This is a genomic window from Halanaerobium polyolivorans (genome assembly GCF_020711195.1).
Lineage (GTDB): Bacteria > Bacillota > Halanaerobiia > Halanaerobiales > Halanaerobiaceae > Halanaerobium > Halanaerobium polyolivorans.
This window is the reverse complement of sequence record NZ_JAJFAT010000005.1, coordinates 1-115,343: the sequence shown is the minus strand read 5'-3', so window position 1 is coordinate 115,343 and position 115,343 is coordinate 1. Positions and strand designations below refer to the sequence as shown.

Below are 115,343 nucleotides of genomic sequence, written 5' to 3'. Positions count from 1 at the left end.
ACAGGGTAAAATTGCTGTGCCGGCTTTAAGAGGAATTGATATGGAGATAGAGTCAGGGGAATTCACCACTATTTTTGGCCCTTCTGGTTCTGGGAAAACAACTTTGCTAAATATGATCGGTTGTCTGGATAAATCAACTTCAGGTGAGATTATTTTTGCTGGTAATTCTATTAATCAACTAAGTAGAAATGAGTTAGCAGATATAAGGCGTTATAATCTTGGTTTTATTTTTCAAAGTTATAACCTGATTCCAGTTTTAACTGCTTTTGAAAATGTGGAATTTGCTATTCGCTTAATTGATAAACATTCTAAAAAAGACAGACGTGATAAAGTAATGCATATTTTAAATGAGGTTGGTTTAGGAGATATGGCTTATAGAAAGCCAAATGAATTATCAGGTGGGCAAAAACAAAGAGTAGCAGTTGCTAGAGCCTTAATTAAAGAACCCAAATTAGTTTTAGCAGATGAACCAACTGCTAATCTTGATTCAGAAACTAGTGAAGAGGTTCTTCAGATAATGAAAAAAATGAATGAAGAATTAAATACTACCTTTATTTTTTCTACTCATGACCCTCAGGTTATGGAATATGCTAAAAGATTAGTAGAAATAAAAGATGGTCGAATTACCAAAGATCAGAGGAGGGATTAAAATGTTCCTCCCAAGGTTGGTTATTAGAAATTTAAGCAGGCATAAAAGAAGAGTTTTTATTACTGCTTTGATCATTGCTTTTGCTATTTTAGTTTATATTATGATAGAAGGTTTGATGATGGGCTTAACGGAAATATCTTTTGCTAATATAATTAATTTAGATAGTGGCCACCTTCAAATTACAGATCGCAATTATTTTGCAGACAGGGATGAACTTCCTTTGAAAAATTTACTTACACCTACTAGAGAGATAGAAGAGCAAATTGAAGCTACAGCTGGCTTAGAAGCATATACCAGAAGACTTGATTTTTCCGTAAACCTTAATAATGGGATTGACGAATTACCTGTAAAAGGAGTAGGTATTGATCCAGGCAAAGATCCAGCTGTATTTGATTTAGAAAAACATCTTATTTCAGGAAGAATGCCAACAGCTGGAAGCAGAGAAATTATTATGGGAGCTAGACTGGCAGATTTGATGGATTTTGAAATTGGTGATTATGGAATCATGTTGATTAGAACAGCAGAACAGACATTTAATACAATTGATGGAGAAATAGTTGGTCTATTTAACACTCCTCATCCAAGTCTGAATGACAGCACTGTTTTTATACCACTTTCTACTGCTCAAGCATCCTTAAATCTTGGTGATCAAATCAGTCATTATGTTTTGAGAATGGAAGAACGCCAACGTGGTATTACTGCTGTTGAAGACTTGAATCCAGCCTTGAATGATCCTCTAAGAGCATATTCATGGCGCAGTACTTCTGAAAACTTAATCTATATGTTGGAACTACAGCAGATTGAGACTCAGATTGTCCTAGCTATAATTTTAACTATTGCAGCAGTTGGAATAGTTAATACAGTAATTCTTTCTGCCTTAGAACGGATGGAAGAATTGGGAATGATGAAAGCCATGGGAATGAGAGAAAAAGAGATAGTTCATATTTTCATGGGAGAAGCTGCAGGGATCGGTTTGATAGGTGGAATCATGGGCTTGATCATGGGAGCTATTGGCCTATATATATTTAATCATTATGGTATAGATATGAGCACCTTAGCTGGTGGAGGAGAGATAACTTATGGTTTTCCGGTTAGTGGAACTATTTATGCTGGTTGGAGTATAGCTTCTTTTGTTTTTGTTTTTTCTTATGGCTTATTTGTTTCGATTTTAGCCAGTATTTTTCCGGCATTATGGGCTGCTCGTAAAGATCCTATTAAAGCAATTTATCACCGTTAAAGGAGGTTAGCTGATGAAATTTCTGATTAATATAGCTTTAAAAAATATGTTTAGAAATAAGTTAAGAACTTTTGTCTCAGTTTTAGCTATTGCTTTTGCGGTGATTGTGATTGTTTTTGCAAGGGGATTAATTGATGGAATGATAGAATCAAGCTATTCAATGTATATTCACTATGATACAGGTCATATTAAAATTATGGATCAAGAATATGAGCAAAAACAAAGACTTTTGTCTTTAGCCTACACTGTGGATGGAATTGCTAATAAATCTTTAAGTGAAATGGAGAATGAGCTGCTCAAATTAGAAGGAATTGAAATGGTAATTCCTAGAGTGAAATTTGGGGCAGCAGTTAGCACAGAAGAAGAGCTTGTACAGATGATGGCCTGGGGAGTAGATGGTCAAAAAGAATTGAAATTTACTAATTTAGAAAGAGAATTGGTAGAGGGCCGGATGGTCAGCAGTGGTAATAGAGAAGTTGTAATGGGAACAGAACTATTAAGACGGATAGATAAAAATGTTGGTGAGCGGGTAACAATGGTATTTAATACTGCTTACAGCTCTTTTCAGGGAGCGACGTTTGATATTGTTGGTCGCATTGAAAGCAATCTACCTTTGCTAAATAAAGATCTAGTTTTTATGCCAATTGACACAGCTAGGCATCTGCTTTATTTAGAAGAAGAAAGTACTGAGCTATTATTAGTTACAGATGATAGGGATAAGGCTATTAATTATCTACCGGCAGTTAAAAATTATCTATCTGCCAATGAAGGAGAACGTTATTTAGCCCAAGAATGGCGAGAAGGCAGTTCTTTTATTCAGTTATTACAGGTTGGAGAAAGAATTTATAACTTCATCTATATTTTTCTGCTTTTGCTGGCTTCTATTGTTGTAATTAATACAATGGTTATGATAGTTAATGAACGTACTCAAGAAATTGGAATGATGAGTGCTCTGGGACTCAAGAAAAAAGATATTTTAAAACTATTTATTCTTGAAGGTGGAGCAATGGCGGTAATTGGAAGCTTTATTGGTTCTATTGCAGGTGGTACTTTAACTTATTTTTTATCTGACATTGGAATTAATTATGGAACTGCAATTGAAGATATGGATATATTAATGACAACAATAATTTATCCTAATTTTAAATTAGAGCATTTAATTTTTGGCTTCAGTTTAGGAATTGTAATTACAAGCCTAACTGCTATTATTCCTGCTTACAGAGCGGCAAATATGGATCCCACAGAAGCTTTAAGAGATATCTAATTTGTGATTATTTGGCTTAACAACTAAGGAGTGATCAAATGAGATTAGTTTTTGATAGAGCTAAAATTTTAAAAGTAACAGCCTTAATTTTAATGCTCAGCCTGCTTTTTCTAATGCTGTCTGCTGCTCAGGCCTTGGCAGAAGATATAAATTATGCAGAAAAAACTGGGGAAACAGTGACTGAAAATGAAATTGATGCTCAAGATGAAGTAGAGTTAAGTGCTGAAGAAATAATTAATAAAAGAGATGATAATGAATATATAATAACTGCTTATTCAGAAGCACAAATGATTATTAAAAGTGGTGGGAGAGAACAGATTAAAGCAATGAGGGTTTGGCAGGATCAGACAAATGCTCTAGCTGAGTTCACTAATCCCCGTGATCGGGGAACTAAATTTTTAAAACGAGGTGATGACCTTTGGATGTTTTTTCCCGAAGCAGAAGATTTGGTCAAAATATCAGGCCATATGTTGGAACAGGGGATGATGGGCAGTGACTTTTCCTATCAAGATATGCTGGAATCGGATAAATTGACCGACCTTTATCATTTTGAATTATTAGGGATAGAAGAATATAATGGTAGGCCTGCTTATAAGCTGGAAGGAGTTAAAGTGCCTGGTAAAGAAGTAAGCTATTATAGGCGGATTGTTTGGATCGACCGGGAAAGATTTGTGGGCTTGAGAGAAGAACTTTATACAGAAAGTGGTAGATTATTAAAAGAGCTTGAACTAATAGAGATGGCTGAAATTGATGGACGCTGGTATCCAGTGCATTCTGTTATGGAAAATAAGCTGCGGAAAAACACAAGCACAGAATTTATTATAAATGAAATAGACTTTAATGCTGAACTTCCCGAAGCTATCTTTACCTTACAGCGCTTGCGCTAGTGCTTTATTAATATTAAGCTTAAATGATGAATATTTGTTAAAAGAAAGAAGCAATTGTTAAAAAGTTGATTTAGATAAAGGAAGTGTTTTTGATGAAAAAAGCCGAGCATAAAAATCAGAGGCTGAGTTCAGCAGCTATAGTTCTTGGGATAATATTTTTCTTATTGCTTATTTTCTTTTTTTGGAATCAAGCTGTTTCTGCAGTTGAAATTGGTGGTAAGGCTAGCTTTATCAGCAATTTAATCTATCAGGACTCTTCTTTAGACAGCAATTTTAGAACAGAGTTGGAATTAGAAATGCTATTACCATATGATGCAGCTGTAGACCTGCAAAATAGAGCAGTTATTGTGGTTGATGGAGCTGAGGCAGAAATCTGGTTTAAAAGGCTTTATCTGCGCAAAGATTTAGGCCCTTTTACAGCTAAATTTGGTCGCCAACCGGTTTCCTGGGCTTTTGGTTCTTTGCTTAATCCAGCTGACTATACTCTTGGGGCAGAAGCTTTAGAGGAGGAGAGCAGGGCTAAATTTGTAGATGGAATAGAATTATATTATCCAATTGGCTGGGGCAGTGGTTTAACCTTTGTTGTTTCTGATACTGATGCAGATAATAATAAATGGGCATTGAGAGGCAGAAGCAATGTGCGAAGTTATGATTTAACAGCTAATTATGTAAAAGATCCTTCTGATGGAGAAGGTGGAGATCTTGATCGTTTTGCTTTAACTGCCAAGGGTGATTTAGGACCACTTGGTGTTTACTCATCTCTTGCTAAATGGCAAAATGAAAAAATAGATTACAATATTTATCAAATTGGTTCAGATTACAGTTATTCAATGTTAGATGGAAGGAGAATTAGGCTGCAGGGAGAATATTTAAGAATAAGTGGTATTGAAGATGAGATTAGAGATTTCAGTTTTTTTGATCCGATTAGCGAAAGTGAAAATGATTTTTTGAGCTCTAATGGTGCTGCAGGAAAAGTAGAATTATTTAACAGCAGTATTGCTTTTGAACCAGATGAGTTTTCTTCAATTGGAATTATTACTGTTAGTTACTTAGGTGATGGCAGTACATTAATTATACCAAATTATTCTTATTTATTTAGCAGTGATTTGCTTTTAGAGTTGAGGGGGATTATTCCTTTTGGTAGTGAAGATGAACTACTTGCTGAAGGAGGAAAGTCTTTAGAATTGACTTTAAGTTATACTTTTTAAAGTTTTTTAAGTTAAAAAACCAGCCAAAATTTATTTGGCTGGAAATTTAATCAGGCAAATTTGCTCTGGTAAATTTTCTTAGTTACTATTAAAGCGAGTGGTAAGACTATTATTAAATATAATACAGGAACCAGTCCGATTGGAGTACCAGGCACTAAGGGCATATCGGTTTGATATCCCCAGCGACTAGTATGTAGGGCATGAATTTCAAAATAAAAAGAAATTAAAATTGAATATAATAAATAGATTACTATATCTTTTCTCTCCCATTTATCTAAAAACCAGTCACTTCTTTTATTGACAAAGGCTAGGATAAGAAATAAACCCAGGCCAATAAAAACATCACCTGTTATAGCAGAAAACATTAAGAGCTGGTGTTCTAAAAAACCCTGGCCTTCCATTGTATAAAAAATACCACAGATAGTATATTCTCCTATGGTATGAAATACTAACTGAACTAAAGCATAAAGCAAGAATAACTTGAGGGCTTTAGGCATTTTTTCCATTTTGACACCTCCTTGGTTGAGCTGATAATTACTTTAAAAAAATTAGTAAAATCTGAATAAAACCTAGCACTTTACTAGGTTAATTATATTATAGTTTATATAACAATGCAAAAAAAATATTCATTTAAAATTTTAAAACGAGGTGGTTAGTTTGAAAAAGTTATATCGTTCAAAAAAAGACAAAAAAATTGGAGGAGTTTGTGGTGGAATAGGAGAATATTTCGGGATCGACTCAACCTTGATTAGATTAATTGCTGTAATTTTAATTTTTATATCTGGAGCTGGACTTATTGCTTACATTGTGGCTTGGGCAATTATTCCGGAAAAGCCAAGCCATATTGATGTTAGTTATGAAGCTGAGTCTGAACCCTTTACAAAAGAACAAAATGCTGATAAAGAAGACAAAACTTATGATATTTAAAACTTGATTTTAGATAACAAATCTCCCCTTTTTGCTATTAGTGGTTTTTCTGGCAAAAGAGGGGAGTTTTTATTTTGCTTAATAATTATATTTTAAAAGCTGCTATTTGGAAAAATCTTTTTTAGTTCAGCTGTAAATTCATCAGGATTAAAATTTTGATAATTATCAATTAAGTCTAAGACTTGTCTTAATTGATCTTCATTAATTTTTCCTCTTTGATAGAGTTCTTTATATGATTGAGCAAAAGATAATATTAATTTTAAATCAAGGCTGTCACAATTAGCCATGAGGCATCGTTCCTTCTAGAGAGAGATTTTCTGGATCAACAAAACGAATAAATTCTTCTTCAAAATATAATTTTATGCTGCCTGTTTGACCTGTACGCTGTTTGGCAATGATAACATCTGTATCATTTTCGGTACCTTCTGCTTCTGCTTCCTCACGGGCTTTAGCAGATGTGTGAGCATGTCGATATAAAAAGATTACTCCATCTGCAACTTCCTCAATATTACCAGAATCTCTAAGATCTGAGAGCACTGGTCTTTTATCAGTCCGACTGGTAAAGCTACGACTTATCTGTGAGATTAAAATAACAGGTATATCAAGCTCTGAAGCAAGGTTTCTCAGCTGTAATACAATTTGTCCCACAGCTCTTGCAGTATTTTGGGCGTGCTCATCGGGCAGCTGAATCATCTGTAAATAATCTATAACTGCAAGATCGATTCCATCTAATTGAGCTTTAAACTTACGAAGCCTGGCCCTTATTTGAGCGGTATTTAAACCACGTTCATCAGAAATCATTAAAGGCATTTCATGAAGATTATCCAGGGCTTTAGAAATTCTTTTATCTTCCTGATCATTTGTTTCACCTTGAGTATATTTCCAGCCATTAACCTGGGCTTCTTGAATAATCATTCTATCCATAACCTCGGTAGCATCCATCTCCAGTGAAATAATTGCAACTTTGGCCTTCCTTTTTAGGACATTTTTCGCAATATTAATTGCAAAAGCTGTTTTACCCATCGAGGTAGAAGCAGCTATAACATTTAAATGGCCTCTTTTAAAACCGCCAATTAAATTATCTAGAGAAATGAATCCACTCCTTAAACCTACATCTGCTTTTTTATGTTTGCGATCCATATAATTTGAAAATGATTCCATTAAAGCTTCTTCCATACTATAGATATGTTTTTGCAGATCATTGCTTTCACTTGTTGCCTGAAAGATTATTTCCTGAGCTTTTGCTTGATAATCATCTATTGAGAGATCATCTGACTGGGTTAGTTCTTTGATTTTAGATGATGCCCTATTCAATAAAGAACGCTGATAATCTTTTTTGATTAGGTCTATAGTTGGATTAAGTTCATCAACAGTATTGAAACCTGAAGTTAATCTTTCGATAATTTCTTCTGCTTTGGTGACTGCATTCTGACCCTGGAGATCAATTAATAGTTTAGTTCTTGATATTTTATTATCCTGCTGGTACTGTTTTAAAAGCAGATCAAATATTATTTGAGCCTGAGGATCTAGAAAATGCTTGGTTTCTAAAACATCGGCAACTTCATCAATTTTATCTGGATACTGCAGCAGGATGCCTAGTAATTGATATTCTTTTTTGCTGTAGCGGTCTTCTTCCTGTGCTTTAATACTTCTGATATCAGCTGACATTTTTAGGCCTCCTGTTGTTCTTCTATTTTTTTGACTCTAACATTTCCAGCTAATTCCACGTATTTATTCATTTCTAATAAACGCTGGAAAATTCTTTCTCCCATCACCGGAAATCTATTTTTTAAATTTCTGACTGAATAATTTGTTGTTAAAATTATGGCTTTTTCATCCCTATATCTTTTATCTATGATCTGGTAAAGGGTTGAAGCAGCAAATTCACTTGCTTTTTCTGTACCAAGGTCATCAATTAAAAGTACCGGTATTTGTTGGACTGTACTTAAAATTTGTTTTTCATCAGTTGTTGGGTTTTCCTGATTATAACTGCTTCTGATTTGCTGCAGCAGATCAGAATAGACTATATATCGAAAATGAATACCTCTGTCAATTAGAGCATTTGCTATACAACCCAAAAGATAAGATTTACCACTTCCGATAGGGCCCTCAATTATCATACCTCTATTAAAATTTTCCGGATTAAACCTCTGCACAAAAGTTGATGCCATACTGTAAATTTTTTGGGCATTTTCACGATAATTCATCCCACTATCTGTTATTTTATCTGTTTCATAATAATTAAGATTGGCTTTATTGAAATTTGCGCTTCTTAGATGAGGAGGCAGATTTCCATTTTTTTGTTTTTTCTTCCTCAAATCATTTTTGGCACAACTACAAATTAAATATTGATTGTTTCTATAAATACGTCCTGTATCATGACATTTTTCACAGTCAAATTTAGCCTCTCTATAATCAGGATCAACATTATGCTTTTTAAGTAAAGCCTGATAATGTTTTTCTAACTGTTCAATTTCAGATTTCAGCTTATTTACCGATTTTTTTTCTTCTTCACTATGTTTAAAAATTCCTACCTTAAGCATTGAATATTCACGTTTAAGGGAGTTTAGGCATTCATAAGCCTGTTTTATATCAGGATATTTAGAATGAATTTTTTGGATTCTCTTTTCTGCTTCTAGATATTTTTCGCGTGCTTTTCCCTGATATTTTTCTGCCTTAAAATTAAATGGCATTATTTTATCCCCCTTCTTATTCTTTGTATTTATCAAAATCTATGAAAAAATCTTTCCATTTATAATCATTTTTGCTTTTCTTGGCTGCTTGTTTTGCATTTTTTGATTTCTTATTCTCCTTAGCTTGCTTTTTTTCGGAATTGCTTTTGTCTGCAGTTTTCTGATCTCTTTGATCAGCCTCTCCAGCATTATTATCCATTTCTTTTTGCAGCCAGCGCTTAAAATCAGCCAGATTGTTGATATTAAGTTCTTTGATAGGATTGATAAAATTATCTTCAACATATTTCAATGAGGGCTGTCCATCTCTTTTGCGGCGGACTGCTTCTCGGATTGCAGCTAGAGCAAGTTCTTTACTTAAAGCCTGTTCACCACTTAACCAACTCTGAAAAGTCTTAAGTTGGGCTGTGTTTGAAGAAAAAGCATTAATACCATAAGCTTTAGCTAGTTCTCTGGTTTCTCTGTACAGTTTATCCTGCTGCTGTAGCTTTTCATAGCTCGTTATTTCTTCTTCATACCAGCTTTGAACAATTTTGCGCAGATATGAAAAACTACCGACCATGAAATCGCCGCCACCTTCTCTCTGCAGCCATTTATCTACCCTTCTAATCAGCTCTTTCAACATTTTTAATTCAAAATCATTAAGCCAGCCCTTTATTTCTTCTCGCCTGTGAATATTTCTGTTTTCAGGAGGAATAAATGAAATCAAGGCTGCAGCAATTTCTGATTCAGAAGTTGCCTTCGATTGTATAACCTGTCTCCTTAATTCTTGAGCTGAAACTTCTGCTTCATTTTTTATCTCTGTTTTCTCTTTAACTTCAGTTATTAAATTATTAAGCTTTAATCTATAAGTTAAAAATTTTGAGTTTTGGCTTGCCTCTGTTTTTAAAACCTTTTTATCAATTAAGGAATTTAAAGATTTCTTTAAACTATCCATTTCAATGCCCAATCCTGCAGCAGCTAAGGGAAGTTCTATTTCTGCAATATTTTCTTTTCGGCGGTGGGTAAAAAGATAAAGCAGGATTTTACATTCGTCACCAGTATAATTACGTAATAAGCCTTTTTCTAGCAGGGTATCAGCAATAGTCACTGTCTGTCTACTCTGTCTTTCACTTAAATCTATATTTTTTTTGTAAAAATTCTCCTCCATATTATCACCTATATTAATGACTTTTAAAAACACTTATTTTTATTATATCAGATATTATAGTTTTTTTAAGCAAAAAATACAATTAAAATAAATAATATTCTAATCAGCTGTCATTCTTGACACCAACTACTGCATCTGCTAATATTAAACTGAAAAAGAGGCAATATTATTTTTAACTTAACTTAATTGTCTTTCAAGGGCTTTAAAGCTCAAATATGGTAGATATTTATTTTTTATATTTAAATTAGAAATAGCAAAAGCAGAGAAGAGAGGAAGATATTTATGCTGTCAAGATATAGTCGGAAAGAGATGGAAAAAATATGGAGTGAAGAAAACAAGTATAAGATCTGGTTAGATATAGAGATAGCAGTTTTAAAAGCAAGGGCAGAAAAGGGAGAAATCCCCCCCGAAGCTGCAGAAAAGATCGAAAAAGAAGCTGTTGTTGACCTAGAAGAAATCAAAAAAATTGAAGCAAAAACCCGTCATGACATGATAGCTTTTATCGAAGCAATTTCTGCACCTTTAGGAAATGAATCGCGTTTTATTCACGAAGGACTGACCTCTTCTGATATCAAAGATACTGCAAGGGCAGTCCAGATGAAAGAGGCCTGTCAATTGATCATTAAAGATTTAAAAGACTTACATCAGCTCTTAGGAGAAAAAGCTCTGGCTGATAAAGATACAATTATGGTTGGGAGAACCCATGGAGTTCATGCAGAACCTTTAACTTGGGGTCTTAAGCTTTTAACCTGGTATCAGGAAATTGGCAGACAGCTAAAAAGATTTGAACAGCTTTTAGATTTTGTAGCTGTTGGACAGATTTCAGGTGCAGTGGGAAGTTTTTCTTCAATAGAGCCCGAAATAGAAGCAAGAGTATGTGAAATATTAGGGCTTAAAAATTCTGCTGTGAGTTCTCAAATCTTACAGAGAGATCGTCATGCAGATTTTGTGGAGAGATTAGCTTTGACAGCAGCTTCTATAGAGAAATTTGCTACAGAAATTAGAAATTTACAGAGAACAGATATTTTAGAAGTTGAAGAAGGTTTTCGTAAAGGCCAAAAAGGTTCTTCAGCAATGCCTCATAAAAAAAATCCTATTGTCTGTGAACGTTTGAGCGGATTAGCTAGAGTTGTAAGAGGCAATGTAGTTCCTGCTCTGGAAAATATTAATCTCTGGCATGAAAGAGATTTAACTCATTCTTCGGTAGAAAGAGTAATTTTACCTGATAGTGCTATTTTAGTGGACTATATTTTAGTTAAGTTTAAAGCTGTGATGGAAGAATTAGTTGTTAATGCAGATAATATGAAGGTTAATTTGGAAAAAACTTTGGGTTTGACTTTTTCACAGCGACTTTTGCTGGCCCTAGTTGATAAGGGATTACGTAGGGAAGAAGCATATGAGCTGGCCCAGAGGAATGCGATGACTGCCTGGGAAGAGAAAAAAGATTACAGGGAGTTAGTCGCTAATGATCCTGAAATAAGGGATCATTTATCTGCAGAAGAATTAGCAAATATTTTTGACTGGCAGGCCTATTTAAAAAACATAGATAAAATATTTAAAAGAACAGATCTTTTAAATTGATTAAAAAGATGCACTTTGGAGAAAATTTTGATAAAATAGAATTAGACAGAGAAAGAAAAAAATTAATTTTAATGGAGCAGCAAGTATTGAGAAGTAAATTAAAATTTAGCTCTTATAAATGAGAGGAGGAAGCCTGATTTTTTTCAGGCGAAAAGATGTCGAATAAAATTGTTGTAGGTGCTCAATGGGGCGATGAAGGTAAAGGTAAAATTACAGATATGCTGGCTAAAACAGCAGATTTGGTTGTTAGGTATGGAGGAGGTAATAATGCCGGACATACTGTAATTGTTGGTGATAAAAAATTTGAACTTCATCTTATTCCTTCAGGAATACTATATGAAGATAAAAAATCAGTCTTAGGTGGTGGGGTAGTTATTGATCCTGAGGCTATGGTAGAAGAAATGGAAGGTCTTGAAAAAAGAAATATTTCTTTAGCAAACCTTTATATTTCTGAAACCGCCCATGTAATTATGCCCTATCACAAAAAACTGGATGCTTTAGAGGAAAAAAGAAAAGGTGATGATAAAATTGGGACAACTGGTAAGGGTATAGGCCCCTGCTATACTGACAAAACTGCCAGGAGAGGGATTAGAATTGCTGATTTGCTTGAAGAAGGCAGATTAAGAGCAAAGCTAGAAAAAGCTCTTGATTATCACAATGTAATCTTAAAAAATGTTTATAATGCTCAAGAGTTAAAAGCGGAAGAAATAATTAAAAGCTTAAAACCATATATAGAAAAGTTAAGACCTTATATTACTAATACTTCACTTTTATTGAACCAGGCCCATCAGGCTAATAAGAAGATATTTTTTGAAGGTGCTCAGGGCACATTGCTGGATATAGATTATGGAACTTATCCCTTTGTAACTTCTTCTAATCCTACTGCTGGGGGAGTATGTACAGGTACAGGTATGGGCCCAACAACTATTGATGATGTGATAGGGGTTACCAAAGCTTATTTAACCAGAGTTGGAGCGGGGCCATTTCCAACTGAACTTAAAGATAAGTGGGGAGAATTTCTGAGAGACAAAGGACATGAGTATGGAGTAACTACTGGTAGACCGAGAAGGTGTGGTTGGTTAGATATTCCAATCTTAAAACATGCTGTGAGAGTTAATGGCTTAACCGAAATAGCTTTAACTAAAATAGATGTGCTGTCTGGATTAAAAGAAATTAAACTTTGTACTGCTTATCAGCATGGTGATAAGCAGGTAGAAGAATTCCCACCTTATTTAGAAAGTGAGCTTCCTTATGAGCCTATTTATGAAAGCTGGCCTGCCTGGGATGAGGATATATCAGGTTGTAGAACTTATGAAGAACTACCACCTAATGCTCAAAAATATATAGAAAGAATAGAAGAACTGGTCGGAGTTCCAGCTAAAATAATTAGTGTAGGACCAGGGCGTAAAGAAGCAATAATCAGATCATAGATAAGGAGGATAGAATTATGAAAGTACTGATTGTAGGAAGTGGAGGCAGAGAACATGCTATAGCCTGGAAACTTTTTAGAAGTGATGAAGCTGATGAGATTTTTGTAGCTCCAGGAAATGATGGTATGACAGATGTAGCTAAAAGAGTTGATATTGAAGCAGATGATATAGAAGGACTGGCTGAATTTGCCAGAGAAACTGATATAGGGATGACAATAGTTGGTCCCGAAGAACCTTTGGTAGCAGGTATTGTAGATTATTTTGTTGAACGATCTCTGCCTATTTTTGGTCCTAAAAAACAGGCTGCTTTGCTTGAAGGCTCAAAAGTTTTTGCCAAAGATATTTTGAATAAATATAATATTCCTACTGCTGAATATGAAGTTTTTACAGATCCAGATGCTGCTCTCAATTATTTAAAAAATGCAGATTTTCCTCTTGTCATTAAGGCTGAAGGGCTTGCTCAAGGTAAAGGATCGATTGTAGCTTCTGATTTTCAGGATTCACAAGATGCAGTAGCTAGAATTATGGAAGATAAAGCCTTTGGGGATGCTGGAGACAGAATTGTGGTAGAGGATTTTTTAGAAGGTGAAGAACTGTCAGTTTTTGCTCTAACTGATGGTCAGACAATACTTCCCATCACAACTACAAGAGATCATAAAGCTGTTTTTGAGGGAGAGGAGGGTCCAAATACTGGTGGTATGGGTGCTTATTCACCTGCTGCTAATGCTGATGAAAAATTGATGGACAAAATTTGTAGAGAAATTTTGCGTCCTACTCTAAATGCTCTTAACAGTGAAGGGATTGACTATCGTGGGGTACTTCATATTGGCATGATTATAACTGAGAATGGACCAGCTGTAATAGATTATAATGCTCGTTTTGGTGATCCTGAAACTCAAGTTATTTTACCTAGATTGAGAGATGATCTTATTGATTTGATGGAAATGACTAATAATGTCCACCTAAAATATAAAAAGGAGATTAATGTCAGTAACAATGTAGCAGTGTGTGTTGTCTTAACATCTGCCGGTTATCCTCTGACATTTAATACAGGCTATGAGATTAAAGGCCTAGATAATATAAAACAGCATGATGACCTTTTAATTTTCCATGCTGGGACAAAACTTGTGGATGATAAGTATTATACTGATGGTGGTAGGGTGCTGGGATTGACTGTCTTAAGCAATGGTTTATTAAATACTATTAATAAAGTATATCAGTATATTGAAGAAGTTGAATTTGAAGATATGCATTATCGCACAGATATAGGATTTAGTATTTCAGAAATTGCTGAAAAAGAATTAAATTAAACTTCTAGCAATTCAATATATAAAACCATACAAAAGGAGTTCTAATATGTCTGAATATGAAGAAGAATTTGTTGAAGATTTTGTAGAACAATTTGACTATGATTTTGAAAAAATATTTGCTTTTAAAAGTGATAGTTTAAATTTACAGGAACAACTTTCTACTTTAAGGAAAAAAGATTTAAGTGAAATAAGAAAGAATCTCAATGTAGAGGGACTTAGTCAGTTAAATAAAGATGAATTAATAGCAAAACTTGCTGATTTAATTCCAGAATATTTAGCAAAAATTATTCCGTTTTTAGCTAAAACTAATTATCATTTTTTAAATCATGTTATTAACTCTGGTCAAAAAAGCTTTGTCATTGATGCAGAAAAAATCGAGGTAGAGGAATTAGATTTAGCTGCTTTTTTATTTAGTTATGGTATAGCATATCCCGCTTTAGTTGAAGAAGGGCTTTTATTTGTTTTTCCCGATGAAATTTATTCTGTTTTAAAAAAGAGATTAAAAAGTAATACAGTCAAAGAACAAATTGAAATTAATCAAGATTTATTGTTAAAAAGCTGGGCAGTGCTTAATTTTTACGGAGTTATGGAAACACACGCTTTATATAAAAAAATAAAAGAATATAGTGATATTGAGGTTGGAGCAGATCATTTCAATAATGTTTTATATTTAAACTCCAATTATCATAATGTATTACAGGAAACTGATGGAATTATAGCTTTAGATCAAGTAATGGATATTGAATTTATTTATAATGAGCAAATGGCAAGAGATATTGATTATGCTGATATTCCTCAAGCTGATTATGATAAAATAATAGAAAAAGGTTCAATAGTATTTAATTTCGCCCAAAAAAGACTGCAAAAATATCTTGTAAAAAACTATGAACTTGAATCTGAAGAAGCAAAAGCTTTAGTCCATTATATTTCTACTTTAATTCAAAATGGTTTAAAGAAAAGTGTTATTAGTGACGAATTATTTTCAATTATTGGTAGAGATAAGCAGGGTGCTAAAGCAGAAATTGGTCAATTATTAGTAGATATCAATAATCAGTCAAGGCTCTGGTTTTTAAAAGGACATAGACCCAAGGATCTTGTTCAAAACTAAAAGCTTGCATTAGATTTGCTTAGAACATATAATAAAGTTGAGTGATTAACTAATGATTGCCATATAATTACTGCAATGGGGGTTTAAATTATGTTTGATACTATTAGAGCTGATATAAATGCAGTTTTTGAACGTGATCCGGCTGCTAATAATATTTTTGAAGTTTTATTGACCTACTCAGGTCTGCATGTGCTTTTATTTCATCGTTTTTCTCATATTCTTTATAAAATAGGCTTAAGAACCTTACCCCGCTTCATATCTCAACTGGCTCGTTTTCTGACGGGAATTGAAATTCATCCTGGTGCCCAAATAGCTAAAGGGTTTTTTATTGATCATGGGATGGGAGTTGTGATTGGAGAAACTACTGAAATTGGTGAAAATGTTACCCTTTATCAGGGTGTTACACTTGGTGGTACGGGAAAAGAAAAAGGAAAACGGCATCCTACTATCGGTAATAATGTAGTTGTTGGTGCTGGGGCAAAGGTTTTAGGTTCAATTAAAATTAATGACTGTGTTAAAATAGGTGCAGGTTCGGTTGTGCTGACTGATGTTGAAGAAAATGCAACTGTAGTTGGAGTTCCAGGACGAGTTGTAATTAGAGATGGAAAACGTGTCCATCCCGAAAGAGAACTTGAGCATGCAGATTTACCAGATCCTGTGAAAGATCAGTTATTAGAATTAGAGGAAGAGTTCAGAAAGCTTAAAAAGGAAATTTTGGGCAGAAACTCTATTGATAAAACTGATTAAAAAATTAAAGTTCATAATTGCATAATATTATTTTAAAGATTAAAACCCCTTTCCAAAAGCTGGAAGAGGGGTTTGAGTGTTTTATAAATACTAGATTTTAATCAGTTCATAATCCCTTGAACCTAAAGCAAGTTCTTCAGCATACTCTATTTGTCTGATCCCACCATCTGTATCAGGATGAACATATTTAAATTTATTTTCACCTGGTTTTATCTTTTTATCAGCTAGAATTCCAGCTGCATATTGCTCATTATTAACCAAATCCAGGGATGCCTGTTCTAATGCCACTGGATCTTTAGAAGCCAGAATACCTATATCTTTTACTATAGCTCTATCATTCCAGCTCGCACAATCACAATCAGGAGAAACATTATTAACAAAATTTATGTAAGCACATTTATCCTTTTTGTCTTTGACTATACCATAGAAAAATTCTACCATTCTTTCTTCTACACCTTCACTGGTTGATTCCCATTCAATTGTAATTGCATCAGTTGGACAGGTGACCACACATTCTCCACAGCCTATACAGATTTCATGATCAATAGTACTTTCGCTTTCATTAATAGTTATACAATCTTCTGGGCAATATTTAACACACTGCAAACATTTTATACAGTGTTCTTCTTCAATTTCAGGTAACACAGCTGAGTGCATCATCTGTTTGCCTGCTCTACTGCCAAAACCCATTCCGACATTTTTAAATGTACCTCCAAAACCTGTTAGTTCATGACCTTTAAAATGGGCTAAACTAATTAAGGCATCTGCTTCTAGTATTTCTGAACCTACTTTAATTTTAGCAAAATGATTAAGGTTGACTTCTACATCTCTAGAGTTTTTACCTCTCAAACCATCTGCAATAATAACAGGAGCTTGAATTGTAGCATAACTAAATCCATTGGCTACTGCAGTATGTAAATGGTCAACTGAATTTGCTCTTTGCCCAACATAAAGAGTGTTAGCATCAGTTAAAAAAGCTTTGGCACCTTCTTTTTTTATATTTTTTACAATTTCACGGGTAAAAACAGGCCTAATAAAGGCTGTATTGCCTGGCTCCCCAAAATGCTGTTTAACAGCGGTTAAATCATTTTCGTCAAATAATTCGTGAAAGCCTGCTTTATAAAATAATTTACTTAATTTTTTAACTAGACTCTCACTATTTGAATTAGATTCCATATCTGCCATATATACTTTGCTTGCCATAATATAACCCTCCTATTAAATCTTTGCTTAGCTAAAAGATAAACGTTTTCTTAATTATATGACAAAAGTATAATTATAACAAGCAAAAAAATAGCCCTAGAGGTTGGGGGGCCTCCGGGGCTCTTAACAGGGGAAATTCTCTATTTCAATTATCGGATTTAACTAATTAAAAACACCTGTACTTAAATATCTTTCACCTGTATCAGGTGCTATTACAACAATTCGTTTATCATTACTTAATTCTTTAGCTAACCGGAGAGCTGCAGTTATAGCTGCTCCAGATGAAATGCCTACAAAAAGACCTTCCTTTTTAGCTAAAACTTGTGTCATTTCATAAGCTTCTTGATTACTAACTTTTTCGATTCTATCTATAATATCAGTATTTAAAACCTGAGGTATAAAACCTGCTCCCATTCCAGCTATTTTATGTGGTCCGGGTTTTTGACCAGACATCACTGCTGAATCTGTAGGTTCAACTGCTGTTATCTGTACATCTTTAATTCTTTTTTTAAGTATTTCTCCAACACCAGTTACTGTACCACCAGTGCCAACACCAGCTACAAAATGATCTATTCTGCCCTCTGTATCTCTAATTATTTCTAAAGCTGTTGTTTCTCGATGGGCATTGGGATTAGCGTCATTTGTAAATTGAGAAAGAACAACCCCATTTTTTGCGGCAGCAATTGCTTCTGCTTTTTCTATAGATCCTTTCATACCTTTGGCAGCATCTGTCAGAACTAATTCTGCTCCATATGCCTTCAGCATCTGTCTTCTTTCTACACTCATTGAATCAGGCATGGTCAAGATAACTTTATATCCTCTTGCAGCACCGACCATTGCAATACCTATACCTGTGTTTCCACTTGTGGGCTCAACAATTACTCCACCTTTTTTTAGTTGACCTGATTCTTCAGCTTTATCAATCATATTTACTGCTATTCTATCTTTTACACTTCCACCTGGATTAAAACTTTCCAGTTTGACTAAAACTTCTGCTTGATCATCTGTTATTAGATTGTTTAAGCGAACCATTGGTGTATAGCCAATTAATTTAGTAACATCTTTATGAATCATTGTGAGCCTCCTGCTTAAAATTTTATAAAAGTTGAGTACTTTACTTTACTTTATTATAATACAGCATATTCTGGCTGTCAAATATAATTTTAAAAATGTATATGAATTTATGATATAATAAAGAAAAGCAGGAATAAATTAAAAATCAAAGAACTTATATATAAGTAGTTTTGTTGATTGAGGGGGTATATTATGAAAGGATACTCAAGTTTTTTTGCTAAAGTATTTTCAACCATGATAGCCTTATTAGTTGCAGCTTATATACTGCCTGGAATTAGTGTAAGTGGGATTTGGGCTGGCTTTTTTGCTGCTGTAGTTTTAGGCTTTGTGAATGGATTTATTAGACCTATTTTTACAATTTTAACCATACCTTTTACAATATTAACTTTTGGATTATTTCTATTTGTCATAAACGCTATTATGTTGGCTTTAACTTCTGTTTTAGTGCCAGGATTTATTGTTAGTGGTTTCTTTTCAGCTTTTATGGCATCAATTATTATTAGTATTGTATCTAGCTTTTTACACGATTTGATGGAAAAATAGTATCTGAAAATATAAATATAATTTCTTCTACAGAGGGAGGTTCAATTAAAGATGAAAAAGAAAATAGTGATTTCAACTATTTTAATAATGATGTTAATATTTTTTTCAAGTACTGTTATGGCAGATCAGCTCCGCCTACAGAATGGAGAAAATTATAGGGGTGAATTGTTAAACGATAGTTTAAGAATTAGAACTGATTATGCAGAAATCAATATACAGAGCAACTATTTAAATAATATAATTAGAGAAGATGGGAGTTTTGTTTTAAGGGCTGTAGAAAATAATCGTTTTAGAGGTGAGTTGTTAAGTGAATTAAGATTTGAGACTCAAAATGGTGTAATAACTATAAGCAGTGATGAACTTCATTCTCTAGAATTTCGTTCAAGCAGCCGATTTGATAATAATAAGCAGGCTTCTATCACAACTAAAAATAGAGATTTCTTTTTTGCTAATTTAATGAGTGACAGCATTAGTATTCAAACAGCTTTGGGTAGTCCCTTAAATGTTAATTTTAATAATATAATAAGCATTGAATATTTAGAAGATGAAGAATTATATTTAATTAATAGAGAAAATGCCGAGGACATCAAGGCAGAATTTGCCCAGGAAAAACTAATTGTTTGGCCAGCTGCAGGAGAGATCTTTGAACTTGAGCTTAAACATTTACAGAGATTAGTTATTAACTAGAGGATATTGTCAATGCCAAAGATTTTTAGAACACAAAATTCAACTAGTAGAATATATCATAAAAAAGCAGCCTGAGAAGGCTGCTTTTACCTTGTATGCCGAGTGTGATTATCTTTTAGCCAATAAAAGTTTGCTTTTGATTTAAGATACACCAATCAAGATAATCTTTTTGACCTGCTTTGATATTTTCAAGAGTTTTATTTTTAAATTTTCCGTATTTATTATATATTTTTTTAAGTGGAGCTAAATATTTTTTCTCTGCTTGAGGTAGAGAAGACTCAGCCATAGAAATTAATTCTTTAATTAATCTTTCTCTTTCTTTATTTTCTTTATCATTAATAATTTTTGTCTTAAATTCTAAAAACTCTTTTTGATTATACTGCAGTGATAATTTATAGAGTTCCGCTACATTTTTTTTCGGGCAAAATAAACCTTTCAATAAAGCAATAAAAGCAAAATTATAGGGATAGGGTAGAGCATCTGCTGCTCTAATTTCAATATATTTTTTAGTTCTAACATCAGGAAAGGCCATTGAAAGAAAATGTTCTATTTCCTCTTTTTTATCACTTAACATTACTTCTTTTAATAATTTATTGCCGGTAAAAACAAGTTCTCCATCTTTTTTAGCCAATATTGGCGGCATATTAAGCAGATATTTTGCGTAATCACTATAAGCAAATTCTTTTTCAAATATATTATTGATAATTCCTGAGCGATCTGGATCACAGCCATTCCAAATTTTTGCTCTCATACTTGCCTGAGCTGTAATTTCAGATTCAAAAAAAGGAGTATTATCAAAAAGATAATAAATTAGAGGTGTTAAAAAAAAGGCGCTTCTCATCTTTTTTATATAATCTTTTTCATTTACATAATCAATGCTGAGCTGTAAGGAGGCTGTTCCCTTCATCATATTATGAGCGTATTGACCTTTATCTGCAAAATACTTATACATGTATTTATAGCGCTTTTTAGGTAGAAGAGGAATATCTTCAATTGAATCCTTTGGTTGATAGCCAATTGCCAGCAGTTTTTGCTCCCAGTTATCAAGTATAGGGATAATCTCTGCTAAAAAAGAAAGATATATTTTTTCAATAGCCTCAATTTTAGCAAAAGGATTAATGCTAATTTCTAACTGTCCCCCTGGTTCAATAGTAATAGCAGCCTGATTATTATTTAAAGCGACCAAATGCTCACCTTCATAAATAGGCTGCCATTTATTTTTGGCCATTTCTTTTAATAGTTCTTCTATACCCTGGTTTTCATAATAACTTACAGCACTTAAATCTTTATGGACAACAAAATGCTCAAACTCTACTCCTATTTTATGATCTTTTTTATTGCTTTCGGCTTTTTTAAAATAATCAACAAAAGCATCTATTTGCGCCTGGTAATTCATGTTTGACCTCATTTCTTATTATATTTCTTAGCATAAGTTAATTAAATAGCTTATATACATTATTATAAGATAAAGTTAAAAATCCTGCTTTTGACTATAATTTTATAAAACTCTTAGTAATAATTTAAAAAAATTTAGAAAATTATGAAGGTATTTATCAAAGAATGTCGAAATAGCTTATAGTATAATTTTATTTATTTTAAATCACCCTTAGGAGAGGAGTTTTGTTATGAAAAAAGTGGTATTTTTATTGGTTATTTCTCTGATTGTGTTTAGTGGGGTGGCAGCAGCTCAAACTGGTGGAGACTTTGTATTTAGGCTTGGTTATGATATGAGTGGAGAAATGGACATTGATGGAGAGGATTATGATGTAGAAAGCGGTTATTCTTTAACTGCAGAATACAGATTATCAGCAGCCGATAATTTTAGTTATGGGGCAGGAATTACTTATCAATTAGAACGAGATGTTGACATTACTGATGGCCCAGGAGATGTAGGTTTTAATTATACACCAATATATTTACTGGGTGAATATCGAATGGCAGAACAGCCTCTTTATTTTGTTGGCCACTTAGGTTATAATCTATTTTCAATTGATGAAGATGTTGAAAGTGAAAGTGGGGGGCTTTATTATGCCTTAGGTGGGGGAATAGAATTTGAAGATCGCTATCTTTTAGAACTGCTTTATACAGTCAATAACAGCAGCATAGAAGTTGAAAGCGGAAATGGTAATAATGAAATAACACCTGCACAAAATGAGAATGAGTTTGAAGATATAGATCTTAAATACACTAAATTTACAATCTCCTTAGGAATTAAATTTTAAGAGTTGATTTTAAGTTAATAGCCTGTAATTTAAGCCCTTTCTTTAGCAGAGAGGGCTTTTTTGTGCTTGAAAATGGTAAGATTTTGTAATAGAATAGTATTTGTGAAATAATTATAATAAGCTTTAATAATAAAATTATTTAATGATAGGGAGCGGATAGAATGAAGATAACTGTTTCAGGTGCAGGATATGTAGGTTTATCAAATGCAGTGCTTTTAGCGCAAAATCATGAGGTAACAGCAGTAGATATAGTTGAAGAAAAAGTGGAAATGATAAATAGAAAGGAATCTCCAATTGTAGATGCTGAGTTAGAAGACTATTTGAAAAACAAGGAACTTAACTTAACTGCAACAACTGATGCAGTTAAAGCATATCGAGAGGCTGATTTTGTAATTATTGCAACTCCTACTAATTATGATCCCGATCAAAATTATTTTAATACTCGAACAGTTGAAGCTGTTGTTGCTAATGTTTTATCTTTAAATGAAGATGCTGTAATGATTATTAAATCAACAGTTCCTGTTGGTTATACCAAAGAACTGCGCAAAAAATTTGATAGTGAAAACATAATTTTTTCCCCTGAATTTTTAAGGGAAGGCAAAGCACTTTATGATAATCTTTATCCTTCTCGCATTATTATAGGTGAAAAATCAGAGAGAGCAAAAAAGTTTGCTGAGCTGCTCAAAGAAGGTGCAATCAAAGAAGATATCCCAACTTTGTATACTGATTCTACAGAAGCAGAAGCAATTAAACTTTTCGCTAATACATATTTAGCTATGCGTGTTTCTTTTTTTAATGAACTTGATACCTATGCTGAAATCAGAAATTTAGACAGCAGACAAATTATTGAAGGAGTAGGTCTTGACCCTAGGATTGGTGACCATTATAATAATCCTTCTTTTGGTTATGGTGGTTATTGTCTGCCAAAAGATACCAAGCAGCTTTTAGCTAATTATGAAGATGTACCCAATAATATTATGAAGGCTATTGTTGATGCTAATAGGACCAGAAAAGATCATATTGCTGATATGGTCATTCAAATGAAGCCAGAAGTTGTTGGGGTATATAGATTAACCATGAAAAAAGACTCTGATAATTTTAGGCAGTCATCTGTACAGGGAGTTATGAAAAGAATTAAGGCTAAAGGAATAGAAGTAATAGTCTATGAACCGGTTTTAGAAGATGATGATTTTTACCGTTCAAAAGTTATTGAAGACTTAGCTGACTTCAAAGAAAAATCAGATGTAATTGTTGCTAACAGAATGAGTGATGAGCTCAAAGATGTAGAAGATAAGGTTTATACAAGAGATTTATTTAATAATAATTAAATTAACTCAAGTCTTAAAATAGCCCTCAATTATGAGGGCTTTTAAAATTCTATACCAATTGTAGTAATTAGACCTGCATCTGCAAAAGGATGGATTTCCAATTTGTAGGGACCTTTTTCAATTCCAAAGCCAAAGACAAAGCCAGGGAAGGTTCCCATATTATGCATCCAGGTACTGTGCTCTCCACCTTCATCATCATAGCCGTGAATTATTCCATAAGTGAGTTTAGCATTAAACTTAAACCCTCTTCTTTCAAAAAGCGGATAATATCTGCCAGAATAAAAATACCAGGTAGGCTGTCTATAGCTGTTTAAAAAATATGAGATTCCTTTCAACTTCTTATCTTGATAGTGATACTCTATGCCCATCAAATTTTGATGATTATTATGATAATCCCTTGGTGTATAGTGAGTTGTATAAATACTTGTATGGAAATACAGGGAACTATTTTCTTGAGCCATAATCTGTTTGGGCAAAAACAAAGAAAGAAAAATCAAAAACAAAGCCATAATTAATTTTAAAATCATCTAAAAAATAGTCCCTCCTGATTTCTATTTTTGGGGAATCCAAAAGCTGCTTCTAGATCTTGCTAAACTCCCGTCATTAAGCACTAAGCGTCCAGTATAAAAGTCCCAGCCTTCAATTTCAGTCACATAAAAACCTGGGCCAATATCTACTAAATTCAATTCTCTGCTCAAAGGCTCCCGCATAAAAAGTTTAGCCCCATCTCTATACCCTTTTATTGTAACATATTCTCCTTCTTCTGCAAAAGATCCCAGTAGTTCTTTAGATTTGGCATTAAGCAAAATTAAATCATCAACTGTATAAGCAAACCAGGGATAAGTTCTGCTGCCCATTCTACTTTCTAAAACCCCACTTAAACTCTCAATTTCTTCTTCTACAGAAAAAGGATAATCAGGATGTGGATATACATCCACAAACTTATTTCCGTTTCTTTCTAGGCTATTTTCAAACAATTCTTCTATATTGGAGCTTATTATTAGCTCAGAATCAATCTCTTTCTCCTTGTTCGTGAAGCCCCAGGAATGGATCGTGATATTTCCCTCTGCAAAAAGCTCTGCGATATCAGAAGAAATATAGGCTACTTCAGACTTAGAGATTGAATAAGATCCCTGTCTTTTTGTAATCTCTTCTTCTTTAACTCCTTTAAAATTAACTAAGGCTTGATCTGATATGATAATAATATTCAAATTTTCTTTACTATTAGCAAAGGTAGTTGTTAAGGGATAGAATAATTTATCACTTTCAAACTGGAAAAAATTAGCTGGTTGAGCTTCATTTGATTGAGCTGGACCACCAGGTCTAATTGCTATTTCATTTTCACCTAATCTGGGATCAAAATCGATAATTTTTTCTAACTGTTTAGTTCTTAAGTATTCTTCAGCTCTTTTAATCAAATCAAGGCTGGAACTTCTATGTTTTATGTCTAAACTAAAATCATGTAGAGCTGTTTCAAGCTTAAGCTCTTCAGCTGCAGTGATTATTTGTTCACTGCCATTCCAGGCAATTAAAACTTCTGTTTCCGTTTGAGTAATTTGCTGAAAATTATCATTTGGAAAAGGAATTCTTTGCCCAGCAGTTAAAGGTGTTGTTAAGAACAATAAAAAAATTAATGAAAAGAAGATTATTTTTCTCATAATAAACACTCCCTTGTTTTTACTTATAACTATATTTTCGTCATCTTGAGATTAAATCCTGCAAAAAATAATGAAGTCAGTTTAACAGACAAAATTAAAGAGCTAAAATATAATTATAATAGAAAGCAATTTTTAAATAAAAGCTATAAAGTAGAAGAGGTGAAAAGATGGATCTATTTAGTCTAATCGCTCCCGTTTTTGATCTGGCAATGAATCTTTCTGGACATAATAAAGTACTTGTTAAGCTTGGTGAAAAAATCGAAGCAGAAGAGTTAGAAGACATTTTAAAAGCTAATGCACAAAATGAGCCTAAACAATTATTAGATCTAGGTGGAGGAACAGGTGAGTTAGCAAAACATCTACCTGAAGCTGTAGAGATAACAATTGCTGACCCTTCTAAAGCAATGCTCAAAAAAGCAGAAAAAAAAGAATTTGCGCAAAAACTAGATTTAATTTTAGCAGATGGTGCTGATTTACCTTTTTCAGATAATAGTTTTGACTATTTAACTATTTCTGATGCTCTACATCATTTTAGAGAAGTAGAAGCTGCATTATCAGAAGCGAGTCGAGTATTAAAGCCGGGTGGTAAAATATACATTTTAGATTTTAACCCTCAGACTATTTTTGCAAAAATTATTATCTTTTTTGAAAAATTGGCAGGTGAACCGGTTAATTTCTATTTACCTGATAAATTAACAGATTTAATGGCTGAAAATTGTCTTAATTCCAGTTATGAATATCTGAATAAATCACTTTATTTAATTAAAGCCAAAAAATGTTTAGAGGAGTTTTAGATTTTAATGTTTTATTATAATTATTCTAATTATTTCGAATAAAGAATTTTGCCATTATTAAGCTGTGAAATATTTGACAGCTCCTTTGTAAAGTATTATACTTAAAGAGGAAATAAAAATAAGAATTTACCTTATAATAGGAGGGAAAATTATAATGGCAAAACAAATGAAAACCATGGATGGAAACACTGCTGCAGCTCATGTGGCTTATGCATTTACTGATGTGGCAGCAATCTATCCTATCACTCCTTCATCTCCGATGGCTGAACTCGTCGACTCTTGGAGTGCTCATGGTCGTGAAAACATTTTCGGCCAGCAAGTTAAGTTGACAGAAATGCAGTCAGAAGGTGGAGCGTCTGGTGCTGTACATGGTTCACTGGTTGCTGGTGCTTTAACAAGTACTTTTACAGCTTCACAGGGGCTATTACTGATGCTGCCTAATATGTATAAAATCGCTGGGGAATTATTACCTGGTGTTTTTCATGTTAGTGCTCGTACAGTTGCTACTCATGCTCTTTCAATTTTTGGAGATCACTCAGATGTGATGGCTGCCAGACAAACTGGAACAGCTATGTTAGCTTCTGGTAGTGTTCAGGAGGTAATGGATTTAGCAGGGGTTGCTCATTTATCCGCTATCAAATCTAGTTTACCATTTGTTCATTTCTTTGATGGTTTTAGAACTTCTCATGAATATCAAAAAATTGAGGTTTTAGACTATGATGATTTAGCAGATTTAGTTGATCACGGAAAGGTCAGCGAATTTAGACACAGAGCTTTAAATCCCGAACATCCTGTGACAATGGGTACAGCTCAAAACCCAGATATATTCTTCCAGGCTCGTGAAGCAGCAAACCGTTTTTATGATGCTGTTCCTGATATAGTTGAAGAATATATGCAGGAGATTTCAGAGTTAACAGGTAGAGAATATCATCCATTTAATTATGTAGGAGCAGAAGATGCAAAATACGTAATTATTGCAATGGGATCAGTGACAGATACAATCGAAGAGACAGTTAAATATCTGGTTGACAAAGGAGAAAAAGTTGGTTTAATTAAAGTAAGACTTTATCGTCCTTTCTCCGAGAAATACTTCATGAAGGCTCTTCCAGAAACTGCTGAGAAGATTGCTGTACTTGATAGGACCAAAGAACCTGGTGCAGTAGGGGAACCTCTTTATGAAGATGTAAGATCATTATTCTATGATAAAGAAAAAAGACCTGTGATTGTTGGTGGACGTTACGGATTAAGTTCTAAAGATACTACACCTACTCATATCAAAGCAGTTTTTGATAATCTCAGAAAAGATGATCCTAAGAATGCATTCACCTTAGGTATTGAAGATGATGTAACACATACAAATCTTGAACCTCAAGAACATATTAATACTTCTCCAGAAAGTACAGTTCGCTGCAAATTCTGGGGCTTTGGTTCTGATGGAACAGTTGGAGCTAACAAAAATGCGGTTAAGATTATTGGTAATAACACTGATAAATATGCTCAAGCATATTTCTCTTATGACTCCAAAAAATCTGGTGGTGTAACTGTATCTCACTTGAGATTTGGAGATGAACCAATTAAATCTACTTACTTAATTGATGAGGCTGATTATGTAGCCTGTCATAAAGAGTCATATGTTGATAAATTTGATATGGTATCTGATCTTAGAGAAGGTGGCAAATTCTTGCTTAACTGCACCTGGTCTGAAGATGAGTTATCAGAAAAATTGCCGGGTGAAATGAAAAAATATATTGCAGAAAACAATATCGATTTTTATACCATTGATGGTGTGAAGATTGCTCAAGAAGTTGGTTTAGGTGGCAGAATCAACATGGTTATGCAGACTGCCTTCTTTAAACTAGCTGATATTATTCCATTTGATGAAGCTGTAGAATATCTCAAACAAGCTATTGAAGATACCTATGGCCATAAAGGAGAAAAGATTGTGGAAATGAACCATAAAGCTGTTGATAGAGCAGTTGATGCTTTAACTTCAATCGATGTTCCAGCAGAATGGGCTCAAGCCGAATCTGAAGAAGTTGAAGAGGAAGAAGATGTACCTGCATTTGTTAAAAATGTTCTGGAAGTAGTTAACAAACAAAAAGGTGATGATTTACCTGTAAGCACTTTTGTAGGTCGTGAAGATGGTCACTTCCCTCCAGGACTTTCTAAATATGAAAAGCGTGGTATCGCTATCAATGTACCTGACTGGAAAGATGATATATGTATTCAGTGTAACCAGTGTGCTTTAGCATGTCCACATGCTGTAATTAGACCTTTCTTACTTGATGAAGAAGAAGCTGCAAATGCTCCTGAAGGGTTCACAACTTTAGAAGCAAGAGGAAAACAGCTTGAAGGTTTAGAGTACAAAATTCAGGTTAGTCCTTATGATTGTACTGGTTGTGGTGTTTGTGTAGATGTATGTCCAGTTAATGCTTTAGAAATGGAATCATTTGCTAAGATGACAGAACAAGAAGCAGACAATTGGGAATATGCAATTAATGAAGTCTCAATTAAAGATGATCTGATGCCTGCAACTAATATTAAAGGTAGTCAGTTCCAGGAACCACTACTTGAGTTCTCAGGTGCTTGTGCAGGTTGTGGAGAAACAGCCTATGCTAAGCTGGTAACTCAATTATTTGGTGATAGGATGTTAATTGCTAATGCAACAGGTTGTTCTTCAATCTGGGGTGGTTCTGCTCCTGTATCTGTTTACAGCACAAATGAAGAAGGGCATGGACCTGCCTGGGCTAACTCATTATTTGAGGATAATGCTGAATATGGTTATGGTATGTATCTAGCCACAGAGCAGATTAGAGCTAAAATTGCTGATCTTATGGAAGAAGCAATTGAGCTCAACCTAGATGAAGAACTAAATGAATTAATGAAAGAGTTCCTTGATAATATGCAGGATGGTGAAAAAACAAAAGAACTGAAAAAAGAAATGATGCCATTACTTGCTAAATATAGTGATAACGAAGTTATTGCTGAGATTGTAGATCGCAAAGAATTTATTGTGAAAAAATCTCAGTGGATCTTTGGTGGAGATGGCTGGGCTTATGATATCGGTTTTGGTGGTTTAGACCATGTAATAGCTTCTGGTGATGATGTGAATGTCTTGATCTTTGATACAGAAGTTTATTCTAATACCGGTGGTCAGTCCTCAAAAGCTACTCCAACTGCTGCAGCTGCTAAATTTGCTGCTTCAGGTAAGAAGATACAGAAAAAAGATCTGGGTCAAATGGCTATGACTTATGGTTATGTCTATGTTGCTCAAATTTCATTAGGTGCTAATATGAATCAGGCTATTAAAGCTATTGCTGAAGCTGAAGCATATGATGGACCTTCTGTAATCATTGCTTATTCACCATGTATCTCACATGGACTTAAGTGTGGTATGGGCTGTAGTGTGACACAAGAAAAAGATGCTGTTAAATCTGGTTACTGGCATCTATTCCGCTTTAATCCAGAACTTAAAGCAGAAAACAAGAATCCATTTAGTCTGGATTCTAAAGAGCCTTCTGAAGACTTCCGTGATTTCTTATTAAGTGAGGTACGTTTCTCTTCCTTACAACAAACATTCCCAGAAATCGCCGAAGAACTCTTTGCAAGGGCTGAAGAAGCTGCCGAAGAGCGTTATAAATCATATAAACGTCTCGAAGAAGCATATGCTCCAGAAAAAGAAGAAGAGTAAGCTCTTCTTAACAAAATATAGATAGTTGAAAAGACAGCGGTTTCCCGCTGTCTTTTCATACTTAAATAAAGTTAGAATATTATGTTAATAATAATTTGGTGATTTTAAAGTTTTGGGGGAGTATTTGATGAAAGAAAAAGTGATATTATTACATGGCTATTATAAGAAGAAAAATGATATGCAGGTTCTTAAAGAAAATTTAACTAAACTTTCTTATCAAGTGATTTTATTTGAACTGCCCTTAAGCTTTAAAACCATCAAAAAAGCAGGATTAATTTTCAAAAATAAGGTGCAAAAGCTTAAATTAGAACTTGCTGAAGATGAAAAAATAAATTTTGTTGCTCACAGTTCTGGAGGATTGGTCATTAGAAATTATCTAGCAGAGATTGAAGATAAAAGTCATATTAATAGAGTGGTTTTAATTGCTACTCCTAATTGTGGCAGCAGTTTAGCTGTGAAGGGCAAAAAATACCTGCCCTTTTTTACAAAGATATTTAAAACTTTAGATTCTATTGTTCCTACTGAGCTAGCTAAGTTACAATTATCTAAAGGAGATGATATAGAAATTGGTGCTATTGCAGGCACCAAAAATAATCTTTTATTAGGCAAATTGTTAAAAGATGCAAATGACGGCAGAATAGAGGTAGATTCTGTTAAAGCTGATTTTTTAAGTGATTTTATAACCTTACCTTATGGGCACAAAGAAATTCATTATCAGCTTGAAACTGCAGAGGCTGTTGATTGTTTTTTACAAAAGGGAAAATTTAATTGTTAAATAATAATAATTTTTTAGAAGCAGGATAGAGCAAATTTTTCTTGAATTATATAATCATCAGATAGATTATGCAATAAATATTTAATTTTTGCAAAGGTGGGATCAATAGTGCGAAAAGATTCAAAGAGCTCAAAAAAGTTAAAGGATTTGTCTGCAGAAAATAAGAGATTAAAAGCAGAATTGAAAGCCAAAAATGAAGAAATAAAATATTTAAGCTATCATGATGAACTAACAGGGCTATATAATAGAAAATTTGTTTATGAAGAGCTGGAAAGGCTTAAAGAATTAGGTAGTTTTCCGATCAGTGTAATAATTGTTTCTTTGAATAAACTTAAAATGATCAATGAAAATCACGGCCATACTCAGGGTGATAAATATATCAAAAAAGCAGCTGATTTACTGCAAAAGAACTTTAAAGAAGGAGAAATTCTTGCCAGAATTGCGGGAGATGAACTGGCAGTTATTCTAAAAGAAACAGATCAAGAGCAAGCAGATAAAATAGCTGATAAAATAATTAATAGTTTTGCACAGACAAATCAGGATAATAATGAAGAATTTCCCTTAAGTGTTTCCTTAGGTACTTCAACAATGGATGCACGTGAAGCAGAAGTATAGAGGAGGTAGTAATTAGTTATGGTATTAAATTGGTTAAGTTATTTAAAGCTAATTTTAGCTGGAGTACTTGCAGCCTTAATTGGTTATGATAGGGAAAAACAAAATAAAGCAGCTGGGATAAGGACAAATGTAATAGTCTCTGTAATATCTTGCTTGATTATGATTTTATCTATTGAAGTTTCCAAGGTTAATCTTGATTATGGTATAACAGGAGATCCTGCTCGGCTAGCAGCCCAGGTTATTAGTGGGATTGGTTTTCTTGGTGCAGGTACTATAATTAAACAGGAAGATAAAGTAGAAGGTTTAACTACAGCTGCCAGCCTTTGGGGAGTGGCAGGCTTAGGCCTGGCAATTGGTTATGGATTATTTGATATTTCTATAGTAGCAGCTTTAATTATTTTTATTAGTTTAAGAATTGCACCATCAGTTAAAAAAAGATTATAATTTAAAATAAGGAGTGGTCTAAATGAAGTCAATCAGAAAATATCTTTATTTTAATACGGATAAGAGAATGGAATTAATTAATATTACAAATCAGGTTAGAGAGGTTCTTCAGGAAAGTGGAATAAAAGATGGTTTATGTCTTGTTAATGCAATGCATATTACAGCAAGTGTTTTTATTAATGATGATGAAAGTGGTCTCCATCAGGATTATAAAAAATGGTTGGAAGAGTTAGCCCCCCATGAGCCCGTTTCTCAGTATGCACACAATGGATTTGAAGATAATGCAGATGCTCATTTAAAAAGACAGATTATGGGCAGAGAAGTCGTAGTTGCTGTTACAGATGGTGAATTAGATTTTGGCCCCTGGGAGCAGATATTTTATGGAGAATTTGATGGTAAACGCCGTAAAAGAGTACTGGTGAAAATTATTGGTGAGTAAAAATTAATAATTGTTGGTGTTATAGTATTAATATTTGACTTAAAATAACACAGTAAGGAGGTTTTTTGATGGAGAAGAAAAAGCTTTTTTTGCTTATTTTTCTAATAATTTTAATCTCTACAGCGGCTGCGGCAAATTCTGTTGTTAATGATCGGCCAACTATAAAAAATGGAGACCAAATAAAGATGGAAGAAAATGAAGTTTTAAATTTAGAGTTAATTTTATCCGAAAAAGATTATTCAGTGCAAGATCAATTAGAACTTAAAATTGCTGTAATTAATAATAGTGATTCAGAAAGAACTTTAGAATTTAGTTCTGGTCATAAATATAATATTTATATAAAAGATGAAGCAGGAAATAGATTATATTCCTGGGCAGAAGATAAGGCATTTATTCAAGCTTTTCAATATGTAGATATTCCGGCAGATCAAACTCATTATTTTGCAGAAAAGATTGAACTATCTCAATTTGATAAGGGAAATTATATATTAGAAGTAGAGTTATTATCTATAAATTATGAATTTGCTGAGATCGAAAAAGAGTTTGAAATTACAAAATAATTAAGTTTAAGCCGACAAAAATAGCTGCAAAAATCCTTGACTAGATAAAGAAATACTGTTATAATAATTAATGTTGTAATTTAAATGCGCTCGTAGCTCAACTGGATAGAGCGACTGACTACGGATCAGTAGGCTGAGGGTTCGAATCCTTCCGAGCGCGCCATTTAAAATCATTTATATAACAGTAAACTTAAGCATCTCCCAGTGACTAATCACTTGGGAGATTTTTTTATTAAGCTTTTTTTATAAAAATCTTCTTTCTTATTAAATTAAAGGATTTTTGTCAACTTTCTTTAATTAAATAATATACAGACAGAATATAATTATATATTAAGCTAGTCTAGTTTAAGAAAGAAAAATAAAGATTGATAGATTATTTAAAAGGTTTAATTAGATAACAAATGGTCTAAACTGACTGCAGATTATTAGAGTTAGGGTGTGAAGTTCTAATTTTTATTTGGAATATAGTATAAAATAATATCTATTAAATAAGGAGATTATATTAATGTCAGATTACAAAGAATTAAAATACAACAAAAAAAGATATAATTCAATCTACCACAATGCACCTCTACCTTTTATTTCCTGGAATGCAGAAGGGAGAATTATTGATTTAAATCAAAAAGCAGAAGAATTGTTTGGTTGGAAGTTTAATGAAATTAAAAACAAGAAATTTATTTCAACTATAATTGCAGAGAAAGATCGTGAAGAATGGAAAAATTGGAAAAAAGAAGAAATAGAGTCTTTTCCTAATTATCTATTTAGTCAGGCAATTAAAAAAGATGGCTCAAGGGTTGATTGCAGCTGGTATAATAATCTTATTACAGAAAAGGGAAAAGTTAAAGAAGTAATTTCAATAGCAAGACATCGAAAGAATTATGCAAAAAAAGAAATCGACTTCAGTGTTTTGCAAAAAGCCATTAACGAAACTGATAATTGGATTGTTGTAACAGATTCAGATGGGGTAATAAAATATGCAAATACTACTGTAAAAGAAGTAACAGGTTATGACAAAACTGAAATTAATAAAGAAGACCCATCATTATTTAAGTCAGGTAAACATGATGATGAATTTTATAAAAATCTTTGGGAAACCATTAAATCAGGGGAAGTTTTTAATGATGTAATAATTAATAAAAAGAAAAATGGAGAATTGTTTTATTCAGAACAAACTATTACTCCAATTAAAAATAGTCAAGGTGAGATAGTTAATTTCATTTCTGTTGGTAAAGACATAACTCAAAATGAGAAATTGAAGCAAAAAATAGAATATATATCAAATTATGATCTAAAATTTTCTCTGCCAAATCGTAAAGCTATAGTTTCTAAAATCAATGATTTAATTAAACTAGATAAGCTGCAGAAACTTGCAGTTATAGCAATAAATATCAATAAAATAAAACATTTAAATGATCTATATTCATCTGATAAAAACGTAAACTCTTTGATGAATTTAGCGGCAGATTTAATTAACATAAAAGCTGATAATAGAAAAAACAGTGTGAAAATTGATAAAGAGCATTATCTGGCCTATTTGGGTGGAGATAAATTTGCTTTAATAATTGATAATCTCAACTCAATAAATAAAATTCACGAAATAGCAGAAAAAATACTAAATTTATTTGCTGAACCAGTCAACTATAATAATAATTCTTTGATGTTAAATGCAAGTTTAGGTATTTCTATATATCCTGATGATTGTAGAGCTTCTGAAAGTTTGTTATCAAATGCAGAAGTAGCATTAATAAAGAGCAAAAAAAATGATTATGCTTTTTTTGATCGCAAAATGAATTTAGAAATAAAAAGATATAGTCAAATGGAAGCTCAATTAAATCAAGCGATAAAAAATGATGATTTTATAATCTACTATCAACCATATTATTGCGGCCAAAATCATAGTTTATATGGTTTAGAAGCTTTATTGCGGTTTAATACAAAAGATAATAAGTCTATTTCACCCGAAGAATTTATCCCAATTTTAGAAGAATCTAAATTGATCAAAAAAGTTGGTTTAATTGTTATTAAAAAAGTAATAGCTAATTTAAAGAGATGGATTGAGCTCGGCTATCAAGTTGTGCCAATATCGATTAATCTTTCTGCAAAACAATTAGAAGACAGAAAGCATTTAGAAAAAATATATCAAATTATAACAGAAAGTGAAATTAATAATTCTTTGATAAGGTTTGAAATTACTGAGTCAAGTGCTATGGATGATGTAGATCATAATTTAGAAATTATGAGAACAATGAAAGAAAAAGGTTTTGCGATTGCTATAGATGATTTTGGTACCGGTTATTCTTCTTTTAGTTATTTACATAAATTCCCAATAGATTTTTTAAAAATTGATATTTCCTTTATTAGAAATATGACTTTAAACAAAGAAGGTAAAGGTATTGTTGAGGCAATAATTAATCTTGCCCATGTCTTGAAATTGAAAACAATAGCTGAGGGAGTTGAAACCGAAGCAGAGTTAAAACAACTTAATGAGCTGAATAATGATTATGTTCAAGGATATTATTTTAGTAAAGCAATGCCTATAAAAAAAATAGAAAGTTATTTAAAAAGTTTTATTAAATAAAAAAATATAGTCCATTCAATTGAATGGACTATATTATCATTACTACTAAGGGATGTTATTATTAAATTATTGATTTTTATTAATCTACCAGCATTGATCTAAGAAACCATAGATCTTTGCTGTAGCCAGCTACATGCTCCTCAAACTCTCCAACTACTTTAAAATCTCCATCTTCATCAGCATCATTTCTGATTTCTGTTGCTAAAGCTTTCATTTCTTTAAGATCAGCTGCAACGATTTCTAGTACTTCCTGGCAGCCAAATACTTTAGCGTCTAATTCTTCGATTGTTGCATTTTCAAGATAGTCAGTCATTTTTACTAAAGGCATTTCAGCTTTCATTTTCATTAGTTCAGCTACTTCGTCAAATTTTTCGAAGAAATCATCATATAAACCTTCTGTGTATTCATGAACCTGGACAAAACGCTTGCCTTCAACATTCCAGTGTAAATTGTGAAGTTTTGTATTCAACACAGCAAGATTTGATAAGTAAGTTTGCATTTTTTCATAATTTTTCATTTTTTTAACCCCCATATTTTTTAATCAACTTTACTAAGAAAAATTCTTATTAAGAATCATTCTTATTAACTCTATAAATATAATACAATATATATGCTTGTTTGTCAAGTTTATAAGCAAATTATTTTTTAAAAATTTTAATAAACTTTGAAAGATGAACTTTTAAAAAAATAAAAAAGAAATGATAATAACAATCATTTTAAACAACAGCTAAAAAAGTTATAAAAATCACACAATAACTTAATTTTTTGTGTAAAAAGACAAAATAAAGTGTTATATTTCATATTTTTATATAATTTATTTTCTCAATATTATAGTTATAATATACTTAACAATAAAGATTGTGAAAAAAAAGACAATACAAAACTCTAGGGGAGGCAAAAACAAAGTGCAAAAGAAAACGATAATTGTTTTAGTAGTAGCTGTTTTAATTCTTGGTGGAGGCTTATTTTATGAATCAACTCTTTATACTGATTTAGATATTGATATGGAAGGTTATGTTCCGATTGAAGAAAGAGGATATGAAAGTACGGATTCATTAATTAGTGCGATGGAGCTTAATGAAATCAAAGATCGTGATGATGTAGCAGTAATTGATTTCAGAAGAGCTGATGCTTATGCTATGGGTCATATTCCTGGTGCGATTCAGGTTTGGAGATCAGATGTAACCGATCCAGATCATGAATATGCTGGTATGAGAATTTCTCATGAAGGCTTAGCAAATTGGCTGGGTGAAAATGGAATTAGCAATGATGATACTGTAGTTGTTTATACTTCAGGTGGTGGTCATGATGCGGCAAGAATGTGGTGGATGATGACCATGTTAGGGCATGAAGATGTTAGATTATTAGATGGTCAATTAGATTTCTGGCGTGCACTTGATTATGATATTGCTCTTTCAAGTCCTGGTAGAGATGCTGTAGAATATGAGATGGGTGAAGTTGATGAATCCTGGCTTGTTACAGCTGATGATATGCTAGCTGCAATTGATGATGAAAATATAAATATTGTAGATACTCGTAATAATGATGAGTATACTGGAGCAATGCAGAGGAATCCAGCTGAAAGAGCAGGAAGAATTCCTACTCCAATCTGGATAGAGTGGACAGAAAATCTTAACGAAGATAACTTGATCAAAACAGCTGATGAATTAAGAGATATTTATGAAGCAGAAGGAGTAACTCCAGATAAAGCTGCTTATAATTATTGTCAGTCAGGTGTTCGTTCTTCTCATACAACATTTGTCTTAAGTCAGTTATTAGGTTATGAAGATGTTGCTAATTATGATGGCTCCTGGATTGAGTGGAGTGCTAGAGAAGATCTTCCTATTGAATCAGATCAATAAATTTGATTGAAATATAAAGTTAAATAATTATAAAAGAGCATTTGTTCTTCCGGATTAAATATATCCAACTTATGAGGATATAAAATCAGGGAAGAATAAATGCTCTCTTCTTTTAATTTTTGCAAATCTCCTTCTTTACTTTCCCTGCAGGGTTATTTAAATAAATAGTAGAGAAGTAAATTAATGCATGATATAATAAGCACTAAAGGAGGGAATTTGCATTGAATAGAGAAGAAAAAATATTGTCTTTACAGCAGAAATATCAAAAGATTTTACTAAATGATGGTGGTTTACAAACTCTATGTAATGCTCTGATTGAAGAAGTTGATAATCCTGTATTTTTATTAGACAAATATCAGGATGATACTATATATATTACCAAAGCTCTTAAAGCTGATAAAGAATTTTATAATTATTTAGAAGAAAAAGAGATTAAAGCAAGTGAAGAAATATTTTGTGAATATGATATTTTGATCAAAAGAGTGATTTATGATTGGCAGGGCAAAGAAGTAAGAGAGGTTCAGGTTAAATTGAGCCATAATGAGGAAACACTTGGTTTTTTAGTTATTTTAGAAGAAAATAAATTAGAAAAAGATGCCTGTATAGCTATTTTACAGGCTGCTTATGCCTTTTCTTTAAAACTTCATCAAAATTATATTGTCCAGCGCCTTGCTCAAAAATGTAATAGTGAATTAATAGAAGATTTGGTAGGGGGAAGGGTTAAATCAAAAGAAGAATTAATTAAAAGAGGTGAACTTGCTGGTTGGGATTTGAGTTTGCCCTATCAATTATATACTTTAAGAATTGATTTCTCGAAAATATATTCTGAAAACAATAAAGGAACTACACTTTATTATTATGAACTCGAAGAACAGATTATTAGATATTTGCATCGGATTATTAGAACCCATATTAAAGAAAAATATATTATTTTTTCTTATGAGAAAGATATAGTTTTATTGATAAATTATATATCTAAGACAGAAAAACTAAAAAAAGATATAGAGTTAATTTATAATAAAATCCAAAAAGCCTTTTAAAAAATTGATATAATGGCTGCTGGAGGTTTATATTCTACAGACTGTAGAGAAATAGCAGATAGTTTTAAAAAAGCAATTTATACACTCGATTTTTTAGAAAATACTGAGCAGGAAAAAAATATAGTTTTTTATGAAGAACTTGGAGTTTTAAGATTGCTTTGGAATATTGATAAAAAGGAATTGTTTAATTTTGCGAATGAATATTTAAATGAATTGATAAAGTACTCTCGTGAAAAAGATAATGAATGGTTAGAAACACTCGAGGTTTTCCTAGAAGAAGATGGGGATATTAATATATCTTCTGAGCGATTAAGCATTCATCCTAATACTATGCGTTATAGAATAAAACAAATTCAAGAAATACTTGGACTTGATTTTGATAGTTTTGATGATAAATTAAATTTAACTATTGCTTATAAAATATATAAATTTATTATAAGTAGCGAAAAATTTAATTATCATATTGAGGGGAATAAATAAATGAAACGGCAGGAGTTCAGACAAAAAAGTAATTGGCAGCTGATCTTTGCTTTAATTATTATAATTTTTTCTATCTATATTTATTTATATTTAAATAATAGTGTAGAAATCAATCTCGCTACAAGCTGGGCTTTTGGTCTAATAGTTGGTTTTATTTTGCAGCGTTCTAGAATATGTTTTACTGCTGCATTAAGAGATCCTTTTTTGTTCGGATTAACAAAACTAAGTAGAGCCTTAATATTATCTACTATTATTATAACTATTGGCTTTGCCTATATACAGTATCAACAGCAGCTTGGTGGTTTGCCGATAGAAGGCAAATTTGTTCCCTTAGGATGGCATATCCCTATAGGAGCTTTTATTTTTGGCCTGGGAGCTGCAGTAAGTGGTGGTTGTGCTTCAGGGACTCTGATCAGACTTGGAGAGGGTTACAAATTGCAGTGGATAGTTATAGTTGGTTTTATTGCTGGCTCTGTACATGGCAGTTATGATGCCTCTTTCTGGTATCAATTAATTAGAAGTCAAAAAAGCACTCATTTACCTCAACTTTTGGGTTGGGGAAATGCTTTAGCTTTACAAATAATATTTTTGCTTTTATTATATTTGCTCAGCTATTGGTGGGAAAAGCATAAATTTTAAGTAGAAGAGGAGGAATTATGTAAAGTGGATAAATACTTAGATTGTACGGGGGAGCCGTGTCCTCTTCCTTTAATAAAAACAGAAAAAGAAATGAATAAATTAAAAATTGGTGATAAGTTATTTATAGAATTAGATCATACCTGTTCAATGACTAATATTCCAGAATGGGCTCGCAAAAAAAACTATGAAGTTGAAACTGAAGAGGTGGATTTTGGTGAATGGCAAATCACTATTACAAAAACTAACTGAAAAAAGAGTAAGCACATGGAATATATTATTTAAGAAGCCTTGGCCCTATTGGTTTGGTGGAGTACTGCTTGCTGTTGTTAATATTATATATTTTGCTATTTCAGGTGAAATTTGGTCAATCACAAGTGGCTTTGCAAGATTGGGAGCCTGGATAATATCTTTGTTTGGAGTCAATGTTGAGACTTGGGAAGCCTGGCAGTACTACCAATATAATCTACCGTGGCTTGATAATAATAGTTGGTCAAATTTGGGCATAATTATTGGAGCTTTAATTGCCATTCTTTTAGCAGGACAGTTTAAATTAAAAAAAATTAAGAACAAAAAACAAATTATCACAGTCCTGATTGGTGGTTGGTTAATGGGTTATGGAGCTCGAATAGCTATTGGCTGTAATATTGGTGGTTTGTACACTGCACTGGCCTCTTTAGCTTTAAATGGATGGCTTTATCTTCCCTTTATAATTTTAGGAATCTATTTTGGGAGTAAAGTATTAATCAAATTAATAAATTATTAATCTTTTGTATATAAATACAAAAAAATACTTTCTTTTTATATATATATTATAAAGACAAAGTATAACTCAGGGTCTATAATTATATATAGATTATAATATTTTTTTAATTTTAATTGTGAAAAGTATATCATACACTAATAAGGAGGTCATTTAGTGCAGTTAACAGAAAAAGTGCTTAATGAAATGAATGAAGTTATTGATGATTGTTTGGCAGATGAACCACCATATTGTCAAGCGAGATGTCCATTGGATATTGATGTCCAGGGTTATATTACTTTAATAAGAGATGGCAAATACAAAGAGGCTATTAGACTTATTAGAGAGAAAACTATTTTTCCTGGTGTTTTAGGGAGAGTTTGTGCTCACCCTTGTGAAGAAGAGTGCAAAAGAGGAGAGCTTGAAGAGGCTCTTTCAATTAAGAATTTAAAACGTTTTGCTGCTGATATGGCAGATGATCCTGCAGACTGGGATTTAAGTCGTAAAGCAGAAACCGGTAAAAAAGTTGCAGTTATTGGTGCTGGTCCTTCAGGAGCAGTTGCAGCTTATCATTTACAAAAAGAAGGACATCAGGTAAGTATTTATGAAAAACTTCCCGAGGTAGGAGGAATGCTTAGATTTGGTATTCCAGCTTATCGTTTACCTCATGATATTATTGATTATGAATATAGTATTTTAGATAAACTTGGTGTAGAGACTCATCTCAATACCGAAGTTGGCAAAGATATTGAATTTGCTCAACTAAAAGAAGATTTTGATGCAGTTTATGTTGCAGCAGGTGCTCATAAGGGTATTATGATACCTATAGATGGAGCAGATCTAGATGGTGTATTAATTGGTGCTGACTTTTTACGTGATGCTGCTTTAGGTAATGAAGTAGAAATGGGTAAAAAGATAGTAGTAATTGGTGGTGGAAATGTTGCAATGGATGTTGCCCGGACTGCCTGGAGACTAGGAGCAGAAGAAATAAATGTTGCATGTCTGGAAAGTGGTAATCAAATACCTGCTCACTCCTGGGAAATAGAAGATGCAGAAGAAGAAGGAATAATAATGAACCCTGGTTGGGGACCAAAAGAGATCATGGGTGAAGATAAAGTTGAGGGAATTAGCTTCAAAAAATGTGAACAAGTTTTTGATAATGAAGGTAATTTCAATCCTGCCTACTGTGAAGAAACTATAAGAGAACTTGAAGCAGATACAGTAATATTTGCTATAGGACAGAGAGCAGAAGATTCTTTTGTTGAAGCTGAAGATGTTGAGCTTAATGAGACTGATGAGATAACCCTACAGTCAGAAACTGAAAATGTTTTTGTTGGTGGAGATTGTAAAGGAACTCCTCTTTTAGCTGTTGAAGCAATGTCTCATGGTAGAAAAGCTGCAATTTCTATTGATAGATATTTAAAAGACGAAGATTTATTTGAAAATCGCGAAAATGAAGGTGCTTATGAGAGCAAGCTAGAAAAAGAAATTGATCCAGAAGAGCCTGTCAGACGCAGAGTAGATATGCGCATGATTGATGTAGAAGAAAGAAAAAATAATTTTGATGAGGTAGAATTAGGATTTAATATTGCTGAGGCTAAAGGTGAAGCACTCCGTTGTTTAGAGTGTGAATGTAAAGAATGTATTAAAGACTGTTTGATGTTAGAAAAATATTGTGACTCACCAAAAGCTTTATTCCAGGAAGTTAAGGATGTAGGAATAGATCCTTTAGTATATTATTCTTGTAATATGTGTAGTCAATGTACTTTGGTTTGTCCTAAGGAATTTGAGCTAAAAGATCGTTTTATGGATTTAAGAAAACTGGCCGTTAAAGAAAATAATGGTGAATCACCTATTAAAGGCCATAAGGCTATTAAATGGCATCAAAGATTAGGATTTTCTAAATTCTTTACAACTAGTCAACCGGCTTCTGATAAAGAGGAGGACTCTAAATAATGAAAGCAAAAACTAAAACAAAAAGGGTATTTATTCCAGGTTGTAGTTTATCTTCATATAATCCTGAATTAGTAGAAAAAACAATAAAATATCTAAAAAATAAATTACCTGGTACTGGTGCAATTTTAAAATGCTGTGGTAAACCAACTAAAGCATTAGGCCAATATGATGAGTTCAAAGAACGTTATGCAGGCTTACAAAAAGAAATTGATGCATTAGGTGCTGATGAAATTATTGTTGCCTGTCAGTCATGTTATTTAACAATGTCTGCTAGTAGTCCAGAACAGAATGTTCGTTCTCTTTGGGCTCTAATGCCTGAAATCGGTATGCCAGAAGGAACTGTAGGTAAGGCGAAAGATAGTGATATAACATTTGGTGTTCATGACTCTTGTTCTACAAGAGATAGAGATGATATTCATGAAGGTATTCGTTGGATTATTGAGCAGCTTGGATATAATACAGAAGAACCACCTCACACTAAGGGAGACACCAGGTGCTGTGGTTTTGGAGGAATGGTTGTTCCGGCAAATCCAGATTTAGCTCAACAAATCATGGAAAAAAGGACAGATGAATTTGAAACTGACTATTTGGTAACTTATTGTGCTGCTTGTAGAGCTTCAATGTATAAAGGCGGTAAAAAAGCAGTCCATATTTTAGATTTGATATTTGGGGATGTATGGACTTCTGAATCTGATTTTCCTGATTTAGAAGGTTCGGTAGCTAGTTGGGTAAATCGCTATAAAACTAAGAAGAAAATTCAAGAAGTATTATCCTAAAGGGGGAAATTTAAAGAAATGGCAGAAGAAAAGAAGAAAAACAAGAAGAAACTTATAATTACTGTAGCTGTAGTAGCTGTAGCAGCTTTTGTAATCCATTATTTTGGTTTAGCAGACTATATTAGTCGTGACAATCTTAATTTATTGCAGGATTGGGTACAGGGCTTTGGAGTAATGGCTCCATTAATTTATATAGGACTGTGGATAGCAGCCTGTATATTCTTTTTACCAGGACTACCAGTTGCAATTTTAGGTGGGCTTGTATTTGAACCACTACCTGCAATTATTTATGCTTCATTAGGTTCAACCCTTGGAGCAACAGCTGCATTTTTGATTGGTCGTTATGCAGCTAGAGATTTAGTTGAGGGTTGGAAAGAAAAAAATGAACATGTGAAAAAGATAGATGATGGAGTAAGAAAAAATGGTTGGAGAATGCTGCTTTTAACAAGATCAGTACCTGTCTTTCCATTTAATCTTCAGAACTATGTTTATGGTTTAACAGATATCAGTTTACCACTATATTTCTTTGTTTCCTGGGTTACTATGATACCAGGTACAACCGCGTATATTTTAATGGCTTCTGCACTGGCTAGAGGAGAAAGTCCTATGCAGATATTAATGTATATTGCTATTGCTGGTGTATTAATTGTATTGATATCATTAATTCCTAAATTCCTTAACAAGTCTGATATGGTTGAGGATGTAGAAGTAGAGGCAAATGAAAATAAAACTAAGTAAAAAATAATAATTGATTTATTTTAGTAAAATAAAAATATTGTATAAAAACATTAATGGGACTATTGAACTTATATATAGTCCTATTAATGTGTTTTTTATACTAAAGGAGAAAATTATTATGAATAAAAAGAAGATGTTAATCTTGCTCTTTGTTTTAATTATATCTACTTTTATTTTAAGTGCTTGTGGTGGGGATAGTGCTCAAGAGGAAATAAATTTATTAGATAGTGATTGGGAAAGTATAGAAGAGCTAGCTCAAGGCCAGGAATTAAATTTTTATATGTGGGGTGGAGATGAAAGAATTAATCAGTGGGTAGATAATTATGCAGCGCAAAGATTAAAAGAACTTTATGATATAGAATTAAATAGAGTTCCAATGGGTCCAAATGATTATTTAAACCAACTACTTGCTGAAAAACAGGCTGATCGAGACCCAGGAAGTATAGATTTGCTGTGGATCAATGGCGAGAACTTTATAACTGCTATGAATAATGATCTTTTATTTGGTCCTTTTGTAGATCAAATTCCAAATTATCATAAGTACATGGATACTGATTCTTATGAAATAACTAGAGATTTTGGTTATCCAACTGATGGCTATGAAATACCATGGGGTAAAGCTCAATTTACATTTATTTATGATAAGGCTAGAACAGAAAATCCACCTTATACTTTTGCAGAATTTGAAAATTGGATTAAAGATAATCCAGGTCAGTTCACTTATCCAGCCCCCCCTAATTTTACAGGTAGTGTGTTTTTAAGACATATTATTTATGAAGTTACTGGTGGCCATGAACAATATCAAAATATTGAAAGTGAAAGTGAATTAAGAGAAAAAATAAGACCTGCCATGGAGTATTTAAGAGATTTAAAACCCTATTTGTGGAGAGAAGGGGAGACATATCCAGCTACTACAGCTCAGCTTAATAATATGTTTGTAGATGGTGAGTTAATGGCTACAATGGCTTATAGTACTGTATTAGCTTCAGGTGAAATTGAATCAGGCAATTTCCCGGCAACAGTAAGGACTTTTGTTTTGGAAAATGGGACTATTGCAAACACCCATTTTTTAGCTATTCCATTCAACGCTCCTAATAAAGCTGCAGCAATGGTTGGAGCAAACTTTTTAACTAGTTTTGAAGCACAGTTAGAAAAATTTGATCCACAAAAGTGGGGAGATCTTCCAGTGTTTAGTTATGAAAAACTAAGTGAAGAAGAACAGCAGCAGGTAGATAATATTGACTTAGGAGTGGCAACATTAGAACAAGAAGTTCTTGATAGTCATAGCTTGCCGGAGATGCCTGCTGAATTTATCCCAATAATTGAAGAAGAATGGGAAAAAATAATTGGGCAATAAATAAATTCACAAATTAGATTATAGGAGATAATAAAGATGGATGATAAATATGAAATTTTAAAACCATATATCTTACTGCTGCCAGCTTTAATTGTTTTAATTGTATTATTTTTGGGAGGTTTAGTTAGTGCTATAGCACAAAGTTTAGGTTACTTTCCACTAATTGGACTAGAAGAATTTACTTTGAATTATTTTGTCGAGGTTTTGACAGATGCCCAATTTTTGGCAGCGCTGAGGTTTAGTATCTATATTTCTTTATTATCTTCCTTATTATCTGTAATTTTAGGTGTTTTTCTTGCTTATCAATTACTAAAATTAGCTGATGATAATTCTTTTATTTCGGCAATTTACAAATTGCCGATTATTGTACCATATTTAGCAGCTACTTTAATGGTTTTTTTGATTTTTTCTCAAAGTGGAATATTGTCAAGAATACTCTACAACTTAAATATTATTGATAATATGAATCTTTTCCCCAAAATGGTTTTTGATAATAATGGGATTGGCATTATTTTGACTTATTTTTGGAAACAACTGCCTTTTGTAACTCTGGTAGTTTTAACAGTATTAAAAAACATTAACACTTCCTGGGAAGAAGTAGCATCTAATTTGGGAGCTAATGGATGGCAGATATTTTGGAATATTTATTTTCCAATTTCCTTACCAAGTATATCCTCTGCATTTGTAATAATATTTGCCTTTTCCTTTGGTGCTTATGAAGTACCATATTTATTAGGGCCGACTTTCCCCCGAGCTCTGCCGGTTCTGGCATTTCAAAGATATAATAGTTTAGATCTAAGTCAAAGACCATATGCCATGGTAATAGCAGTAACTTTAGCTGCAATTTCATTTGTATTAATGCTTATCTATAAAAAATTAATTAAAATATCAAAGCTATAAATATGAGGTGTAAAAATGATTGATTCAAAAGGACGCAAATTTTTAGATCCAGCTATTAATAAGACTGCTGATCTTTTAATTACTTTTAATTTGACTGCAAATCAGGTAAGTTGGCTAGCTTTTATTTTTGGTTTTTTAGCAGCTGTTTTAGTTTATTTCAATGTTTTGTTGCTGGGTGTTATATTTTTGTGGTTTTCAGGTTTTTTAGATTCTGTTGATGGTGCAATTGCTCGCAAAAATGACAATGCAAGTGCCTGGGGAACAGTTTTAGATATAACTTTTGATAGAATTGTAGAAGTAGTAATGGTAATTGCCTTAGCATTAAATTATCCAGCTGCTAACTTTGCAATGATACTACTGTTAGGAAGTATAATTTTATCGATGACGGTTTTTTTAACAGTTGGGAGTGTATCAAAAAGAAAAGGTATCAAATCATTTTATTATCAGGCAGGTTTTGCCGAAAGAACAGAGGGATTCATTTTTTTAACTCTTATGATTTTATTCCCTTCGCAATTACTTATCATAACTCTTTTGTTTGCAGCAGCTATAACTTTTACTGCTGGTCAAAGATTAATGGAAGCCAAAAGAATTTTAAATAAAATTTAAGGACTGGAGTATTAAGATGTCCCAAAGAAATAGTGAAAAAATCACAAAAATAATTCAGAATCACAAATTAAGGCGATTTTTATTATATTCAATAATATTAATCATGATTTTGCCATTGCTTTATCTCTTGATTTGGTCATTTGCAAGAAGATGGCCCTGGCCTTATTTACTACCTGAAGAATTTAGTTTAGATTCATGGAGATATTTTTTTAATCCTAGCAGTGGTGCCTTAGCAGCTTTATCTTTAAGTTTTTTCATTTCTTTAGCAGTTACTTTTTTAGCTTTATGTATCAGCATACCAGCAGGTAAAGCTTTAGGACTATATAACTTTAAAGGAAAAAAGATTATTAATAGCCTGGTTTTAGCACCGATTATTATACCACCTTTAGCTGTGACTATGGGTATCCACATTAATTTTATAAGATTGGGTTTAGCTGGGAGGGTAATAGGTGTAATTCTGGTTCACTTAATTCCGACCATTCCTTATTCAATCAAAATTTTGACTGATGTTTTTGCTGTATTAGGTGATAAAATAGAAGAACAGGCTAGAGTTTTAGGTGCTAACAGCTGGCAGAGATTTTTTTATATTACCTTACCTTTAATTAAATCAGGAATTTTATCGGCTGGAACCATGGTTTTTATAGTATCTTTTAGCCAATATTTCTTAACCTTTTTAATGGGTGGTGGGAGAGTAGTAACTTTTCCAATGATTTTGTTTCCATTAATAGAAACCGGAAATAGACCCTTAGCTGCAGTATATAGTTGGGTCTTTATATTAGCTGCTTTAGCTTTCACTATAATAATAGAACGGATATTTAAAAATAAAGAATTATCCAAAGAATACCTTCAATTATAAATTGAAATCAACAGGAGAAATAAGCATGAAAAAAATAGAACTAGTAAATATAAGCAAAAAATTTGATAATGATTTAATTTTAGATAAAATTAATTTAAATGTAGAAGCAGGAGAACTTGTCGCTTTATTGGGGCCTTCTGGTTGTGGTAAAACTACCACTTTGAAATTAATTGCTGGTCTTTTGGGACCTGATCAAGGTGATATTTTATTTGGAGAAAAGAGTGTATTAAATACCAAGGTAGAAAAAAGATCCTCTGTATTAGTTTTTCAGGATTATTTACTATTTCCCCACATGACAGTTAGAGATAATATTGCTTTTGGTTTAAAAATGAGAGGGGTGTCTAAAGCAAAAAGAGAAGCAAAGGCAGAAAGTTTATTGGAGATGGTTGATCTGCCCGGTTACAGCCATTATTACCCTCATGAAATATCCGGGGGGCAAAAACAGCGTGTTTCTTTAGCCAGAGCTTTAGCTATTGATCCCGAGGTTCTTTTATTAGATGAACCACTATCAAATCTAGATTATAATTTGAGAGAAGATATGCAGAATTTAATTTTGGAACTGCATAATAAGAATGACATGACAACAATTTTTGTAACCCATGACCATGAAGAAGCAATGCTTTTATCAGATAAAATAGCTATAATGAATAAAGGAAAAGTTGAGCAGTACGGAAGTGGAGAAGAGATTTACAAAAAGCCAGTCAATAAGTTTGTAGCTGATTTTTTTGGGACTGCAAATTATATTAAGGGTAGGATTGAAAAAGGATCTTTTTACTTTAATTCTACAAAAATACCTTTAAAAAATCAGTTTAATGAGCTCAATAAGAATGAGATAAATACAGCCATGATAAGACCTGAAAACATTGAAATAAATAGCAAAGTAAAAAATGGAATCAATTTAAAAGCCGAAATTATTGAGAGAAAATTTATAGGAGGAAAACTCAATTACAGATTTAAACTTAAAAATGGTCATGAATTGGTTGCCTCTACCTTTATAGAAGACCATAATATTTTAAATGAAGAATGTAATCTCTCGGTTAAATTCGAAAACATTTGGTTTATGGCTCTATAATAGTATTTTTAATCAGCTTTTTGCAGGTAATATAAAGCTTGAGTATAAAATTTCAAAACATTTTCTTTATCAGTATAAAGTAAATTGAGATTTAAATTTGTAAATGTTTCTTGCCATTCTTTATCTGTTTTATTGCTGTGGGGATGGCCAATAAATTCGAAATTAAATAAGCTATCAGTATAATAAGTTAAATACTTTTGCAGTGGATTTGTATAAACATCTTCAATTATTATTAATTTTTCAGAGACCCTGAGAGCTTCTTTTAAGACAATTTCTGGTTTAGGTATATGATGGAGAACAGTCAACAATAATACTGTATCAAAACTGTTATCAGCAAAAGGAAGATTTTTCCCGTCATAGATCAAGGGTTTAATTTGATCAGTTAAACTTAAATCCTTAACATCTACAGGAGTGACATTATAGCCTTCCTCTTTTAAGAGCAGGCTAAGTGCACATTTACCTGCTCCCAAATCAAGGATCTTTTCATCTTTATTTAAAAAACGATTTATTCTTTTGAATTTATCTTCAGCCCAACTCATACTAATTTTATTAAAAACGAAGTTTTTTATTCTGTTATTTTTTTGGATTAATTTCATTTTTAGCCACCTTTATATAATATATAATTCATTTAAAATTATATATTATCTGAATAAAAATAACAAGCAAGATAATATCGGTAGATCTTAGCTAATTATTTAAGTAATTTTTTGACAAAATATTTATGGACACTTAAATCATTAGTTAATTCAGGATGAAAAGAAGTAGCTAAAACACCGATTTCTATAGTCAAAATTACCAACCCCTGTGTGACATTTTTTCCTCTTCGGTTAAACCTTTTATATCAAGTCCAGACATTGCCTTACCTAAATCCTCTGAAATACTGGCTAATATTTTTGGATCTTGATAATGAGTAACTGCTTCAACAATAGCTTCTGCTCTTTTTTCTGGATTGCCGGAGCGGAAGATTCCTGAACCAACAAAAATACCATCACAGCCTAGCTGCATCATTAATGCTGCATCAGCTGGAGTAGCTATTCCACCTGCAGCAAAATTAACGACCGGTAATTTTCTATTTTCATTTACATATTTAATTAAATCATAGGGAGCTCCCATTTCTTTAGCTGCTGTCATTAATTCTTCACTTTCCATTAATGATAGTTCTTTTATTTCTCTAATAATTGTTCTAATATGACGAACTGCTTCTACTACATTACCAGTACCAGCTTCACCTTTTGTTCTAATCATTGCTGCTCCTTCACCAATTCTTCTTAGAGCTTCTCCTAAATTTCTAGCCCCACAAACAAAGGGGATTTTAAATTTATCTTTGTCAATATGATATTTTTCATCAGCTGGAGTAAGGACTTCACTTTCATCAATAAAATCAATAGCAAGTGCTTCTAAAATTTGTGCTTCAACTAAGTGACCAATTCTAACTTTAGCCATTACAGGAATAGATACAGAACTTACTATTTCTTTAATCATTTTTGGATCTGACATTCTAGCAATACCACCATCTTGTCTGATATCAGATGGAACTTTTTCTAAGGCCATCACCGCAACAGCACCTGCATTTTCAGCAATTTTAGCCTCCTCACTGTTTGTAACATCCATTATAACTCCGCCTTTTAACATTTGAGCTAAATTTTTATTAAGCCTATAGGTATTTTCCATAACAAAACACTCCTCATTTTAATTGATTTAAATATATTGTAATGATACAATACTAATATAAAGTATAAAAATATATTTTAATTAATACAATTATAAATATTATAATACAATATGTCAATACTCAATACAAAATTAATTAAATTTAAGATTGTAATAATACAATTATAGGGGTGATTAATATCTTTGCAATGAATCTAAATAAGGAAAATAGTAAAGCTCTTTATTTACAAATTTTTCAGCTTTTAAAAGAGCAGATCAAAAATGAACTAAAAAGTGATGATAAACTACCACCAATAAGAAAGTTAGCTGAAGATTTAAATGTCAATCCAGCAACAGTTGCTCGTGCTTATAATATTTTGGAGGAAGAGGGGTTGATATATAAAAAGGTAGGTAGGGGTAGTTTTGTGGCACCAAAATATTCTGAGCAAAGTTCTATTTCAGAAAAAAATAAATCTATGTTAAAACATGGGCAGATAGATTTATCAGAAAATATTAATTTTGCTAGTGCAGTACCAAGTACAGATCTTTTTCCAGTAGCTGACTTTAAATATGCAATTAATCAGGTTTTAGATCGTGATCAGGGAGAAGCTTTTACTTATCAAAAAAGTCAGGGCTATTTAGGTCTACGCAATTCAATTAGAGGATATTTTAAAGAGGATGGAATTAATACAGACTTAAAACAAATTCAGATCGTTTCGGGTGCTCAACAGGCTATTGACATCATGGCTAAGACTTTAATAGAATATGGTGATAAAGTAGTGGTAGAAGACCCTACTTATTTTGGTGCATTACAGGCTTTTCGATCAAGGCGAGCTAATATAAAAGCTATTGAAATGCATAAAGATGGTCTTAATTTAGATAAGTTTGAAGATTATTTGAAAAATAATAAAATTAAATTTTTATTTACAATGCAAAATTTTCATAATCCAACTGGAATTAATTGGAGTAAAGATAAGCAGCTGCGTTTATTAGAACTTGCTGATAAATATAATTTTTATATTATTGAAGATGACCTTTTGTCTGAATTATATTATTCAACAAATAAAGTTGATTCCTTAAAGAGCTTTGATAAAAAAGATAGAGTTATATATATTAAAAGTTTTTCCAAGGTTTTTATGCCTGGTTTAAGGTTAGCCTTTATTATTTTACCCGAAAATTTATTGACTGAAATACTTGAAACTAAATATGCAACTGATATTTCCAGTGCGGGTCTTACTCAGCGTGCCTTTGATTATTATTTAAGAGAAGGTTTATTTAAAAAACATATCCATTTAAAAAGAGAATTATTTAAAAAACGTTTTGAAATAATGGCTTCAGAAATTGAAAATAAACTTACAGATTTAATTGAATTAAGCTATAGGCCTAATGGTGGTCTCTATTTTTGGCTTAAATTACCTGAAGTTAAAAATAGTAATGCTTTTTATGAAACTGCTGTTGATAGAGGGGTTGTCTTTTCACCTGGCAATTTATTTAGCATCGATCAAAAACCATCACCATATTTTAGATTGAGCTTCGCGGCTGTTAATGAGCAAGAAATTGCTTTAGGGATTAAGCTGCTAAGTAATGCTGCCAGAAGATTTTTAAATGATAGTAAAGATAATAGTAATTACAGTCCTCTACTTTAAGGGAAATTTCAAAAATGATTACGAGATTAGGAGCTAAAGTCTACTTGCAAAGCTAGTAGACTTGCTCCGTGGGGAGTCAAAACCAAAAATAAAAAAATATAAAAACAAATAAAGAAAAATAACAGTTTATTCTTGCTTTTGCTATTTTTATGTGTTATTATTTAATTGAAATGAAAATATGTTTTTTGTTTAGAATTAATACAATTTTCTGACTTAAATTTTTAAATATTTTTTTAAAAAGTATAAATAATTATCATTAATTCAATTAAAGGGGGAAAATTATTATGGCTAATCCTAATTATGAAAAATATTTAAATGATCCAGATGATTTGATTGAAGAAATGATCGATGGTTTTGTTAAATCACATGAAAAGAAAATCAAACAGGTTTCAAAAAGAGCTGTGGCTAAAAAAGAAGCACCTATTGAAGGCAAGGTAGGAGTTGTTTCTGGTGGTGGCTCAGGTCATTTGCCAGCTTTTATGGGCTATATTGGTGAAGGATGCTTAGATTCAGTTGCAGTAGGAGATATCTTTTCTTCTCCATCTGTAGATCATATTTATGAAGCGATCAAAGCTGCTGATGGTGGTAAAGGTGTTCTATGTTGTATTGGTAACTTTACCGGAGATATTATGAATTTTGAAATGGCGGCAGAAATGGCTGAAGAAGAAGGTATAGAAGTTGATACAGTTATTATCAATGATGATGTTGCTTCTGCACCAAAGGATAAAATGGAAAACAGAAGAGGAGTAGCCGGTGAAGTTATTATTTGGAAATTGGCTGGTGCCATGGCTGAAAGAGGCTATTCATTATCTGAAATGAAAGAACTTGCTGATCAAGCTTTATATAATACTAGAAGTATGGGAGTTGCACACAAGCCTTGTATAATGCCAACAAATGGAGAGCCAAGTTTTGAACTTGATGAAGGTGAAATGGAAATTGGAGTTGGCCATCATGGTGAACCAGGCATCAGAAAAGCTGAGATGACAACCAATGATGAGATTACTGAAGAATTGCTTAACATAGTTTTAGAAGACTTACCTTATCAAGAAGGTGATGAAGTAGTAGTATTAATTAATGGTTTAGGAGCTACCTCACCTCTAGAAATGTATATTTCTTATCGTAAGGTATATAACATGTTAGAAGATAAAGGTATTGATATAGCCAAAAATTATATTGGTGAATTCTTTACTTCCCAAGAGATGGCAGGTTATTCAATAACATTAACTAAGGTAGATGATGAATTAAAAGAATTGTTTGCTGATCCATGTGATGCAGTTAGCTTTAAACAGATGCAGGAAGAGATCTAAGAGAGAATTATATTTGAAAAAGCAATTAATTTAATCCATCAGAATTAACTTAAAAGAATATTAAATTATCTAAGCGGTCTGAGCTCTATTTTTTCTAGAGTCAGACCGCTTTTTTCAATTCTATAAAATTTTAATTTTTGATATGTTTGAAAAGGCAGAACATATTTTTTTATAAAAAATTAATATTATTTGCTATTTAGAATTAATAAATCTTAAATTTATGATATAATAATTTATACGCCAAAAATTATATAATTTTTAATAATAGAAGGAGTTGCTTTTTGTGAATGATAATAATGTCGAGAGGTTAATAATTGATAATAAAGAAATAATTTTAATCCCAACTGCACATATTTCTAAGCGAAGTGCAGAACAGGTTAAAGAAGTAATTGAAGAAGAAAAGCCAGACAGTGTTTGTGTTGAATTAGACCAGCAGAGATTTAATTCTATTGATAAAGAAGATAAATGGAGTGAGATGGATATATTTCAAGTAATTAAAGAAAAAAAATCTTTATTACTGCTGGTAAATTTAATAATTAGTTCTTTTCAAAGTAGAATGGCAGAAAAATTAGGTATTAAGGCTGGCCAGGAAATGATGCAGGCTGTAGAATCAGCTCAAGCAAGCGGAGCAGAATTGGTCCTTGCTGATAGAAATATTCAAATAACTTTTAAAAGAGTATGGAGAGGGCTTGGCTTTTTTGAGAAAATGAAATTAGTTTTTCAAATTATTACTATGCTTTTTGTTGACGAGGATATTAGTGAAGAAGAATTGGAAGCTTTAAAATCTAATGATTCTTTAAATATTATTCTTGCAGAAATGGGAGAAAATTTCCCTGGCATTAAACGTTATTTATTGGATGAAAGAGATCAATATTTATCTCATAAAATTAAAAATGCACCTGGTGATAAAGTTGTTGCTGTTCTTGGTGCAGCTCATCTTCCCGGGGTGAAAAAAGAACTGTATAACAAACAAGACCTTAAGAAATTGAATAAAATACCTCCAGAAATAAAATGGACAAAAATATTTTCCTGGGGGATTCCACTACTTTTTGCTTTATTAATAGTCTATTCATTTTTTAATAATGTTCAGACCGGGATAGAGGTTTCTAAAACCTGGATAATCTGGAATGGTTCCCTTTCTGCACTAGGGGTAATTATTGCTAGAGGTCATATTATTACAATCTTAACAGCTTTTTTAGTTGCTCCGCTTAGTTCATTGAATCCTGCTTTAGCTGCTGGTTGGTTTGCGGGCTTAATGGAAGCTTATTTAAGAAAGCCTCAGGTTAAAGATTTCCAAAGTCTTTCTGAAGGTATAACCGTGAAGACTATTTGGACAAATAAAGTAACAAAAATACTTTTAATTGTTATATTAGCAAATCTGGGTAGTGTTATTGGAACTACTGTTGCAGGAGCAAATATTTTAAGAATTCTTTTTTAGCAAGAAAGTAATTGAACTAAAGATCTCTTTGTATTAAAAGTTTTAGCTAATAGTCAGCTTGTAGTCAGCTTGAGAGGAGCTCTGATTTAGCAATGCTAAAAAGAATAAGTTATGGCAAATCTTTTATAACAGTTCTAATAATTTTTTTGGCTGCAGCATTTTTTCTTTTCTCTTTAACTTTTGAACTAAAAGCTGAACAGGGAGAAGAGATCAATTTTACTATTTTACACACAAATGATGAGCATTCAGCTTTAATCCCTCATTTTGCAGGAGATAGTTATAGTGCCTCTGATAATCAAGAGGGTACTGATTCTAAATTAGGCGGTTTTGCCCGTCTGGCAGCTCAAATAAAAGCAATTCGAGCGCGAAAAGAAGCGCAAGGTGAAGAATTATTAGTTCTAAATGCTGGAGATTTTATAGGTGGTTCAATATTTTCCTGGCTTAATACCCGGGGTTATGCACCGGAATTAAAAATACTTCAGCAGCTAGAATATGATATTGCTGTTATTGGAAACCATGAATTTGATTATGGCCCTGACTTACTGGCTGATTATCTTAAAGAGGCCGGTTATCCTGCAGCTCATGAGCAGACTAAGATTTTAGCTTCTAACTTAGAAGCACCGGTTGATCATGTTCTAAGTACAGATAATTTATATCAAGATACTCATATAATAGAATTAGAAGCAGGATTGAAAATTGGGTTTTTCAGCTTGATTGGTAAAGATGCCGTGGATGTTATCGCAGAAAAAGGAGATATGAAATTTTTGGATCAACATCAAACAGCTAGGAATAAGATTGCAGAATTGAAAGAAAAAGATGCAGAATTAATTATTGCAATAACTCATTCAGGGGTAGCAGAAGATCGAGAATTAGCAAAACAAGTGGAGGGAATTGACATAATTGTCGGTGGACATGATCATACTGCCCTTTTTGAACCCATAATTGAAGAAAACACCATTATTGTTCAGGCTGATTCTTATTTGAAATATTTAGGTCAACTTAACTTAGCTTACTATCCTGATAATCAGGAATTGAAAATTATCAATCAAGAAAAGAATAACGAATTTTTAATCACTCTAGATGATGGGGTTGAAGAAGATGAAGAGATTGCAGAAGTTGTTTCTGAATACACAGCTCATCTCAATGAGCTCATAGCTGAGATGACTAGAAATAATTATCAAGATATTGAAGAGATTATTAGTTATTCAGATTTTAAGCTAGTAAATCAGCCTCCAAGATCTGAAACACCTCTGGGTAATTTTGTGACTGATGCAATGAGAATAATTACTGAACAGAGTACTGATAAAAAAGTAGATATAGCTTTAATCGGTAGTGGAAATATCCGGCAGCCGATAGTTCCTGATCAAGAGGGGGGAATTAGTTTTTATAATCTGGCCAATGTTGTTTCTCTTGGTGAAGGATATGACGGTTATCCTGGCTATCCAATTATCTCGGTTTATTTTACAGGAGAAGAAGTTGCTCATCTTTTAGAAGTGGCTGTTTTATTAGAAGAATTAATGGAACCCCATTACTTTTTGCATTTTTCTGGTCTGCGTTATGATTATAATATTGATGATGCTGTATTATTTAAAGTACCATTTTTAGATATTCCAATACCTACTACTAGAGCAGTAAAAAATATTGAAATATTTACGGGAGAAGGAATACAGCCCCTTAATGATCCAGAAGCTTATGAAACTTTAGAAAAAAACGAAGAAAAACTTTATCATCTTGTAACAGATGCTTATGTTTTTTCATTTCTGCCTTTAGTGGAAGAACTATTACCTCATATAGAATTTGAAGCTAAAACTGAAGCTGGGAATCCGGTTTCTTTAGCAGATACAGCTGATTTAACTTTAGCTTATCAAAATAGAGAACTTAAAGTTTGGGATACAGTAATTAATTATGCTGCAATTTTTGGAGAAGATAATGCTAAGATTCCGGATTATTATCGTGACACAAGTGCCAGAATTAATCAAATTGAAGCACGATCTTATTCTGAGTTAATAATAATTGCTCTAAGTATAATAATCGTGGTCTCATTAGCTTTGTTTATTTATAAAAAGAAGAAAAAATAATATGATTTTCTTAATTGATAGTTGTTTTCAATTAAGAATTGTTTTATAATAGAAATATTGCTCAGTTTTATAAGAAAATTTTAAATTAAAGGGGGCTTGACCGTGAAAAAGTTTTTGCTGATAGTAGTGCTTGTTTTAATAATTACACTTTCTGCTGGTGCAGAAACACCGGAAGTTAGAGATAATGTTATAGATATTTTTGATGGTCATGGCTCTCCAATGTTATTTATTGATCAAGAAAGTGAAGAAATTTTATATGCAAATGACGCTGCAGCTGAGTTTTATGGTTACAGCAAAGAAGAACTTGCAGAAATCAATATAGCGGGTATTAATGTCTTAAGTCCAGAAGAAACTGAAGAAGAAATGGCAGCTGCAGTTCGAGAAGAAAGAAACTTCTTTCAATTTGAACATCAGCTAGAAAGTGGAGAAACAAGGCATGTTGAGGTATATTCTTATCCTCAGGTTTTTGAAGGAAGGGAGATACTGCTTTCAATTATTCATGATGTTACTCCAAGAGTTGAGCTAGCTGAACGGAATAGACAGATTAGCAATTATTTTTATACTACTCTATTAATAATTATTTTGATTCTGCTTTTATTTTCATTTTTATATTATAAAAACTATCAAAGGGCCAAAAAAAGAAATAAAGAAATTGAAAGATTAAACAAGTTAAGGCAGACTTTTATTGATGCTGATGATAGTTTAGTCTATTTAAAAGACCAAAACTTAAAATATCTTTTTGTTAATGACAGAGTAGCAGAATTTTATGGCAAAGATAAAGAGGAAATTATAGGTATTGATGATTATCAGCTTTCTGAACCAGAATTTGCTGAGTTTGTCAGAAAAACTGATAAAGAGGTACAGGAAAAAGGGGAATTAATTAGAAAAGAAATTAAGTGGCGGGGTAAAGTCTATAATTCAACTAAATTTCCAGTTAAATTATTAAATGGCAATTATGGTATTGGAGCATATATCAGAGATATTACTGAAGAATATCAAAACAAACAAAAATTAGCTATTGAAAGAAATAAATATTTTCAAACATTGCTTTCAATTGGTGATGCTGTAATGATTGTAAATAATCAAAGACAAGTTGAAATGATAAATAATGTTGCTGAAAAATTAACAGGCTGGGATCAGTCAGATGCAGAAGGAAAAGATTATAGGTCTGTATTAAATTTAATTAGTGCAGAAGAGGGGAAAGATTTTTCAAATCCGGTAGAGCTTGCCTTTGCAACTGAAGAAACACATGAGCTAGAAGATGGTGCTATTCTAATTGCAAAAGATGGAAGTAAATATTTTATTGATGATACAGCTGCTCCTATAAAAGATGAAGATGGTAAAGTTAAAGGAGTTGTGGTGGTTTTTAGGGATGAAACTGCCAGCAAAGAACAGAAAGAAAAAATAGAATATCTTAGTTATCATGATCCAATGACTGGGCTATATAACAGACGTTTTTTTGAAGAAGAACTACAAAGACTTAATGTAGCTAGGAACTTACCAATCTCAATAATTATTGGAGATTTAAATGGCCTAAAACTTACTAATGATATTTTTGGTCATAATGCTGGCGATAAATTGCTGCTCAAAGCAACTGAGGCTTTTAAAGAGTCCTGCCGTGAAGATGATATAATTGCTCGTTGGGGTGGAGATGAATTTATAATTCTACTTCCCCAAACAAAGCGAGAAAATGCAGAAAAAGTTGTTAATAGAATAAAAGAAAATTTTAACAAGAAAAAAACCATTGCTTTATCAGCTGGGATTGCTATGGGAGTAAGCACTAAAAGTTCAACTGAAGAAGATATAATCAAACTTATCGATGAAGCTGAAACTGAAATGTATTCTAAGAAAACTGTTAGTAGAACAGATAATGATCTTAAACATATTGAAAATATAACAAATATTTTAGATGAAAAGAGCAGTAGAGAAGAGGCTCATGCTGATAGAACAGCAGAATTAGCTGCTAAACTTGCCAAAAAAATAAATTTAAAAGAGGCCGAAATTAAAAAAATTATTAATACTGCACTGTACCATGATATTGGTAAGGTTGCAGTAGATGAGGAGATTCTCAACAAGACAACTGCTCTAAGCCCTAAAGAATATGATGAAATAAAATTACATGCCCTAACCAGTTACAGGATTTTAAATTACTTTTCTGATACAATTGATATAGCCCAATATGTATTAGCTCATCATGAACGCTGGGATGGGAAAGGATATCCTAAAGGTTTGAAGGAAAAGGAGATTCCGCTTGCTGCTAGAATAATTGCGATTGTAGAGGCTTATGAGGTTATGACATCTGATAATACTTATAAGCAAAAAAGCATTTCTAAACAAGAGGCCGTGGCTGAATTGAAAAGGTGTGCAGGCAGCCAATTTGATCCTGAATTAGTTGAAGATTTCATTGAAGTTTTAAATGATAATTAAAATAAAGCCTGCCGAACGGCAGGCTTTATTTTAAGTTTATCAAAGTATATTTTATTAGCTCATAAAAGCATATTTTTATTTTTTAGTTAAAGAATCTTTTTTGCAATTTCCAGAGTTCATAGATAACTGAATCTTTATTTAACTCTACCATATCCAGGCTAAGTTTTTCTCCCTCTTTAACATCTTCTTTTAAAATAGCTCCTTCACTAAGACCTAAAGGAAGGAGATTTTTTTCTCTTGCAACTTCTGCTTTATCAACAGAACCATAGACTGCAAATCCCCCAATACCATCTATTTCTTCTCCAGTCTTTAAATCTTTTTTTGCAATAGTAGTTACTTCTGTCACAATATCTCCAATTGGAGCAATTGTTGCTTCATTATATAATACTGCTCTTACCGCGGATAGTGGAGTTTCAAGACTCGCTAAGTGATAAGGTCTATATAATAAGTAATTAGGTCCTTCTCCCATTTTTGAATAATTCATACTAAACTTAATTCTTTCATTATCTGTTGTAACTATTACGAATACACCAGGGGCAATATTACCAAGAGCAAAATCTACTACACCTTCATTTTGCAGGATTCCGCCATCTTTTTCCAATGAATATACTTTGGGAAGATCTTCAATTGTAGTTTTTGGTCCATGCATACCTGGAACATCAGGTACAAGACCAGTTGCATTTGAAACTGCAGCCATTTCGAGCATGCTCTTTGTTCCATCCATAAAACAGGCCATCATATGTGGAGCTGTACCTTTCTTCTTAGCTCTTTCTGCAACTCTTTCTGGATTTGCTTTTCTATCAAGAGGGTTATTTTTACCCTTGCCGGCTGCAACTACCTTATAACCTAAACTTTTAGCAAAATTATAGATTTCCATTATGGCGCCTGGTTCATCACCGGCTGCTCCAGTATATACTACACCTGCATTATCAGCCATTTTTTTCAAAATAGGTCCAACTACTACATCAGCTTCTACATTCATCATTACAATATGTTTTTTATTATTAATTGTCTCTAGACCAATTCTTGCCCCAACTCCTGGTATACCTGTTGCATCAATAATTACATCAATACTCTCTACTTCTGGCACAGCAAAACCATCACTTGTAACTACACTTTTGTCTTCTTTGATATAGTTATTCATTTCTTCTGCATCATCACTCATAATAATATCTTCAGTGCTGATCCCTGCCGATTGGTAGGCTTTTTTAGCTCTTTCTATATCAATATCAGCTACCACCGGAACTTTAACCCCATCCATTTGTGCTACCTGACTTACAATATCTGTGCCCATCTGCCCGGCTCCAATTAAACCAATTTTAATATACTCTCCTTTTGCTTCTAGTTCTTTTAGATCTTGATATACATTACTCACTCTTTTTCCCCCTTTTAATTTTATGATAAAGAAATTTAAAAACAAGCAAAAACTTTACATATGTTTATTTATTTTACAAATGTAAACTACATTTATAAATTATCACAATCTTATTTCTTTGTCAAATATTATTTCACATCTATCACTAAGATGCAATTTATCAGAGTAAAAATTAAATCTCATTTGACATAATTTATTTATACTGTTATCATAAACTTGCTATTTACAAATGATATAACACAAAACATATGTAAAAAAATCAGATTTGCTTTGTATTTTTTAACTAAGGAAAGCAAAGGAGGGAAAAATATAAGCTAGAAATGAAAAACAAACTTCCCTGTTATAACACTAAGGTCAAGTGATTATATTCACAATTAACTTAATTATATCTTTTTTCTAAATATTTAAAAAATGCCTTGACACAAGAAAATATTGATGTTAATATAAAGATGCAATTTACAAAAGTTTTATTAAAGAACAAATGTAAAGAAATTAACTTGAGACAGATGTTTAATATTTTATTTGGAGGTGCAGATAATGGAATTGTCTGAGGAAAAATTGTTGAAAATGTATCAGGATATGATAGAAATCAGAGAATTTGAAAGAAAAGTAGATTATTTTATATCTCATGGAGATATTACGGGCACAACCCATCTTTATATTGGTGAAGAAGCTATTGCTGTAGGTGCTATAAATGCTGCCGAAGAAAAAGATTATATAAGTAGTACTCATCGAGGACATGGTCATTCTATTGCTAAAGGTGTAAATATTAAAGAGATGATGGCAGAACTATTTGGGAAAACTACTGGATCATGTAAGGGTAAAGGTGGTTCTCTGCATATAGTTGATTCTGATACCAATAATTTAGGTGCTAACGGTATTGTTGGAGGAGGAATTCCAATTGCTGTAGGAGCTGCTTTAGCGGCTAAGATGCAGGAAAATGGTGAAGTGATTTTATGCTTCTTTAGTGATGGAGCTATGAATCAAGGTGCTTTTCATGAAGCAGTAAACATGGCCTCAGTTTGGGATTTGCCGGTTGTTTTCATCTGTGAAAATAATCAATATGGGATGTCTACATCTGTGGAAAAAGCATTTAATATTCAAGATTTATCTGCAAGGGCAAAAGCATATAATATACCTGGTGTAAAAATAGATGGAAATAAAATAATGGAAGTATATGAAGTTGTACAAGAGGCTGTGGAGAGAGCCAGACAAGATGGTGGGCCAAGTTTAATAGTAGCAGAAACATACCGCTGGAAGGGTCATTCAAAAAGTGATGCAAAAGTTTATAGAACAAAAGAAGAAGAAAAAGCCTGGAAGGAAAGAGATCCTATAGCCCAATTTGAAGAAGAACTCAAAGCACAAGGTATATTGGATGAACAAAAAATTGAGGATATCAGAGAAGAAATAGATGAAAAAGTGGAAGCAGCAGTTAAATTTGCTCAGGAAAGTCCTTTTCCAGATAAAGAAGATATTTATGATGATGTATATGTTGATGGGGAGGTCGAATTATAATGAGAGAGATAACTGGAAGACAAGCGGTTAATGAAGCTTTAAGAGAAGAAATGGAAAGAGATGAAAATGTTTTTCTGATTGGTGAAGATATAGGAATTTATGGTGGTGCTTTTGGTGTAACAAATGGTTTATTAGATAAATTTGGTGAAAAAAGAGTTAGGGATACACCTATCTCAGAAGCTGGAATTGCTGGAGCAGCTGTAGGTGCATCTTTAATGGGGATGAGACCGGTTGCCGAAATGATGTTTATGGATTTCATTACTATTGCTTCTGATCAGATCATAAATCAGGGAGCAAAAATTCATTACATGTTTGGTGGCCAAATGAATGCACCCTTTGTTTTAAGAATGCCAGCAGGTGCAGCTGCAGCAGGTGCTCAACATACTCAAAGTTTAGAAGCCTTATTATATCACATTCCTGGTTTAAAAGTTGTTATGCCTTCAACTCCTTATGATCTTAAAGGTTTATTGAAAACTTCAATTAGAGATGATAATCCAGTGATGTTTATAGAGCATAAAAAAGGTTATGGAGAAAAAGGTGAAGTACCAGAAGAAGAATATACTATTCCCTTTGGCCAAGCAGATATTAAAAGAGAAGGAGAAGATCTAACAATTATTGCTACTTCTCATATGGTATTTAAAGCTCTTAAGGCTGCGGAAGAACTAGCAAAACAGGGTATTGATGCCGAAGTTTTAGATCCCCGTACTTTAGTACCTTTAGATATGGAAAGCATAGTTAAATCGGTTAGCAAAACTGGAAGAGCTGTAGTAGTTCATGAAGCCCACAGAAGGGGTGGAATTGGTGGCGATATAGTAGCTAGAATAGTTGATAGTGAAGCTTTCTATTATCTCGAAACTCCTATCAAAAGAATAACTGGTCCCAATACACCTGTGCCATTCTCCCCAGTTCTTGAGTCTGAATTTATTCCAAGCGAAGAAAAAATCATCAAAGGCGTATTAGATATTTTAGACTAGGAGGTATTAAATAATGGCTTCAGAATTAATAATGCCAAAATTAAGTATGACAATGGAAGAGGGCCAAATAGTAAATTGGCTTATAGATGAAGGTGAAGAAGTAGAAGCAGGTGAAGTTGTTTTAGAAGTATTAAGTGATAAAACTAATTTCGAAATTGAATCACCTGCAAATGGAATTTTACTAAAAAAGCTCTATCAAGAAGATGATGTTGTACCTGTTACAGATGTTATCGCTTATATTGGTGAAGAAGATGAAGATATAGAAGAACTAATAGCTAAAACTGAACCAAAAAAAGATTCAGCCCAAAAAGAAGAAGTAGAAGAAAAGTCTTCTCCAAAATCTCAAGCAGATAAAGCTGAAATTGAAAGTGATGCAGAAAGCTCTAAAGATAGCCAAGAAATTACTCTAGATAAAATAAAAACTGTTCCAGCTGTTAGAAGAATTGCCAGAGAAAATAATATTGACTTAAATAAAGTTGAAGCTGGTGCTGAAGATAATGTGATCAGAGTTAAAGATATAAATCAATATCTTGATTCAAAAGCAGAACTAGAAAAAGAAAGAAAAGTTAGAGAAAGAGCAAAAACTGACAGCTCAGAAAAAGACATTATTGAAAAACTGAGTGGAATCCGTAAAGCTAGCGCTAAAAAGGTTAAAGAAAGCTGGACAGAGATTCCCCATGTAACAATAACAAATGAAGTAAATATGGAAAAAATACTGGAGCTAAAAGATAGCTGGAATAAACAGCAGAGTGATAAGAACTTAAAAGTTTCAGTTACTGATATTTTAATAAAAATTGTGGCAGCTGCAATGGAAAAACATGAGATTTTAAATGCTTATTTAGAAGAGGATAAAATAGTTTATAATGATAGTATTAATCTTGGTTTAGCAGTATCTTTAGGAGATCAACTAACTGTGCCAGTACTTAAAAATTTAGAAAATAAAAATATAAAAGATATTGTTAAAGCTAAAAAAGAATTGATTGAAAAAGCTAAAAACAATAAGCTGAATTCTAAAGATTTAAGTGGGGCAAGGCTAACTATAACTAATTTAGGAATGTATGGAACTGAAATATTTACTCCAATAATCAATTCCCCAGCAAGCAGTATTTTAGGGGTAGGAAAAATCAAGAAAAAACCGGTAGTAGTAGATGACGAAATAGTTATTCAAAGAATGATGTGGCTGAGTCTTGCCTTTGATCATCGTTTGGTTGAAGGTGCACCAGCAGCAAGCTTTTTAAAAGATATTAAAGAGTTATTAGAATTTCCGGCAAAAGTAATGTTTTAAAATACCAACTTTAAATAATATTTTGCTGCTTTGCTTTATGTGAAAACTTTTGATATTATTGTTAATGTGTATATTTTTAACAATTATAAACGGGAGTTGATTTTGTTATGACAAATCAGAGATATTGTAATAAGTTAAAAGCAGCAAAGTATTATTATAATGAAAATTTAACTCAGCAGGAAATAGCTGACCGCTTATATTTATCCAGACCTACTGTTTCAAAAATGCTTAAAGAGGCTAAAGAAGAAGGTATAGTTCAATTTAAAATTGTTGATGTGCAAAATAAATGTAATATGTTTGATTTAGAAGAAAGGTTGATGAATAGATTTTCTTTAAAAAATGCAATTGTCTGTGATTATGATGAATCTTTTGATAATCTTAAAGATAAAATAGGTGAAGTTGCTGCTGAATATTTTGAAGACCTTGTGCAAAATAATATGGAAATTGGTTTTTCCTGGGGTTCAACTCTTAAGGCTATGGTTAAAAATTTAAGTTTCAATAATAAGGTTAAAAACTTAGAATTAATTACCTTAGTTGGAGGTTCAGGTAAAATAGATTCAGATATTCATTCTAATGTAATTATTGAAAATGTTTTAGATAAATATGATGGAGAAGGCCATTTTCTTTATGCCCCAGCAATTGTTGACAATAAAGAGCTTAAAGAGAATTTGATTAATAACCAGGAAACTAGAGAACTATTAGATAGAGCCAAAAATGTAGATATAGCTTTTGTGGGGATTGGTTCAATCAAAGAGTTGGCTGAGAGACTAAATTTCGAAGCAGAAGAGAAAAAAGAGTTAAAAAAATATAATGCTGTAGGAGATGTTTGCTCACGTTTCTATGATGCTGAGGGTAAGCTCTGTCCAACTGAAATAAATGAGAGAATAATTGGGATTGAATTAGAGGAATTAAGAAAAATTGAAACAGTTGTTGGAGTTGCTGGTGGTGAAGGAAAGGTCAATTCTATAAATGCAGCACTTAAAGGTGGTTTTTTAGATGTTTTAGTTACTGATAAAATCACTGCTGAGAAAGTATTAGAAAAAGGGTGTGATTATTAATGTGGGCCCCTATTATTGTTGTAATTATTGTAGCTTGGATTCTGCAGGCGGTTTTTACCTTTATGCAGATGGCTAATTTCAGGCAAAGAATGCAGGAGTTGAGAACTAAAGGTACGCTTGGAGTTGGCAAAGTAAGTAAAAAATTTGGAATTGGTGCTATAGTTTTACTGGTGAGCAGTGATCAAAAAACGATTACAGAAGCAGAAGAGTTGTTTGGAGTAACTGTTTTTGCTCGCTTTAAAAAGGATGAGGCATTAAAAGGTCTTAGCTTTGAAGAAGTTGAGAAACTGGAATTTGAAAAAGATAGCAAACAGGAAGCTGTAGAGCAGGCACTTAAGAACTTAAAAAAGAAACTAGAAAAATAAAATAATTATAAAAATTTGAAAATTCAAATAAGCTATAATTGAAAAATAAATTTTCCCAATATAATGCTTAATCTTAAAAAATATTATTTACCTGGAGGTGGTAGAAGGCGTATTGAGTGAATTTTGTATTTGGGCAGTATTTTTTAAAAAATTACGGAGGTGTAATTTATGGAAATGTTAACAATGGCCGCTGAATGGTTTATTGGCCTATTTAATGAAGGTGGAGAAACTTTTGTAGGATTATTAACAGGTATTGGACCAACTCTAGTAGCTTTGATGACTGCTGTTTATGCTGTTAAGAACTTAATTGGTGAAGAAAAAGTAAACAAATTTGCCGCTAAAATAGGTGGTAATATTATACTGCGCTATACTTTATTACCTATAATGGCTGTTTTCTTTTTGACAAATCCGATGGCCTATACTTTTGGCACATTTTTACCAGAAAGATATAAGCCGGCTTTTTATGATGCAGCTGTATCATTTGTTCATCCAATCTTAGGTCTTTTCCCACATGCAAACCCAGCCGAGTTGTTCGTCTATATGGGGATAGCTAATGGTATTCAAGAATTAGGTTTGAGTTTAGGAGCATTAGCGATTCGTTATTTTGTTGTGGGTGTAATTGTTATTCTGATTAGAGGAATTGTAACTGAAAGAATTACTGTTTGGATGATGAGAAAAGATGGTATAGAATTAGAAGGCTTTGACGAATTTATTCAGGATGCTGCATAATAAAAAACTAATTATATTTTTTATAAAGGAGGAAATATTGTGAGTTATAAAGCAGTTAAAATTACTCGATCTAGCAACGGATGGGGAGGTCCATTAGTACTTAAACCAACAGATGAGAAAAATATTGTAGCCTCAATAACAGGTGGTGGAATCGATCCAGTAGCACAGAAGATAGCAGATATGACAGGAGCAGAGGCCAGAGACGGTTTTAAAACTAGTGTTCCAGAAGAAAAAATGTTATGTGTTGTTATAGATTGTGGAGGTACTGCCAGAGCAGGTGTTTATCCTAAAAAAAGAATTCCAACCATTAATTTAACACCAGCTGGACAGGTTGGTCCTTTAGCTAAACATATAAAAGAAGACATTTATGTATCAGGAGTAAAAGAGAAGAATATTTCATATACAGATGAAGAAGCAAGTGTTAGAGAAAGTACTAAGGATGTAGAAGCAGATACTCCAGCAGCTGCAGCTAAATCTGTAGGCGGCAATGGAGGAAATGGCAATGGCGGCATCACAGGATTCATTGCCAATATAGGTAGAGTAATGGGTGGAGTTGTAGGCGTATTTTATCAGGCTGGGCGTGAAACAATTGATCAGTTAATTAAAAATATTATTCCGTTTATGGCATTTATAGCTACTATAATTGGTATTATTAATGCTACAGGTTTAGGTGAGATTATTGCTAATACCCTTTCACCATTAGCTAGTACTTTACCAGGCTTACTTGCTTTAACAGTTATAGCCTCACTTCCATTTTTGTCTCCAATTCTTGGGCCAGGAGCAGTTATTGCACAGATTATCGGTGTAATTATTGGTGTAGAAATAGGTAGAGGAAATATACCACCTCATTTTGCATTACCAGCACTATTTGCTATTAACCCTCAGGTTGGTTGTGACTTTGTACCTGTAGGATTGAGTTTAGGAGATGCAGATCCAGAAACACAGGAAATTGGTGTGCCAGCAGTATTGATCTCTAGGGTAATAACAGGACCAGCTGCAACAATCATTGCTTATTTTGCAAGTATAGGTCTTTATTCATAAATCAATTGTTGAGCATATCATTTTCAGCAAAAATAAGGAGGTTAGTCTTAATTGGAAGCTATATACGAAATTGAGGTCACTGCTTTAGGTGATCAAGTTGAAGAGTTTTTAGAGCAGGATTTAATTATATTATTTAATGACAATGCACCTGCAGAATTAGCAGAGATCTCAGTTATTCACACTACATCAGAACTTAAAGGAGAAATCGAAGCAGGCGATTATATTCAAATAGATGAGAAAAAATATCAAATAACAGCTGTGGGAGAAGTAGTAAATAAAAACATGAGCCGTTTAGGTCATGCTACTTTAAGATTTAATGGCAATTCAGAAGCACAGTTACCTGGTGATATTAATCTTGAAAAATCAAAATTACCTGAAATAAATAAAGGAACTACTATAAAAATATTAAAAAAACAGTAACTTTATATCAGCCGGGGGTTTCTTTAGCTAGAAACCTCTGGTTTTAAAAATATTTATAGAATTTATTAATTTCTTTCTTATTTGTACCATATTTTTGCTATTTTGCTTTAATTATTTTATAATCATTATAGACTCAAATTATACTTTAAATCTTCAACTAAGATTTAATATTAAGCTTGGATAATGATTATTTGATAATTCAATGGGGGTGTAAGTTTAAAATGGAAAAAGTAGATACTACACTTTATTGTGTAAAATGTGATGAAGAAACTCCTCATACTGTAATATATATTCATGATGAGATTCAGCGTATAAAGTGTAAAAAGTGTGATAATGTTCATGGAATAGATAAAAAAGAACTATTAGAACATTATACCGTTGATACAGTAGAGCATATTTTAACTGAACCATTTAAATTAAGTAAGCAGTTGAAAGAAAAGAAATTATCAATAATTTTTTCTCTGCCGAAAAGACTTTTAAGCAAACCATATAGAATAGCCAAAGAAATTAAAGAATTGTGGGAAGAAGAATAAAAATAGATTTTTTCAATAGGAGAGAAATTCAATAATGTCGATTAAGAGTTCAAAAATTGTTTATTCTGAGGATTTTAATCCCTGGTATAATTTAGCTTTAGAAGAATATCTATTAGCTAACTTAGCTGAAGATGAGATCATATTATACTTATGGCAAAATGATAATACAGTAGTAATAGGTAGGAATCAAAACGCCTGGAAAGAATGTCGCTGCAGCCAACTAGAAGAAAGCAATGGTTATTTAGCTAGAAGGATATCTGGTGGTGGAGCTGTCTATCATGATTTAGGTAACTTAAATTTTACTTTTTTAATGGGAAGAAAAAATTATGATCTGCATAAACAGTTATCAGTTATTTTAAAAGCGCTAAGAAATCAAGGTATAGATGCTGAGTTTTCTGGTAGAAATGACCTTATTAGTGGTGAAAAGAAATTTTCAGGTAATGCATTTTATTTTGGTTCAAAAAAGGCCTATCACCACGGCACACTCCTGCTTGATAGTGATCTTGAAACACTTGTTAAGTTTTTAGAAGTTTCAGAGGAAAAAATAATATCTAAGGGTATAGAATCAGTTCGCTCTAAGGTTGTGAATTTGAAGTCAATAAATGAAGATTTAAAGCTTGATATCTTAAAAAAAGAACTGGCAAAAAGTTTTGCTGAAGTTTATGTAGAGCCTAAAGAAATAAAATCCTATCAACCTTCAACCATGGAAGAGCTAAATGAGCTCTACAATAAACATGCTTCCTGGGAATGGCGTTATGGAGCAGGGACAGAGTTTGATATTATTTTTGAAAATAGCTTTGCTTGGGGGCAATTAGAAATACAGCTTAATTTGCTTAAAGCTGTTATCAAAGAAGTTGAAGTATATACCGATTCACTGGAAAGCAGCTTATTTATCGAGCTTGCAGAAAATTTAAAAGGCAAAAAATTTAAAAAGGAAAATTTAATTTCAGCTCTTGAAAGTTTAAATAATAATTATGATCAAAATATTATTTCTGATCTTAAACTATGGTTTAAAAATAGAGATCTTTAAAATTAATTATTTAATAAGAAAGGATGATTTGTTTGTTATTAGAAGAAAAAGTTTTAATTAAAAATAAAACTGGTTTACATGCCAGACCAGCAGCTCAATTTGTTCAAAAAGCTAGTTCTTTTGAATCAGAAATAAATATAATTTTTGAGGATAAAGAAGTTAATGCCAAAAGTATTATGGGAGTTATGAGTTTAGGAGTAGGAAAAGGTAAAGAAATAACTATTAAAGCAGATGGTGAAGACTCAGAAAAAGCAGTAAAAGAACTTGTTGATTTTGTAAATATTGAAATGCCAAAAGAAGATCATTAACTAAAAAATTAAAGAATTTATTGAAGAGACCAAAAAAATTGGTCTCTATTTTTTTGTGATACAATTTGAAACTCTAATAATTCTAATTTTAAGCGGGAAATTTATTAAAGACAAAGAATAATTATAATAAGGGAAAATTATTGACTAATCTAAAAAATATACTTTTAAAATTTAACCATTGAAGGGGGGAGAATTAAATTGTTATTAGGTAATGATATTATTAAAGAAGCTGTTCAAAAAACAAAGCAGCATTTAAAAGCTAAAGAAATGGAAAAGGCTGTCGAAGTCTCGGAAAAGCTGCCTGCTTTGAGGTTAGCAAAATTACTAAGGAATTTCTCATCTGAACATATCTATAATTTTCTTCAACATCTACCTAAAGAGCGAATCTTAGATGTTATTAATGGCTTTGCGGAAGAATATGCTGCAGAATTATTAGAATTAATGCCCGAAGAAGAAAGACTAGAATATTTAGCTAAAATGGACAGTGATGAAGTAGCAGATATATTACAACAATATCCCAAAGAAAAACAAGAAGAGATATTAGAAGACCTTTCTCAGTCTAAACGAGAAGAAGTAGAAAGATTAGCCAGTTATAGTGAGGATACTGTTGGTGCTTTTTTAGAAAAAGATTATCTTTCTGTCAAAAGCGGTAGTAGCATAGAAAATGTACTGGCTGAAATAAAAAAGCTTGCCGATATTATTGATCACAGATCATATGTATATATAGTTAATGAGAATAATAAATTATTAGGAGTTTGTTCATTTCGAGAATTATTATTTGCAGATAGAAAAGCTAAAATTGATAGTGTAATGACAGAAAATATATATACTGCTCATATTGAGGACCCAGCTCATGATGCTGCTCAGAGAATTAGAGCCCGCAAATTAAAGCTGCTCCCGATTGTAGACGAGACAGAAAGATTAATAGGAGTTTTGAGCATGGAAACAGCGGGTGAATTGCTTTCTAATGAAATTGCCGAAGATATTTTGGCTTTGTCTGGAGTTTCCGGAGAGGAATCATTTTTTACTAGATCAAGAGTTTCTATAAAAATGAGACTGCCCTGGATGGTTGGAAATATATTTTTGAATCTAGGAGCTGTTGCTGTGATAAGTAATTTTGAAAATACCATTGCCCAAGTTGCTATTTTGGCTGCTTTTCTGCCTATGATTACAGATATGGGAGGAAATGTTGGTATTCAAGCTCTTTCAGTCTCTATTAGAAGTTTGGCACTTGGTGAGGTGCAAATTAGAGATATCAAGCGAGCAGTAGTTAAAGAAATTAAAATTGGTTTGGTAAATGGATTAGTATTAGGTGTTGTTTTTGCAGCAGTAGCATATTTTCTGCAGAGAAATCTGATTCTTGGTTTTGTGGCTGGAATAGCACTTGGAATCAATGTTTTAGTTGCTGGTGTGGTTGGAGGATCTATGCCTTTTATAATCAAGAAATTAGGCAAAGATCCTGCTCTAATGACCGGTCCTTTTTTAACAACAATTACTGATATAACAGGAGTTTCTATTTATCTTGGTCTAAGTACTATTTTTCTTTTCAGATTATTAGTATAAATAAAAAAGCTTAGCAATCACTATAGAGTTTTATCTTCATAAGTGACTGCTAAGCTTATCTTTTTCTTCTATTATTTTAAAATATTAATATGCATCTTCAAAAATTCTGACTATATCTTCTACACTTCCTTTTCTGGGGTTAGTTCCAGCATTACCATCTTCTAAAGCTAATTTAGCCATCTCTTCAAAATCTTCTCTTTTGACATCAAATTTAGATTCACTTAAAGAAGTTGGAATTCCAATATCACGAGCCAGCTCTTTAATTGCATCTAAAGAAGCTTCAGCTGCTTCTCTTGTTGACATATTACTAGTATCAACCCCAAAAACTTCGGCTATTTTTTGAAAACGCTTTAATTTATCTATTTCATCTTTAATTGCTTTAATTGATTCCTGAGCTTTAGGATTATTGCTTATATCACTCTGATCACTGCCAAAAATTTCAGTAATATTTGAGAAACGCTCTACATCAGTACCAAGATTGAACTTCTCTACATAAGGAAGTAAAATAGCATTTGCAATCCCATGTGGCATATCATAAAAACCACCTAATTGATGGGCCATAGCATGAACATAACCTAGGCCACCATTATTAAAGGCAAAACCTGATAATACAGATGCATTAGCCATATTTTCACGTGCCTTAATATCCTGGCCATCTTCAACAGCTTTGCGTAAATTGTTTGCTACTAATTCAATTGATTTAATAGCTGCTGCATCAGTTAAAGCATTTGCATTAGTAGAGACATATGTTTCTACAGCATGGGTTAAAGCATCCATACCAGTAGCGGCAGTTAATCCAGGAGGTTTTCCAACCATAAGTTCAGGATCATTAATAGAAACATCAGGTGTATTTCTCCAGCTAACTATAACGAACTTAACATTTGGCGTCTGAGAAGTATCGGTAATAACTGTATGTCTGGTTACCTCACTGGCTGTTCCGGCAGTAGTATTTACACAGACCATAGGAGGAGTTTCATTTTCTAATTTTTCAATTCCTGCATAATCTTTGTATAAATCACCATCATGAGTAGCTGCAACTCCAATTGCTTTTCCACAATCGTGAGCACTTCCCCCACCTATAGTTACAATCATATCACAATTTTCTTTTTGGTAAATATCAAGCCCTTCATAAACATTAGTGTCTTTTGGATTAGGTTCGACCTCATCATAAAATGCATAATTTAAATTAGCTTTGTCTAAATAATTAAGAACCTGATCAACTGGTCCACCCTCCATATTTCTTAAAAAACTATCAGTTACTATTAGAACTTTTTTGGCGCCTAAAATTTTACATCTTTCTCCAACAACTTCTACACAGCCAGGTCCCATAAAATTCACAGTTGGCAGCATATAATCATAATAATCGGGCATTAGCACTCCTCCTTAATATAAAATTAAAAAAATCCTACCTGTCTTAATTAAGCATAAAACGGCTAAATGCTTAAAAAACTAATAGGATTTCTCATGTCTCCTAAACTTAAAGCTATTTTTTTGTCTATCGTTGTCATAATATTAACATAATTATTTTATGCAGTCAATATTAATTATATGTCATTTAATTCCAAAAAAATTTTATTATTTTCATCATTAAATTGAATTGAAAGACTAAAAAGCAGAACTATTATTTTTTTGTTTTATTATAGTAAAAAATTATCCTTAACTTTGTTTTGACCAATTATTTATAGCTTACATTAATAAGATTAGCTTTGAAAATAGTGTAATTATCTAAACTATCTTCGTAAATTAACTCAAAAGATGCTGGAACTCTAAAATTATTTTGTCGGATATAATTGCTGTAATTAGCAACAAATCTGACTCTTTTACCAGCTAAAAGAAAATCTTCACTAACAATTGAATTCAGAGAATAATCAGCATTAAATTTCAGAGTATAGTTCATTATTTGATTATTTTTTCTGAGGCTTATTAATACACTTTTATCATCTATAGAATTCCAAGTTATTTGATTATTGGCGAGATAAAAATAAGGAAAATATACTGCATCAAAAATAAAACGAGTTCTTAAAAATTTTTCTGTTTCTTCAGAATAATAAGTGGGCCTATTAATAATACCAAATAGCTTTTTCTCATGTATTTTATTTGATTCTAATAATTTTTCCCGCAGTTTATGAAAAATTAATCGGTTATCATCAATTATAAACTCACTTATATAATTAAATTCTTTTATATCATAAAAGCTTTTTGCAGTAAAATTTCTCCCTTTATCTCTGGCATCATGATAATATAGACCTGAATATTTAAGATCTACATAAGAGGGTAAATTATTAAAATTTATGACACTATAATTTATATAATTTCTTAGAGGCCTTGGAACAGCAGGATTGTTTGGATTTGTAATAGAGAAACTATCTTTAAGCAGATAAGTTGTCTGCATAGAGCTAAGATTTTGGCTGTATTCCCAATCTAAATATAGATTAGATAATAAGGTATAGATAGATAAGGTGATAACCAACAGCAGAAAAATTATAATTGATTTTTTTAACATAATTAGCCCCTCTTTTCATAGGTGTTTAAAATAATTTATAGATTATTTCTAAGACTTCTGTTTTGCTTTCTGCCTTTAAAAGAGCCTTTCTGTTTTTGTCATCTCTCATCTTGCTGACTAATTTTGATACCATTTTGAGATAGTCGGGAGAAAACCCCTCATAATCTGCCACCATAAAAAATAATTGAACAGGTTTTTGGTCAATACTATTATATTCGATACCATCTCTTGATCTAGCAAAAGAAAGGGTTAATTCACTAACTACCTTACTTTTACCGTGGGGAATTGCAATCCCTCTTCCTAAACCAGTAGGGCCTTCTTCCTCTCTGGATAAAATCGTTTCAAAGAAGACATCTTTAGAACTTATTTTACTTTCCTCAGCTAGAACGTCAATGATTTCTTTAAAAGCCTCTTCCTTATTATCACTTTCTAAATTCATTATTATTAGATTTTCATTTATCAAATTTTGAATATCCATTGTGATCCTCCTCACAAAATTCATAATATAATTATATAATATTATTCCAGATTATACAAAAAGGTGATTAATTTTTTTTGAAGAAATATATATATAGCAGAAAGGAGTCTGATTTAAGATGAATAGTTATCAAAAGGCAGCAGATTTAGTTAAACAATCTAATCATACAACTGCATTTACAGGCGCTGGTATTTCTGTACAGAGTGGTATACCTGATTTCAGGTCAGAAAATGGACTCTGGAAAAATTATGATCCTCAAATTTTTTCAATAAGTTACTTATCTCAAAAACCAGCAAAAACCTGGAGTGCAATTAAAGAAATTTATTATGAATTTTTTGTCGATTCTCAGACCAATTCCGCTCATAAGATTCTTGCTGAAATGGAAAAAAACAATTTGCTTGATGCAATAATTACTCAAAATATCGATAATCTTCATCAAGAAGCAGGAAGTGTTAATGTAATAGAATATCATGGGAATTCGAAAAAGGCTATCTGCCTTGACTGTGGAGCTGAATTTAATGACCTAGAGCTATTATTAAATAATATTCCTCCTGTTTGTAGTGAATGTGGAGGCATATTAAAACCGGACTTTATATTTTTTGGTGAGCCAATTCCTCAAAAAGCTCATCAATTAGCATATCTTGAAGCTGAAAAAGCAGATCTTTTTATAATCATTGGCACAGCTGGAGAGGTACAGCCTGCTGGCCAAATACCTTTTTATGCTAAAGAAAATGGGGCAAAAATAATTGAAATAAATCTCAAAAAATCTAACTATAGTGATGAATTGACAAATATATTTTTGAAAGGTCAAGCAGTAGAAGCTTTGCAAAAATTGGCCAATAATTTGGGTATTTCTCTCGAATGATATATTGACTAAAAGTTAATATCCATTTTTCTGGTGTGTTTATAGCCTAAATCAAAAAGTTTATCAGCATGTTTTGTATCCAGGATATGATATTCTTCTAAACCTTCTGGTTCTATAAATAAATCGACAGCATTTTTGATTTTTTCTTGATCTCGATTAACACTTAACTGAAATGTTCTGACTGCAATCTCTACCAAATTATCTAATTTTCTTGTTTTTTCAATCGGCATTATATTTATAGCTATTATTAAATCAGATTGATCTTTTAAGGGCTCAACAGGCAGGTTATCAAGCAGTCCTCCATCTACATAAAGATCACCCTCTATTTCTACTGGAGAAAAGAGTACGGGAATAGAAGAAGAGGCCTGAACAATTTTGCTTAAATCACCTTCCTTAAAATATTTTATTTTACCAGTGACTAGATTAGAAGCTGCAATATAAAGTGGTATTTTAAGTTCTGATATTTTTTCTGCTTCTAGGTGTTCTTCTAAGTTTTTATTAAGGTTGTCTAAACTCATTAATCCATTAATCGGCAATGTAACCTTAGCATAATCAAAAAAATCATTTTCTTTCATAATCTCCATTATTTCTTCTGGTTTTTTGCCGGCAGCGATAAAAGCTCCAACAATAGAGCCCGCACTAACAGCAGATATTAAATCTGCTCTGATACCTTTTTCTTCTAGAGCTTTTAAAACTCCTAAATGGGCAAAACCTCTTGCTCCACCACCAGCTAGAACAATTCCTATTTTTTTCTTTCTCATTACTAAGTACCTCCGCCAATTTTATTTTGCTTAAATTTTTTCTCTAGCTTAATTTTATCACTTTCTCAAGAATTTGCAAAAAATAGTATTTTAAATCTTAAATTCAGTTGGACAAGAAGTAATTATTAATATAAAATACTAATAATGATTCTAATAATTTTTCAGAAAAGCTTTTCATAATTAATTATTCTATAGATAAAAAAGGAGAAATCTAAACTAATGAATACTACTAAATCCACTAAATTGCAGTATAAATTTCTTTTTATTATTTCTACAGCTTATTTGGCAGTTGATATCAATATGCAGGGTTTTATGGCTTTAATGCCCTTTGTTAGAGATGAGTTTTCAATTACTAGAGCCCAGGCAGGTTTGTATTCTACAGCTTATTTTTTACTAGCTACTTTAATTGCTATTTATAGTGGTAGTGTAGTTGACAAAATTGGTTCAAAAAAGGGAATGATATTTGGGGTAAGCTCAGTTGGTGTGTTACTTATTTTACATTCAGCAGCACCTCATTTTTTTGTGCTTTTGATTTTAGCTCTTTTAACTGGGCTTGTTTTTAGTATTATAACTCCATCCTTAAATAAGGCAGTTATGTATAAAGTATCTGCTGAAAATAGAGCCACCTCTATGGGGATCATGCAGATGGGTGGAGGTGTAGGCGGCTTTTTAGGTGCAACCTTTTTACCAGTTTTAGGAGAAATATATAGTTGGAGAATCGCAGTTTTGTTTTCTGGTTCCCTGGCCTTAATAGTTGCTTTATTTTTATTTATTTTTTATCAAGAAGATAATAAAAAAGATGAAGATTATGCATTAAAACAAAAAGAGCAAGCTAGTTTTAAAGAATCCATATCTATTTTGTTGAAGAATAAAAATTTAATGCTTGTCTGTGCACTTGGTTTTGCTTTAGGTACTGCAGTAGGCTCTATACCTGCTCACTATACTCTTTATTTAACTCAAGATGTCAATATGAGCAGGACTGTTGCCGGATTAAGCCTTGGGTTTTTTCAAATAGGTGGAATTGTAGGCCGGCCGGCCTTAGGCTATGTTAATGATAAATTTTTTAATGGTGATAGAAGCCTTGGTTTAACTTCGGTTGCTTTTTCTTTAGTCTTTATTCAGTTATTTTATTCTTTTTACATTAGTAATTTTGCACCTACTACCTACCTTATATATTTTAGCTCATTTTTAACTGGAGTTATGGCCTTAGGATGGATGAGCCTATTTTTTACAACTATTGCAGAGCTTTCAAGTGCAGAATTGACCGGGATTGGTACAGGGGTGGCCCTTGTTTTTTTAAGGTCCGGAGTTGTAGTAAGCCCTCCGATCTTTGGCCATTTAGCAGATATTAGCGGCAGCTATCAATTGAGTTGGTTGGTTTCTGCTGTAGTTTTGTTAACTTTTACAAGTGTTTTTCATTTGATTTTGAAAAAAAATAATGGCTAAATTTATAAAATTATCTAAAAATAATTACTTTAATTTTTTAAAAATTCTTTTTAAAAAAAGGAAGGATTTTCAACAAAATTAGTTAATAGTATATATATGAGAGATTTAGATTTTATACAGTTATAAGTGAATTTTTTTAACTGTATTTGAGAAAGATTAATATAATATGAGGGGGAATTAAAATGGCGAAAACTTTAGCGTTGATTTTGGCTGGTGGTCGTGGAACAAGACTTGATATTTTATCTGCACATAGGGCTAAACCAAGTGTACCTTTTGCAGGTAAATTTAGATTGATTGATTTTGCATTAAGTAACTGTGTAAATTCTAATATATATAATGTGGGTGTATTAACTCAATACCTTCCTCTATCACTGAATAATCACATAGGAATAGGAAAACCATGGGATTTAGATAGAAGACGAGGTGGAGTAACTATTCTACAGCCTTTTAGAGGCAAACCCGGCTCTACAGATTGGTATGAAGGGACTGCACATGCTATTTATAAGAATCGGAGCTTTATCAGAAATCAAAATCCTGATGAAGTAGTAATCTTATCCGGTGATCATGTTTATGCTATGGATTATAGTAAAATGATAGATTTTCATCGTGAAAAGGGGGCAGATTTAACAATAGCTGCTCAACCAGTACCTTATGAAGATGCAAGTCGCTTTGGAATCTTAGATTATCAAGATGATATGAGAATTACTGATTTTGTAGAAAAACCTGCTGATCCGCCCAGCAACTTAGCTTCAATGGGTATTTATGTTTTTAATAAAGATAAATTATTAGAGGTATTAGAAAAATATTGTAGTGAAGAAGATTCTGATTTTGGTCATCACATAATACCACCAATGATTGAAGAAGATAATGTGTTTTTATATGCATTTGATGATTATTGGAAAGATGTGGGTACTCTAGAAGCATATTGGCAGACAAATCTAGATTTAGCTAAGCCTATTCCAGAACTAAATTTATATAATCAAGAATGGAAACTTCATACAAGAAGTGAAGAGAAGCCATCAGTGAAATTAGGTGAAAATGCCTGTGCTTCAAAAAGTTTAATTTCAAATGGTTCAATTGTTAATGGGCAAGTAGAGAATTCGGTTATCAGTCCAGGAGTATACATAGAAGAAGGGGCTGTGGTTAAAAACTCAATTATATTTAATGATAGCATAATCAGAAAAAATTCAGTGATTGATAAATGTATAATTGATAAAGAAGTTGAAGTAAAGGCAAACTGTAAGATTGGTTATGGTGATGATTTGACTCCAAATAAAGATAAACCAGAACTGCTTACTAATGGACTAAATGTTATTGCTAAAAGAGCTACTATACCTGAAGGAACAAATATTGAAAGAAACTGTAGAATATTCTCTTATGTAAATACAGGTGATTTCAATAATCAACATGTTCCTAGCGGAAGTACCATTGTTTCAGAGATCGGGAAAAAAGTTGCCGAAGGAGACGAAGATCAAGTAAGAGAGTTAAATGTATAGATAATATTATTTTCTAGCTCTTCTCTTTAATCAGAGAGGGGCTTTTTTTAGGTTAAGTTTTCATAATATTTTCTTTTTTCAAAAAGGTTTTTTAGTTGATTTAAAGAATATAGTATATAGACTTTAAAATTTAACTTAGCTAGCAATTATCTTTACATTTTACTTAAATTTAACTTTTTTGCAATAAACTTTTTACTTTAATATTTTATTATAAAAATAACTTAAATCAAAGGAGGTGTGATTTTTAATTATTTAGGCTTAATCAAAAAAATAGGGAGTGAAAAATTATTATGAAAAAAGGGATTGTTTTTTGTCTGTCTATACTTTTACTTAGTGCTTTAGTTTTTCTTAGTCCTGTAGGAGCACAAGAAGATCAAGTTCTTTTAAACTTCTATTATCCAGTCGGTGTAGCAGGTCCTCTGGCAAGTGTCGTAGATGAAATGGTAAATGAATTTAATGAAACTCATCCAAACATTACAGTTCAACCGGTATATTCAGGAGACTATGATGATACAATGCAGAGAGTACAGACAGGAGTTATGGGGGGTAACCCACCAGACATAGCAGTTGTAGAAATTTCCGAAGCACACAGTTTATTGCAAATGAATGCCACTATACCTTTAACAGAATTTATTGAACAAGAAGAAGGCGATTTTTTAGAGCCATTTTTTGATGCCTTTTTAGCTAATGGTAATTTATATGGTGAACAGTGGACAATTCCATTTCAAAGAAGTACCCCGGTCTTTTATTATAATAAAGATCACTTTGCAGAAAAGGCAGATGAACTTTTAGCTGCAGGTTTAGATCCAGAAAGAGCACCTGATACCTGGGATGAATTGGTAGCATATGCAGAGGTTTTAACCGATAGAGAAGCTAATAGATGGGGATTAATTATTCCTGGTGGTTGGAATGATTGGATCTTTGAAGCTTTTGCCTATCAAAATAATGGACAGCTTATTAACCGTGAGGGAACTGAAGCTTATTTTACAGATGAAGCTGTTTTAGAAGCTGCTCAGTTCTGGTATGATTTAGCGCATAAATATGAAGTAATGCCTAAAGAAGTTAGGACCTGGGCAGGAAGCCCAACTGATTTTGCTGGAGAAGCTGCTTCAATGCTTTATAATTCAACTGGAGCACTTCCACCTATTTTAAATACAGCTAATTTTGAAGTAGGAGTAGCGTTTATGCCTCAGAATAAAACATATGGTGCAGCTGTAGGTGGAGGAGATTTTCATGTATTTAAAGATATTCCAGAAGCTAATCAAGCAGCTGCCTGGGAATTTATTAAATTCATGACTAACCCAGAAAATGCAGCAAGCTGGAGTGTAGAATCAGGCTATGTAGCTGTACGTGAAGATGCCTATGAAGTTCCAGTTTTAGCAGAACATGTTGAGAATCAACCTGCTAGAGCAGTAGCTAGAGATCAATTAGAATATGCATATCCAAAGATGAGTGCTGTTGGCTATCAACAAATACGTCAGATTTTAACAGATATACTTGATGAGGTAATGGAAGGTGATATGGAAGCAGAAACGGCAATGAATGATGCACAGAATAGAATTCAAGCAATTCTTGATAGACATTAATAAAAATGTTTAAAATACTACCCCCTGATTAATCAGGGGGTAGTAATAAAATTTAGAATATGAGGTGATTGACAATAAATGCTGCATAATATTATTCAAAACTATAAAGATGAATCAGGATTACTTTCATATAAGAGCAAATTTCTTCCATATTTATTTTTAATTCCTTCGGGAATTTTTTTAGTTGTCTTTACTTATTATCCAATATTTAGAAGTTTTTATTTGAGCTTATTTGATAATAATTTATGGATGCCTGAACCACAATATGTGGGACTTGAAAATTTCAGGATTCTTTTTAATGATCCTTTATTTATGCGGGTCATTAGAAATAATTTAATTTATTTAATTGGAACTATTCCGGTAATTATTGGTCTTTCTCTTTTTATTGCGATTTTAATTAACGAAAAAAGCAAATTCAGAGAATTTTATGAGGCATCTATTTTTACTCCAACCTTAGTTCCAATGGCAGCAGCAGCAATGTTATGGGTTTTTATTTACAATCCAGATATTGGTATATTAAACAGAATATTAAGAGCTTTAGGTATCTCAGGTAGAGCCTGGATAAACAGCAGCAGAACAGCTTTGCCTTCTCTAATGATAGTTATGATTTGGAAGAACCTAGGCTATTTTGTGATTCTCTTTTTAGCAGGATTACAAAATATTAACTTTTCATTATATGAATCCGCAAAGATTAATGGTGCCAGCTGGTTTCAAAAACATTTTTACATAACATTACCTTTAATAACTCCAACCTTGGTTTTTGTTATTATAGTTAATATTATCGAATCCTTTAGAGTTTTTGATATTGTCCATATCATGACTCAGGGGGGGCCGGCTAATGCCACTAATGTTTTTGTTTATTATATTTATCAGCAGACATTTAGATACTGGGATTTAGGCCTTGGTAATGCATTAACAACTATCTTAGTAATCGTTTTATTTATAACAATAATTTTAGTTATGAGATCATTAAGCAAAAGAATTCAATATGGATAATATATATTTAAGGGGAGGTAATGAAGATTAAATTAGCCAAAATAAAAGAAAAGATGGGTCATCTACTCGGCCATGCTATTTTGATGTTTATAGCTTTGATAGCTATAGTGCCGCTGATCTGGGCTCTTTCTACTTCGATTCAGCCCAGCCATGCAGTTTTTGGTCAGGGGATTGGCTTAATACCTACAGAATTTAGATTTGAAAATTATTTAGATATTTTAAATGCAGCCCCTTTTGGGACTTATTTAATCAATACAATAATAGTAGTAACCTTTACTGTGATTATGCAGTTGTTGGTTATTATTCCAGCTGCTTATGCTTTTGCAAAATTAGAATTTTTTGGTAGGGATGTACTGTTTTTTATCTTTATTGCACAGATGCTATTACCTTTACAGGCAATAGTTGTACCTAATTATGATGTGATGAGGGTGCTTGGTTTGATAAATACTAGAACAGCTATGGTATTGCCCTTTATTGCAAGTGGATATGGAACTTTTTTAATTAGACAGCAGTTCAAACAAATACCTGAGTCTTTAATAGAATCGGCCAGAATTGATGGAGCAGGTCATTTTACAATTTTAAAACATGTAATGATTCCACTTTCGAAACCGATTATAACTGCTTTTTCTTTAATTAGTATAGTTATTCACTGGAATGACTATTTCTGGCCTTTAATTATTACTGAGACTCCTAGTGTTAGAACTTTAGCAATAGGTTTAGGAATGTTTGTTCAGCAGGAAAGTGGAGCAGATTGGACATTGTTGATGGCGGGAACAATGTTTATAGTAATGCCATTATTAATCTTCTTTATATTTAATCAGCGAATATTTATTGAAAGCTTAATGATTAAATCAGGTATGAAAGAGTAAATTAAGCTTATTTTGATAAATTATTAATTTATGCTAAAATAATAATAGGTAAAAAACTAAATAGTTTAGATTATTATTTAAAAAATAGGAGATGATTATTATTAAACTAAGATGGCTCGGTAATTCTGCTCTAGAAATCAAAGGAGAAAAAAATATTATTATTGATCCTAATTTCTTGATAGATGCAGAAGTAAAGGCAGATCTTGTCTTGATTACTCATGAACATGATGATCATATTGATCCCAGTGATCTGGAAAAAGTATTAAAAGAAGAAACCGAAGTTTATGCACCTCAGTCAGTATTTGCTAAATTTGATCTTGAAGGCGAGGTTGTAGAAGCTGGTGATATTATAGCAGATGAGATTAAAGTATTAGAAGTAGATTGTTATAAGGCGGAATCATCAGTTGCTTATTTTTATAAGGGGATTTATCAGACGGCTGATGCTTCTAAATATCCTGACCCAAAAGAAGAAATAGAAGTATTATTTACAGCTTGTTATAATAGTGATTTTGCGGATTATATAGAAAGTGTAATTAAACTAAATCCAAATCTGGCTATCCCCTATCATTATGATCCTGAGGAAAGACAAGAACTTTTACAGGCAAAAGGATTATCTTCTAAGTTCGAACAGATAGGATGCAGCAGTAAAATAATTGAGATTGGTGAAGAACTAGATATCTAAATTTATCAGGCTTTTGCTCTTCTATTTAATTTCTTGACACTTCCAACTATAACTGTTAAGATTAAAATGGAAAAATTAGGGAGGTTAAAAATTATGGAAGCAGAATTTGCTGATAGAAGACTTGTTCTTGTTTCCAATGGTGAACCATATAAACATTACTATGTAGATGATGAAGTAAAAATGCAAAAATTAGCAGGTGGTTTAACTACTGGCCTTGATCCAATGATGCAGGATGTGAAAGGTCTTTGGATTGCCTGGGGAAGAGGAGAGGCTGATTTTGAAGTAGTTGACCAGGATAATAAAATTAGGGTTCCTGATCAAGCAGGATATACTCTAAAAAGAATAAATCTTTCTCAAACAGAAAAAGAAGGTTTTTATTATGGTTTTTCAAATGAGGTTATGTGGCCTATTTGTCATACCTTTATTTCAAAGGCTAATTATGAGGAAGAATATTGGCAGAGTTACCAAAAAGTTAATCAAAAATATGCTGAAAATATCAAAGAAGAGTTAAAAGAAGATGATCTGGTTTGGATTCATGATTATCATTTAGCTTTAGTACCGGGTTACCTTCAGGCAAAAAAAGATCCTGCGGTTTCGATGTTCTGGCATATACCTTGGCCTGCCTGGGAGGCATTTAGAACAATTCCCTGGCGCAAAGAAATAATAGAGGGTTTATTAGCCTCAGATTTTATAGCTTTTCACACAGACTTGTTTGTTTATAACTTTTTAAGTTGTGCCAAAAAAATTGGTGCAGAAGTTGATTTTGAAAATAAGATTATAACTCATCAGGGATCTGAAACAAAAGTTAAAAGTATTCCTTTGGGGATTGATTATCAAAGTTTTGCCGAATTAGCTCATAATGAAGATTATTTAAAAAAGACAGAAGCTGTTAAGAAAAGTTATAATACAGAAAAATTAATTTTTGCAGTTGATAGATTAGATTATACCAAAGGAATAGAAGAAAGATTAAACGCTGTTGATAAGTTCTTTGCAAAATATCCTGAATATATTGGTGAAGTTACAATAGTTCAGAGGGTTGCTCCTAGTAGGACCGAGGTTGAAGAATATCAGCAGATGAAAGAAAGAATAGACAAAAAAATTGCTGAAATTAATGGTAAATATCAAAAAGATGATTGGACACCAATTAAATACTTTTATGGCTCTGTGCCTCAGGAAGAACTTTTGCCATATTATAAAGCTGCAGATGTAGGATTAATAACTGCTTCTATTGATGGCATGAATTTAGTGGCAAAAGAATATCTAGCTGTACAGGATAATGGTGTTCTAATTCTTTCCGAATTTGCAGGAGCAGCACAGTATTTAGACAGTGCAATAAAAGTTAACCCCTATCATAGAGAAGAATTAGCAGATGGTATTTATCAGGCATTGGAAATGGATGAAGCGGAAAAGAAAAAGAGATTGAAGTCTGCTAAAGAAGATCTTAGCTATTATGATATTAATTGGTGGCGTGATCATTTCCTTGAAAATTGGTTGGATTGTTATGAATAAAAAATATGCTTTAAAAAATAAGTATTGGCAGGAGATTAGGCAAAAGATTTTAAGGGCTGATCATATTCTTTTCTTTTCTGATTATGATGGAACTTTAGCACCCTTTAATCCTGTTCCAGCAGAGGCAGATGCACTAACAGAAGCAGTCGAAAGTCTCAAACTCATTGCCGAAAAAGAAAAATATTATCTTAGTCTGGTTTCAGGGCGGCAATTAAGTGATTTAAAAAATATGTTAAAGCTTGAAAAAGCAAATTATGCAGGTAGTCACGGCCTTGAAATCGAATTATTTATAAGTGATGAGATAATATATCCCTTTTCAGAACAGAATATAGATCAAAAAAGCAAAGAAATTTATCAAGATATAAAAGAAAAATATCAGGCTAAAGCTCAGCTTGAAGTTGAAGATAAAGGCTTTGGAATGGCTCTTCACTGTAGTGATGAAATTACAAAAAAAGAAATTAGAGATGAGCTTAATGAAAAGTTCGCAGAAAAAAATTATCAGGTACTAGCAGGGCGCAAAATTGTGGAAATAAGGCCTCAAGCTTGGAATAAGGGTAAAGCCGTTAATTTCATAGCTGGGAAAATCAGTGACAAATTTGCACTTGAAAACTATTTAAAAATTTATATTGGTGATGATAGAACAGATGAAGATGCATTTCAAGTGATTGATGAAGGAATAAGCATTTATGTACAAAATGAAGATGATTTAAATACAGAGGCAGAATATTATCTTAAAGATCCCCATGATACAGCAGAATTATTGAAATTATTAGCAGGAGAAGCTTAGTCCTCCTGCTTTTTTTGTTTTTAAAGCGCAAAATCTTCAATTTTGTGAAACTCTGGCTGCATATTATTAAAAGTTGCTAATTCTTTAAAACCTATTTCCTGCAATTTTTTACTGGTATAAGAAAATTTCCGAGCAATTTTATCTGGGCTGTGACTGTCAGAACCAATGGTTAATATTTTACCTCCCAGGTCTTTATAGAGTCTTAAGATTTTAAAACTAGGCATAGGATCTCTGCCATCAATTCTATATCCAGCAGTGTTAACTTCAATTCCCTTATTTTTTTGGATGATTACTTTTAAAATTTCTGCTATTATTTCAGCAGCCTCTTGATTTTCCATTAAATCAGCTTTGCTTCCATAATCACCATAATCTCTAATTATATCCAGGTGACCTATCACATTATAGTTTTCATAAGCTTTAACTACTGCATAGACTGTTTTTAAATACCGAATATATGCTTCCCACTGACTGTAGCCTGCAAAAAAGTCTCGATTATAAAGATCTTTTTTTTCTGCAGTATGGAATGAAGCAATTACAAAATCAAAATCATCAGCTATGTATTGATTGCATTGCTCAAAAATATGCAGCTGAACCCCCAATTCAATACCTTTTTTGATTTTAATTTTATCTTTATATTTATTCTGCATTTTTTCTAATTCAGATAAATATTGAGCTTTATCAATTAAAAATTCTATTGTATCATCTTTATAATCTATATCATGATGGTCTGTGATTGCTATTTCATCTAAACCCATTTCAACTGCTGATTCAATTAGTTCTTTCATATTCATTTGAGAATCAGTAGAGAAATGAGAATGCAGATGATAATCAAAAAACATCTTTAACCCCCTCCATTATCAAGAATTCTTATTATTTACTATATTTATCATAGCATATATTTGAAATAAAGTGAATTGTATTTTAAAATTGATTTAAATAATCGAATATATTATTGCAATATAATTGTCTTAGCAAATAGTTTTAAAATTTAGACATATTTAAACTTTATTAAAAGACTTGACAGAGTGGGTTAATATAAATATAATATATACAACACTTTATTACTTTAGCATGTTAAAGGACTAAATTAAAATACAGGGGGATAAATAGATGAATGCATTTGTAGAAGGAGTAAGAGATATTTTACCAGCTGAATTAAGAAGGAGAAAAACCATTTATGAAGCAATTAGAAATGTTTTTGAGGCTAATGCCTATAGGGAAGTTATGACCCCAACATTAGAATCAATAGAACTTTATACAGGTGTAGAAGGATTGGTTGAAAAAAATGAAATGTTTAAAGTAGTAGATGATAAAGGTCAAATTTTAGTTTTGAGGCCAGATTTAACGATGCCGATTGCTCGTTTAGCAGCCAGCAGATTTCAGGACAGTCCTCGTCCATTAAAATTTTCTTATCTCAGTTCTGCTTATCAATCCCGCAATAGCCAGAGCCTAAGTCTCAAAGAAAAAACTCAGGCTGGAGTGGAGTTAATTGGCTGTGATTCCTTAGAATCTGATTTAGAAATTATTATACTATTAATTAGAACAATGGAGGCTGTTATGGTTGAAGAACCTTTAATTGATATCGGCCATGCGGATTTAATTAATGAAATTTTTGCTGATTTAAAAATAGAAGATGAGCATACAGCTGCTTTAAGAAAATTATTAGCAGCTAAAAATAAAGTAGGAATTAAAAATTATCTTAAAAAAGTTGATCTCAAGCAGGAAGCCGAGAATGTTCTTTTAAGATTACCCACACTTTTTGGTGATCCGAAAAGTGTTGTTGCCGAGTTAGAAGCAATGCCGCTTTCAGATGAAACTATAAATGTATTAGAAAGTTTAGAAGAGCTTTTTAATAGATTAGAAGAATTTGATTTGCTGCAGTATATAACTTTTGATCCAATGTTGATCTCGAGACATGGTTATTATACCGGGATTATCTTTAAGGGTTATGCTAGAGGTTATAGTAATTTGCTGGCAAGTGGAGGTCGCTATGACAACCTAACCGAAAAATTCGGTATAAAAGAAGCAGCAGTTGGTTTTGCAGTAGAAATTGAAAATCTGCTTGATTATTTAAGTAGAACCGAGAATTTTATTGAAAGTGAAGAAAAAAGCTTTGTGGTTTCTTATCAAGAAAAATCTGATTTAAAAGCTGCCTATGAACTTGCGGAAGCCTTAAGAGAGCTTAACTATACTGCAGAATTATTAAATGATGTTGATCAGGACTATCTAGATTTTCAACAAATAGAATACCATATAGATATAAAAGAAGCAGACTTAAATCTTTATCGAAATAATGGAGCCCAAAGTAAAATTGCTCGCGAGCAAGATCAATTATTAAATCTTGTTCTAAAGAAAATAGAGGAGTGGGAATAATGGAGAATCTTTGTATTGCTATGGCAAAAGGTAGGCTGGCCAAAGAAGCTGTAAAACTGTTTAGAAAAGCTGGCTATAACCTACCTGAAAATGTGCTTAAATCACGTAAGTTAATTTTTGAATTCGCAGAAGAAAACTTTGAGATAATCCTTGTTAAACCAGCTGATGTACCAATTTATGTGGAATATGGTACAGCAGATCTAGGCATAGTTGGCAAAGATACTTTATTAGAAGAAAACAGAGATCTTTATGAAGTTCTTGATTTAAAATATGGTGCTTGCCGTTTTGCTTTGGCTGGATTACCCAATAGAAGTGAAACATTATTAGAAAGAAAAGTAGCTACTAAATATCCGGATTTTACCCGCCGTTATTTTAGAAGCCGTGGAGAGCCTGTTGAAGTTATTAAACTTAATGGATCAATTGAACTTGCTCCTTTAACAGGTCTAGCAGACACTATACTTGATATTGTTGAAACAGGCAGAACCTTAAAAGAAAATGGTCTGGTGGTTTATGAAAATGTTAGAGAACTATCAGCTAGATTAGTGGTAAATAAGGTTAGCATGAAAACCAGACAGGATGAAATTTCAAAAATTATTGAGTCGCTTGATAGAGTATTAACTGAGGAGGAAAATAATGATTAAGAAAATAATAGATGGCAGAAAAAACATTAATCAAGTTAAAGAGCTTTTAGACAGTCGTTCTGGGGATAATTTAGAAGAATATCGGGAAATAGCTGCCGAGATATTGAAAAATGTCAAAGCTAATGGTGACCAAGCAGTTTTAGATTATACTGCCCGTTTTGATGGAATCGAATTTAAGGCTGCAGATTTAGAAGTCCAAGCATCAGAAATTGACAAAGCTTTGAAAGCAGTTGATAATGATTTTTTAAAAGCATTAGAAAATGCAGCGGCAAATATTGAAGCATTTCATTCTGAACAAAAAACATCATCTTGGCAGAAACAGAAAAAGCCAGGTATTATTACAGGCCAGGTCTGTAGAGCCCTCAAAAAAGCAGCAGTTTATGTTCCTGGAGGAAGAGCAGCTTATCCTTCTTCTGTATTGATGACCGTTATCCCAGCAAAAGTTGCCGGGGTAGAAGAAATAATTATGTTAACTCCACCAGATAAAAATGGAGAAGTTAGTGATGTTATTTTAGCTGCCGCAAGTATTGCTGGTGCAGATAAAATATTTAAACTTGGAGGGGCACAGGCTGTTGGTGCAGCTGCTTATGGTACTGAAACTATTCCAGCAGTTGATATTATTGTTGGCCCTGGTAATATATATGTTTCAATGGCTAAAGAACTTGTTTTTGGTCAGGTTAAAATTGATATGATTGCTGGCCCTAGCGAAATAATGATTATGGCAGAAAAAGATTCTAACCCTGCCTACATAGCAGCTGATTTAATGAGTCAGGCAGAACATGACCCCCTAGCATCTTCAATTTTAGTTACTGATGCAGCTGAATTGATTCCTGAGGTTGAGAAAGAATTAGAAGAGCAAATAAAAAATATGAGCAAAAAAGATATTATTGAAGAATCATTAAAAAATTATGGTTTAATGATTACAGTTAATAACCAGCAAGAAGCTGTAGAAATGATTAATTTAGTTGCACCAGAACACCTTGAATTAGCAGTCAAAAATCCTTTTGAGATTCTCCCTTCTATAGAAAACGCTGGTTCAATATTTTTAGGCGAATATACACCAGAACCTATTGGAGATTATTATGCAGGACCAAATCATGTTCTTCCTACTAACTCTACAGCAAGATTTTTCTCGCCTCTTTCTGTAAGGGACTTTGTTAAATACTCAGGTTTTATTCATTACAGTAAAGAAGCTTTAGAGGAAGCCAGCCAAGATGTAATTTGTCTTGCTGAAGGAGAAGGGCTTGATTCCCATGCTAATTCAATTAGAATCAGAACAGAAAAAGGTGAAAAAAGTGAGTGATAAACAAAAAGATAAAAAAGTAAAAATTAAAGAGAAGTTGAGAGAAGAGGTGCGCTCAATTTCTCCCTATTATGGTGAAAAAGATGATTTTGAGGTTAAAATAAACCTGGCAGGTAATGAGTCTCCTTTTGATATTCCGACCGAAATAAAAGATAAGTTTATAAAAGAATTTCAAAAAAATGATATTAATCGTTATCCAGAAATATATTCAGAAAAGATTCATCAGGAATTAGCAGATTATTTAAGCAGAGAATTAAACAAAGAAGTAAGTACAGAAGAAGTCATTGTTGGCAATGGTTCAGATGAATTACTGGATATTTTAATTAGAACTTTTGTGGATAAAGGTGATATAGTATTATCACAGACACCAACCTTTTCTATGTATCAATATTTTACTGAACTAGGTGGTGGAGTATATGAGGAAATCCCTTTAAATAAGGATTTTACGATTGAAAATATTAAAGCCAAAATTGATCAATTAGAGCCAAAAATAATTTTCTTCTGTTCACCGAATAATCCAACTGGTGAATTATTGGCTAAAGATTTAATTCTCTCTATAAGCGAATATTTTTCAGGACCAGTTATTGTTGATGAAGCATATGCAGATTTCAGCAGTGAAGATCTAATGGATGAAGTAGACAAACATCTAAATTTAGCTGTAACTAGGACTTTTTCCAAAGCATATGGTCTAGCCGGAATTAGACTTGGCTATTTATATGCTAATCCTGTTTTAGTTGAAGAACTCAAAAAAGTATTGAAACCCTATAATTTAAATACCCTAACTGATATTTTAGCTTGTATAGTTTTAAATAATGATGATATCATAAAAGAGAGAATAGAATTTATAAAAAAGGAAAGAGCAAGAGTTTATAAAAAACTAGCTGCTTATTCTAAGTGGGATGTTTTTCCTTCAGAAGCTAATTTTATTTATCTTGAAGGTGAAAAAACTCATCTATTTAAAAAAGCTTTAAATCAAGCTGGGATAAAAATCAGATCATATAATACTGACCCAGCTGCAGTTCGGATTACTATTGGTAGTAAAGAAGAAAACAATGCTGTTCTCAGAGTTTTGGAGGAGTTTAAACAGAAAAATTAAGGAGTGGTTAATTTGAAGAAAGATAGAGTAGCAGTAGAACGGCGCAAAACAGCAGAAACAGAAATCGTAGTAAGTGTCAATTTAGATGGGGAAGGAAAAGGAAATATAAAAACCGGGATAGGCTTTTTTGATCATATGTTAAATCAGATCTCCCGGCATGGTAATTTTGATTTAGAAATCTCTGTTAAAGGAGATCTGGAAATAGATGAACACCATACAATCGAAGATACGGGAATTGCTCTGGGAAAAGCTTTTGCTCAGGCAATTGGAGATAAAAAAGGTATTCATCGCTTTAGTAATGTTTTAGTGCCCCTTGATGAGTCACTTGTTAGAACTGTTATTGATATTAGTGGAAGACCTTTTATCTATCATGATCTACCCTTTAGTAGAGAACTAGTAGGAGATTTTCCAGCGGAAATGGTTGTGGAATTTTTAAGGGCATTTGCCTTTAATATGGGAATTACACTTCATGTGGAATTGATGCATGGGACAAATTGTCATCATCAAATTGAGGCAGTATTTAAATCTTTGGGAAGAGCTTTAAAAACTGCAGTTATGATTGATTCTGATAAAATACCTTCTACAAAGGGTGTTTTATAAATGATCGCCATTATAGATTATGGAGCAGGTAATTTAAATAGTATTCAAAAAGCTTTAGAATTTATTGGGCTTGAGACTGAAATTTTGGCAAGTGCCCATAAGCAGGAAGTAGAAAAATACTCAGGCCTTGTCTTACCCGGGGTTGGTTCTTTTCCCGGTGCAGCAGAAAGACTGAAACAGGATGGTTTTATTGAATTTATAGCTGATTTTGTAGCAACTGGCAAAGCTTTTTTGGGTATCTGTCTGGGGATGCAGCTTTTATTTGAATGGGGTTATGAAGAACTAAAAACTCAAGGTTTGGGGCTTTTACCAGGTGAAGTAGTTAAAATAGAAAGTGAATATAAAATTCCACATATGGGTTGGAATGAACTAGAAATCATCAATGATGATCCCTTATTTAAGGGTCTCCCAGCTAGAGCTCACTTTTATTTTGTTCATTCTTATCAGCTTAAAGATGTCAGTGATGATGTCCTGGCAGTTGTTGATTATGGAACTAAAATACCGGCAGTTGTGAGAAAAAATAATGTAATAGGACTGCAGTTTCATCCAGAAAAAAGTGGAGATAATGGAATTAAACTTTTAGAAAACTTTGGGGAGCTGTTGTAAATGATAATATTACCAGCAATAGATTTAAAAGATGGAGAAGTAGTAAGATTAGAACAGGGAGATTTTGCAAAGAAAACAGTTTACAGCAAAAACCCACTTAAGATAGCTAAAGAATTTGCTGAGCAAGGTGCAGAATGGCTGCATTTGGTTGATCTTGATGGTGCATGTGCTGGCGAGAGTAAAAACTTTAATGTAATTAAAGAAATAGCTCAAAAAACAGAGCTTAAAATTCAGACCGGTGGCGGTATCAGAAAAAAGAGAGATCTAAAGCAATTATTAGATTTAGGTGTTTCAAGGGTTATTATAGGGACATTAGCTGTTAAAGATCCCGAGTTATTATCAGAAATGATCCAGCAATTTGGAGCAGATAAAATTTTAGTTAGTATAGATGCTAGAGATGGAAAAGTTGCTACTTCTGGCTGGAAAGAAGAAAGCAGTCTTGATATGCTTGATTTTGCAGTAGACATGGAAAAAAGAGGAGTTAAATATATACTTTATACTGATATTGGTAGAGATGGAATGCTTACTGGCCCTGACTTTGGGGGCCTAAAAAAACTAAAGGCAGAAACAGATTTACATATAATTGCCTCAGGAGGAATCAGCTCTGAAGATGATTTATATAAGCTTGCAGATTTAGGGTTTTATGGAGCAATTACAGGTCAGGCAATTTATCAGGGTAAAATAGATTTAAAGAAAATATTTTCGGAAATGAGGGGAAATAATGCATAAAAAAAGAATCATTCCCTGTCTTGATATCAAAGATGGACGGGTTGTTAAAGGTGTTAATTTTGTTGATTTAATCGATGCTGGTGATCCGGTTGAGTCTGCCCGAAAATATAATGATTTAGGAGCAGATGAATTGGTATTTTTAGATATAACAGCAACAAAAGAAAAAAGAAAAACTTTAGCTGAGCTGGTAGAAAAGGTAGCTGCTCAAGTTTTTATACCTCTTACAGTTGGAGGAGGGATTAGAACAGTTGAAGATATGCAGCTTATTTTACGTTCTGGAGCAGATAAAGTTTCGGTTAACTCTGCAGCTGTTAAAAATCCCGAGCTTGTTAAAGAAGGAGCACAAGCTTTTGGCTCCCAGTGTATTGTTGGTGCAGTAGATGCAGACAAAAGAGACTCAGGTGATGGCTGGGAGATATTTATCAATGGAGGTAGTAAAGAAACAGGGATCGATTTAATAGAATGGGTTAAAGACTTAGAAGAACTGGGAGCAGGAGAAATACTATTAACCAGTATAAATGCAGATGGAACTAAAGATGGTTATGATATAGAGATGCTAAAAGCTGTTACAGAGGCAGTTAATATCCCGGTCATTGCTTCTGGAGGAGCAGGGAAAATTAAAGATTTCATAGATGTTTTTGAAGAGACCGGTGCAGATGCAGCTTTAGCAGCTTCTATTTTCCATTTTGGAGAAATAGCAATTAAAGATGTTAAAAAAGAACTCGAAAAAGCAGGTATTCCTGTTAGAATAGAAGAATAGTTTATTTAAGATCATTGTTGTGTAGAGAAAGGTTTTAGGTGATAAAATGTTAGAAATTATTACAGATCCGGCAGATATAGATTTTAAATATAATCAAAGAGATCTAATCCCTGCTGTGGTTCAGGATTATAATACTAAAGAGGTTTTAATGGTGGCTTATGTAAATGATGAGTCTTTAAAATTAAGCCTGGAAAAAGGTGAAACAGTTTTTTATTCTCGTTCTCGTCAGGAAATTTGGCATAAAGGAGCTACCTCAGGAAATATTCAAAAGCTAAAAGAAGTTTATTATGACTGTGATCAGGATACTATATTATTTTTGGTTGAAGCAGCTGGACCGGCCTGTCATACAGGTGAAAATTCTTGTTTTTATAGGAAAATTGCAGTTCAAAAAGATCAAGCAAGGACGATTGAGCAAAGCAATATTGTGGATTTTTTGTATCAACTAATATTAAGTCGTAAAGAGGCTATGCCGGAAGATTCTTATACTTCATATTTATTTGAAGAAGGGATAGATAAAATTCTTAAAAAAGTAGGAGAAGAAGCAGCAGAGGTTATTATAGCTTCGAAAAATGAAGCAGCAGAAGAGTTAGTCTTAGAGTCGGCTGATTTGCTTTATCATATGTTGGTTTTGCTTGCTGAAAAAAATATAAAGCCTGAAGAAATTAGAAAAGAACTAATAAAAAGACATAAATAGTTTTATTAAAAACATATATTTGCAGCTTATTTTTAAGCCTATCATTGAGTATTTTTTAGATGGTAGGCTGAATTTTATTTTAAAATGACTTTTTTTTATTAAAACTTTAATTAACTAAATTTTCAGTATTTATTCTAAAATAATAGTCGAATTTAAAGGAATTTTGACTTTAGAATTGAATAAAGTAATTAACAGTAAAAAAAGGAGAGAACAAAATGCAGACTAAAATTCAAGTTTATATTATACTATTTATTCTTCTATTTTCTTTTATATTTGTTCAAAGTGCTTTTGCTGAAGAAAGTCTTAAATTTGGTGTTCCAGCTAAAAGAGTAGCTTTATCCAAACTGGAGAGCTGGCAGCCGATAATTGATGAGGTGTCAAAAAGAAGTGGGATTGAGCTTGAACTTGTTATTACTCAAGATCATTATGAATTAATTGATAGAATGGAAAAAGGGGAAATTGATTTGGCTTATTATTCACCTGTTTTTTATGTTAAAGCTCATCAACAATTAGATTGTGTCCCCCTGGTTTTGCGGGTAATGTATGGAACTCCTTATTATCGAGCAGGTTTTATCACTCAAAAAGATTCTGAGATAAATCAATTAGAAGATTTGATAGATAAAAGATTTGCTTTAACTTCTAAAAGAGATTCTACTTCAGGCTATTATATTCCAATAGACATGTTGAGAGACATAAATATAGATTATCAGGAAGATCTTGATATAATTTATACAGGAAAACATGAAAATGTTTTAAGAAGTGTAAGTTATGGTTATGTAGATGCCGGGGTAATAAAATTATTTATTCTTGAAGAACCCAGAAATCAAAAATATCTATCTGAGATTAAAATTTTTGCTCATTCACTTTATTTGCCAGCCTCTTCAATAGCTGCTAGAGAAGGTCTCAGTGTAGAGATAATGGATCAAATGACAGCTGCTTTTTTAAGCTTAAATACTGATTCTGTGGGTAGAGAGTCTATGGCAGGCTTAAACTTTGATGGGTTTGTTTTAAGTGATGACAAACTTTATGATATTGTGAGAGATTATATGCAGTCTTTTGACTTGATCGATTAAAAATCAAAAACTTTAAGTTAAATAAGGATGATTAATGTGTCATTAAAAAAACGCTTAATAATTTATATAATGTTGATCTTTTTATTAATTATGACCGTGATAGGCTATATTTTAGTTGTTCAGCAGCGGGATATATTTCAGGCAGAAATGGAAAGAAGGGGAAAACTTTTGGCAAGAACCTTAGCTGAAATCAGCAAAGAAGCAATGTTGATTTATGAATTCAGTACCCTTGTCCAAAATGTTCGCTCTCTTGAAGGAGAGGAAGATTTAAGAAATGCTAAAATAATAAATAATAATGGAAGAATCCTTGCTTCATTAAATCGAGATACTGAGGGAAGTTTTACCGATTCAGACTACAGTCAAGATAGAAAATATTGGGAAGATAATTACCTAATAACTGTTGAAACAATTAATGCAAATGGGGTTGAGATGGGTAAGTCTATTATAGTTTTGTCTCAACAATCTATGCTGAATAGAATCGGTTATTCTGTTAAGCTAATAATAATAATTTTAGTTATAGCTTTAGCCTTATTAATCATTATTATTAATATTACTGCAGAATATTTTTTTGAACCACTGACTCTACTTGCCGAAAGAGTGCGTAAAATTCCGGATGATAATTTTAATATAAAAAAATTACAAGAATCACAGCCACCTGAAGAATTGATAGAATTATATAATTCTATCAGTTGGATGTATGAAGAGATGTTAATGATTAGAAAAAGGTTAGTTGAAAAGACTCAAATGGCTACAATAGGTAAAATGTCTGCTTATTTAGCTCATGAAATAAGAAATCCTCTAGAAGCAATCTCGGGATCAGTGGAAGTAATGAAATTAAAAGGTGAGATAAATTCTGATGGTGGATTTTACAATATAATTAAAGAAGAAATTACTACCTTAAATAGTTTTCTTGATGAGTTTTTGAGTTTTGCTCGCGGCAAATCTTATGATTTTGAAAAAATAAATATCAATAATTTAATCAATGATATTTTTAATCTTTTAAAACCAATGCTGAGGAATAAAGATATACAATTAATTAAAAAATTTAATAATCAAGATTTATATATCAAAGGTGATGTCAATAAAATAAAGAGTGTTTTTACTAACTTAATCTTAAATTCTATTGAAGCCATTGGCAGCAATGGTTATGTGGAAATAACTTTAAAAAATGATGAAGATTATATAACTGCTGTAATTAAAGATAATGGTAAAGGTATAAAAAATAAAAATTTGAAAAAAATATTTAATCCCTTTTTCACAACCAAAAAAAGTGGGAGTGGGATAGGATTAAGTATTTCTAAAGAAATAATTGAAAGACACGATGGAGCAATAGATGTTGAAGCAAAGAATAATACAAGTTTTACAATAAAATTACCAATTTTTAAGGATGATAATAATGGGAAAAATTCTGATAGTTGATGACAAAGTAAATATAACTAAGGTTTTAAAGGCAATTCTTGAAGAAGAAAGCTATGAAGTAGAATATGCTAATGATGTCTTTAAAGCTGTTGAGAAAGCAGAACTTTTTAAGCCTGATTTAATTATTTCTGATATAAAAATGCCTCAAATGGATGGGCTTGAATTTTATAAAGAAATAATCAAGCAAGATATTAACGCCAAATTTATTTTTATGACAGCTTTTGGTAGTATTCCGTTGGCTGTAAAAGTAATTAAAATGGGGGCTTCGGAATTCCTAACAAAACCATTAGACTATAATGAACTGAAAATTAAAATAGCCAATTTAATAGGTAAAGCAGAAAGTAAAAGTTTAGAAATAAATAGAGAAAATTATAGAGAAATAATTGGAGAAAGCGATAAGGCTCAAAAGCTAATTGAACAGATCGATATGGCTGCTGACTATAGTTCTACAGTTTTAATTCAAGGGGAAAGTGGAACTGGAAAAGAGCTTGTTGCAAAAGCTCTACATAATAATAGTTCACGAGCAGATAAAAATTTTGTTGCAGTAAATTGTGCAGCTTTAAGTCCTAATATAATCGAATCAGAACTTTTTGGCCATAGAGAAGGATCTTTTACTGGAGCTATAAGAGATAAAAAAGGTAAATTTGAAATAGCAGATGGTGGGAGTATTCTATTAGATGAAGTTACAGAGATAGATTTAAATACACAATCAAAACTACTGCGGGTTTTACAGGAAAAAGAATTTGAACGAGTAGGAGAAAATAAAAGTATCAAGGTTGATCTAAGAGTTATTGCAACTACAAATAGAGATATTAAAAAGATGGTTGATGAGAATAAATTTAGAAGCGATCTCTATTATAGATTAAATGTTATCCCTATTTATGTACCTCCTTTAAGGGAAAGAAAAGAAGACTTAAAAATATTAAGCAAACATTTTATTGATAAAATTTCGCAGCGTGAAGGTATTAATCCGAAAACTATTTCAAAAAAAGCGCTTAAATTACTTAAACAATATGACTGGCCTGGCAATATTAGGGAATTAGAAAATCTCTGTGAAAGACTTGTGATTACAGTAAAAGGGAGGAAAATAACAGTTATGGATATTCCTCAGGAAATTAAAAATAATATTGAACAGCAATCTCAAGATGTATTAACAGAGAAAGAAAAAATACTTTTAGCACTGCAAAAAAGCAATGGTAACAAAACAAAGGCAGCTGAAATATTGGGGATTTCAAGAAAAACATTATATAATTGGATAAAAAAATATCAAAATGATCCTGAGTTAAAAAATATACTTGAGTAATTTCACACTGTAATTGTGAATATTATCTGAAAATACACAAAAATTAAATATTAATTATTTTTTTTCAACAGCAGAAGACTTTTTGGTCTTTTGCTTTTTTTTTATTTTTTAAATTATTTACTGTCATATTAGGCTTTTGGAAGTTTTTTTTCTAAAAATAACTTTTTTAAAAATATTTTTTATCTTTTTCTCTTGACTGGAATGATAATTGCAATTTATATAGACAGCTGAAGTTGAGAAGCTCAGCAAAAAATTTAAAATATTTATTATCTAAAGGGGGGAAGAAGAAAGAAGTTTTGTCAATACTTTAATTCAAGAATCATTAAAATACTATTAGGGGGATTTACAAATGTGTAAAGCTTTATTTGGGAAGAAAAAAATATTAAGTCTTTTAGTTTTAGTTTTATTTGTTACTTTTATGATGGGAAGTGCAGCTTTTGCTAATGGCACTGTTGCTCAGGCTGAAAGTCCAAAATATGTCTTTTATTTTATTGGTGATGGTATGGCAAGTGCTCATACTACTTTAGCAGAATTTTACACTCAATTTGAAAATAAAGAAGAAGTTACTCATAGCTATGAAGATATGGGAGAAAGTTTTATTGATCATGAAGCTGAAGAACCTGGTGATCGCTTAACAATGCATCAGCTAGATGTACATGGGTCAACTAGAACTACAGGTTCAGATACTATAGTACCTGGTTCAGGTCAGACTGCAACAGCTCTAGCAACTGGTATTAAAACATCCAGAAATGCAATATCTGTTGATCCAGATGGTAATCCATTAGAAACTGTATTATTAGCTGCTAACAAACAGGGTATGAATACAGGTTTAATTTCTACAGCAAGAGTTACTCATGCTACTCCTGGTGCTTTTGGTGCTAACGTTCTTGATAGAAGTATGGAAAATGAAATTGCAGAACAGTATTTAGAAAATAATATTGACTTTTTAGCTGGTGGAGGATACAGACACTTCTTGCCACAAACAGTTGAAGGTTCAAGTAGAGAAGATGATAGAGATCTCTTTAGAGAATATGAAGAAGCTGGTTATGCAGTCTTTAGATCAGCAGAAGATACCCAAAGTTTTAGAGATTATCAACCAAGTGCTGACAGTAAAATACTATATACTCCAAACCGGACACATATGCAATATGAGATCGATAGAGTTGACTCAGAAGAGCCTAGTTTAGCTGAATTAACTGAAAAAGGAATCGAAGCTTTAACAGCTAATGACAATGGATTTATTGTAATGGTAGAGGGTGGCAGAATTGACCATGCAGCTCACAATAATGATGTTGCAGGTACAATTTATGATACCTTAGCTTTTGATGATTCAATCGCAGTAGCATTAGATTTTTATGAACAATATCCTGATGAAACCTTAATTATTGTTGTTGGTGACCACGAAACTGGTGGATTATCCTTAAACAATTGTGAAGGTATGGAGTATGACTATTTCTTAGACTTAGAACCTGTGACAAGAGTTCAAGGTTCAGTAGAAGAAGGTTTTGCTTATACAGGAGATAGAGATCAACTTTTTGCTGATATGGAAAATATCTTTGGCATAGATGATCTAAAAGATTTTGAAATAGAAATGCTTGAAAATGCAATGGATTTAGAAGACGCAGAAGGTGTAGAAGCAGATGTAGCGGACTTTGGAGCTTATTGGCCACAAGCACCTTGGATTAGCCCTACCCAGGCAACAATTGCTCATATTACATCAAGAAGATCAAAAATTGGTTGGAGTACTTCTTCACATACAGGTTCAACTATACCGATGGCTGCCCATGGTGTGAATGCAGAATACTTTGATGGTGCTCTTGATAATACAGATGTAGGACAATTAACAGCTGCTATTTTAGGCTTAGAGTTAGATGTTGAAGTTCCAGCACTGTAAAAATATTTCTTGTAACTGAATTGATTAAATATGATCAAGTAACTATACAGGTGGGGTTATCTAGCCTCACCTGTTATTTATATTTTTCTGGAGGTAAATAAATGCAGAAAAAAACAATTAAAAGGTTAGTTTTAGCAATTATAATTATTACATTTTTATTTTTATTAATAAATAATTTAAATGTTATAGATGATAATAGTAGAGAATTTAGAGCTCATGTTTTAGAAGTTGATGATCGTGATGTTAGAGGGGTAGGGATTTCTAGAATAGGTGTTCAAAGAGTAAGAGTAGAAATAAAGGAAGGTAAATTTAGTGGAGAAGTTGTAACTGCTGCTAATAATCTAACAGGTAATTTAGGCTGGGATTATCGTTTTGAAAAAGGTGATGAAATTCTTGTTGCAATATCTGAAACAGAAGATGGTCAAATAGCTTCTGCTTTAGCTTTAGATGTCTACAGGCAGGGTTGGCTATTAATATTGCTTGGGGTTTTTATAGTTCTGCTATTATTATATGCAGGTTATATTGGTTTGAAAGCATTATTTTCTTTTATTGCCAGTATAGTTTTAATTTGGAGAGTATTAATCCCAGGTTTAATAAATGGACTAAATCCTCTCTTATTTACGGCCTTTATTTTGGCGATATTGTCTGCACTAATCTTATTTTCTATAGCTGGTTTTACTAAAAAAGGTCTATCTGCATTTTTTGGTACAACCTGCAGCTTATTTATAACTATTGGCTTGACCATGTTTTTTGGTTCAATGCTTGCTTTAGATGGGATGTCTTCTCCTTATGTAGGGGAATTATTAGCGGGAGGCTATATGCATCTCAATGTGAGAGATATATTTTTTGCAGCAGTTGTAATCGGTTCATCTGGAGCTGCTATGGATATAGCTATGGATATGGCAACTACAATTAAAGAACTTCAAGCTCAAAGACCAGATATAGAGATGAAAGCTTTGATAAAATCCGGGTTTAATGTAGGTAGTGATGTAATTGGAACAATGACAACAACCTTGTTGTTAGCTTATTCAGGTGGTTATTTAACTTTGATGATGGCATTTATGACAAGAACAACAACATATAGAAGAATTTTTAATCTGAGAATTATAGTTTCAGAGATATTAAGAATCTTGGTAGGGAGTATCGGTATAGTATTAGTAGCACCTATAACGACTTTATTTGCTGCCTGGCTTTTTACCATAGAAATAGATTTCAAAACAATTAAAACAAAACTTTTTAAATAAAAAAAGACTGCAGAGTAATAAATTTGCAAATCTGCAGTCTGATAAATAAAACTTTAATCTTCTATTTTTAAGCGAATTATTCTATCATCTTCGGTGATCGGATTACCTCTACCATCTCTATTGCTTGTCAGAAGGTATAGATATCCATCTGGTCCTTTTACAGCAGTTCTTAATCTGCCGAAAGTAGAAGGACCATCTTTTTCTGTAAACCATCTTTCTATACTTTCTAGGTGATAATCTTCATTATTTTCAAAAGTAATTTTAATTAAGGCCTGGCTGCGCAGAGTAGCAACATAGAGATCCCCTTCATAAAAAGTCATTCCAGAAGGAGGAACAGCATCTTCCCACATAATTAGAGGATTGGCATATTCTCCATCTTCAAAATAGCCGATTTTTTCTGGCCAGCCAAAATTATCACCGGGGTTAACCTGCTTAATTCTATCTTTAGCTCTTAGACCATCTTCGCCAGAGGGACCATGATCGGAAATAAAAAGATCATTTGTTTCCGGATGCCAGGCAAGCCCCTGGGGGTTACGGTGGCCCAGACTGTAAACTGGTGAATTAGCATAAGGATTATCTTCTGGGACATTGCCTTCAGGAGTTAAACGTAGAATTTTGCCACCGAGATTGTTTAAATCCTGAGAAATTTCTCTGTTCCAACTGTCACCAGTTGTTATATAAAGCATTCCATCTGCTCCAAAAGCAATTCTACCACCATTATGATTTCTACCACCGGGTATTGCTTCGATTAATATTTCTTCATTTTTAGCACTATCTTCTTTTGCATTAAATCTAGAAACTCTATTTAAAACATCCCCATCAGCATCTCTATAGGTATACATAATATATAAATAATTTTTATCAGGATAATCTGGATGAAGAGCCATACCCATTAAACCACCTTCACCAACTGCAGTAAGTTCTATTTCTAAGTATGGTTCTGTTTGAAGCACTCCTGATTCTATTAATCTGATTCTGCCATCTCTTTCAGAGACTAAAGCTCTTTCTTCATTCATAAATACTAATTCCCAGGGGATATTAAGATTTTCCACCCAACTTTCAACAATTACACCATCAGGTTCTTTTAAAAATTGCTCTGCAACCTCTTGAGGGAAATCGCCAACTCTAATCTCTGCCCTAACAATTGAAACACCGCTCATTAAAAGAAAAATTATCATCAGTGGTATAATAACTTTTTTCATATCAGAAATACCTCCTCTTTTAATTATTATAGCAGATTTGAAATTGAAAAGTTAAAAAGTATTTAACAAATATTAAATTAAAGACTATAATCCGACTTTTGCCTTTTTACCTACTATCTCAATTGCTAGCTGTTTGTTAGCTGTACTAATTATCCCCCCTGCCTTAGGATTAGTTTTTGAGCCAAAATTTTTAACTGAAAATTTAAAAGAAAAATAACTTGATATTAGCTTAGACTTTGTTATAATAATAAATGGCTATAAAAGCAAAGAAGAGTATATTAAAGAAAAAATGATTATATAATAGCTAATAAGTCATGAATCTTTTTCAAAGTTAAATAACCTATATCAGAAAATAACAGGGAGGTAATTTAAACTATGAAGAATGTTCGTACACTTTTTGCTTCATTGTTCATTGTTCTCTTATTGATCAGTGGAATCATGTTAATGCCTGAAGATCTTAATGCGGAAGAAGGTACTATTAAGCTGGGTTATGTTAATTGGGCAGGTACTATCGCTGAGACTTATGTTGCTCAAGAAGTTTTAGAAGAAAAAATGGGTTATGATGTTGAAATGACGATGGTAGGAGTTGGACCAGTTTATACTGCTTTGGCTGAAGGAGACATCGATGCTTTTATGGGTGTTTGGCTGCCTATTACCCACGAAAATTATGTAGAAGAATATGGTCAAGAGATAATTAAAACTGGCCCTAATTATGTTGGAGCTAAGATTGGACTTGTTGTTCCAGAATATGTTGATATAGATTCTATCGAAGAATTAAATGAACATCGCGATAAATTTGAGGGAGTTATTACTGGAATTGAACCAGGTGCTGGAGTAATGGAGGCTACTCATGATGCAATAGATGACTATGAACTTGATTTTGATCTTATGACAAGTAGTGGCCCAGCAATGACTGCTTCTTTAGAATCTGCCATCGAAAATGAGGAGTGGATTGTAGTAACAGGTTGGCAGCCCCATTATAAATTTGCAGAATTTGATCTCAAATTCATAGAAGATCCAGAAAATGTTTATGGTGAAGCAGAAGGAGTTTATACTTTCCATAACCCTGATCTGGCCCAGCGCCATCCAGAAGTGGTTAGCTTTTTCCATGATTTTAGAATGACTTTCGAAGAATTAGGAGAGGTTATGGCCTGGATAGCTGATGGTGAAGATGAGGCAGATGCTGCAGCAAGATGGGTTTCCGAAAATACAGAAAAAGTAGAAAGCTGGATTGATCCTGTCATGATTTCTGAATAATTAAAAATTTTATTACTGCTTGACTTCTTAAAATTCATCTGTTAATATTGACATGTATGAACTAAAGTAAAAACTGAATTTGTACCTCATATAATAGTGAGAATATGGCTCACAAGTCTCTACCGAACTGCCTTAAACAGTTTGCCTATGAGGGAAGTGTACCTAGGTTTCCGCAGCTTATTGCTGGCTGGTCCGAGCGGTACAGATATTGATATATCACACCGAAGGGATAAAAGCCCAGGCGGGGAGGTTCTACTCAATTAATGTAGAGTCTTCCCGACCTGGGCTCTTTTTTATTAGGATACAAATATCCAGTTATTCTAAAAGTTATTTTAGGGTATCTGAGAACAAATCAAACTAGGAGTGAATAGAATGAATATCCTTCTCATCGGAAGTGGTGGAAGAGAAAACGCATTAGCTTGGAAGCTCTCTCAAAGTAATAGGGTTGATGAATTATATACAGCAGCCGGTAATCCAGGGACTGCTATATTTGGTGAAAATCTTGATTTTGAAGAAAGTAATCATCAGGGTTTACTGGAATTTGCCCTTAAAGAAAAGATAGACATAACAATAGTTGGGCCTGAAGCTCCTCTAGCTGCAGGTATTGTCGATTTATTTAAAGAACACGGCATCAAGGTTTTTGGTCCCACAAAAGATGCTGCCCAATTAGAAAGCAGTAAAGTCTTTGCTAAAAATTTGATGCAGAAATATAATATTCCTACAGCTGAATATAAGAGCTTTTCTGATCCTAAAAAAGCCAGAAAATATATTAAAGAAAAGGGAGCACCAATAGTAGTTAAAGCAGAAGGACTGGCAGCTGGTAAAGGAGTTATAGTAGCTCAACAGCTAGAAGAAGCTCTAAGTGCTGTTGACAAAATTATGATTGATGAGAAATTTGGTCAGGCAGGCGAAAAAATAGTTGTGGAAGAATACTTAGAAGGTGAAGAAGCAACTATTTTGTCATTTTGTGATGGGGATAATATAGTGCCTATGATTCCCTCCCAGGATCATAAACCAGCTTATGATGGAGATAAAGGACCAAATACAGGTGGAATGGGAGCATATGCCCCAGCCCCTGTTGTAGATGCTAAAATGATGGCAGAAATAAAAGAAGAAATTATGGAGCCTACCTTAGCAGCCCTCAAGAAAGAAGGGGTTGATTTTAAGGGGATAATATATTTTGGCTTGATGATAAATAAGGGGAAAGCAAAAGTTTTAGAATATAATGTTCGCTTTGGAGACCCTGAAGCTCAGGTTGTGCTCCCACTTTTAAAAAGCGATTTAATAGATATAATAGAGGCAGTTTTAGAAAATAAATTAGGAGATTTAAAAATAGAATGGTCTACTAAAAAAGCTCTTTGTGTTGTTATGGCTTCTGGTGGTTATCCTGTAGAATATGAAAAAGGCAAAAAGATTACGGGGATAGATTCTGTAGAAGAAAAAGACGACTTAATTGTTTTTCAAGCAGGTACAAAAGCTGTTGATGGAGAATTATTTACTGATGGTGGGCGTGTTTTAGCTGTTACTGCTTTAGCAGATGACTTTGCAGAAGTTATTAAAAAAGCATATCAAGGAGTAGAAAAAATTCATTTTGAAGATTTTCATATTCGCCACGATATAGGTCATAAAGCTCTGCAGAGAGTCTAAATAGCAATTTTGTATTTTTAGGAGGATTATAATGGAAATTAAAGATAAGACCAAAGAAAAGATAGGGATTATCGGTGGTGGACAGCTTGGTAAGATGATGATTTTAGAAGCAAAAAAAATGGGCTTTTATGTTATTATTCTTGATCCCACCAAAGAATGTCCGGCTGATAGTATTGCTGATGAGCATATTGTAGCAGATTTTAATGATGAAAGTGCTATTAGAAAACTGGCTGATAAATCTGATGTATTGACATATGAATTTGAACACATAGGAGTAGAAGTTTTAAAAGATCTTGAAGCTGAAGGCTATAAAATTTATCCTACCGCTAGAAGTTTAGAAATAATTCAAAATAAATTTCATCAAAAAAATATGTTAAGCCAGAATAAAATTCCAGTAGCTCAGTTTATAAAAGTCAGCAGTATAGAAGATATTAAAGAAGCAGCCCAAAAATTTTCATATCCTCTGATGTTAAAAAGTTGTACTGGTGGTTATGATGGTAAAGGGAATATTGTGATTGAAGAGCCTCAAGCAATTAAAAGCTCTTATCAGCAATTAGGTGGAGCGAAAGCAAAATTAATGGTAGAAAAGTATATTCCCTTCAAAAAAGAGATATCTGTTCTAGCCTGTAGAGCTTTAAATGGTGAAATGAAAGTTTTTCCGATAGCTGAAAATCTACATAAAGATAATATTTTATATGAAACAAAAGTTCCTGCCTCTTTAGCAGCAGGTTTAAAAGAAAAAGCTGAAAAATTAGCCTTTGAAGTTTTAGAGGTATTTACTGGGATAGGGATGTTTTGTGTAGAAATGTTTGTAACTGAATCTGATGAGCTTCTAATTAATGAAATAGCACCTCGTCCCCATAATTCTGGTCATTATACAATTGAAGCCTGTTTGACCTCACAATTTGAACAGCATATTAGAGCAATTAGTTCTCTACCACTTGGTGAGACAACTCTCTTGAGGCCTGTGGTCATGAGAAATATTTTAGGTAGTGGAAGCGAGGGTAAAGCAAAGGTTCTTGGTTTAGAAGCTGCTCTTGCTGTAAAGGGAGCTAAAGTACACATCTATAATAAGAAGATGGCAAGACCGGGAAGAAAAATGGGTCACCTCTGTGTTCTAGCTGAAAATCGGAGTGATGCAGAAAAAAGGGCTTTAGAAGCAAGCAAGTTAATTGAAATAAAAGGAGAACTTTAATTGTTTTTGGCTGAGTTTAATAGCTTTAAAAATTAAATTCTAAATAGGGAGTGAAATTTTATGGGTTCTAAAGTAGCAATAATTATGGGTAGTGATTCTGATTTACCAGTAATGAAAGAAGCAGCAGAAATATTAGATGAATTTGAAGTAAACTATGAACTAACTGTTGTATCTGCCCATCGAACACCAGAAAGATTATATAATTATGCGGAAAATGCGGAGGAAAATGACTTTGATCTAATCATTGCTGGAGCTGGTGGAGCAGCACATTTACCTGGTATGACTGCAGCAGTAACAAATCTGCCAGTAATAGGGGTACCGGTCAAGACTTCTAAGTTAAGTGGCTTAGATTCTCTTTATTCAATAGTACAAATGCCTCCAGGGGTTCCAGTGGCAACTGTAGCAATTAATGGTGCCAAAAATGCAGCTCTTCTGGCAGTACAGATTTTAGCCAGAAAAGATCTTGAACTAAGAAAAAAGCATAAAGAGTATAGAAAAAATATGAAAAATAAAGTCTTAGCAACAGCTAAATCATTAGAAGAGTTAGGTTATAAAGAATATATTGAGAGGAGCGAAAAATTTGCAGACTAGAGATATTTTTGCCAATATAAGCCCACTTGACCACCGCTATTCTAGAGGAGAAAATTTTTCTGAACTATCTAAATATCTTTCTGAAAATGCAACTATTGCTTTTCAGGCAGAAGTAGAATTGGCTTTAGTAAAAGTATTGGCTAAAAGAGGTATCTGTCCTCATAATGCTCCTCAGGAAGTGGAAAAAGCTATTCAAGATTTGAGTACTGAAGAAGTTTATGAAGAAGAAGCTAAAACCAAACATAATATAAGGGCACTTGTTAACTGTATTCAAAAAAAAGTTAGCAAAGAAACAAGACCTTATATTCATTTTACCGCAACATCTTATGATATTGTTGATACAGCTAACTCTCTCCGTTATAAAAAAACAGCTGAAGAATTGATTCTTCCCCAACTCATTGAATTAGAAAAAACCTGGTTAGATATTGCCGAAAGAGAAAAAGACAGAGTTCAGATTGGCAGAACCCACGGCCAGCATGCAGTTCCAATTACCTTTGGCTTTACAATAGCAGAATATGTGAGCAGATTTGGTGAAAGAATTAAAGAAATTGAAGCTAAATCTCAAAAATTAATTGGTAAATTTTCTGGAGCAGTTGGAGCCTATAATGCGAGCAGCATATTTTTTGATGACCCAGAAGAATTTGAAAAAGAGGTTTTAGCAGAATTGGGACTTAAAGCAGGTGAACATTCTACCCAGATTGTTGCTCCAGAAGCAATAACTGATTTTATCCACAGCCTTATTGCAGCCTTTGGTGTTTTGGCAGCTTTTGCTGATGATATGAGACATTTACAGCGCTCAGAAATAGCAGAAATAGGAGAACATTTTGCCGAAGATCAAGTAGGTTCTTCTACTATGCCTCACAAAAGAAATCCCATAAATTATGAAAATGTAAAAAGCATGTGGAAAGCTTTTATGCCCCAAATGAATACCGTTTATATGGATCAACTTTCTGAACACCAAAGAGACTTAAGTAATTCTGCCTCTTCACGCTTTATACCAGAATTAATTGCAGCTTTACTTAGTTCAGCTGCAAGACTAAATCGAGTCAGTCAAAAAATGTTGGTTGATGAGGAAAATATTAAGCAGAATTTTGAGCAAAATAAAAAGATGATCGTAGCTGAACCGCTCTATATATTATTAGCTGCTGCAGGTCATCCAGATGCTCATGAAGCGGTAAGGAAACTAACTCTCAAAGCTCAACATAGGAATATTTCCTTAAAAGATTTAGTTGCAGAAAGTGATGAATTAAAAGGATACTGGAAAAACTTTAATGACAAACAAAAAGAGCTGATTTTAAATCCAGCTAAATATACCGGCATAGCATCTAAAAAGACGGAGAAGATTGTTAAAAAATGGCGGCTTGAATTTGATTTAGCCTAAAAGAACCTAACTGCTAGGAGGTTAGTTAAATGGAAAAAAAAGGACTACTATATGAGGGAAAAGCAAAAAAGATTTTCAAAACAGATAATAAGGATGAGTTAATTGTATATTATAAAGATGATGCAACTGCATTTGATGGTCAGAAAAGAGGTCAGATTGATAAAAAAGGCATTATAAATAATAAAATAACTAATTGTCTTTTTAAAATCTTAGAAAAAGAAGGAATTAAAACTCATTTCATTAAAGAATTAAATAAAAGAGAAACTTTAGTAAAAAAAGTTGATATTATTTTAATTGAAGTTGTGATCAGAAATATTTCCGCCGGAAGTCTTGTTAAAAGACTAGGCATTGAAGAGGGAATTGAATTAGCTAAGACTATTATCGAGTTTTACTATAAAAATGATGAACTAGGAGATCCTTTGATTAACCGCTATCACATAGAAGCTCTAGAATTAGCCACTGATGAAGAGCTTGATGAAATAACAGAACAGGCAAAAAAAATTAATAGAGTTTTAAGAGATTTTTTAACAAGCAAAGGAGTTGATCTGGTTGATTTTAAATTAGAATTTGGGATCACCAGCTCCGGAGAAATTATTTTAGCTGATGAAATTACACCTGATACCTGTCGTTTTTGGGATACTTATACAAAACAAAAACTTGATAAAGATAGATTCAGAAGAGATCTTGGTGATGTAGAGTCAGGATATATGGAAATGCTGCAGAGAATCACCGGTCAAGATAAAGTTTAAATTAAAAAAATTGATTAAATTTTTATATTAATTAAGGGGCTGAAAAGAAGAATGGGAGAATTAAATAACTTCTCTAATCAAAAAATTAAATTATCTAATATAAACAATAACAATAATGAAGTCAAAAAACAGCAGATAAAAGTCTGCAGCTCGGAAATGAAGTATCGGGCAGATAAAATGCGAGAAGAATGTGGAGTATTTGGTATTTTTAATGCTGATGGAGAAAGTAGTGCTGCTGATCTAAGCTATCTAGGCTTAATTGCTCTTCAGCACAGAGGACAGGAAAGTGCAGGTATTTGTGCAAATCATGAAGGTGATTTTAATCTTCATAAAGGTATGGGTTTAGTAGAAAATGTCTTTAGTGAAGAAGATCTAGCAAATTTAAAAGGTGAAATGGCCATAGGGCATGTTCGTTATTCAACTAGTGGTTCAAGTCTTTTAGCAAATGCTCAACCACTACTAATTAACAGTATTAAAGGAGATCTCGCTCTTGCTCATAATGGCAATGTGGCTAATGCGGAAACACTAAGGTATAATTTGGAAATGAATGGCTCAATTTTTCATTCAACTTTAGATACTGAAGTAATTGCTCATTTGGTAGCCAGAGCATTGGAAGATGATATTGTAGAAGCCTTAATTCAAAGTTTACACCAGCTCAAGGGTGCTTTTAGTATTGTCGCGATGACCAAAGACAGTCTTGTAGCAATAAGAGATCCAAAAGGGTTTAGACCTCTTTCAATTGCCAAAGTTGATAACAGCTATATTGTTGCTTCCGAAAGTTGTGCTTTTGATATTATTGGAGCAGAATTTATCAGAGATGTACAGCCAGGTGAAGTTGTAATAATTGATGAAAATGGTTTAAAAAGCAGGAAATATAGTGGATCTAAAGAAAGCAGTTTATGTGTTTTTGAATATATTTATTTTGCCAGACCTGATAGTAATATCGAAGGTCAAAATGTTCTTTTAGCAAGAAAAGAAATGGGAAGACAACTGGCAAAAGAAATGGATTTAGAAGCTGATTTGGTGATACCGGTTCCGGATTCGGGTATTCCTGCGGCACTGGGTTTTGCAGAAGAGTCAGGAATAGAATTTGCTCAAGGAATATTAAGAAACCGTTATGTAGGACGAACTTTTATTCAGCCTTCACAAGCGATTAGAGATCTTAAGGTAAGGCTTAAATTGGCTCCTATTAAAGAAATTATTGAAGGTAAAAAGGTTATTTTAATAGATGATTCAATTGTGCGAGGTACAACCAGCAAGCAAATTATTTCTAGAATAAAAGAGGCTGGAGCAAGTGAAGTGCATATGGCAATTTCTTCACCACCAGTAGAACATCCCTGCTATTTTGGTTTAGATACCTCAAGGCGTCAGGAATTAATTGCCAGCAGAAGTTCAGTAGAAGAGATTGCAGAAAGCATAGGTGCAGCAAGTCTTAATTATTTATCACAAGCGGGGATGCTTAAAGCAATAAATGTTGATAAAAAATTAGGTTTTTGTACTGCTTGTTTTGATGGAGATTATCCAATTAGTGATAAATATTTAATTGAGGAGGAAAAATAGTGGGCCTTAATTATAAAGAATCAGGGGTAGATATTGATGCCGGGAAAAAAGCAGTAGATTTGATGAAAAAAGATGTTGAGTCAACTCATGGACCAGAAGTCTTAAGTTCTCTGGGAGGATTTGGTGGCCTTTTTCAATTAGATTTAAGTGAATATAGAGAAGCAGTCTTGGTATCAGGAACAGATGGGGTTGGAACTAAACTTAAACTTGCTTTTAAACTTGATAAACATGATAGTATCGGGATTGATTTAGTGGCCATGTCGGTTAATGATATTTTAGCTCAGGGAGCAAAACCTTTATTTTTTCTAGATTATTTGGCAACAGGCAAATTGGAGCCAGAAAAAACAGCTCAGATAGTTAGAGGTATTGCAGCTGGATGTAAGGAAGCTGGAGCCTCACTGATCGGTGGTGAAACTGCAGAAATGGCTGGTTTTTATCAAGAAGGAGAATATGATTTAGCTGGTTTTGCGGTTGGTATTGTAGAGAAATCTAAAATTATTACTGGAGAAAAAATTAAAGCAGGGAATTTAATTATTGGTTTAGCTTCAAATGGTCTGCATAGTAATGGTTTTACTTTAGCCAGAGCAGCTTTATTTGACAAAGCAGATTATGATTATCAAGCAAAACTACCTGGATTAGAAAATAATTTAGGAGAAGAAATGCTTAAACCGACCAGAATCTATGTGAAACCGGTCCTCTCAATCTTGAAAGATTATCACAGCTCTGTAAATGGGATTGCTCATATTACTGGAGGCGGTTTAGTAGAAAATATTATTAGGATCCTGCCTGAAGACTTAGCAGCTGCAATTGATTTATCTAAATGGGATAAAGCTAATATTTTTGAAATCATTCAGGAAGCTGGAAAAATTGAAGATTTAGAAATGTTAAAGACTTTTAATATGGGCATAGGTATGGTTTTGATTATAGAGCCCAGGCAGAAAAAAGAAATAATGGCAAAATTAAAAGCCAAAGGGGAAAGCCCTTATTTAATTGGAGAGATTGAAAAAGCCAAGGATTACGGCATGAAAATTGAAATACCCGGTGAAATACTAGAGATGGGGTGATCAAATGTTTAAAATGGCAGTATTTGCTTCAGGTAGGGGCTCAAATTTTCAATCGATAATTGATGCTGTTAAAAGGGGAGATATTCCAGCTGAAATTAAAGTTCTGCTTAGTGATAAAGAAGACTCTGGTGCTTTAAAAAGAGCTGAAAGTGAAGATATAGAAAATATCTTTATTAATCCAGAGCACTTTGAAAACAAAAGTGAATATGAGAAAGAAATAATTAATATCCTTGAAATGGCAGAAATAGATTTAATTATTTTAGCAGGATATATGCGTATTTTATCACCTCTCTTTGTAAAAAAATACAAAGAAAAAATTGTGAATATTCATCCATCACTTTTACCGGCATTTAAGGGTTTAAATGCTCAAAAACAGGCCTTAGATTATGGGGTAAAATATAGTGGCTGTACAGTTCATTTTGTTGATGAAGGAATGGATACAGGGCCTATTATTATGCAGGCAGTTGTAAAGGTTGAAGAAGATGACACAGTTGATGATCTGGCAGCTAGAATTCTAAAAGAAGAACATAGAATATATCCGGAAGCAGTAAAATTGATTGCAGAAAATAGAATTAAGTTAGAGGGAAGAAAGGTTAAAATTTTGAAGGAGGAGAAATAATTTGTCTAAAATTAAAAGAGCTCTTATAAGTGTATCAAATAAAGAAGGAATTGTAGATTTTGCTAAAGGATTAAAGGACTTTGGTGTAGAAATTATATCAACAGGTGGAACAGGTAATTTGTTAGAAAAAAGCGGTATTGATGTCACAGATATTAGTGAAGTAACTAATTTCCCTGAAATGATGAATGGGAGGGTAAAAACTCTTCATCCAGCAGTTCATGGGGGTATTTTAGCAGTTAGAGATAATAAGGAGCATTTAAAAGAAATTGCAGCCCAGGATATTGAAACAATTGATTTAGTAGTCTGCAACTTATATCCTTTTGCAGAAACAATTAAAAAAGAGAATGTAAGTTTAGAAGAAGCAGTTGAAAATATTGATATAGGTGGTCCAACAATGATTCGTTCGGCTGCAAAAAACCATCAGGATGTAGCTGTTGTAGTTGATCCAGATGATTATGATAATATTTTAAAGGAAATGAAAGCTGCTGATGGTGGTTTAAATAAAAATAAAAAATTAAAGCTTGCTTATAAAGCTTTTCGGCATACGGCAGAATATGATCAGTTAATTCAAGATTTTTTATCTGATCTAGCACTTGAAGCTGAAGAAAAAGAAGAAATGCAAGAAAGCAGACTTGATAGATATGATAAGAAAATGGATCTTCGTTATGGAGAAAACCCACATCAAAAAGCAGCTTTTTATTTAGATAGCCAGAGAAATGAGCCGTCTATTTCAACTGCAGAACAGCTGCACGGCAAAGCACTTTCTTATAATAATATTAATGATACTGATGGAGCTTTAGAATTAGTAAAAGAATTTGATAATGATCCAGCGGTTGCTGTAATTAAACATGCCAATCCCTGTGGTATGGCTGTAGCAGATAATGTCAAAGATGCTTTTCTAAAAGCTCATGCTGGAGATCCTCTTTCTGCTTTTGGCTCAATTGTTGCTGCTAACAGAACCATAACTGCAGAAGCAGCTGCTGAGATAGCAACAGATGATAAATTTGTAGAGGTAGTGATTGCTCCTGATTATGAAGCAAAAGCACTTGAAATTCTTAAAGAACGCTGGGATAATCTAAGAATCTTAAAAACAGGTGAATTAAAGATTAATTATGACAAGCCTGGTTACAGCATGAAAAAAGTAACTGGAGGATTATTAGTTCAGGATAGAGATTTAGCCCAAACTACTGCTGATGAGCTTAAAGTAGTTAGCAAAAAAGTTCCTACAGAAGAGCAAATTAAAGATTTATTGTTTTCTTGGAAGGTAGTTAAACATGTTAAATCTAATGCTATTGTGATGGCCAAAGAAGAAATGGTAGTTGGGGTTGGGGCAGGTCAGATGAGCAGAGTAGATTCTATGATAATTGCTGGACGTAAAGCTGATGGTCGTCAAAGAGATGGCGTTGTTGCTTCAGATGCATTTTTCCCCTTTCCTGATGCTATTGAAAAAGCAGCAGAGTTAGGGATTAAAGCAATAATTCAACCTGGTGGTTCAATTAGAGATGATAAGGTTATTGAAGCCTGTGATAAATTAGGTATTGCAATGGTCTTTACAGGTAAAAGACATTTTCGTCATTAAAAAAAGATAAAAACTGCAGGGAGTGATAAGAATTGAAAAGAAAAATCATTTTACTCACATTAATAAGCTTAATATTTTTATTATTTACAACTAATACAGTTTTAGCTGCAGATATGACTTTTATTGAATTTGTAAAAGATGCTGGAGTAAATGAAGTTGCAGATGCTATTGATCAGGGAGCAGATATTAATATGAGTGATGAGGATACTATAACTCCCTATTTAGCAGCTGCAGCAGAAAATCCTTATCCTGCAGTAATTAGACTTTTGAGAAGAGAAGGAGCAAATATCTATTATCGTGATTCTTCGGGTTGGTCTGCTCTAATGTATGCTGCAGCTTATAATAATAATCCTGAAGTACTTAGAGAAATAATGCGCTTTGATAGAAATTTAAACCTCAAAAATGAAGCCGGGAACACAGCCCTGCATCTAGCAGCAAAAAATAATAAAAGGGCAAATCTCTGGTATTTATTGAGATTTGGGGCTGATCCAAATCTCGCTAACAATAGAGGTCATAGTCCTTTGATGACTGCCTATCAAAACAGAAGTAGTCATGACTTGATTAAAACTTTAATAGATTGGGGAGCAGAAGTTAATGCGCGAGATAATAATGGTAAAAGTGTTTTAGCTTATGCTGTTTCTGCAAGAATTAATACTTCTGAATTAGAGTATTTGCTTAAAAATGGAGCAGATATTGATCTAAGAGATAATGCTGGTAGAACTGCAATTTTTTATGGAGTAACCGAAAACAATTTGAGCGGTTTAGACTTCTTATTAAGAAATGGAGCGAAGGTAAACCATAAAGATTATAATGGAGAAAGTGTACTATTTTATGCAGCAAGAAGACATGAAGACCCTGCTTATATAAAGCTTTTGACTGATTATGGTGCTTTTGTAAATTTAAAATCATATAGTGGTAAAACTGCTTTAATGGCAGCTGTTAATAATAATTCTAACCCTAGAATCATAGAATTATTATTGAGCAAAAATGCAGATCCTACTGCTAGAGATAATAATGGAAAAAGAGTTGTAGATTATCTGGAAGAAAATAGAGCTTTGCGGGGTACAGATCTTTACTGGGAGCTGCAAAAACTAGAACCTGATAAAAGAGAAATAGAAACAATAGAATTGAAATCTAGATTTCAGACCGCTTTAATGTCAACTGTAATCCCTTCTGCAGGACACGCTTATACTGAGAGCTGGTGGCCTAAAGGAGCTCTGTTCTTGCTCGGAGAAGGGGCTTTAATTGGAGCAGCAATTAATGATAGTGATAACAGAGATTCTTATTTGAATGTTTTTGCTGTTTTGAAAGTATTTGAGGTTATTGACTCATTAAATGAAGCAGGAAAATTAAATGAAGAAATCACTGAGTATAATCAGAGAGCTGAAGAGTTCAACCGAAAATTTGTAGAATAAAATTGACTCTACAAAATAAAAAAATCCACTCAATTAAGAGTGAATAAATAATAAAAACCCGCCCCGGGAAAAGAGCGGGAAAAACAAGGAGAAAAGTACTTAAGTTCTTATCTATATTAATAGCTGTGTTTGGCAGCTTTAAAAGGGAAGTTTCATTTTTTAGCTTAATTAAATAATAGCAGTTGAAGATTAGATTTACTTTAAAGAAAGATTAAAAAAAAATTAGAATTATTTTTTTCATAGATAACTTCTGCTGTTGAAATTTTAAATTATAAAACCCGAAAGAATAGAAATTTTATCTATTTCTTCCGGGTTTCAACTTTTTTGCTTTTATTATTTAAATTAAATATTTTAGAGTCTACATAGTTATAATTTTATAACCATCTTTTATATATGATTCCATCGCAGGATGACCACTCATTTCACCTTTGAGAGGAATATCTGTTTTCTGATTAAATTCGAGTACTCCCAGTTTAGCAGAACAAGCTTTGCAGATAGAGTCAATTAGTTCTTTTTCTTTAGCTGCAAAATAATGTTTATTGGTTGATTTTTCAAGTTTCTGCACCAATTTTACAGCTTCACCTTCAAAAATAATTTTTGCCTCATGTCCTTTTTCAGCTAGATCTAGTGCATTAAGCAGTACATGCTGAAAACACATTAGATCACCATTAAATGCGAAAAATGCAAATTTATCCATTAATATCACCTCATTTTAATTTAATTAAAATAATTGGTTGTATAATTAATGTTGTGAAGAAAAAATTGTGAATTTAAAAACATCTAAATAAAAAAGGCATTTGCCTGGCTCC

At 32.7% G+C, this 115,343-nt stretch carries 109 protein-coding genes, 1 tRNA gene and 1 riboswitch (1 of these 111 running past the window's edge); of the genes, 89 read left to right on the top strand and 21 right to left on the bottom strand.

All coding sequences use genetic code 11. The features are described from left to right. From LJ207_RS05045 to LJ207_RS05025, 5 genes are all read left to right on the top strand, one after another. Positions 1–649, top strand: the 3' portion of a protein-coding gene (locus LJ207_RS05045) for an ABC transporter ATP-binding protein (protein WP_229344682.1). Its footprint begins 41 nt before the window's first position; 649 of the gene's 690 nt are visible here — the last part of the coding sequence; its start codon lies beyond the left edge, outside the window; it ends in the stop codon at positions 647–649. Between the two features lies 1 nt (position 650). After that, the gene (locus LJ207_RS05040; RefSeq protein ID WP_229344680.1) at positions 651–1,886 is read left to right on the top strand and encodes an ABC transporter permease; all 1,236 of its coding nucleotides are present in this window, start codon (positions 651–653) and stop codon (positions 1,884–1,886) included. Positions 1,887–1,899: 13 nt separating this feature from the next. Next, the gene (locus LJ207_RS05035; RefSeq protein WP_229344678.1) at positions 1,900–3,150 is read left to right on the top strand and encodes an ABC transporter permease; all 1,251 of its coding nucleotides are present in this window, start codon (positions 1,900–1,902) and stop codon (positions 3,148–3,150) included. 38 nt (positions 3,151–3,188) lie between these two features. Continuing rightward, positions 3,189–4,037 (top strand): outer membrane lipoprotein-sorting protein, encoded by an 849-nt coding sequence (locus tag LJ207_RS05030; RefSeq protein WP_229344676.1) that lies wholly within the window; start codon positions 3,189–3,191, stop codon positions 4,035–4,037. Between the two features lie 92 nt (positions 4,038–4,129). After that, complete coding sequence (locus LJ207_RS05025) at positions 4,130–5,245, top strand: hypothetical protein (protein ID WP_229344674.1); 1,116 nt, start codon at positions 4,130–4,132, stop codon at positions 5,243–5,245. A gap of 50 nt (positions 5,246–5,295) precedes the next feature. Here the strand turns inward: LJ207_RS05025 and LJ207_RS05020 are convergent, their stop codons facing one another. Beyond that, the gene (locus LJ207_RS05020) at positions 5,296–5,751 is read right to left on the bottom strand and encodes a hypothetical protein (protein ID WP_229344672.1); all 456 of its coding nucleotides are present in this window, start codon (positions 5,749–5,751) and stop codon (positions 5,296–5,298) included. 151 nt (positions 5,752–5,902) lie between these two features. On the opposite strand from LJ207_RS05020, the gene LJ207_RS05015 reads away from it, so the two are divergent. Further along, positions 5,903–6,172, top strand: coding sequence for a PspC domain-containing protein (locus tag LJ207_RS05015; RefSeq protein ID WP_229344670.1), 270 nt, complete (start codon positions 5,903–5,905; stop codon positions 6,170–6,172). A gap of 92 nt (positions 6,173–6,264) precedes the next feature. Here LJ207_RS05015 and LJ207_RS05010 read toward each other — a convergent pair whose 3' ends face one another. Genes LJ207_RS05010 through LJ207_RS04995 form a run of 4 tightly spaced genes read right to left on the bottom strand, consistent with a single transcriptional unit; the run spans position 6,265 to position 10,012 of the window. Then, positions 6,265–6,459 carry a hypothetical protein gene (locus LJ207_RS05010; protein WP_229344669.1) on the bottom strand — a complete coding sequence of 65 codons (195 nt, stop codon included), beginning with the start codon at positions 6,457–6,459 and terminating at the stop codon, positions 6,265–6,267. Next, positions 6,452–7,840 carry a replicative DNA helicase gene (locus LJ207_RS05005; protein ID WP_229344667.1) on the bottom strand — a complete coding sequence of 463 codons (1,389 nt, stop codon included), beginning with the start codon at positions 7,838–7,840 and terminating at the stop codon, positions 6,452–6,454. The genes LJ207_RS05010 and LJ207_RS05005 overlap by 8 nt, the downstream gene beginning before the upstream one ends. Before the next feature lie 2 nt (positions 7,841–7,842). Further along, a complete protein-coding gene (locus LJ207_RS05000; protein WP_229344665.1) occupies positions 7,843–8,865 on the bottom strand; it encodes an ATP-binding protein in 1,023 nt (340 codons plus the stop codon). A 16-nt stretch (positions 8,866–8,881) separates the two neighbouring features. Further along, entirely contained in the window at positions 8,882–10,012 is a 1,131-nt protein-coding gene (locus tag LJ207_RS04995; RefSeq protein ID WP_229344663.1) for a DnaD domain protein, read from the bottom strand. Between the two features lie 282 nt (positions 10,013–10,294). On the opposite strand from LJ207_RS04995, the gene purB reads away from it, so the two are divergent. The 5 genes from purB (at position 10,295) to cysE (ending at position 16,188) form a co-directional block, all read left to right on the top strand. After that, positions 10,295–11,593 (top strand): adenylosuccinate lyase, encoded by a 1,299-nt coding sequence (purB, locus tag LJ207_RS04990; protein WP_229344662.1) that lies wholly within the window; start codon positions 10,295–10,297, stop codon positions 11,591–11,593. A gap of 155 nt (positions 11,594–11,748) precedes the next feature. Further along, positions 11,749–13,023 (top strand): adenylosuccinate synthase, encoded by a 1,275-nt coding sequence (locus LJ207_RS04985; RefSeq protein WP_229344659.1) that lies wholly within the window; start codon positions 11,749–11,751, stop codon positions 13,021–13,023. A 17-nt stretch (positions 13,024–13,040) separates the two neighbouring features. Continuing rightward, entirely contained in the window at positions 13,041–14,333 is a 1,293-nt protein-coding gene (gene purD, locus LJ207_RS04980) for a phosphoribosylamine--glycine ligase (protein WP_229344658.1), read from the top strand. Between the two features lie 46 nt (positions 14,334–14,379). After that, a complete protein-coding gene (locus tag LJ207_RS04975) occupies positions 14,380–15,441 on the top strand; it encodes a hypothetical protein (protein ID WP_229344656.1) in 1,062 nt (353 codons plus the stop codon). A gap of 90 nt (positions 15,442–15,531) precedes the next feature. After that, positions 15,532–16,188, top strand: a complete 657-nt coding sequence (cysE, locus tag LJ207_RS04970; RefSeq protein ID WP_229344654.1) for a serine O-acetyltransferase — start codon at positions 15,532–15,534, stop codon at positions 16,186–16,188. A gap of 90 nt (positions 16,189–16,278) precedes the next feature. Here cysE and LJ207_RS04965 read toward each other — a convergent pair whose 3' ends face one another. Together LJ207_RS04965 and cysK are read right to left on the bottom strand one after the other, a co-directional pair. After that, positions 16,279–17,391, bottom strand: coding sequence for a DUF362 domain-containing protein (locus LJ207_RS04965; RefSeq protein WP_229344652.1), 1,113 nt, complete (start codon positions 17,389–17,391; stop codon positions 16,279–16,281). 162 nt (positions 17,392–17,553) lie between these two features. After that, complete coding sequence (cysK, locus tag LJ207_RS04960; protein ID WP_229344650.1) at positions 17,554–18,465, bottom strand: cysteine synthase A; 912 nt, start codon at positions 18,463–18,465, stop codon at positions 17,554–17,556. Between the two features lie 192 nt (positions 18,466–18,657). On the opposite strand from cysK, the gene LJ207_RS04955 reads away from it, so the two are divergent. Both LJ207_RS04955 and LJ207_RS04950 read left to right on the top strand, forming a co-directional pair. Continuing rightward, positions 18,658–19,008 (top strand): phage holin family protein, encoded by a 351-nt coding sequence (locus LJ207_RS04955; RefSeq protein WP_229344648.1) that lies wholly within the window; start codon positions 18,658–18,660, stop codon positions 19,006–19,008. 51 nt (positions 19,009–19,059) lie between these two features. After that, positions 19,060–19,695, top strand: a complete 636-nt coding sequence (locus LJ207_RS04950) for a hypothetical protein (RefSeq protein WP_229344646.1) — start codon at positions 19,060–19,062, stop codon at positions 19,693–19,695. Positions 19,696–19,810: 115 nt separating this feature from the next. Here the strand turns inward: LJ207_RS04950 and LJ207_RS04945 are convergent, their stop codons facing one another. After that, complete coding sequence (locus LJ207_RS04945) at positions 19,811–21,091, bottom strand: glutamate-cysteine ligase family protein (RefSeq protein WP_229344644.1); 1,281 nt, start codon at positions 21,089–21,091, stop codon at positions 19,811–19,813. Positions 21,092–21,320: 229 nt separating this feature from the next. Here LJ207_RS04945 and LJ207_RS04940 point away from each other — a divergent pair, with 229 nt between their 5' ends. Then, positions 21,321–21,917, top strand: coding sequence for an outer membrane beta-barrel protein (locus LJ207_RS04940; protein ID WP_229344642.1), 597 nt, complete (start codon positions 21,321–21,323; stop codon positions 21,915–21,917). Between the two features lie 161 nt (positions 21,918–22,078). Beyond that, positions 22,079–23,245, top strand: a complete 1,167-nt coding sequence (locus LJ207_RS04935; protein ID WP_229344640.1) for a nucleotide sugar dehydrogenase — start codon at positions 22,079–22,081, stop codon at positions 23,243–23,245. Positions 23,246–23,286: 41 nt separating this feature from the next. Here the strand turns inward: LJ207_RS04935 and LJ207_RS04930 are convergent, their stop codons facing one another. After that, positions 23,287–23,772 (bottom strand): hypothetical protein, encoded by a 486-nt coding sequence (locus tag LJ207_RS04930; RefSeq protein ID WP_229344633.1) that lies wholly within the window; start codon positions 23,770–23,772, stop codon positions 23,287–23,289. Between the two features lie 24 nt (positions 23,773–23,796). After that, positions 23,797–24,903 (bottom strand): hypothetical protein, encoded by a 1,107-nt coding sequence (locus tag LJ207_RS04925; protein WP_229344631.1) that lies wholly within the window; start codon positions 24,901–24,903, stop codon positions 23,797–23,799. 167 nt (positions 24,904–25,070) lie between these two features. On the opposite strand from LJ207_RS04925, the gene LJ207_RS04920 reads away from it, so the two are divergent. The 9 genes from LJ207_RS04920 to LJ207_RS04880 all read left to right on the top strand — a co-directional run bounded on the left by LJ207_RS04920 (position 25,071) and on the right by LJ207_RS04880 (position 34,799). After that, positions 25,071–25,697 carry a class I SAM-dependent methyltransferase gene (locus tag LJ207_RS04920; RefSeq protein WP_229344629.1) on the top strand — a complete coding sequence of 209 codons (627 nt, stop codon included), beginning with the start codon at positions 25,071–25,073 and terminating at the stop codon, positions 25,695–25,697. Between the two features lie 154 nt (positions 25,698–25,851). Next, positions 25,852–29,388, top strand: a complete 3,537-nt coding sequence (nifJ, locus tag LJ207_RS04915; protein WP_229344627.1) for a pyruvate:ferredoxin (flavodoxin) oxidoreductase — start codon at positions 25,852–25,854, stop codon at positions 29,386–29,388. Positions 29,389–29,515: 127 nt separating this feature from the next. Beyond that, entirely contained in the window at positions 29,516–30,163 is a 648-nt protein-coding gene (locus tag LJ207_RS04910) for an alpha/beta fold hydrolase (protein WP_229344625.1), read from the top strand. 108 nt (positions 30,164–30,271) lie between these two features. After that, on the top strand, positions 30,272–30,778 hold the full coding sequence (locus LJ207_RS04905) for a GGDEF domain-containing protein (protein WP_229344623.1): 507 nt from the start codon (positions 30,272–30,274) through the stop codon (positions 30,776–30,778). Between the two features lie 18 nt (positions 30,779–30,796). Further along, on the top strand, positions 30,797–31,222 hold the full coding sequence (locus tag LJ207_RS04900) for an MgtC/SapB family protein (protein WP_229344622.1): 426 nt from the start codon (positions 30,797–30,799) through the stop codon (positions 31,220–31,222). A gap of 22 nt (positions 31,223–31,244) precedes the next feature. Then, positions 31,245–31,661: a secondary thiamine-phosphate synthase enzyme YjbQ gene (locus tag LJ207_RS04895; protein WP_229344620.1), complete on the top strand. Its 417-nt coding sequence runs from the start codon at positions 31,245–31,247 to the stop codon at positions 31,659–31,661. 68 nt (positions 31,662–31,729) lie between these two features. Next, positions 31,730–32,221, top strand: a complete 492-nt coding sequence (locus LJ207_RS04890; protein WP_229344618.1) for a BsuPI-related putative proteinase inhibitor — start codon at positions 31,730–31,732, stop codon at positions 32,219–32,221. A gap of 86 nt (positions 32,222–32,307) precedes the next feature. Next, positions 32,308–32,384, top strand: a tRNA-Arg gene (locus LJ207_RS04885). A gap of 342 nt (positions 32,385–32,726) precedes the next feature. After that, on the top strand, positions 32,727–34,799 hold the full coding sequence (locus LJ207_RS04880) for an EAL domain-containing protein (protein WP_229344617.1): 2,073 nt from the start codon (positions 32,727–32,729) through the stop codon (positions 34,797–34,799). 79 nt (positions 34,800–34,878) lie between these two features. Here the strand turns inward: LJ207_RS04880 and LJ207_RS04875 are convergent, their stop codons facing one another. Next, positions 34,879–35,316 (bottom strand): Dps family protein, encoded by a 438-nt coding sequence (locus tag LJ207_RS04875; protein WP_229344615.1) that lies wholly within the window; start codon positions 35,314–35,316, stop codon positions 34,879–34,881. A 388-nt stretch (positions 35,317–35,704) separates the two neighbouring features. On the opposite strand from LJ207_RS04875, the gene LJ207_RS04870 reads away from it, so the two are divergent. From LJ207_RS04870 to LJ207_RS04805, 14 genes are all read left to right on the top strand, one after another. After that, entirely contained in the window at positions 35,705–36,661 is a 957-nt protein-coding gene (locus LJ207_RS04870; RefSeq protein ID WP_229344614.1) for a sulfurtransferase, read from the top strand. A 221-nt stretch (positions 36,662–36,882) separates the two neighbouring features. Further along, a complete protein-coding gene (locus tag LJ207_RS04865; RefSeq protein ID WP_229344612.1) occupies positions 36,883–37,701 on the top strand; it encodes a hypothetical protein in 819 nt (272 codons plus the stop codon). A gap of 12 nt (positions 37,702–37,713) precedes the next feature. Then, positions 37,714–38,181, top strand: a complete 468-nt coding sequence (locus tag LJ207_RS04860; protein ID WP_229344611.1) for a PucR family transcriptional regulator — start codon at positions 37,714–37,716, stop codon at positions 38,179–38,181. Next, entirely contained in the window at positions 38,182–38,820 is a 639-nt protein-coding gene (locus LJ207_RS04855; RefSeq protein WP_229344609.1) for a YeeE/YedE thiosulfate transporter family protein, read from the top strand. Positions 38,821–38,844: 24 nt separating this feature from the next. After that, entirely contained in the window at positions 38,845–39,069 is a 225-nt protein-coding gene (locus LJ207_RS04850) for a sulfurtransferase TusA family protein (protein WP_229344607.1), read from the top strand. After that, positions 39,035–39,583 carry a YeeE/YedE thiosulfate transporter family protein gene (locus LJ207_RS04845; RefSeq protein ID WP_229344605.1) on the top strand — a complete coding sequence of 183 codons (549 nt, stop codon included), beginning with the start codon at positions 39,035–39,037 and terminating at the stop codon, positions 39,581–39,583. The genes LJ207_RS04850 and LJ207_RS04845 overlap by 35 nt, the downstream gene beginning before the upstream one ends. A 153-nt stretch (positions 39,584–39,736) precedes the next feature. After that, positions 39,737–41,515, top strand: a complete 1,779-nt coding sequence (locus tag LJ207_RS04840; protein ID WP_229344599.1) for an FAD-dependent oxidoreductase — start codon at positions 39,737–39,739, stop codon at positions 41,513–41,515. Beyond that, complete coding sequence (locus tag LJ207_RS04835; protein ID WP_229344598.1) at positions 41,515–42,291, top strand: heterodisulfide reductase-related iron-sulfur binding cluster; 777 nt, start codon at positions 41,515–41,517, stop codon at positions 42,289–42,291. Before LJ207_RS04840 ends, LJ207_RS04835 begins: the two co-directional genes overlap by 1 nt. Positions 42,292–42,309: 18 nt before the next feature. Then, positions 42,310–43,029, top strand: coding sequence for a TVP38/TMEM64 family protein (locus LJ207_RS04830; RefSeq protein WP_229344592.1), 720 nt, complete (start codon positions 42,310–42,312; stop codon positions 43,027–43,029). Positions 43,030–43,147: 118 nt separating this feature from the next. Beyond that, complete coding sequence (locus LJ207_RS04825) at positions 43,148–44,386, top strand: ABC transporter substrate-binding protein (protein WP_229344586.1); 1,239 nt, start codon at positions 43,148–43,150, stop codon at positions 44,384–44,386. 36 nt (positions 44,387–44,422) lie between these two features. Further along, positions 44,423–45,286: an ABC transporter permease gene (locus LJ207_RS04820; RefSeq protein ID WP_229344584.1), complete on the top strand. Its 864-nt coding sequence runs from the start codon at positions 44,423–44,425 to the stop codon at positions 45,284–45,286. A gap of 15 nt (positions 45,287–45,301) precedes the next feature. Continuing rightward, positions 45,302–45,892, top strand: a complete 591-nt coding sequence (locus LJ207_RS04815; protein ID WP_229344583.1) for a CDP-alcohol phosphatidyltransferase family protein — start codon at positions 45,302–45,304, stop codon at positions 45,890–45,892. A 16-nt stretch (positions 45,893–45,908) separates the two neighbouring features. Then, entirely contained in the window at positions 45,909–46,748 is an 840-nt protein-coding gene (locus tag LJ207_RS04810) for an ABC transporter permease (RefSeq protein WP_229344581.1), read from the top strand. Between the two features lie 25 nt (positions 46,749–46,773). Beyond that, the gene (locus LJ207_RS04805; protein WP_229344579.1) at positions 46,774–47,820 is read left to right on the top strand and encodes an ABC transporter ATP-binding protein; all 1,047 of its coding nucleotides are present in this window, start codon (positions 46,774–46,776) and stop codon (positions 47,818–47,820) included. A gap of 8 nt (positions 47,821–47,828) precedes the next feature. Here LJ207_RS04805 and LJ207_RS04800 read toward each other — a convergent pair whose 3' ends face one another. Together LJ207_RS04800 and pdxS are read right to left on the bottom strand one after the other, a co-directional pair. After that, complete coding sequence (locus LJ207_RS04800; protein WP_229344578.1) at positions 47,829–48,416, bottom strand: class I SAM-dependent methyltransferase; 588 nt, start codon at positions 48,414–48,416, stop codon at positions 47,829–47,831. Between the two features lie 196 nt (positions 48,417–48,612). After that, a complete protein-coding gene (gene pdxS, locus LJ207_RS04790; protein ID WP_229344574.1) occupies positions 48,613–49,491 on the bottom strand; it encodes a pyridoxal 5'-phosphate synthase lyase subunit PdxS in 879 nt (292 codons plus the stop codon). A gap of 188 nt (positions 49,492–49,679) precedes the next feature. Here pdxS and pdxR point away from each other — a divergent pair, with 188 nt between their 5' ends. From pdxR to LJ207_RS04765, 5 genes are all read left to right on the top strand, one after another. Beyond that, positions 49,680–51,116, top strand: a complete 1,437-nt coding sequence (gene pdxR, locus LJ207_RS04785; protein ID WP_229344573.1) for a MocR-like pyridoxine biosynthesis transcription factor PdxR — start codon at positions 49,680–49,682, stop codon at positions 51,114–51,116. Positions 51,117–51,400: 284 nt separating this feature from the next. Then, positions 51,401–52,423, top strand: a complete 1,023-nt coding sequence (locus tag LJ207_RS04780; RefSeq protein WP_229344571.1) for a dihydroxyacetone kinase subunit DhaK — start codon at positions 51,401–51,403, stop codon at positions 52,421–52,423. Between the two features lie 283 nt (positions 52,424–52,706). After that, on the top strand, positions 52,707–53,861 hold the full coding sequence (locus LJ207_RS04775) for a TraB/GumN family protein (protein WP_229344566.1): 1,155 nt from the start codon (positions 52,707–52,709) through the stop codon (positions 53,859–53,861). A gap of 92 nt (positions 53,862–53,953) precedes the next feature. Further along, entirely contained in the window at positions 53,954–55,939 is a 1,986-nt protein-coding gene (locus LJ207_RS04770; protein WP_229344565.1) for a bifunctional metallophosphatase/5'-nucleotidase, read from the top strand. A 102-nt stretch (positions 55,940–56,041) separates the two neighbouring features. Next, complete coding sequence (locus LJ207_RS04765; RefSeq protein ID WP_229344563.1) at positions 56,042–58,366, top strand: diguanylate cyclase domain-containing protein; 2,325 nt, start codon at positions 56,042–56,044, stop codon at positions 58,364–58,366. A gap of 82 nt (positions 58,367–58,448) precedes the next feature. On the opposite strand, the gene LJ207_RS04760 is transcribed toward LJ207_RS04765, so the two are convergent. Beyond that, a complete protein-coding gene (locus LJ207_RS04760; RefSeq protein ID WP_229344561.1) occupies positions 58,449–59,741 on the bottom strand; it encodes an NAD(P)H-dependent oxidoreductase in 1,293 nt (430 codons plus the stop codon). Positions 59,742–60,278: 537 nt separating this feature from the next. Between LJ207_RS04760 and pdhA the strand changes: the two genes are divergently transcribed. The 12 genes from pdhA to mgtE all read left to right on the top strand — a co-directional run bounded on the left by pdhA (position 60,279) and on the right by mgtE (position 70,562). Next, complete coding sequence (gene pdhA, locus LJ207_RS04755; RefSeq protein ID WP_229344560.1) at positions 60,279–61,256, top strand: pyruvate dehydrogenase (acetyl-transferring) E1 component subunit alpha; 978 nt, start codon at positions 60,279–60,281, stop codon at positions 61,254–61,256. Further along, positions 61,256–62,230, top strand: coding sequence for an alpha-ketoacid dehydrogenase subunit beta (locus tag LJ207_RS04750; RefSeq protein WP_229344558.1), 975 nt, complete (start codon positions 61,256–61,258; stop codon positions 62,228–62,230). Before pdhA ends, LJ207_RS04750 begins: the two co-directional genes overlap by 1 nt. 13 nt (positions 62,231–62,243) lie before the next feature. Beyond that, positions 62,244–63,515 carry a dihydrolipoamide acetyltransferase family protein gene (locus LJ207_RS04745; RefSeq protein ID WP_229344556.1) on the top strand — a complete coding sequence of 424 codons (1,272 nt, stop codon included), beginning with the start codon at positions 62,244–62,246 and terminating at the stop codon, positions 63,513–63,515. A 107-nt stretch (positions 63,516–63,622) separates the two neighbouring features. Then, positions 63,623–64,573 (top strand): sugar-binding transcriptional regulator, encoded by a 951-nt coding sequence (locus tag LJ207_RS04740; protein ID WP_229344555.1) that lies wholly within the window; start codon positions 63,623–63,625, stop codon positions 64,571–64,573. Then, positions 64,573–64,938: a transcriptional regulator GutM gene (locus LJ207_RS04735; RefSeq protein ID WP_229344553.1), complete on the top strand. Its 366-nt coding sequence runs from the start codon at positions 64,573–64,575 to the stop codon at positions 64,936–64,938. Before LJ207_RS04740 ends, LJ207_RS04735 begins: the two co-directional genes overlap by 1 nt. Before the next feature lie 168 nt (positions 64,939–65,106). Further along, positions 65,107–65,667: a PTS glucitol/sorbitol transporter subunit IIC gene (gene srlA / locus LJ207_RS04730; RefSeq protein ID WP_229344552.1), complete on the top strand. Its 561-nt coding sequence runs from the start codon at positions 65,107–65,109 to the stop codon at positions 65,665–65,667. A gap of 39 nt (positions 65,668–65,706) precedes the next feature. Beyond that, entirely contained in the window at positions 65,707–66,708 is a 1,002-nt protein-coding gene (gene srlE, locus LJ207_RS12490) for a PTS glucitol/sorbitol transporter subunit IIB (RefSeq protein ID WP_229344550.1), read from the top strand. Between the two features lie 51 nt (positions 66,709–66,759). Further along, complete coding sequence (locus tag LJ207_RS04720; RefSeq protein ID WP_229344549.1) at positions 66,760–67,128, top strand: PTS glucitol/sorbitol transporter subunit IIA; 369 nt, start codon at positions 66,760–66,762, stop codon at positions 67,126–67,128. A 221-nt stretch (positions 67,129–67,349) separates the two neighbouring features. Next, positions 67,350–67,661: a hypothetical protein gene (locus tag LJ207_RS04715; protein ID WP_229344547.1), complete on the top strand. Its 312-nt coding sequence runs from the start codon at positions 67,350–67,352 to the stop codon at positions 67,659–67,661. A 34-nt stretch (positions 67,662–67,695) separates the two neighbouring features. Continuing rightward, the gene (gene lplA, locus LJ207_RS04710; protein WP_229344545.1) at positions 67,696–68,691 is read left to right on the top strand and encodes a lipoate--protein ligase; all 996 of its coding nucleotides are present in this window, start codon (positions 67,696–67,698) and stop codon (positions 68,689–68,691) included. Positions 68,692–68,723: 32 nt separating this feature from the next. After that, entirely contained in the window at positions 68,724–68,999 is a 276-nt protein-coding gene (locus tag LJ207_RS04705; RefSeq protein WP_229344544.1) for an HPr family phosphocarrier protein, read from the top strand. Positions 69,000–69,197: 198 nt separating this feature from the next. Further along, the gene (gene mgtE / locus LJ207_RS04700; RefSeq protein ID WP_229344542.1) at positions 69,198–70,562 is read left to right on the top strand and encodes a magnesium transporter; all 1,365 of its coding nucleotides are present in this window, start codon (positions 69,198–69,200) and stop codon (positions 70,560–70,562) included. Between the two features lie 84 nt (positions 70,563–70,646). Here the strand turns inward: mgtE and LJ207_RS04695 are convergent, their stop codons facing one another. The 3 genes from LJ207_RS04695 to LJ207_RS04685 all read right to left on the bottom strand — a co-directional run bounded on the left by LJ207_RS04695 (position 70,647) and on the right by LJ207_RS04685 (position 73,543). Continuing rightward, positions 70,647–71,933 (bottom strand): iron-containing alcohol dehydrogenase, encoded by a 1,287-nt coding sequence (locus tag LJ207_RS04695; RefSeq protein WP_229344541.1) that lies wholly within the window; start codon positions 71,931–71,933, stop codon positions 70,647–70,649. 304 nt (positions 71,934–72,237) lie between these two features. Continuing rightward, positions 72,238–73,065 (bottom strand): DUF6544 family protein, encoded by an 828-nt coding sequence (locus LJ207_RS04690; protein ID WP_229344539.1) that lies wholly within the window; start codon positions 73,063–73,065, stop codon positions 72,238–72,240. Positions 73,066–73,090: 25 nt separating this feature from the next. Next, positions 73,091–73,543, bottom strand: a complete 453-nt coding sequence (locus LJ207_RS04685) for a PTS sugar transporter subunit IIA (protein WP_229344538.1) — start codon at positions 73,541–73,543, stop codon at positions 73,091–73,093. 118 nt (positions 73,544–73,661) lie between these two features. On the opposite strand from LJ207_RS04685, the gene LJ207_RS04680 reads away from it, so the two are divergent. Beyond that, positions 73,662–74,408, top strand: a complete 747-nt coding sequence (locus LJ207_RS04680; RefSeq protein ID WP_229344536.1) for an SIR2 family NAD-dependent protein deacylase — start codon at positions 73,662–73,664, stop codon at positions 74,406–74,408. 8 nt (positions 74,409–74,416) lie between these two features. Here LJ207_RS04680 and LJ207_RS04675 read toward each other — a convergent pair whose 3' ends face one another. After that, on the bottom strand, positions 74,417–75,169 hold the full coding sequence (locus LJ207_RS04675; protein ID WP_229344535.1) for a patatin-like phospholipase family protein: 753 nt from the start codon (positions 75,167–75,169) through the stop codon (positions 74,417–74,419). A 219-nt stretch (positions 75,170–75,388) separates the two neighbouring features. On the opposite strand from LJ207_RS04675, the gene LJ207_RS04670 reads away from it, so the two are divergent. From LJ207_RS04670 to otsB, 8 genes are all read left to right on the top strand, one after another. After that, the gene (locus LJ207_RS04670) at positions 75,389–76,615 is read left to right on the top strand and encodes an MFS transporter (protein ID WP_229344533.1); all 1,227 of its coding nucleotides are present in this window, start codon (positions 75,389–75,391) and stop codon (positions 76,613–76,615) included. A gap of 182 nt (positions 76,616–76,797) precedes the next feature. Next, a complete protein-coding gene (locus LJ207_RS04665) occupies positions 76,798–78,111 on the top strand; it encodes a glucose-1-phosphate adenylyltransferase (protein ID WP_229344531.1) in 1,314 nt (437 codons plus the stop codon). Positions 78,112–78,401: 290 nt separating this feature from the next. Further along, the gene (locus tag LJ207_RS04660; protein WP_229344530.1) at positions 78,402–79,697 is read left to right on the top strand and encodes an ABC transporter substrate-binding protein; all 1,296 of its coding nucleotides are present in this window, start codon (positions 78,402–78,404) and stop codon (positions 79,695–79,697) included. A gap of 78 nt (positions 79,698–79,775) precedes the next feature. Then, on the top strand, positions 79,776–80,693 hold the full coding sequence (locus tag LJ207_RS04655) for a carbohydrate ABC transporter permease (protein ID WP_229344528.1): 918 nt from the start codon (positions 79,776–79,778) through the stop codon (positions 80,691–80,693). A 20-nt stretch (positions 80,694–80,713) separates the two neighbouring features. Beyond that, complete coding sequence (locus LJ207_RS04650; RefSeq protein ID WP_229344527.1) at positions 80,714–81,562, top strand: carbohydrate ABC transporter permease; 849 nt, start codon at positions 80,714–80,716, stop codon at positions 81,560–81,562. 91 nt (positions 81,563–81,653) lie between these two features. Next, a complete protein-coding gene (locus tag LJ207_RS04645) occupies positions 81,654–82,244 on the top strand; it encodes an MBL fold metallo-hydrolase (RefSeq protein WP_229344525.1) in 591 nt (196 codons plus the stop codon). Between the two features lie 93 nt (positions 82,245–82,337). Continuing rightward, positions 82,338–83,753 (top strand): alpha,alpha-trehalose-phosphate synthase (UDP-forming), encoded by a 1,416-nt coding sequence (locus LJ207_RS04640; protein ID WP_229344523.1) that lies wholly within the window; start codon positions 82,338–82,340, stop codon positions 83,751–83,753. Further along, a complete protein-coding gene (otsB, locus tag LJ207_RS04635) occupies positions 83,746–84,540 on the top strand; it encodes a trehalose-phosphatase (RefSeq protein WP_229344522.1) in 795 nt (264 codons plus the stop codon). The genes LJ207_RS04640 and otsB overlap by 8 nt, the downstream gene beginning before the upstream one ends. Before the next feature lie 20 nt (positions 84,541–84,560). Here otsB and LJ207_RS04630 read toward each other — a convergent pair whose 3' ends face one another. Then, complete coding sequence (locus LJ207_RS04630) at positions 84,561–85,379, bottom strand: histidinol-phosphatase HisJ family protein (RefSeq protein WP_229344520.1); 819 nt, start codon at positions 85,377–85,379, stop codon at positions 84,561–84,563. Between the two features lie 271 nt (positions 85,380–85,650). Here LJ207_RS04630 and hisZ point away from each other — a divergent pair, with 271 nt between their 5' ends. From hisZ to LJ207_RS04560, 14 genes are all read left to right on the top strand, one after another. Continuing rightward, on the top strand, positions 85,651–86,913 hold the full coding sequence (gene hisZ / locus LJ207_RS04625; protein ID WP_229344519.1) for an ATP phosphoribosyltransferase regulatory subunit: 1,263 nt from the start codon (positions 85,651–85,653) through the stop codon (positions 86,911–86,913). Further along, the gene (gene hisG, locus LJ207_RS04620) at positions 86,913–87,554 is read left to right on the top strand and encodes an ATP phosphoribosyltransferase (RefSeq protein WP_229344517.1); all 642 of its coding nucleotides are present in this window, start codon (positions 86,913–86,915) and stop codon (positions 87,552–87,554) included. Before hisZ ends, hisG begins: the two co-directional genes overlap by 1 nt. Further along, positions 87,547–88,857 (top strand): histidinol dehydrogenase, encoded by a 1,311-nt coding sequence (gene hisD / locus LJ207_RS04615; RefSeq protein ID WP_229344516.1) that lies wholly within the window; start codon positions 87,547–87,549, stop codon positions 88,855–88,857. Before hisG ends, hisD begins: the two co-directional genes overlap by 8 nt. Continuing rightward, the gene (gene hisC, locus LJ207_RS04610) at positions 88,850–89,953 is read left to right on the top strand and encodes a histidinol-phosphate transaminase (RefSeq protein ID WP_229344514.1); all 1,104 of its coding nucleotides are present in this window, start codon (positions 88,850–88,852) and stop codon (positions 89,951–89,953) included. Before hisD ends, hisC begins: the two co-directional genes overlap by 8 nt. Before the next feature lie 12 nt (positions 89,954–89,965). Continuing rightward, a complete protein-coding gene (hisB, locus tag LJ207_RS04605; RefSeq protein ID WP_229344512.1) occupies positions 89,966–90,553 on the top strand; it encodes an imidazoleglycerol-phosphate dehydratase HisB in 588 nt (195 codons plus the stop codon). Further along, positions 90,554–91,159 (top strand): imidazole glycerol phosphate synthase subunit HisH, encoded by a 606-nt coding sequence (hisH, locus tag LJ207_RS04600; RefSeq protein WP_229344510.1) that lies wholly within the window; start codon positions 90,554–90,556, stop codon positions 91,157–91,159. It abuts the gene before it with no gap. Beyond that, the gene (gene hisA / locus LJ207_RS04595; RefSeq protein WP_229344509.1) at positions 91,160–91,888 is read left to right on the top strand and encodes a 1-(5-phosphoribosyl)-5-[(5-phosphoribosylamino)methylideneamino]imidazole-4-carboxamide isomerase; all 729 of its coding nucleotides are present in this window, start codon (positions 91,160–91,162) and stop codon (positions 91,886–91,888) included. Further along, positions 91,881–92,648: an imidazole glycerol phosphate synthase subunit HisF gene (hisF, locus tag LJ207_RS04590; protein WP_229344507.1), complete on the top strand. Its 768-nt coding sequence runs from the start codon at positions 91,881–91,883 to the stop codon at positions 92,646–92,648. Before hisA ends, hisF begins: the two co-directional genes overlap by 8 nt. 46 nt (positions 92,649–92,694) lie before the next feature. Beyond that, positions 92,695–93,342, top strand: a complete 648-nt coding sequence (gene hisIE, locus LJ207_RS04585; protein ID WP_229344506.1) for a bifunctional phosphoribosyl-AMP cyclohydrolase/phosphoribosyl-ATP diphosphatase HisIE — start codon at positions 92,695–92,697, stop codon at positions 93,340–93,342. A gap of 215 nt (positions 93,343–93,557) precedes the next feature. Continuing rightward, complete coding sequence (locus LJ207_RS04580) at positions 93,558–94,415, top strand: phosphate/phosphite/phosphonate ABC transporter substrate-binding protein (RefSeq protein ID WP_229344504.1); 858 nt, start codon at positions 93,558–93,560, stop codon at positions 94,413–94,415. Positions 94,416–94,451: 36 nt separating this feature from the next. Further along, a complete protein-coding gene (locus LJ207_RS04575; protein WP_229344503.1) occupies positions 94,452–95,834 on the top strand; it encodes an ATP-binding protein in 1,383 nt (460 codons plus the stop codon). Continuing rightward, positions 95,812–97,137 (top strand): sigma-54-dependent transcriptional regulator, encoded by a 1,326-nt coding sequence (locus LJ207_RS04570; protein ID WP_229344501.1) that lies wholly within the window; start codon positions 95,812–95,814, stop codon positions 97,135–97,137. The genes LJ207_RS04575 and LJ207_RS04570 overlap by 23 nt, the downstream gene beginning before the upstream one ends. Before the next feature lie 349 nt (positions 97,138–97,486). Further along, entirely contained in the window at positions 97,487–99,031 is a 1,545-nt protein-coding gene (locus LJ207_RS04565) for an alkaline phosphatase (RefSeq protein ID WP_229344500.1), read from the top strand. A 101-nt stretch (positions 99,032–99,132) separates the two neighbouring features. Beyond that, on the top strand, positions 99,133–100,275 hold the full coding sequence (locus LJ207_RS04560) for a YibE/F family protein (RefSeq protein WP_229344498.1): 1,143 nt from the start codon (positions 99,133–99,135) through the stop codon (positions 100,273–100,275). A 53-nt stretch (positions 100,276–100,328) separates the two neighbouring features. Here the strand turns inward: LJ207_RS04560 and LJ207_RS04555 are convergent, their stop codons facing one another. Beyond that, positions 100,329–101,477: a PQQ-dependent sugar dehydrogenase gene (locus LJ207_RS04555; RefSeq protein ID WP_229344497.1), complete on the bottom strand. Its 1,149-nt coding sequence runs from the start codon at positions 101,475–101,477 to the stop codon at positions 100,329–100,331. 375 nt (positions 101,478–101,852) lie between these two features. Here LJ207_RS04555 and LJ207_RS04550 point away from each other — a divergent pair, with 375 nt between their 5' ends. The 11 genes from LJ207_RS04550 to LJ207_RS04500 all read left to right on the top strand — a co-directional run bounded on the left by LJ207_RS04550 (position 101,853) and on the right by LJ207_RS04500 (position 114,534). Then, the gene (locus tag LJ207_RS04550; protein ID WP_229344495.1) at positions 101,853–102,734 is read left to right on the top strand and encodes a glycine betaine ABC transporter substrate-binding protein; all 882 of its coding nucleotides are present in this window, start codon (positions 101,853–101,855) and stop codon (positions 102,732–102,734) included. 66 nt (positions 102,735–102,800) lie between these two features. Further along, a riboswitch (purine riboswitch) is annotated at positions 102,801–102,902 on the top strand. Between the two features lie 204 nt (positions 102,903–103,106). Beyond that, complete coding sequence (gene purD / locus LJ207_RS04545; RefSeq protein ID WP_229344494.1) at positions 103,107–104,381, top strand: phosphoribosylamine--glycine ligase; 1,275 nt, start codon at positions 103,107–103,109, stop codon at positions 104,379–104,381. Positions 104,382–104,412: 31 nt separating this feature from the next. Further along, the gene (locus tag LJ207_RS04540) at positions 104,413–105,576 is read left to right on the top strand and encodes a 5-(carboxyamino)imidazole ribonucleotide synthase (protein WP_229344492.1); all 1,164 of its coding nucleotides are present in this window, start codon (positions 104,413–104,415) and stop codon (positions 105,574–105,576) included. Positions 105,577–105,636: 60 nt separating this feature from the next. Next, positions 105,637–106,167 carry a 5-(carboxyamino)imidazole ribonucleotide mutase gene (gene purE / locus LJ207_RS04535; protein WP_229344491.1) on the top strand — a complete coding sequence of 177 codons (531 nt, stop codon included), beginning with the start codon at positions 105,637–105,639 and terminating at the stop codon, positions 106,165–106,167. Then, a complete protein-coding gene (locus LJ207_RS04530; RefSeq protein WP_229344489.1) occupies positions 106,157–107,548 on the top strand; it encodes a lyase family protein in 1,392 nt (463 codons plus the stop codon). The genes purE and LJ207_RS04530 overlap by 11 nt, the downstream gene beginning before the upstream one ends. 29 nt (positions 107,549–107,577) lie before the next feature. After that, positions 107,578–108,297 (top strand): phosphoribosylaminoimidazolesuccinocarboxamide synthase, encoded by a 720-nt coding sequence (gene purC / locus LJ207_RS04525; protein WP_229344487.1) that lies wholly within the window; start codon positions 107,578–107,580, stop codon positions 108,295–108,297. Between the two features lie 51 nt (positions 108,298–108,348). Further along, positions 108,349–109,857: an amidophosphoribosyltransferase gene (gene purF / locus LJ207_RS04520; protein WP_229344486.1), complete on the top strand. Its 1,509-nt coding sequence runs from the start codon at positions 108,349–108,351 to the stop codon at positions 109,855–109,857. Further along, on the top strand, positions 109,857–110,921 hold the full coding sequence (purM, locus tag LJ207_RS04515) for a phosphoribosylformylglycinamidine cyclo-ligase (protein WP_229344484.1): 1,065 nt from the start codon (positions 109,857–109,859) through the stop codon (positions 110,919–110,921). Before purF ends, purM begins: the two co-directional genes overlap by 1 nt. Positions 110,922–110,925: 4 nt before the next feature. After that, on the top strand, positions 110,926–111,540 hold the full coding sequence (gene purN / locus LJ207_RS04510) for a phosphoribosylglycinamide formyltransferase (protein WP_229344483.1): 615 nt from the start codon (positions 110,926–110,928) through the stop codon (positions 111,538–111,540). 1 nt (position 111,541) lies between these two features. After that, positions 111,542–113,119: a bifunctional phosphoribosylaminoimidazolecarboxamide formyltransferase/IMP cyclohydrolase gene (gene purH / locus LJ207_RS04505; protein ID WP_229344481.1), complete on the top strand. Its 1,578-nt coding sequence runs from the start codon at positions 111,542–111,544 to the stop codon at positions 113,117–113,119. Between the two features lie 32 nt (positions 113,120–113,151). After that, positions 113,152–114,534 carry an ankyrin repeat domain-containing protein gene (locus tag LJ207_RS04500; RefSeq protein ID WP_229344480.1) on the top strand — a complete coding sequence of 461 codons (1,383 nt, stop codon included), beginning with the start codon at positions 113,152–113,154 and terminating at the stop codon, positions 114,532–114,534. Between the two features lie 358 nt (positions 114,535–114,892). Here the strand turns inward: LJ207_RS04500 and LJ207_RS04495 are convergent, their stop codons facing one another. Further along, positions 114,893–115,231: a DsrE family protein gene (locus LJ207_RS04495; protein ID WP_229344478.1), complete on the bottom strand. Its 339-nt coding sequence runs from the start codon at positions 115,229–115,231 to the stop codon at positions 114,893–114,895. Positions 115,232–115,343 lie beyond the last annotated feature (112 nt).

What these genes read in the sequence shown, in the direction of transcription:
- LJ207_RS05040 (WP_229344680.1), top strand. Translation starts at nt 651, where the DNA reads ATGTTCCTCCCAAGGTTGGTTATTAGAAATTTAAGCAGGCATAAAAGA.
- LJ207_RS05035 (WP_229344678.1), top strand. Translation starts at nt 1,900, where the DNA reads ATGAAATTTCTGATTAATATAGCTTTAAAAAATATGTTTAGAAATAAG.
- LJ207_RS05030 (WP_229344676.1), top strand. Translation starts at nt 3,189, where the DNA reads ATGAGATTAGTTTTTGATAGAGCTAAAATTTTAAAAGTAACAGCCTTA.
- LJ207_RS05025 (WP_229344674.1), top strand. Translation starts at nt 4,130, where the DNA reads ATGAAAAAAGCCGAGCATAAAAATCAGAGGCTGAGTTCAGCAGCTATA.
- LJ207_RS05020 (WP_229344672.1), bottom strand. Translation starts at nt 5,751, where the DNA reads ATGGAAAAAATGCCTAAAGCCCTCAAGTTATTCTTGCTTTATGCTTTA.
- LJ207_RS05010 (WP_229344669.1), bottom strand. Translation starts at nt 6,459, where the DNA reads ATGGCTAATTGTGACAGCCTTGATTTAAAATTAATATTATCTTTTGCT.
- LJ207_RS05005 (WP_229344667.1), bottom strand. Translation starts at nt 7,840, where the DNA reads ATGTCAGCTGATATCAGAAGTATTAAAGCACAGGAAGAAGACCGCTAC.
- LJ207_RS05000 (WP_229344665.1), bottom strand. Translation starts at nt 8,865, where the DNA reads ATGCCATTTAATTTTAAGGCAGAAAAATATCAGGGAAAAGCACGCGAA.
- LJ207_RS04995 (WP_229344663.1), bottom strand. Translation starts at nt 10,012, where the DNA reads ATGGAGGAGAATTTTTACAAAAAAAATATAGATTTAAGTGAAAGACAG.
- purB (WP_229344662.1), top strand. Translation starts at nt 10,295, where the DNA reads ATGCTGTCAAGATATAGTCGGAAAGAGATGGAAAAAATATGGAGTGAA.
- LJ207_RS04985 (WP_229344659.1), top strand. Translation starts at nt 11,749, where the DNA reads ATGTCGAATAAAATTGTTGTAGGTGCTCAATGGGGCGATGAAGGTAAA.
- purD (WP_229344658.1), top strand. Translation starts at nt 13,041, where the DNA reads ATGAAAGTACTGATTGTAGGAAGTGGAGGCAGAGAACATGCTATAGCC.
- LJ207_RS04975 (WP_229344656.1), top strand. Translation starts at nt 14,380, where the DNA reads ATGTCTGAATATGAAGAAGAATTTGTTGAAGATTTTGTAGAACAATTT.
- cysE (WP_229344654.1), top strand. Translation starts at nt 15,532, where the DNA reads ATGTTTGATACTATTAGAGCTGATATAAATGCAGTTTTTGAACGTGAT.
- LJ207_RS04965 (WP_229344652.1), bottom strand. Translation starts at nt 17,391, where the DNA reads ATGGCAAGCAAAGTATATATGGCAGATATGGAATCTAATTCAAATAGT.
- cysK (WP_229344650.1), bottom strand. Translation starts at nt 18,465, where the DNA reads ATGATTCATAAAGATGTTACTAAATTAATTGGCTATACACCAATGGTT.
- LJ207_RS04955 (WP_229344648.1), top strand. Translation starts at nt 18,658, where the DNA reads ATGAAAGGATACTCAAGTTTTTTTGCTAAAGTATTTTCAACCATGATA.
- LJ207_RS04950 (WP_229344646.1), top strand. Translation starts at nt 19,060, where the DNA reads ATGAAAAAGAAAATAGTGATTTCAACTATTTTAATAATGATGTTAATA.
- LJ207_RS04945 (WP_229344644.1), bottom strand. Translation starts at nt 21,091, where the DNA reads ATGAATTACCAGGCGCAAATAGATGCTTTTGTTGATTATTTTAAAAAA.
- LJ207_RS04940 (WP_229344642.1), top strand. Translation starts at nt 21,321, where the DNA reads ATGAAAAAAGTGGTATTTTTATTGGTTATTTCTCTGATTGTGTTTAGT.
- LJ207_RS04935 (WP_229344640.1), top strand. Translation starts at nt 22,079, where the DNA reads ATGAAGATAACTGTTTCAGGTGCAGGATATGTAGGTTTATCAAATGCA.
- LJ207_RS04930 (WP_229344633.1), bottom strand. Translation starts at nt 23,772, where the DNA reads ATGATTTTAAAATTAATTATGGCTTTGTTTTTGATTTTTCTTTCTTTG.
- LJ207_RS04925 (WP_229344631.1), bottom strand. Translation starts at nt 24,903, where the DNA reads ATGAGAAAAATAATCTTCTTTTCATTAATTTTTTTATTGTTCTTAACA.
- LJ207_RS04920 (WP_229344629.1), top strand. Translation starts at nt 25,071, where the DNA reads ATGGATCTATTTAGTCTAATCGCTCCCGTTTTTGATCTGGCAATGAAT.
- nifJ (WP_229344627.1), top strand. Translation starts at nt 25,852, where the DNA reads ATGGCAAAACAAATGAAAACCATGGATGGAAACACTGCTGCAGCTCAT.
- LJ207_RS04910 (WP_229344625.1), top strand. Translation starts at nt 29,516, where the DNA reads ATGAAAGAAAAAGTGATATTATTACATGGCTATTATAAGAAGAAAAAT.
- LJ207_RS04900 (WP_229344622.1), top strand. Translation starts at nt 30,797, where the DNA reads ATGGTATTAAATTGGTTAAGTTATTTAAAGCTAATTTTAGCTGGAGTA.
- LJ207_RS04895 (WP_229344620.1), top strand. Translation starts at nt 31,245, where the DNA reads ATGAAGTCAATCAGAAAATATCTTTATTTTAATACGGATAAGAGAATG.
- LJ207_RS04890 (WP_229344618.1), top strand. Translation starts at nt 31,730, where the DNA reads ATGGAGAAGAAAAAGCTTTTTTTGCTTATTTTTCTAATAATTTTAATC.
- LJ207_RS04880 (WP_229344617.1), top strand. Translation starts at nt 32,727, where the DNA reads ATGTCAGATTACAAAGAATTAAAATACAACAAAAAAAGATATAATTCA.
- LJ207_RS04875 (WP_229344615.1), bottom strand. Translation starts at nt 35,316, where the DNA reads ATGAAAAATTATGAAAAAATGCAAACTTACTTATCAAATCTTGCTGTG.
- LJ207_RS04860 (WP_229344611.1), top strand. Translation starts at nt 37,714, where the DNA reads ATGGCTGCTGGAGGTTTATATTCTACAGACTGTAGAGAAATAGCAGAT.
- LJ207_RS04855 (WP_229344609.1), top strand. Translation starts at nt 38,182, where the DNA reads ATGAAACGGCAGGAGTTCAGACAAAAAAGTAATTGGCAGCTGATCTTT.
- LJ207_RS04835 (WP_229344598.1), top strand. Translation starts at nt 41,515, where the DNA reads ATGAAAGCAAAAACTAAAACAAAAAGGGTATTTATTCCAGGTTGTAGT.
- LJ207_RS04830 (WP_229344592.1), top strand. Translation starts at nt 42,310, where the DNA reads ATGGCAGAAGAAAAGAAGAAAAACAAGAAGAAACTTATAATTACTGTA.
- LJ207_RS04825 (WP_229344586.1), top strand. Translation starts at nt 43,148, where the DNA reads ATGAATAAAAAGAAGATGTTAATCTTGCTCTTTGTTTTAATTATATCT.
- LJ207_RS04820 (WP_229344584.1), top strand. Translation starts at nt 44,423, where the DNA reads ATGGATGATAAATATGAAATTTTAAAACCATATATCTTACTGCTGCCA.
- LJ207_RS04815 (WP_229344583.1), top strand. Translation starts at nt 45,302, where the DNA reads ATGATTGATTCAAAAGGACGCAAATTTTTAGATCCAGCTATTAATAAG.
- LJ207_RS04810 (WP_229344581.1), top strand. Translation starts at nt 45,909, where the DNA reads ATGTCCCAAAGAAATAGTGAAAAAATCACAAAAATAATTCAGAATCAC.
- LJ207_RS04805 (WP_229344579.1), top strand. Translation starts at nt 46,774, where the DNA reads ATGAAAAAAATAGAACTAGTAAATATAAGCAAAAAATTTGATAATGAT.
- LJ207_RS04800 (WP_229344578.1), bottom strand. Translation starts at nt 48,416, where the DNA reads ATGAAATTAATCCAAAAAAATAACAGAATAAAAAACTTCGTTTTTAAT.
- pdxS (WP_229344574.1), bottom strand. Translation starts at nt 49,491, where the DNA reads ATGGAAAATACCTATAGGCTTAATAAAAATTTAGCTCAAATGTTAAAA.
- pdxR (WP_229344573.1), top strand. Translation starts at nt 49,680, where the DNA reads ATGAATCTAAATAAGGAAAATAGTAAAGCTCTTTATTTACAAATTTTT.
- LJ207_RS04780 (WP_229344571.1), top strand. Translation starts at nt 51,401, where the DNA reads ATGGCTAATCCTAATTATGAAAAATATTTAAATGATCCAGATGATTTG.
- LJ207_RS04770 (WP_229344565.1), top strand. Translation starts at nt 53,954, where the DNA reads ATGCTAAAAAGAATAAGTTATGGCAAATCTTTTATAACAGTTCTAATA.
- pdhA (WP_229344560.1), top strand. Translation starts at nt 60,279, where the DNA reads ATGGAATTGTCTGAGGAAAAATTGTTGAAAATGTATCAGGATATGATA.
- LJ207_RS04750 (WP_229344558.1), top strand. Translation starts at nt 61,256, where the DNA reads ATGAGAGAGATAACTGGAAGACAAGCGGTTAATGAAGCTTTAAGAGAA.
- LJ207_RS04745 (WP_229344556.1), top strand. Translation starts at nt 62,244, where the DNA reads ATGGCTTCAGAATTAATAATGCCAAAATTAAGTATGACAATGGAAGAG.
- LJ207_RS04740 (WP_229344555.1), top strand. Translation starts at nt 63,623, where the DNA reads ATGACAAATCAGAGATATTGTAATAAGTTAAAAGCAGCAAAGTATTAT.
- LJ207_RS04735 (WP_229344553.1), top strand. Translation starts at nt 64,573, where the DNA reads ATGTGGGCCCCTATTATTGTTGTAATTATTGTAGCTTGGATTCTGCAG.
- srlA (WP_229344552.1), top strand. Translation starts at nt 65,107, where the DNA reads ATGGAAATGTTAACAATGGCCGCTGAATGGTTTATTGGCCTATTTAAT.
- LJ207_RS04715 (WP_229344547.1), top strand. Translation starts at nt 67,350, where the DNA reads ATGGAAAAAGTAGATACTACACTTTATTGTGTAAAATGTGATGAAGAA.
- lplA (WP_229344545.1), top strand. Translation starts at nt 67,696, where the DNA reads ATGTCGATTAAGAGTTCAAAAATTGTTTATTCTGAGGATTTTAATCCC.
- LJ207_RS04695 (WP_229344541.1), bottom strand. Translation starts at nt 71,933, where the DNA reads ATGCCCGATTATTATGATTATATGCTGCCAACTGTGAATTTTATGGGA.
- LJ207_RS04690 (WP_229344539.1), bottom strand. Translation starts at nt 73,065, where the DNA reads ATGTTAAAAAAATCAATTATAATTTTTCTGCTGTTGGTTATCACCTTA.
- LJ207_RS04685 (WP_229344538.1), bottom strand. Translation starts at nt 73,543, where the DNA reads ATGGATATTCAAAATTTGATAAATGAAAATCTAATAATAATGAATTTA.
- LJ207_RS04680 (WP_229344536.1), top strand. Translation starts at nt 73,662, where the DNA reads ATGAATAGTTATCAAAAGGCAGCAGATTTAGTTAAACAATCTAATCAT.
- LJ207_RS04675 (WP_229344535.1), bottom strand. Translation starts at nt 75,169, where the DNA reads ATGAGAAAGAAAAAAATAGGAATTGTTCTAGCTGGTGGTGGAGCAAGA.
- LJ207_RS04670 (WP_229344533.1), top strand. Translation starts at nt 75,389, where the DNA reads ATGAATACTACTAAATCCACTAAATTGCAGTATAAATTTCTTTTTATT.
- LJ207_RS04665 (WP_229344531.1), top strand. Translation starts at nt 76,798, where the DNA reads ATGGCGAAAACTTTAGCGTTGATTTTGGCTGGTGGTCGTGGAACAAGA.
- LJ207_RS04660 (WP_229344530.1), top strand. Translation starts at nt 78,402, where the DNA reads ATGAAAAAAGGGATTGTTTTTTGTCTGTCTATACTTTTACTTAGTGCT.
- LJ207_RS04655 (WP_229344528.1), top strand. Translation starts at nt 79,776, where the DNA reads ATGCTGCATAATATTATTCAAAACTATAAAGATGAATCAGGATTACTT.
- LJ207_RS04650 (WP_229344527.1), top strand. Translation starts at nt 80,714, where the DNA reads ATGAAGATTAAATTAGCCAAAATAAAAGAAAAGATGGGTCATCTACTC.
- LJ207_RS04645 (WP_229344525.1), top strand. Translation starts at nt 81,654, where the DNA reads ATGATTATTATTAAACTAAGATGGCTCGGTAATTCTGCTCTAGAAATC.
- LJ207_RS04640 (WP_229344523.1), top strand. Translation starts at nt 82,338, where the DNA reads ATGGAAGCAGAATTTGCTGATAGAAGACTTGTTCTTGTTTCCAATGGT.
- otsB (WP_229344522.1), top strand. Translation starts at nt 83,746, where the DNA reads ATGAATAAAAAATATGCTTTAAAAAATAAGTATTGGCAGGAGATTAGG.
- LJ207_RS04630 (WP_229344520.1), bottom strand. Translation starts at nt 85,379, where the DNA reads ATGTTTTTTGATTATCATCTGCATTCTCATTTCTCTACTGATTCTCAA.
- hisZ (WP_229344519.1), top strand. Translation starts at nt 85,651, where the DNA reads ATGAATGCATTTGTAGAAGGAGTAAGAGATATTTTACCAGCTGAATTA.
- hisG (WP_229344517.1), top strand. Translation starts at nt 86,913, where the DNA reads ATGGAGAATCTTTGTATTGCTATGGCAAAAGGTAGGCTGGCCAAAGAA.
- hisD (WP_229344516.1), top strand. Translation starts at nt 87,547, where the DNA reads ATGATTAAGAAAATAATAGATGGCAGAAAAAACATTAATCAAGTTAAA.
- hisH (WP_229344510.1), top strand. Translation starts at nt 90,554, where the DNA reads ATGATCGCCATTATAGATTATGGAGCAGGTAATTTAAATAGTATTCAA.
- hisA (WP_229344509.1), top strand. Translation starts at nt 91,160, where the DNA reads ATGATAATATTACCAGCAATAGATTTAAAAGATGGAGAAGTAGTAAGA.
- hisF (WP_229344507.1), top strand. Translation starts at nt 91,881, where the DNA reads ATGCATAAAAAAAGAATCATTCCCTGTCTTGATATCAAAGATGGACGG.
- hisIE (WP_229344506.1), top strand. Translation starts at nt 92,695, where the DNA reads ATGTTAGAAATTATTACAGATCCGGCAGATATAGATTTTAAATATAAT.
- LJ207_RS04580 (WP_229344504.1), top strand. Translation starts at nt 93,558, where the DNA reads ATGCAGACTAAAATTCAAGTTTATATTATACTATTTATTCTTCTATTT.
- LJ207_RS04570 (WP_229344501.1), top strand. Translation starts at nt 95,812, where the DNA reads ATGGGAAAAATTCTGATAGTTGATGACAAAGTAAATATAACTAAGGTT.
- LJ207_RS04565 (WP_229344500.1), top strand. Translation starts at nt 97,487, where the DNA reads ATGTGTAAAGCTTTATTTGGGAAGAAAAAAATATTAAGTCTTTTAGTT.
- LJ207_RS04560 (WP_229344498.1), top strand. Translation starts at nt 99,133, where the DNA reads ATGCAGAAAAAAACAATTAAAAGGTTAGTTTTAGCAATTATAATTATT.
- LJ207_RS04555 (WP_229344497.1), bottom strand. Translation starts at nt 101,477, where the DNA reads ATGAAAAAAGTTATTATACCACTGATGATAATTTTTCTTTTAATGAGC.
- LJ207_RS04550 (WP_229344495.1), top strand. Translation starts at nt 101,853, where the DNA reads ATGAAGAATGTTCGTACACTTTTTGCTTCATTGTTCATTGTTCTCTTA.
- purD (WP_229344494.1), top strand. Translation starts at nt 103,107, where the DNA reads ATGAATATCCTTCTCATCGGAAGTGGTGGAAGAGAAAACGCATTAGCT.
- LJ207_RS04540 (WP_229344492.1), top strand. Translation starts at nt 104,413, where the DNA reads ATGGAAATTAAAGATAAGACCAAAGAAAAGATAGGGATTATCGGTGGT.
- purE (WP_229344491.1), top strand. Translation starts at nt 105,637, where the DNA reads ATGGGTTCTAAAGTAGCAATAATTATGGGTAGTGATTCTGATTTACCA.
- purC (WP_229344487.1), top strand. Translation starts at nt 107,578, where the DNA reads ATGGAAAAAAAAGGACTACTATATGAGGGAAAAGCAAAAAAGATTTTC.
- purF (WP_229344486.1), top strand. Translation starts at nt 108,349, where the DNA reads ATGGGAGAATTAAATAACTTCTCTAATCAAAAAATTAAATTATCTAAT.
- purN (WP_229344483.1), top strand. Translation starts at nt 110,926, where the DNA reads ATGTTTAAAATGGCAGTATTTGCTTCAGGTAGGGGCTCAAATTTTCAA.
- LJ207_RS04495 (WP_229344478.1), bottom strand. Translation starts at nt 115,231, where the DNA reads ATGGATAAATTTGCATTTTTCGCATTTAATGGTGATCTAATGTGTTTT.